The sequence below is a fragment of the Paenibacillus alba genome (assembly GCF_013204855.1).
GTDB lineage: Bacteria > Bacillota > Bacilli > Paenibacillales > NBRC-103111 > Paenibacillus_E > Paenibacillus_E alba.
This window is the reverse complement of sequence record NZ_JABMKZ010000019.1, coordinates 1-114,565: the sequence shown is the minus strand read 5'-3', so window position 1 is coordinate 114,565 and position 114,565 is coordinate 1. Positions and strand designations below refer to the sequence as shown.

Annotated in this window: 120 protein-coding genes and 1 other annotated feature (1 of these 121 cut by a window edge); of the genes, 78 read left to right on the top strand and 42 right to left on the bottom strand. The window is 46.9% G+C overall.

Translation table 11 applies throughout. The annotated features are described in order from the left end of the window. The 3 genes in view from HQN90_RS22405 to HQN90_RS22395 are tightly spaced (each overlapping or abutting the next) and all read right to left on the bottom strand, a layout consistent with a single transcriptional unit that may run on beyond the window. On the bottom strand, positions 1-670 hold the 5' portion of the coding sequence (locus HQN90_RS22405; protein WP_173222772.1) for a Ger(x)C family spore germination protein. Its footprint begins 545 nt before the window's first position; the window shows 670 of its 1,215 coding nt (coding positions 1-670); it begins with the start codon at positions 668-670; its stop codon lies off the left edge, out of view. Next, positions 667-1,755, bottom strand: coding sequence for a GerAB/ArcD/ProY family transporter (locus tag HQN90_RS22400; RefSeq protein ID WP_173222770.1), 1,089 nt, complete (start codon positions 1,753-1,755; stop codon positions 667-669). Before HQN90_RS22400 ends, HQN90_RS22405 begins: the two co-directional genes overlap by 4 nt. After that, positions 1,748-3,268 (bottom strand): spore germination protein, encoded by a 1,521-nt coding sequence (locus tag HQN90_RS22395; RefSeq protein WP_173222768.1) that lies wholly within the window; start codon positions 3,266-3,268, stop codon positions 1,748-1,750. Before HQN90_RS22395 ends, HQN90_RS22400 begins: the two co-directional genes overlap by 8 nt. A 176-nt stretch (positions 3,269-3,444) precedes the next feature. Here HQN90_RS22395 and HQN90_RS22390 point away from each other — a divergent pair, with 176 nt between their 5' ends. The 15 genes from HQN90_RS22390 to HQN90_RS22320 all read left to right on the top strand — a co-directional run bounded on the left by HQN90_RS22390 (position 3,445) and on the right by HQN90_RS22320 (position 16,176). Continuing rightward, positions 3,445-3,891, top strand: coding sequence for a tellurite resistance TerB family protein (locus HQN90_RS22390; RefSeq protein ID WP_173222766.1), 447 nt, complete (start codon positions 3,445-3,447; stop codon positions 3,889-3,891). 110 nt (positions 3,892-4,001) lie between these two features. Next, on the top strand, positions 4,002-4,601 hold the full coding sequence (locus tag HQN90_RS22385; protein ID WP_173222764.1) for a TerD family protein: 600 nt from the start codon (positions 4,002-4,004) through the stop codon (positions 4,599-4,601). A 40-nt stretch (positions 4,602-4,641) separates the two neighbouring features. Next, on the top strand, positions 4,642-5,223 hold the full coding sequence (locus HQN90_RS22380) for a TerD family protein (RefSeq protein ID WP_173222762.1): 582 nt from the start codon (positions 4,642-4,644) through the stop codon (positions 5,221-5,223). A 26-nt stretch (positions 5,224-5,249) separates the two neighbouring features. Continuing rightward, positions 5,250-5,837, top strand: coding sequence for a TerD family protein (locus tag HQN90_RS22375; RefSeq protein WP_173222760.1), 588 nt, complete (start codon positions 5,250-5,252; stop codon positions 5,835-5,837). Positions 5,838-5,908: 71 nt separating this feature from the next. Next, complete coding sequence (locus HQN90_RS22370; protein ID WP_173222759.1) at positions 5,909-7,168, top strand: TerD family protein; 1,260 nt, start codon at positions 5,909-5,911, stop codon at positions 7,166-7,168. 32 nt (positions 7,169-7,200) lie between these two features. Continuing rightward, positions 7,201-7,938 (top strand): TerC family protein, encoded by a 738-nt coding sequence (locus tag HQN90_RS22365; protein WP_173222757.1) that lies wholly within the window; start codon positions 7,201-7,203, stop codon positions 7,936-7,938. 81 nt (positions 7,939-8,019) lie between these two features. Next, on the top strand, positions 8,020-9,123 hold the full coding sequence (locus HQN90_RS22360) for an HpcH/HpaI aldolase/citrate lyase family protein (protein WP_173222755.1): 1,104 nt from the start codon (positions 8,020-8,022) through the stop codon (positions 9,121-9,123). Then, complete coding sequence (locus HQN90_RS22355; protein WP_246362761.1) at positions 9,068-10,483, top strand: phosphoribosyltransferase family protein; 1,416 nt, start codon at positions 9,068-9,070, stop codon at positions 10,481-10,483. Before HQN90_RS22360 ends, HQN90_RS22355 begins: the two co-directional genes overlap by 56 nt. After that, positions 10,459-11,592 carry a cysteine protease StiP family protein gene (locus HQN90_RS22350; RefSeq protein ID WP_173222753.1) on the top strand — a complete coding sequence of 378 codons (1,134 nt, stop codon included), beginning with the start codon at positions 10,459-10,461 and terminating at the stop codon, positions 11,590-11,592. The genes HQN90_RS22355 and HQN90_RS22350 overlap by 25 nt, the downstream gene beginning before the upstream one ends. After that, positions 11,589-12,425, top strand: a complete 837-nt coding sequence (locus HQN90_RS22345; protein ID WP_173222751.1) for an HAD family hydrolase — start codon at positions 11,589-11,591, stop codon at positions 12,423-12,425. The genes HQN90_RS22350 and HQN90_RS22345 overlap by 4 nt, the downstream gene beginning before the upstream one ends. Beyond that, positions 12,422-13,444 (top strand): ATP-grasp domain-containing protein, encoded by a 1,023-nt coding sequence (locus HQN90_RS22340; protein WP_173222749.1) that lies wholly within the window; start codon positions 12,422-12,424, stop codon positions 13,442-13,444. Before HQN90_RS22345 ends, HQN90_RS22340 begins: the two co-directional genes overlap by 4 nt. Positions 13,445-13,698: 254 nt before the next feature. Then, positions 13,699-14,268, top strand: coding sequence for a hypothetical protein (locus tag HQN90_RS22335; protein ID WP_173222747.1), 570 nt, complete (start codon positions 13,699-13,701; stop codon positions 14,266-14,268). A 24-nt stretch (positions 14,269-14,292) separates the two neighbouring features. After that, a complete protein-coding gene (locus HQN90_RS22330; RefSeq protein WP_173222745.1) occupies positions 14,293-14,901 on the top strand; it encodes a sigma-70 family RNA polymerase sigma factor in 609 nt (202 codons plus the stop codon). Positions 14,902-14,940: 39 nt separating this feature from the next. Then, positions 14,941-15,585 carry a pentapeptide repeat-containing protein gene (locus HQN90_RS22325; protein ID WP_173222743.1) on the top strand — a complete coding sequence of 215 codons (645 nt, stop codon included), beginning with the start codon at positions 14,941-14,943 and terminating at the stop codon, positions 15,583-15,585. 27 nt (positions 15,586-15,612) lie between these two features. After that, positions 15,613-16,176: a 5' nucleotidase, NT5C type gene (locus tag HQN90_RS22320; protein ID WP_173222741.1), complete on the top strand. Its 564-nt coding sequence runs from the start codon at positions 15,613-15,615 to the stop codon at positions 16,174-16,176. A 25-nt stretch (positions 16,177-16,201) separates the two neighbouring features. Here HQN90_RS22320 and HQN90_RS22315 read toward each other — a convergent pair whose 3' ends face one another. Genes HQN90_RS22315 through HQN90_RS22300 form a run of 4 tightly spaced genes read right to left on the bottom strand, consistent with a single transcriptional unit; the run spans position 16,202 to position 21,273 of the window. After that, a complete protein-coding gene (locus HQN90_RS22315; RefSeq protein ID WP_173222739.1) occupies positions 16,202-17,503 on the bottom strand; it encodes an MBL fold metallo-hydrolase in 1,302 nt (433 codons plus the stop codon). After that, positions 17,500-19,158: an ABC transporter permease gene (locus tag HQN90_RS22310; protein ID WP_173222737.1), complete on the bottom strand. Its 1,659-nt coding sequence runs from the start codon at positions 19,156-19,158 to the stop codon at positions 17,500-17,502. Before HQN90_RS22310 ends, HQN90_RS22315 begins: the two co-directional genes overlap by 4 nt. A gap of 24 nt (positions 19,159-19,182) precedes the next feature. Then, the gene (locus HQN90_RS22305; protein ID WP_079409885.1) at positions 19,183-20,280 is read right to left on the bottom strand and encodes an ABC transporter substrate-binding protein; all 1,098 of its coding nucleotides are present in this window, start codon (positions 20,278-20,280) and stop codon (positions 19,183-19,185) included. Positions 20,281-20,310: 30 nt separating this feature from the next. Then, positions 20,311-21,273 carry an ABC transporter ATP-binding protein gene (locus HQN90_RS22300; RefSeq protein WP_173222735.1) on the bottom strand — a complete coding sequence of 321 codons (963 nt, stop codon included), beginning with the start codon at positions 21,271-21,273 and terminating at the stop codon, positions 20,311-20,313. 168 nt (positions 21,274-21,441) lie between these two features. Here HQN90_RS22300 and HQN90_RS22295 point away from each other — a divergent pair, with 168 nt between their 5' ends. From HQN90_RS22295 to HQN90_RS22285, 3 genes are all read left to right on the top strand, one after another. After that, positions 21,442-22,341, top strand: a complete 900-nt coding sequence (locus tag HQN90_RS22295) for a LysR family transcriptional regulator (RefSeq protein ID WP_173222733.1) — start codon at positions 21,442-21,444, stop codon at positions 22,339-22,341. 105 nt (positions 22,342-22,446) lie between these two features. Further along, positions 22,447-23,310: a hypothetical protein gene (locus HQN90_RS22290; RefSeq protein WP_173222731.1), complete on the top strand. Its 864-nt coding sequence runs from the start codon at positions 22,447-22,449 to the stop codon at positions 23,308-23,310. Between the two features lie 44 nt (positions 23,311-23,354). After that, complete coding sequence (locus HQN90_RS22285; RefSeq protein WP_173222729.1) at positions 23,355-24,410, top strand: hypothetical protein; 1,056 nt, start codon at positions 23,355-23,357, stop codon at positions 24,408-24,410. 1,821 nt (positions 24,411-26,231) lie between these two features. On the opposite strand, the gene HQN90_RS22280 is transcribed toward HQN90_RS22285, so the two are convergent. Further along, the gene (locus HQN90_RS22280; RefSeq protein ID WP_173222727.1) at positions 26,232-27,074 is read right to left on the bottom strand and encodes a transposase; all 843 of its coding nucleotides are present in this window, start codon (positions 27,072-27,074) and stop codon (positions 26,232-26,234) included. Between the two features lie 439 nt (positions 27,075-27,513). Here HQN90_RS22280 and yunB point away from each other — a divergent pair, with 439 nt between their 5' ends. Then, positions 27,514-28,287, top strand: a complete 774-nt coding sequence (gene yunB, locus HQN90_RS22275) for a sporulation protein YunB (protein WP_246362759.1) — start codon at positions 27,514-27,516, stop codon at positions 28,285-28,287. Positions 28,288-28,295: 8 nt separating this feature from the next. Here yunB and HQN90_RS22270 read toward each other — a convergent pair whose 3' ends face one another. Next, entirely contained in the window at positions 28,296-29,345 is a 1,050-nt protein-coding gene (locus HQN90_RS22270; RefSeq protein ID WP_246362758.1) for a M23 family metallopeptidase, read from the bottom strand. 116 nt (positions 29,346-29,461) lie between these two features. Here HQN90_RS22270 and larC2 point away from each other — a divergent pair, with 116 nt between their 5' ends. Continuing rightward, positions 29,462-29,932, top strand: a complete 471-nt coding sequence (larC2, locus tag HQN90_RS22265) for a nickel pincer cofactor biosynthesis protein LarC2 (protein WP_173222723.1) — start codon at positions 29,462-29,464, stop codon at positions 29,930-29,932. 47 nt (positions 29,933-29,979) lie between these two features. Here larC2 and larC read toward each other — a convergent pair whose 3' ends face one another. From larC to larE, 3 genes are read right to left on the bottom strand one after another with little or no spacing between them, the layout of a single operon-like run. After that, the gene (larC, locus tag HQN90_RS22260; RefSeq protein WP_173222721.1) at positions 29,980-30,876 is read right to left on the bottom strand and encodes a nickel pincer cofactor biosynthesis protein LarC; all 897 of its coding nucleotides are present in this window, start codon (positions 30,874-30,876) and stop codon (positions 29,980-29,982) included. Between the two features lie 9 nt (positions 30,877-30,885). Then, positions 30,886-31,662, bottom strand: coding sequence for a nickel pincer cofactor biosynthesis protein LarB (larB, locus tag HQN90_RS22255; RefSeq protein ID WP_173222719.1), 777 nt, complete (start codon positions 31,660-31,662; stop codon positions 30,886-30,888). Beyond that, on the bottom strand, positions 31,659-32,507 hold the full coding sequence (gene larE / locus HQN90_RS22250) for an ATP-dependent sacrificial sulfur transferase LarE (protein WP_173222711.1): 849 nt from the start codon (positions 32,505-32,507) through the stop codon (positions 31,659-31,661). The genes larB and larE overlap by 4 nt, the downstream gene beginning before the upstream one ends. 85 nt (positions 32,508-32,592) lie before the next feature. Between larE and lipA the strand changes: the two genes are divergently transcribed. Further along, entirely contained in the window at positions 32,593-33,540 is a 948-nt protein-coding gene (gene lipA, locus HQN90_RS22245; protein WP_173222702.1) for a lipoyl synthase, read from the top strand. Between the two features lie 41 nt (positions 33,541-33,581). Further along, complete coding sequence (locus HQN90_RS22240) at positions 33,582-33,905, top strand: YutD family protein (protein WP_173222700.1); 324 nt, start codon at positions 33,582-33,584, stop codon at positions 33,903-33,905. Positions 33,906-33,967: 62 nt separating this feature from the next. Here HQN90_RS22240 and HQN90_RS22235 read toward each other — a convergent pair whose 3' ends face one another. From HQN90_RS22235 to ylbJ, 4 genes are all read right to left on the bottom strand, one after another. After that, positions 33,968-34,780: an NAD kinase gene (locus tag HQN90_RS22235; protein ID WP_173222698.1), complete on the bottom strand. Its 813-nt coding sequence runs from the start codon at positions 34,778-34,780 to the stop codon at positions 33,968-33,970. Positions 34,781-34,791: 11 nt separating this feature from the next. Next, positions 34,792-35,463, bottom strand: a complete 672-nt coding sequence (locus HQN90_RS22230; RefSeq protein ID WP_173222696.1) for a flagellar brake protein — start codon at positions 35,461-35,463, stop codon at positions 34,792-34,794. A gap of 127 nt (positions 35,464-35,590) precedes the next feature. Then, positions 35,591-38,149, bottom strand: coding sequence for an alpha-glucan family phosphorylase (glgP, locus tag HQN90_RS22225; protein ID WP_173222694.1), 2,559 nt, complete (start codon positions 38,147-38,149; stop codon positions 35,591-35,593). A 46-nt stretch (positions 38,150-38,195) separates the two neighbouring features. Next, entirely contained in the window at positions 38,196-39,434 is a 1,239-nt protein-coding gene (gene ylbJ / locus HQN90_RS22220) for a sporulation integral membrane protein YlbJ (protein WP_173222692.1), read from the bottom strand. 280 nt (positions 39,435-39,714) lie between these two features. On the opposite strand from ylbJ, the gene HQN90_RS22215 reads away from it, so the two are divergent. Then, a complete protein-coding gene (locus HQN90_RS22215) occupies positions 39,715-40,107 on the top strand; it encodes a globin domain-containing protein (protein ID WP_173222690.1) in 393 nt (130 codons plus the stop codon). 45 nt (positions 40,108-40,152) lie between these two features. After that, positions 40,153-40,854 (top strand): DUF2225 domain-containing protein, encoded by a 702-nt coding sequence (locus HQN90_RS22210; RefSeq protein ID WP_173222688.1) that lies wholly within the window; start codon positions 40,153-40,155, stop codon positions 40,852-40,854. Positions 40,855-40,916: 62 nt separating this feature from the next. Here HQN90_RS22210 and HQN90_RS22205 read toward each other — a convergent pair whose 3' ends face one another. From HQN90_RS22205 to HQN90_RS22195, 3 genes are read right to left on the bottom strand one after another with little or no spacing between them, the layout of a single operon-like run. Further along, positions 40,917-42,023 (bottom strand): GGDEF domain-containing protein, encoded by a 1,107-nt coding sequence (locus HQN90_RS22205; RefSeq protein WP_173222686.1) that lies wholly within the window; start codon positions 42,021-42,023, stop codon positions 40,917-40,919. Positions 42,024-42,061: 38 nt separating this feature from the next. Continuing rightward, positions 42,062-42,298, bottom strand: coding sequence for a hypothetical protein (locus HQN90_RS22200; protein WP_173222685.1), 237 nt, complete (start codon positions 42,296-42,298; stop codon positions 42,062-42,064). Positions 42,299-42,301: 3 nt separating this feature from the next. Then, on the bottom strand, positions 42,302-42,466 hold the full coding sequence (locus tag HQN90_RS22195) for a YycC family protein (protein WP_079409865.1): 165 nt from the start codon (positions 42,464-42,466) through the stop codon (positions 42,302-42,304). Positions 42,467-42,623: 157 nt separating this feature from the next. On the opposite strand from HQN90_RS22195, the gene HQN90_RS22190 reads away from it, so the two are divergent. Beyond that, complete coding sequence (locus tag HQN90_RS22190; protein WP_173222852.1) at positions 42,624-44,429, top strand: M3 family oligoendopeptidase; 1,806 nt, start codon at positions 42,624-42,626, stop codon at positions 44,427-44,429. 78 nt (positions 44,430-44,507) lie between these two features. Here HQN90_RS22190 and HQN90_RS22185 read toward each other — a convergent pair whose 3' ends face one another. Further along, positions 44,508-45,758 (bottom strand): methyl-accepting chemotaxis protein, encoded by a 1,251-nt coding sequence (locus HQN90_RS22185; protein ID WP_326076223.1) that lies wholly within the window; start codon positions 45,756-45,758, stop codon positions 44,508-44,510. A gap of 288 nt (positions 45,759-46,046) precedes the next feature. On the opposite strand from HQN90_RS22185, the gene HQN90_RS22180 reads away from it, so the two are divergent. Then, the gene (locus HQN90_RS22180; protein ID WP_173222683.1) at positions 46,047-46,415 is read left to right on the top strand and encodes an O-methyltransferase; all 369 of its coding nucleotides are present in this window, start codon (positions 46,047-46,049) and stop codon (positions 46,413-46,415) included. Positions 46,416-46,574: 159 nt separating this feature from the next. Here HQN90_RS22180 and HQN90_RS22175 read toward each other — a convergent pair whose 3' ends face one another. After that, on the bottom strand, positions 46,575-46,814 hold the full coding sequence (locus HQN90_RS22175) for an alpha/beta-type small acid-soluble spore protein (RefSeq protein ID WP_079409863.1): 240 nt from the start codon (positions 46,812-46,814) through the stop codon (positions 46,575-46,577). A 167-nt stretch (positions 46,815-46,981) separates the two neighbouring features. On the opposite strand from HQN90_RS22175, the gene HQN90_RS22170 reads away from it, so the two are divergent. The 6 genes from HQN90_RS22170 to ilvD all read left to right on the top strand — a co-directional run bounded on the left by HQN90_RS22170 (position 46,982) and on the right by ilvD (position 53,758). Next, entirely contained in the window at positions 46,982-47,494 is a 513-nt protein-coding gene (locus tag HQN90_RS22170) for a hypothetical protein (protein ID WP_173222681.1), read from the top strand. Continuing rightward, positions 47,481-48,128, top strand: a complete 648-nt coding sequence (rnhA, locus tag HQN90_RS22165) for a ribonuclease H (protein WP_173222679.1) — start codon at positions 47,481-47,483, stop codon at positions 48,126-48,128. Before HQN90_RS22170 ends, rnhA begins: the two co-directional genes overlap by 14 nt. A 155-nt stretch (positions 48,129-48,283) precedes the next feature. Further along, positions 48,284-49,378, top strand: a complete 1,095-nt coding sequence (locus tag HQN90_RS22160; RefSeq protein WP_173222677.1) for a sugar ABC transporter substrate-binding protein — start codon at positions 48,284-48,286, stop codon at positions 49,376-49,378. Between the two features lie 105 nt (positions 49,379-49,483). After that, positions 49,484-50,962, top strand: a complete 1,479-nt coding sequence (locus HQN90_RS22155; RefSeq protein ID WP_173222850.1) for a sugar ABC transporter ATP-binding protein — start codon at positions 49,484-49,486, stop codon at positions 50,960-50,962. Between the two features lies 1 nt (position 50,963). Next, positions 50,964-51,950 carry an ABC transporter permease gene (locus HQN90_RS22150; protein WP_173222675.1) on the top strand — a complete coding sequence of 329 codons (987 nt, stop codon included), beginning with the start codon at positions 50,964-50,966 and terminating at the stop codon, positions 51,948-51,950. A 122-nt stretch (positions 51,951-52,072) separates the two neighbouring features. Then, positions 52,073-53,758, top strand: coding sequence for a dihydroxy-acid dehydratase (gene ilvD / locus HQN90_RS22145; RefSeq protein WP_173222673.1), 1,686 nt, complete (start codon positions 52,073-52,075; stop codon positions 53,756-53,758). Positions 53,759-53,873: 115 nt separating this feature from the next. Here ilvD and HQN90_RS22140 read toward each other — a convergent pair whose 3' ends face one another. Together HQN90_RS22140 and HQN90_RS22135 are read right to left on the bottom strand one after the other, a co-directional pair. Continuing rightward, positions 53,874-54,044: a hypothetical protein gene (locus HQN90_RS22140; protein WP_173222582.1), complete on the bottom strand. Its 171-nt coding sequence runs from the start codon at positions 54,042-54,044 to the stop codon at positions 53,874-53,876. Positions 54,045-54,324: 280 nt separating this feature from the next. Then, the gene (locus HQN90_RS22135; RefSeq protein ID WP_246362756.1) at positions 54,325-55,440 is read right to left on the bottom strand and encodes a permease; all 1,116 of its coding nucleotides are present in this window, start codon (positions 55,438-55,440) and stop codon (positions 54,325-54,327) included. A 116-nt stretch (positions 55,441-55,556) separates the two neighbouring features. Further along, positions 55,557-55,825: a binding site (T-box leader), on the top strand. Positions 55,826-55,880: 55 nt separating this feature from the next. On the opposite strand from HQN90_RS22135, the gene trpS reads away from it, so the two are divergent. Next, positions 55,881-56,861 carry a tryptophan--tRNA ligase gene (gene trpS / locus HQN90_RS22130; protein ID WP_173222671.1) on the top strand — a complete coding sequence of 327 codons (981 nt, stop codon included), beginning with the start codon at positions 55,881-55,883 and terminating at the stop codon, positions 56,859-56,861. Between the two features lie 63 nt (positions 56,862-56,924). On the opposite strand, the gene HQN90_RS22125 is transcribed toward trpS, so the two are convergent. Then, positions 56,925-57,107, bottom strand: coding sequence for a DUF5325 family protein (locus HQN90_RS22125; protein ID WP_173222668.1), 183 nt, complete (start codon positions 57,105-57,107; stop codon positions 56,925-56,927). A 153-nt stretch (positions 57,108-57,260) separates the two neighbouring features. Between HQN90_RS22125 and HQN90_RS22120 the strand changes: the two genes are divergently transcribed. The 3 genes from HQN90_RS22120 to sigJ all read left to right on the top strand — a co-directional run bounded on the left by HQN90_RS22120 (position 57,261) and on the right by sigJ (position 59,751). Beyond that, a complete protein-coding gene (locus HQN90_RS22120; RefSeq protein WP_079409854.1) occupies positions 57,261-57,494 on the top strand; it encodes an alpha/beta-type small acid-soluble spore protein in 234 nt (77 codons plus the stop codon). A gap of 157 nt (positions 57,495-57,651) precedes the next feature. Beyond that, positions 57,652-58,836: an NAD(P)/FAD-dependent oxidoreductase gene (locus HQN90_RS22115; RefSeq protein WP_173222666.1), complete on the top strand. Its 1,185-nt coding sequence runs from the start codon at positions 57,652-57,654 to the stop codon at positions 58,834-58,836. A gap of 54 nt (positions 58,837-58,890) precedes the next feature. Then, positions 58,891-59,751, top strand: coding sequence for an RNA polymerase sigma factor SigJ (sigJ, locus tag HQN90_RS22110; protein ID WP_173222664.1), 861 nt, complete (start codon positions 58,891-58,893; stop codon positions 59,749-59,751). 45 nt (positions 59,752-59,796) lie between these two features. Here sigJ and HQN90_RS22105 read toward each other — a convergent pair whose 3' ends face one another. Further along, positions 59,797-60,780, bottom strand: a complete 984-nt coding sequence (locus HQN90_RS22105) for a metal-dependent hydrolase (RefSeq protein ID WP_173222662.1) — start codon at positions 60,778-60,780, stop codon at positions 59,797-59,799. A gap of 157 nt (positions 60,781-60,937) precedes the next feature. On the opposite strand from HQN90_RS22105, the gene HQN90_RS22100 reads away from it, so the two are divergent. Next, a complete protein-coding gene (locus tag HQN90_RS22100) occupies positions 60,938-61,243 on the top strand; it encodes a hypothetical protein (RefSeq protein WP_173222660.1) in 306 nt (101 codons plus the stop codon). Positions 61,244-61,322: 79 nt separating this feature from the next. On the opposite strand, the gene gerQ is transcribed toward HQN90_RS22100, so the two are convergent. The 7 genes from gerQ to urtA all read right to left on the bottom strand — a co-directional run bounded on the left by gerQ (position 61,323) and on the right by urtA (position 67,762). Further along, positions 61,323-61,775, bottom strand: a complete 453-nt coding sequence (gene gerQ / locus HQN90_RS38900) for a spore coat protein GerQ (RefSeq protein WP_246362754.1) — start codon at positions 61,773-61,775, stop codon at positions 61,323-61,325. Positions 61,776-61,959: 184 nt separating this feature from the next. Further along, positions 61,960-62,649: a response regulator transcription factor gene (locus HQN90_RS22090; protein WP_173222658.1), complete on the bottom strand. Its 690-nt coding sequence runs from the start codon at positions 62,647-62,649 to the stop codon at positions 61,960-61,962. A gap of 223 nt (positions 62,650-62,872) precedes the next feature. Then, positions 62,873-63,568: an urea ABC transporter ATP-binding subunit UrtE gene (urtE, locus tag HQN90_RS22085; protein ID WP_173222656.1), complete on the bottom strand. Its 696-nt coding sequence runs from the start codon at positions 63,566-63,568 to the stop codon at positions 62,873-62,875. After that, a complete protein-coding gene (gene urtD / locus HQN90_RS22080) occupies positions 63,561-64,352 on the bottom strand; it encodes an urea ABC transporter ATP-binding protein UrtD (protein ID WP_216855412.1) in 792 nt (263 codons plus the stop codon). Before urtD ends, urtE begins: the two co-directional genes overlap by 8 nt. A gap of 47 nt (positions 64,353-64,399) precedes the next feature. Continuing rightward, positions 64,400-65,476 (bottom strand): urea ABC transporter permease subunit UrtC, encoded by a 1,077-nt coding sequence (gene urtC, locus HQN90_RS22075; protein ID WP_173222652.1) that lies wholly within the window; start codon positions 65,474-65,476, stop codon positions 64,400-64,402. A gap of 20 nt (positions 65,477-65,496) precedes the next feature. Continuing rightward, a complete protein-coding gene (gene urtB, locus HQN90_RS22070; RefSeq protein ID WP_173222650.1) occupies positions 65,497-66,402 on the bottom strand; it encodes an urea ABC transporter permease subunit UrtB in 906 nt (301 codons plus the stop codon). Between the two features lie 94 nt (positions 66,403-66,496). Next, entirely contained in the window at positions 66,497-67,762 is a 1,266-nt protein-coding gene (urtA, locus tag HQN90_RS22065) for an urea ABC transporter substrate-binding protein (protein WP_246362752.1), read from the bottom strand. A gap of 281 nt (positions 67,763-68,043) precedes the next feature. On the opposite strand from urtA, the gene HQN90_RS22060 reads away from it, so the two are divergent. The 8 genes from HQN90_RS22060 to HQN90_RS22025 all read left to right on the top strand — a co-directional run bounded on the left by HQN90_RS22060 (position 68,044) and on the right by HQN90_RS22025 (position 74,644). Beyond that, positions 68,044-68,346 carry an urease subunit gamma gene (locus tag HQN90_RS22060; RefSeq protein WP_079409842.1) on the top strand — a complete coding sequence of 101 codons (303 nt, stop codon included), beginning with the start codon at positions 68,044-68,046 and terminating at the stop codon, positions 68,344-68,346. 26 nt (positions 68,347-68,372) lie between these two features. Next, complete coding sequence (gene ureB, locus HQN90_RS22055; RefSeq protein ID WP_173222648.1) at positions 68,373-68,756, top strand: urease subunit beta; 384 nt, start codon at positions 68,373-68,375, stop codon at positions 68,754-68,756. Between the two features lie 13 nt (positions 68,757-68,769). Then, positions 68,770-70,452, top strand: a complete 1,683-nt coding sequence (ureC, locus tag HQN90_RS22050; RefSeq protein ID WP_246362772.1) for an urease subunit alpha — start codon at positions 68,770-68,772, stop codon at positions 70,450-70,452. 34 nt (positions 70,453-70,486) lie between these two features. Continuing rightward, a complete protein-coding gene (locus tag HQN90_RS22045; RefSeq protein ID WP_246362750.1) occupies positions 70,487-71,209 on the top strand; it encodes an urease accessory protein UreF in 723 nt (240 codons plus the stop codon). Between the two features lie 36 nt (positions 71,210-71,245). Further along, the gene (ureG, locus tag HQN90_RS22040; RefSeq protein WP_079409838.1) at positions 71,246-71,905 is read left to right on the top strand and encodes an urease accessory protein UreG; all 660 of its coding nucleotides are present in this window, start codon (positions 71,246-71,248) and stop codon (positions 71,903-71,905) included. Then, positions 71,898-72,752: an urease accessory protein UreD gene (locus HQN90_RS22035; protein WP_173222644.1), complete on the top strand. Its 855-nt coding sequence runs from the start codon at positions 71,898-71,900 to the stop codon at positions 72,750-72,752. Before ureG ends, HQN90_RS22035 begins: the two co-directional genes overlap by 8 nt. A gap of 265 nt (positions 72,753-73,017) precedes the next feature. Further along, positions 73,018-73,995: a heme o synthase gene (cyoE, locus tag HQN90_RS22030; protein WP_338042366.1), complete on the top strand. Its 978-nt coding sequence runs from the start codon at positions 73,018-73,020 to the stop codon at positions 73,993-73,995. 16 nt (positions 73,996-74,011) lie between these two features. Continuing rightward, positions 74,012-74,644: an SCO family protein gene (locus HQN90_RS22025; RefSeq protein WP_173222642.1), complete on the top strand. Its 633-nt coding sequence runs from the start codon at positions 74,012-74,014 to the stop codon at positions 74,642-74,644. Between the two features lie 21 nt (positions 74,645-74,665). Here HQN90_RS22025 and HQN90_RS22020 read toward each other — a convergent pair whose 3' ends face one another. Then, on the bottom strand, positions 74,666-75,019 hold the full coding sequence (locus tag HQN90_RS22020; protein ID WP_173222640.1) for a toprim domain-containing protein: 354 nt from the start codon (positions 75,017-75,019) through the stop codon (positions 74,666-74,668). Between the two features lie 168 nt (positions 75,020-75,187). After that, entirely contained in the window at positions 75,188-76,354 is a 1,167-nt protein-coding gene (locus HQN90_RS22015) for an MFS transporter (protein ID WP_173222638.1), read from the bottom strand. A gap of 111 nt (positions 76,355-76,465) precedes the next feature. Between HQN90_RS22015 and HQN90_RS22010 the strand changes: the two genes are divergently transcribed. From HQN90_RS22010 to HQN90_RS21940, 15 genes are all read left to right on the top strand, one after another. Next, a complete protein-coding gene (locus tag HQN90_RS22010; protein ID WP_173222636.1) occupies positions 76,466-76,621 on the top strand; it encodes a hypothetical protein in 156 nt (51 codons plus the stop codon). Between the two features lie 54 nt (positions 76,622-76,675). Further along, positions 76,676-77,110 (top strand): hypothetical protein, encoded by a 435-nt coding sequence (locus tag HQN90_RS22005; RefSeq protein ID WP_173222634.1) that lies wholly within the window; start codon positions 76,676-76,678, stop codon positions 77,108-77,110. 31 nt (positions 77,111-77,141) lie between these two features. Then, positions 77,142-78,290, top strand: a complete 1,149-nt coding sequence (locus HQN90_RS22000) for a transglutaminase domain-containing protein (RefSeq protein ID WP_246362749.1) — start codon at positions 77,142-77,144, stop codon at positions 78,288-78,290. Between the two features lie 403 nt (positions 78,291-78,693). Further along, a complete protein-coding gene (locus HQN90_RS21995; RefSeq protein WP_173222632.1) occupies positions 78,694-79,416 on the top strand; it encodes an HAD-IA family hydrolase in 723 nt (240 codons plus the stop codon). A gap of 18 nt (positions 79,417-79,434) precedes the next feature. Then, positions 79,435-81,501 carry a peptidoglycan D,D-transpeptidase FtsI family protein gene (locus tag HQN90_RS21990; RefSeq protein ID WP_173222630.1) on the top strand — a complete coding sequence of 689 codons (2,067 nt, stop codon included), beginning with the start codon at positions 79,435-79,437 and terminating at the stop codon, positions 81,499-81,501. A gap of 213 nt (positions 81,502-81,714) precedes the next feature. Next, positions 81,715-83,781, top strand: coding sequence for a peptidoglycan D,D-transpeptidase FtsI family protein (locus tag HQN90_RS21985; RefSeq protein WP_173222628.1), 2,067 nt, complete (start codon positions 81,715-81,717; stop codon positions 83,779-83,781). A 990-nt stretch (positions 83,782-84,771) separates the two neighbouring features. Continuing rightward, positions 84,772-85,350: a CD3073 family putative ECF transporter S component gene (locus HQN90_RS21980; RefSeq protein WP_173222626.1), complete on the top strand. Its 579-nt coding sequence runs from the start codon at positions 84,772-84,774 to the stop codon at positions 85,348-85,350. Further along, complete coding sequence (locus HQN90_RS21975) at positions 85,340-85,831, top strand: CD3072 family TudS-related putative desulfidase (protein ID WP_173222624.1); 492 nt, start codon at positions 85,340-85,342, stop codon at positions 85,829-85,831. The genes HQN90_RS21980 and HQN90_RS21975 overlap by 11 nt, the downstream gene beginning before the upstream one ends. Positions 85,832-85,862: 31 nt before the next feature. After that, entirely contained in the window at positions 85,863-86,696 is an 834-nt protein-coding gene (locus HQN90_RS21970) for an ATP-binding cassette domain-containing protein (RefSeq protein ID WP_173222622.1), read from the top strand. Continuing rightward, positions 86,681-87,565, top strand: a complete 885-nt coding sequence (locus HQN90_RS21965; RefSeq protein ID WP_173222620.1) for an energy-coupling factor ABC transporter ATP-binding protein — start codon at positions 86,681-86,683, stop codon at positions 87,563-87,565. Before HQN90_RS21970 ends, HQN90_RS21965 begins: the two co-directional genes overlap by 16 nt. Beyond that, the gene (locus HQN90_RS21960; RefSeq protein WP_173222618.1) at positions 87,544-88,335 is read left to right on the top strand and encodes an energy-coupling factor transporter transmembrane component T family protein; all 792 of its coding nucleotides are present in this window, start codon (positions 87,544-87,546) and stop codon (positions 88,333-88,335) included. The genes HQN90_RS21965 and HQN90_RS21960 overlap by 22 nt, the downstream gene beginning before the upstream one ends. Positions 88,336-88,800: 465 nt before the next feature. Next, positions 88,801-90,675: an asparagine synthase (glutamine-hydrolyzing) gene (gene asnB / locus HQN90_RS21955; RefSeq protein WP_173222616.1), complete on the top strand. Its 1,875-nt coding sequence runs from the start codon at positions 88,801-88,803 to the stop codon at positions 90,673-90,675. 36 nt (positions 90,676-90,711) lie between these two features. Next, entirely contained in the window at positions 90,712-91,452 is a 741-nt protein-coding gene (locus HQN90_RS21950; protein ID WP_173222614.1) for an HAD-IIB family hydrolase, read from the top strand. Positions 91,453-91,500: 48 nt separating this feature from the next. After that, a complete protein-coding gene (locus HQN90_RS21945) occupies positions 91,501-91,980 on the top strand; it encodes a DUF456 domain-containing protein (RefSeq protein ID WP_173222612.1) in 480 nt (159 codons plus the stop codon). A gap of 46 nt (positions 91,981-92,026) precedes the next feature. After that, positions 92,027-93,709, top strand: coding sequence for a putative polysaccharide biosynthesis protein (locus HQN90_RS21940; RefSeq protein WP_173222610.1), 1,683 nt, complete (start codon positions 92,027-92,029; stop codon positions 93,707-93,709). On the opposite strand, the gene HQN90_RS21935 is transcribed toward HQN90_RS21940, so the two are convergent. Beyond that, a complete protein-coding gene (locus tag HQN90_RS21935) occupies positions 93,704-94,960 on the bottom strand; it encodes a DUF2515 family protein (protein WP_338042365.1) in 1,257 nt (418 codons plus the stop codon). The two genes, HQN90_RS21940 and HQN90_RS21935, sit on opposite strands and share 6 nt — an antisense overlap. Before the next feature lie 253 nt (positions 94,961-95,213). Between HQN90_RS21935 and HQN90_RS21930 the strand changes: the two genes are divergently transcribed. From HQN90_RS21930 to HQN90_RS21915, 4 genes are read left to right on the top strand one after another with little or no spacing between them, the layout of a single operon-like run. Continuing rightward, positions 95,214-95,603, top strand: a complete 390-nt coding sequence (locus tag HQN90_RS21930; RefSeq protein ID WP_173222608.1) for a GntR family transcriptional regulator — start codon at positions 95,214-95,216, stop codon at positions 95,601-95,603. After that, positions 95,596-96,285, top strand: a complete 690-nt coding sequence (locus tag HQN90_RS21925) for an ABC transporter ATP-binding protein (protein ID WP_173222606.1) — start codon at positions 95,596-95,598, stop codon at positions 96,283-96,285. The genes HQN90_RS21930 and HQN90_RS21925 overlap by 8 nt, the downstream gene beginning before the upstream one ends. After that, entirely contained in the window at positions 96,282-97,115 is an 834-nt protein-coding gene (locus HQN90_RS21920; RefSeq protein WP_173222604.1) for a hypothetical protein, read from the top strand. Before HQN90_RS21925 ends, HQN90_RS21920 begins: the two co-directional genes overlap by 4 nt. Positions 97,116-97,128: 13 nt before the next feature. Further along, positions 97,129-98,343: a hypothetical protein gene (locus HQN90_RS21915; RefSeq protein WP_173222603.1), complete on the top strand. Its 1,215-nt coding sequence runs from the start codon at positions 97,129-97,131 to the stop codon at positions 98,341-98,343. A gap of 39 nt (positions 98,344-98,382) precedes the next feature. On the opposite strand, the gene HQN90_RS21910 is transcribed toward HQN90_RS21915, so the two are convergent. The 3 genes from HQN90_RS21910 to HQN90_RS21900 form a co-directional block, all read right to left on the bottom strand. Further along, on the bottom strand, positions 98,383-98,757 hold the full coding sequence (locus HQN90_RS21910) for a hypothetical protein (RefSeq protein WP_173222601.1): 375 nt from the start codon (positions 98,755-98,757) through the stop codon (positions 98,383-98,385). Positions 98,758-98,905: 148 nt separating this feature from the next. Next, the gene (locus HQN90_RS21905; RefSeq protein ID WP_173222599.1) at positions 98,906-99,103 is read right to left on the bottom strand and encodes a type II toxin-antitoxin system antitoxin; all 198 of its coding nucleotides are present in this window, start codon (positions 99,101-99,103) and stop codon (positions 98,906-98,908) included. An 11-nt stretch (positions 99,104-99,114) separates the two neighbouring features. Beyond that, on the bottom strand, positions 99,115-99,954 hold the full coding sequence (locus tag HQN90_RS21900) for an SPFH domain-containing protein (protein ID WP_173222597.1): 840 nt from the start codon (positions 99,952-99,954) through the stop codon (positions 99,115-99,117). A 171-nt stretch (positions 99,955-100,125) separates the two neighbouring features. On the opposite strand from HQN90_RS21900, the gene HQN90_RS21895 reads away from it, so the two are divergent. Together HQN90_RS21895 and HQN90_RS21890 are read left to right on the top strand one after the other, a co-directional pair. Beyond that, positions 100,126-100,470: a thioredoxin family protein gene (locus tag HQN90_RS21895; protein ID WP_173222595.1), complete on the top strand. Its 345-nt coding sequence runs from the start codon at positions 100,126-100,128 to the stop codon at positions 100,468-100,470. 146 nt (positions 100,471-100,616) lie between these two features. Beyond that, positions 100,617-100,766, top strand: coding sequence for a hypothetical protein (locus HQN90_RS21890; protein WP_173222593.1), 150 nt, complete (start codon positions 100,617-100,619; stop codon positions 100,764-100,766). A 213-nt stretch (positions 100,767-100,979) separates the two neighbouring features. Here the strand turns inward: HQN90_RS21890 and HQN90_RS21885 are convergent, their stop codons facing one another. Beyond that, a complete protein-coding gene (locus tag HQN90_RS21885; protein WP_173222592.1) occupies positions 100,980-101,501 on the bottom strand; it encodes a general stress protein in 522 nt (173 codons plus the stop codon). Between the two features lie 254 nt (positions 101,502-101,755). Between HQN90_RS21885 and HQN90_RS21880 the strand changes: the two genes are divergently transcribed. The 5 genes from HQN90_RS21880 (at position 101,756) to HQN90_RS21860 (ending at position 107,056) form a co-directional block, all read left to right on the top strand. After that, positions 101,756-102,655 (top strand): COX15/CtaA family protein, encoded by a 900-nt coding sequence (locus tag HQN90_RS21880; protein WP_079409816.1) that lies wholly within the window; start codon positions 101,756-101,758, stop codon positions 102,653-102,655. Positions 102,656-102,799: 144 nt separating this feature from the next. Continuing rightward, entirely contained in the window at positions 102,800-104,551 is a 1,752-nt protein-coding gene (locus HQN90_RS21875) for a UbiD family decarboxylase (protein ID WP_173222591.1), read from the top strand. Further along, positions 104,548-105,504, top strand: a complete 957-nt coding sequence (locus HQN90_RS21870) for a DMT family transporter (protein WP_173222590.1) — start codon at positions 104,548-104,550, stop codon at positions 105,502-105,504. The genes HQN90_RS21875 and HQN90_RS21870 overlap by 4 nt, the downstream gene beginning before the upstream one ends. A gap of 42 nt (positions 105,505-105,546) precedes the next feature. Beyond that, a complete protein-coding gene (locus HQN90_RS21865) occupies positions 105,547-106,257 on the top strand; it encodes a Cthe_2314 family HEPN domain-containing protein (protein ID WP_173222589.1) in 711 nt (236 codons plus the stop codon). A 7-nt stretch (positions 106,258-106,264) separates the two neighbouring features. Continuing rightward, on the top strand, positions 106,265-107,056 hold the full coding sequence (locus tag HQN90_RS21860; RefSeq protein ID WP_173222588.1) for an SDR family oxidoreductase: 792 nt from the start codon (positions 106,265-106,267) through the stop codon (positions 107,054-107,056). Positions 107,057-107,120: 64 nt separating this feature from the next. Here HQN90_RS21860 and HQN90_RS21855 read toward each other — a convergent pair whose 3' ends face one another. Continuing rightward, on the bottom strand, positions 107,121-107,366 hold the full coding sequence (locus HQN90_RS21855; RefSeq protein ID WP_056829608.1) for a NifU family protein: 246 nt from the start codon (positions 107,364-107,366) through the stop codon (positions 107,121-107,123). 93 nt (positions 107,367-107,459) lie between these two features. Between HQN90_RS21855 and HQN90_RS21850 the strand changes: the two genes are divergently transcribed. Further along, positions 107,460-107,717 (top strand): DUF1450 domain-containing protein, encoded by a 258-nt coding sequence (locus tag HQN90_RS21850; protein WP_173222836.1) that lies wholly within the window; start codon positions 107,460-107,462, stop codon positions 107,715-107,717. 1 nt (position 107,718) lies between these two features. Here the strand turns inward: HQN90_RS21850 and HQN90_RS21845 are convergent, their stop codons facing one another. Together HQN90_RS21845 and mqnE are read right to left on the bottom strand one after the other, a co-directional pair. After that, positions 107,719-108,783, bottom strand: coding sequence for an NAD(P)/FAD-dependent oxidoreductase (locus tag HQN90_RS21845; RefSeq protein WP_173222587.1), 1,065 nt, complete (start codon positions 108,781-108,783; stop codon positions 107,719-107,721). A 44-nt stretch (positions 108,784-108,827) separates the two neighbouring features. Next, positions 108,828-109,928, bottom strand: coding sequence for an aminofutalosine synthase MqnE (gene mqnE / locus HQN90_RS21840; RefSeq protein WP_173222586.1), 1,101 nt, complete (start codon positions 109,926-109,928; stop codon positions 108,828-108,830). Between the two features lie 341 nt (positions 109,929-110,269). Here mqnE and HQN90_RS21835 point away from each other — a divergent pair, with 341 nt between their 5' ends. From HQN90_RS21835 to HQN90_RS39995, 6 genes are all read left to right on the top strand, one after another. Further along, positions 110,270-110,446, top strand: coding sequence for an aspartyl-phosphate phosphatase Spo0E family protein (locus HQN90_RS21835; protein WP_173222834.1), 177 nt, complete (start codon positions 110,270-110,272; stop codon positions 110,444-110,446). 147 nt (positions 110,447-110,593) lie between these two features. Then, positions 110,594-110,965, top strand: a complete 372-nt coding sequence (gene erpA / locus HQN90_RS21830) for an iron-sulfur cluster insertion protein ErpA (protein ID WP_079409808.1) — start codon at positions 110,594-110,596, stop codon at positions 110,963-110,965. Between the two features lie 1,458 nt (positions 110,966-112,423). Then, positions 112,424-112,828, top strand: a complete 405-nt coding sequence (locus HQN90_RS21825) for a hypothetical protein (RefSeq protein WP_173222585.1) — start codon at positions 112,424-112,426, stop codon at positions 112,826-112,828. A 121-nt stretch (positions 112,829-112,949) separates the two neighbouring features. Continuing rightward, a complete protein-coding gene (locus tag HQN90_RS21820; RefSeq protein ID WP_173222584.1) occupies positions 112,950-113,414 on the top strand; it encodes an SRPBCC family protein in 465 nt (154 codons plus the stop codon). A 6-nt stretch (positions 113,415-113,420) separates the two neighbouring features. After that, positions 113,421-113,933, top strand: coding sequence for a DUF402 domain-containing protein (locus HQN90_RS21815; RefSeq protein WP_216855410.1), 513 nt, complete (start codon positions 113,421-113,423; stop codon positions 113,931-113,933). A 153-nt stretch (positions 113,934-114,086) separates the two neighbouring features. Further along, positions 114,087-114,389 (top strand): DUF3953 domain-containing protein, encoded by a 303-nt coding sequence (locus tag HQN90_RS39995; RefSeq protein ID WP_420851073.1) that lies wholly within the window; start codon positions 114,087-114,089, stop codon positions 114,387-114,389. Positions 114,390-114,565 lie beyond the last annotated feature (176 nt).

Sequence of the window (114,565 nt, the reverse complement as noted above, 5' to 3'; positions counted from 1 at the left end):
CGTTCAAAAAGCTTTCCGTCTTATCCGAGTTATTCGTAGTTAAAGGAGCGAGCAGCTCCAAATACGGCAATGCAGCCGAGTTGGAACCACTTGCAAGCATTTGAGCCAAATCCGATAGGGTTACACTTAAGGTAATTTTGCTTTTGGAAATTTCCCGCAATACCTCCGCTGTATTCCGCTCAAGCTTGGTGCTCATTTCAAGGAAATCGCGGCCTTGTCCTTTGGTGACATACATATAGGCTCGTTCTCGTGGTTGAGGAGCTCTCATGAAATAATCGAGGTCGTCACGAATGCCGCTTCGCGCAACAGCTTCCCCGAAGATGATTACCTCCGTGTGTCCCCAGAAAACCTTCCTAGGCAGTTTCTCTTGCAAGTGGGAAAGGGCATCAGCAAGATTCGTACCGTGAGCTGATCTTACATAGGAAGACTGATTGCCAGTTTCTCCCCCTTTTGTACTGCCGCTTTCCAAGGTGCCGCTGCTGGACCCTCGTGGAACAAATATTTGCACGGACAATTCAATCGAATGGTCGTCATATCTATCAATAGCTGCCCCAGTTACTAGGGCCAAATCATTGACTTCAATGCGATCCCAGCATCCCGTCAGCAGGAAGATCAACAGTCCGGATAAGAGACTTAATCGAAAAATAGGTGCTATGTGCTTGATGCTCATCGTTTGAAAGCCCCTTTAACCGACACCGCAATGAGCAGTAAGGAGGGCAAGATAAGCTGCACAAGCAATGAAAAAAAAGGCAGGCTTGTCCCCAAGATATGCTTTAATTCCTGAAAGTTAGGCGCTACCCAAATGCTGAGCAAAATAGTTAAAACACCAACAGGGACGATAAGCGGACGGTAATTGGCAAGCCCGGCAAGTTGGGCAATTCCCAAGACAGTTGCATAATAAATAAGAGCTACTTTGATGAATATACCAATAAGCCAAATAGCCATTAGAAGAGATTCTACATGCTCTAAGAAATCAGCAATCGAAATGTAGCGCACGGCAATCAAGAAAGCATAATTAAACCCCTGAGTCAGTGTACCGAACATGAATAAAACGGAAAGGTTTATCGCTAGCAAGGTTATCATTACCAAGGCGACACTTATGAAGCTCCATTTCAACACGGTATTTCGGTTGTTCACGTAGGGGAGCAGGTACGAAAGGATAAAAAATTGAGAAAACCAAGAAGATGGAACAATGGATCCAAGCAAGGGGGGGAGCAGTCCATTTCCCAGAATCGGAAACATTTGCTTTACTTGAAAACCGGGACTCATCAAGACCACCATGGAGAAAATGATCAGCACTGCCGCGGGTATCAATATCTGTGAAGCTCGACTTAGTACTTCCAGTCCTGCATAGACGGCGTACCCGCTGACAGCAACCATACAAGCAATGACGAAGAGCATAGGTGTCTCTTGCAGAAAATCGCCAATAACGAATTCACCATATTCCCGCAGCACAAGACCGTTCGTATAGATAAGCGCTCCCGAAAAAAATATCGCAATGGCTTTTCCCGCGTACGAACCCAAAATGGCTTGCGAATATTGGACGAAAGTAAGGTCGGGAAACTTGAGACATAACCGATATACGATGTAAACCGTCAATAAGCCTACAAGTGAGGCAATCATCGGTGTCATCCACATATCAATGCCCGCTGTGAGCGTCGTAATCGATGGAACACTCAGGGCTGCAGTGGAAATAATGGTTGGATGCATAATGATGGCCAGCTGCATGGGCGATATTTTGCCTTTTTCAATCATGAGATTCATTCCCTTTGGCTTTTTCAGGCTTTTGTCCAGAAGGCTGTCGGATGTCATTCGACCTTCCAGTAAATTTAGGGCGTGTCCGCATCGACCAGATGGGCGCACGAATAAGAACATCCTTTAATTCCGAAGCTTTGATCGGAGCAAGCGGCTGAAGGTAAGGGACACCCAGCGAGCGCAGGGAGCACAGGTGGATTACAATGAGAATGAACCCAAGCATGAGCCCCAGCAGTCCCAACATGCCAGATAGAAACATAATAGGGAATCGAAGCATTCTCAAAGCGATGCCGGTGGCGTACTGCGGCATCATGAAGGACGCGATCCCCGTTATAGCGACGACCATTACCATAGGGGAAGAGACCAGCCCAGCGGAGGTTGCTGCTTGGCCGATAACTAAGGCGCCTACGATACTGACGGCTGCGCCGACTTGCTTGGGCAGGCGAACGCCAGCTTCGCGGAGCGCTTCGAAAGCCACCTCCATGAGAAGCGCCTCGATGAGCGCGGGAAACGGGATGTCCTCTCTGGATTTCGCAATACTGAGCAGCAGGGAGGTAGGCACCATCTCTTGATGAAAGGTCAGGATCGATACATACAAGGAAGGCAATAAGAGGGTAATGAAAAAAAATATATAACGCAGCCACCGAATGCAGGTACCGATGATAAATCGTTGATAGTAATCTTCCGGCGATTGCAAGAGCGAGAATAATGTGGCAGGCGCAATTAAAGCAACAGGTGTTCCATCCACTAAAATAGAAACTTTCCCTTCTAATAGCGCTGCGCAGACGACGTCCGGCCGCTCTGTCACTTGAATTTGCGGGAATGGCGAAAAAGGATTATCCTCAATCAGCCCCTCGATATAGCCGCTTTCCAAAATGCCGTCAATTTCGATATCATTAATCCGCGATTGAACTTCCTCGATGAGCGATTCATTCGCAATGCCTTCCATATAGACGATAACCACCTCAGTCTGCGTATGCTTGCCTATATGGTAAGCGAGCATCTTCAATGAGGTGCTTTTCATTTTTCTGCGAAGCATGGATGTGTTCACGCATATCGTTTCTGTAAATCCTTCTCGCGGTCCCCGAATAATCGATTCGGCCGAGGGCTCTTCGATGCTTCGTTTCTCCCATTTGGCTAAACCGAGCGAGAAGCCTGTGGCAATGCCGTCGACGAAAAGTCCGACACTTCCAGCCGATATATGGAAGGTGAGTTCCCGGATTGTTGACAATTCTCTGATATCGGAAATGGTGATAAGGGACGACAGCTCCTTTTCCGTACAGTTCCATTCATCGGAGGACTCCGCAAGCAATGGTCTCAGTACATCGCGGTCCAGCAATTCAAGATTCACCATGCCGTCGAAATGAACGACGAAAGCTTGCGTAGTTCCCCCGATGAGGAATTCGTGGAAATGGATATCCTTGCATTTATCATAAATCGCTCTTAGAGCGATAAGGTTTGTACCGAGTGAGGAGGAAACGGTGTCTAATGAATCCGATAAGCTTGCATCCATGAGAGTGCTCCTTAGCTGTAATAATTATCTGTTTGTCCAATTATGGAGATCGCTAAACAATTCCCAGAATTTGAAAACCCTTATATAATCGTTTAAACTGAGCATATAGAGCTATTTTGGTGAAAAATGTAGCCTATCGTCAAAATCTGTAACTAAATCTTAGAGGTGGTGCCCAAATGAGTACATTTAAATCCTGGTTTTCAAGTGCAAAAACAGGCTTGACAGATCAAGTGAAGAAATTTCAAAACAAGGATTTTCTCGACGCCGTTGTCGCTGGATGTGCAATTGTAGCCGCTGCTGACGGAAGCATCGGGAATGCAGAGAAAGAAAAAATGGTCGCCTACATTACCCGCAGCGAAGAATTGAAAGTGTTTGAAGTGAGTAACGTGATTGCTCGTTTTAATCATTTTGCCGGCAGCTTTGAGTTCTCCAATATCGTAGGGAAGCAAGAAGCGCTTAAAGTGATTGCGAAGTTCAACAATAAGCCGGAAGTGGGCCGTATTATTATTGCCGTGTGCTGTGCAATTGGTGCTGCTGACGGTGATTTCGATGAGAACGAGAAGCGGGTTGTGAGAGACATTTGTACAACACTTAACCTAAATCCTGGCGAATTTAGTCTGTAAGGGTCGAAAGTACAAATATTTCTGCGGAATAGTGAAACGTGATGGACATTCGTCCGTATCAGAATAATAGGCAAAACAAAACATGCAAACTGCGAAGGGAGGTGACCTCGTTGACAATCAGTTTAGTCAAAGGTCAGAAGATCGATTTAACCAAAGGAAACGCGGGTCTATCTAAAGTAGTTGTAGGACTAGGTTGGGATCCTGCGGTCGTTGAGAAGAAAGGTTTCTTCGGTACTAAGAAAACAACCGTCGAAATCGACTGTGACGCGTCGGTCATCATGCTGGATGAGAATGGCAGATTAGCCAAAGAGAAGAACGTTGTATTTTTCGCCAATTTGCAAAGTCCAGATGGTTCTGTCGTCCACTCCGGTGATAACCGTACGGGCGAAGGAGACGGCGATGATGAACAAATCGCGGTCAGCTTGAATCAGGTGCCGGCAGATGTCAGCAAAATTGTGTTTGTTGTTAATATCTATGACTGCGTAAATAGAAAACAAGATTTTGGACATATTCAATCTGCGTATATTCGGATTTTGAATGATTCTAACAATCAGGAATTGGTTAAATTTAATTTAACAGAAAACTATGCAGGTAAAACTTCCTTGATTGTCGGTGAATTGTATCGCAACAGCGGTGAATGGAAATTCAATGCCATCGGCGAAGCCAATACAGATACGACTATTGGACAACTAGTGAAACGCTACACATAAATTCAAATCAAATCCACTATATAAAGCGAGGTAATTGACAATGGCAATTTCATTATCCAAAGGTCAAAAAGTAGATTTAACGAAAACAAACCCAGGTTTAACTAAAGTAGTCGTTGGTTTAGGCTGGGATACGAACAAATATGACGGCGGTAAAGATTTCGATCTAGACGCTTCCGTTTTCTGCGTAAATGCTTCCGGTAAAGTCGGTTCCGAGTCCGATTTCATCTTCTACAACAATCCTAAGAATGCGAATGGCTCGATTGTGCACACAGGCGACAACCGTACAGGAGCAGGCGACGGAGACGACGAGCAAGTGGTTATTGACTTGGCGGCAGTTCCTGCTGAGACGGAAAAAATTGCTTTCTGCATCACGATTCATGATGCTGACGCAAGAGCGCAAAACTTCGGACAAGTATCCAATGCTTACGTGCGGATTCTGAACGACGCTTCAGGCGCAGAGTTAATCCGTTTTGATCTGGGCGAAGATTTCTCCGTTGAAACAGGTGTTGTTGTAGGCGAGTTGTACCGCAACAGCGGCGAGTGGAAGTTCAGCGCAATCGGCAGCGGATACAGAGACGGTCTTGGCGGATTGGCTCGCGATTACGGTTTGCAAACTTCTTAAGAATTGAACGGTAAGGAGATGCCCACATGACAATAAGCTTATCCAAAGGTCAAAGAATCGACTTAACCAAAACGAATCCTGGTTTAAGCAAAGCCATTATCGGCTTAGGATGGGATACGAACAAATACAGCGGCGGTCATGCCTTCGATTTGGACGCATCGGCCTTTCTTCTTCATTCGGATGGAAAAGCCAAGGGAATTGATGATTTCATCTTCTATAACAACCTTGTTGGCGCAGGTGGTTCCATTCAGCATACGGGCGATAACCGGACGGGTGACGGGGATGGGGACGATGAGCAAATCAAAGTGGATTTCTCCAGAATTCCGGCGCACATTCATCGTGTCGGCATTGCGGTAACGATCCATGATGCCACGAATCGCAATCAGAATTTCGGACAAGTGTCCAATGCGTTCGTTCGACTGGTCGATGAGGTCACGAACCGAGAAATTTTACGCTATGATTTGGGCGAAGATTTCTCCGTTGAGACGGCGGTTGTCATTTGTGAACTATACAGAGACAGCCAAGGGCAAGATTGGAAATTCCAAGCTGTAGGCAGCGGTTTCCAAGGCGGCTTGCAAGCACTATGCAAAAATTATGGACTTGATGCAGAGTAATGTTTAGATCTTCGGGTGATGCATGTAAGGCATCACCCTTCCATTTTGCTTACGGAAGGTGACAGTCCTTTATGCACATTTCTCTTATTAAAGGCCAAAAGGCCGATCTTACGAAAACGAATCCAGGACTTTCCACCATCGGTGTAGGGCTTGGATGGCAGGCTCCGGCTCATGTTGAGTTGGATACCTCCGCATTCTTGTTAGGCGCAAACGGCAAGGTGGATCATGATGATCAATTGATCTTTTATAACAATCCGACTAAGAGCGGTGTGAAATTCATTAACCAGCCTTCTTCAGGGCAAGATCAGAAGCAATTTACGATTCAATTCTCCGAGGTTCCTGGTAACGTGGAGAAGATTGCTATTACGCTTACCATCTACGATGGTGAAAAGCTGAACCAGCAATTCAGTCAAGTCAATCAAGCGTACTTACGGATTTACAATCAGGGTACAGGGCAAGATATTTTGCGATATGAATTAGGAAATCAATTCTCTGTAGAGACAGCCATTGTTGTTGGGGAATTATATAGATACGGCAGTGAATGGAAATTCAGTGCCATTGGATCTGGTTTCTCAGGGGGACTTAAGGCCTTGTGCGGTAATTTTGGCATCGAGGTGAAGGACGAGCCTACTGCTAGCCCTACAGCTAATCCAGTACCGCCGCCGGCGCCGAAGCCTTCTGCCCCGCCAGCTCCGCCAAGCGCGCCTCCGCTTATCCCTCCAGCCCCAATCAATCTGAATAAGATTGAATTGAAAAAGAAAGGCGATCGTATCAGTCTTGAGAAGAAGAGCGGCGGTCGACTTGGGGAAATTCTGATTAACCTGAATTGGAATCAGAAGAAAGCGACAGGCTTTTTTGGGAAAAGCAAAGGGATTGATTTGGATCTTGCCTGCTTATATGAGCTGAAAAATGGTCAAAAAGGTGTGATTCAAGCACTTGGCAACCAATTCGGGGCGTTAAACAGAGAACCGTTTATTGCTTTAGACGGCGATGACCGGACAGGCTCTGTAACAACGGGAGAAAACATCCGAATTAACGGGAACAAGCTTGCCGAATTTGAGCGAATCCTTGTTTTCACTTTTATCTATGAAGGAGCAACAACGTGGTCTGAAGCGGATGGTGTCGTTTCCATCAAGCAGGATGGCGGGCCCGACATTGAAGTGAAATTGAACGAGCATGATAATCGTCAAGGCATGTGTGCTATTGCACTTATTCGTAATCAAAATAATGAAACATTCAGCATTGAGCGGCTTGTCCAATATTTCTCCGGGCATAAGCAATTGGATGAAGCTTTTGGATGGGGCATGCGATGGGTTGCAGGCAGTAAATAAATGTTCAATAAATAAGACAGGGGGGTCAAGGCATGGCAGATTTTTTTCAGAGTTTTATCAACAACTTCACTAACTTTTTTGACTGGGACGTGCTTTCAGCCACGCTTTCGGATCCGGTTAGCTGGGGGATTATTGGTACATTAGTTATCCTAGAGGGTCTATTATCCGCTGATAACGCATTGGTACTTGCTGTAATGGTTAAGCATTTGCCGAAGGAACAGCAGAAAAAAGCTTTATTCTACGGTCTGCTAGGTGCCTATATTTTCAGGTTTATCGCTATTGGGGTAGGTACTTTCCTCGTACAGATTACCTGGATTAAGGTGCTCGGTGGCGCGTATCTCTTATGGATAGCCATAAGTAATCTATTCTTGAAGAAGAATGAAGAAGAAGGCGAAGTTAAGAATAAAGGACTTTCCTTCTGGCGTACGGTACTTGCCGTAGAAATCATGGATATTGCTTTTAGTGTCGATAGCGTACTTGCCGCATTTGGTGTCAGCGATAAAGTATGGGTGCTGTTCCTTGGAGGCATTATCGGCGTACTGATGATGAGAGGCGTAGCGCAAGTCTTCTTAAAGCTCATTGACAAGATACCGGAGTTGGAGAAAGCAGCGTTCATTCTTATTATTGTTATCGGTCTCAAAATGATCGCAGGCGCATTTGGGTTCCACGTTTCACATGTTGTCTTCTTTTCCATCCTTATCGTCATTTTTGGCGGCACGATTATTCTTAGCCTGCTTCGCAAAAAGAACAAAACAGAGTCAGCTAACTAAACAGCCAGACATAAGACATAACTTTGACAATCCCTCCTCTTTGGAGGGATTGTTCTTTCACCAAAAGAGGGAGGGATCGGTTTGCGGTATTTTAATTATTTAACACCCGATGAAGAAAAAGCTTTATTTTATATTCCTCCCACTTCTTTCTACAATCATTCGCCCAAAGATATTCTAGCTCATTCGATCGGTGCGGCCCTATATATGCCGGCTACTCGTCCTACATTTGCGGAAGATATTGCTTTTGGTAAACTGGAAGGCCTTGTCTCCGTAGTCCTTGATTTGGAGGATGCGGTCGGTGAGAATGAGGTTCATGAAGCAGAGGAATCTCTCGTGAATCAAATGAATAAGCTGTCTGCCCTCATTGAGCTAGGTATTCTGAATGCAGAGAACCTGCCGCTGCTCTTCGTTCGGGTGAGAAATGAGAACCAGCTGAATTATCTCATCGAGCGATTGGAGGATAATATAACCCTGCTGACCGGGATTGTATTTCCGAAGTTCACGATGGAGAATGGCGAAGCCTATTTTCAACCCTTAGAAAATTACAATGATGAGAAACCATCTTCTGCTCCTACGCTATACGGTCTGCCTATCCTCGAGTCTGGCGCTATTATTTATAAAGAAAGCCGCTTCCAAACGCTGCAAGGAATTAAAGATATTTTAACCAAGTATAAAGATCTCGTCCTCAACGTCCGAATAGGCGCTACGGATTTCTCAAGCTTATTTGGCTTGCGAAGAAGCTCGGAAATGACCATTTATGATATTGCACCGATTCGTGATTGTGTGGCAGATATTATTAATATATTTGGTCGTGTCGATGCTTCGTATGTGATCTCTGGGCCTGTATGGGAGTATTTCCCTGAAAAGGGGCTAATTCGAGAAGTCATTATGGATAAAGAAAACGGACTTATTGGCAAAACCATTATTCATCCTACCCATATTAAGCCGGTACAATCGCTCTACACGGTAACCCATGAAGAATATGCCGATGCCACAAGCATTATTTCCAATAACAATGGCGATCATGGTGTAATCAAGAGCGCATATGCGAATAAAATGAATGAAATTAAACCTCATTTAAGCTGGGCCAAACGGATTCTTTTACGATCACACATTTATGGGGTGCTGCATGAACAACAACAATATTTCGGATTATTGTCCAAGCAAGACCGTGCGTACGTATAGCATCGCCGAAGATTTAGAGCTTCGCGTGACTGTCACTTCAAACCCCTATGAAATTCCTCTTGATTGTTTATTTGCAATGGCGGCAAGAATTAATAAGAAACGCTCGTTTCTCTTTGTTAGTAAAGTGCTCGGCAAGCATATTCCAGTCCGTCCCTATGCCTCCTTGTTAAGCGGGGTATCGCTCTCATTACTGCTGCAGCAAGCTCTCCAAGGCAATATGCCGAATCATTTAATACCACTAGCGATGCAAGGAATCATAGAGCCTCTTCAAGCCGAGGCTGCCTACAAGGAAATCATGTCACATCAATTGTCCCTTCCCCAATCCGTCGCCTTTATAGGTTTTGCTGAAACGGCCACGGCGATTGGACATGCGGTGTTTCAGACTTTTGGCCATAACGGCAGTTACATTCATACGACGCGAGAGGTGATTGAAGGATCACCATCGTTGATTAACTTCAGTGAAGAGCATTCCCATGCGGTTGCTCATTACTGTTATGCGCAAGATCCAAATCTGCTTACGCAGGCGGAACTTGTCGTTCTGGTTGATGATGAAATTACGACAGGCAAAACATCCTTGAATATCATTCGAGACATGCAGGGGAAATTCCCGAAGAAGGTTTACTATATTCTAGCGCTGCTGGACTGGCGAACAGAGGACGACCAGGAGCAGTTTAGGATACTGGAGTCGGAGCTTGGCATCACTATACACGTGATTTCGCTAATCAAAGGCGAGGTGAGCGTGCAGGGTTCATCGGAGAGCATCCCCCCTCAATCAACAGATCTTATACATGCCGCGGATCAAAAGGAACTAATTCATTATACGTATATGGATCAACTGTTTGAACATGCCGACGCTGCGAGCCAACGTCCTTATTTGCGACACAGCGGTCGCTTTGGTCTGACATCAGAGGATCGGGCACAATTCGATGAAGCCATTACTCAAGCCGCCAACCGGCTGAAACAGACACGTACGGGCACGAAATCGCTGTGTGTAGGGACCGGAGAGTTTATGTATATTCCTATGCGCCTCGCAGCCGAAATGGGGGAAGGTGTTCTCTACCAATCGACCACGCGAAGCCCGATTCATTGCATCGATCGTGAGGGCTACGCCGTTACGGTCGGTTATCCTTATCCAGCACCGGAGGGCCCGGAGGTTACTCATTTTCTATACAACCTACCAGTAGGTTTGTATGACGACCTTTATGTTTTCATGGAAAGGGAAGCAGATCCCGCAGCGATGCAGCCGTTGCTGCAGATTCTCCGAACGCGCGGGCTGCAACGGATTCATGTTGTCTTCTTTTCTCCGCAAACCATACAGTGGAAGGAGACTGAGGCATGGCAAATTGGCGAGCGAAATTAATAAACGAGCCAGTGCCCTTAGGCAGTTATCCGGCTTCTGATGTTACCTTCCTGCTTAAGGATATAAGCGAGGTCAAGCTGGAGAAGTCGGTTGATGCCAGGGAGCGGGCGATTCAATCAGGCACGCATTATTCTGAGATGCTCCCTGTTGAGCAGCAGCCAACGGATGATTATTTGGCGTTGTACCAAGACACCTTGCAGCAATCCGCCAGGAAAGTTGCAAGTGCTGTAGGTACAACGGCCGAGCTCATTAGACATAAAAAGGGGCAGAACACGGTGTTGGTCTCTTTAGCGAGAGCAGGTACACCCGTGGGTATCCTGATCAAGCGCTACTTGCAGGACATACACCTTATGGACTTGCCTCACTACAGCATTTCGATTATTCGCGGCAAAGGGATAGACGAGAATGCTTTATTCTACATCCTGCAGAAGCATCCCGGCGCCAAGCTGCAGTTCGTCGATGGATGGACCGGGAAGGGAGCCATCCGCAAAGTGCTTGCGGATGCTTGCCGCAAGCTGGAACAAGCGTATGAAATCAAGCTGGATGATGATTTGGCTGTGCTGGCGGACCCGGGGCATTGCACGGATCTATTCGGTACAAGAGAGGATTTCCTGATTCCGAGCGCTTGTTTGAATTCGACGGTATCCGGATTAATGAGCCGGACTGTTCTGCGTGAGGATTTGATTGGACCGAATGATTTCCACGGGTCTAAATATTACAAAGAGTGGCTGGATCAGGACCTCTCGAACCACTTTATCGCAGCGATAACACCTTTCTTCGGCGAGGTTCAGGAGGAAGCTATGCAAAGGGCAGATGACTTGCTAGCCCATCCTCCTGAAGTATCCTGGAAAGGCCTACAGGATATCGAGGCTATTCAGCGCGACTATCAGATGGCGGATATCAACTTGATCAAGCCAGGTGTCGGTGAGACGACACGTGTGCTGCTTCGCCGAGTGCCGTGGCGTATTCTTGTAGACCGCATGGATAACCCGAATATTCGGCATATTCGTCTGCTCGCCGAAGCTAGGGGAGTGCCGGTGGAAGTTTATCCTGGACTTAGCTATTCTTGCTGTGGCCTTATTAAATCGGTGAAGGGGGATGCTGAATGATTTTTGCAAGCGACCTGGACCAGACGCTTATTTATTCACAGCCTTTGGAACGCGCCGAAGAGCTGGGCAGTCGAATTGTACTGGCCGAGCTCATTGACGGCAAGCCGAGATCGTATATGTCTTCAAGCTCCTACCAGCAGCTTCAAGCGCTGATGACTGAGCTTACTTTCGTTCCGGTCACGACACGGACGATGCAGCAGTATTGGCGGATACATGTGATTAGCCAGATGTTAAAGCCCAAATACGCAGTTACGAGCAACGGCGGCAATATTATGATTGATGGGCAGCCTGATCCAGACTGGCAGGCGTCTATGGTTGGCCGTGTGAATGAGACAAGTGTACACGTAGAGGACGTTCGAGCGTTGATGGCACAAGTGCTTCATCCGGAATGGGTCATTAATTCGACGTACTGTGATGAATTTTTCTTTTCTCATATCGTGCAGAGAGACAAGATGCCGCTTCAGGAAGTGAGCGACATGAGCGCAGAGCTTCAGAAGATGGGATGGAACACGTCCATTCAGGGAAGGAAAGTATATATCGTTCCTCAAGCTGTGAACAAACGAGATGCCGTCGCGCATGTTAAGCAGCTGCTTGGAGAAGACAAGGTCGCGGCATCGGGAGACTCCCTGCTGGATCAGGTTCTGCTGGACTTCGCTGACTATGCGATAGCACCCAGACATGGTGAATTATTTCGACAGCAGCAGCTTAACCCCACGGGGAGCTATCGCTTTACAGAGGAATCCGGCATTTTCGCAACGGATGAAATTTTAACGTATGTCCAAGCCGTAAACCAAGAGCACAAGATTCGTTTCGAGATAAAGGAGACCTCATGAAAAAAGTATGGTTTAACCGCTGGTTTTCCGTTGCATACCATTACATGAACAGCATCCGCAATAATGAGGATGGCGTGCAGTTCAAGATGTATGCAACGCATCCCGATCGTACTCACATGGCCCTGCAGGCGGCTGATTTCGCAGATACAGAGCCTGTTCTGGGGGACGATGACTATGTCGAGTTCGCGCTCAATTTCTGCAAGAAACATGGCATTGATGTGTTTATTCCGAGATTGCATATGTATGCCATTGCCAAGCATTTGGATTTATTCGAAAAAGCAGGAACCAAGGTTACGGTATGCCGCGATTTGGAACTTCTGGAAAACTTGCTGGAGAAACAGAAATTCTATGAATCTATTCGCCAGAAGGATATTCTTGCGATTCCTGATTACCAAGTCGTCAACACGGCAGATGAATTCATGGCGGCTTATGAAGCGCTCACTCAAGCAGGTCATCAAGTCTGTATGAAGCCGACGAATGCAGAAGGCGGGATGGGCTTTAGAATCATCAGCAACAAAAGGGATACCCTAGGTGATTTGTTCGGAACGGTTACACCTTATCTGTCAACCGATCAGGCTTATCAGATCTTGTCCTCCGTGGATCGGTTTGATGATCTGATGGTAATGGAATTGCTGAATGGTTATGAATACAGCATTGATTGCTTGGCCTCCGCTTCCGGGGAGCTGTTAGCCGCCGTACCACGCCGCAAAGCAGATGGACGACTGCGGTTATTGGAGGAAGTGCCTGAGCTCGTCGAGATCGCGAATAAGGTTGCCGCCACGTATCGGATTCCTTTTAACTACAACATTCAAGTGAAATACAACCAAGGTGTTCCCAAACTGCTTGAAATTAATCCGAGAATGTCCGGTGGTCTGCATGTCACATGCTTATCAGGCATTAACTTCCCGTATTTAGCGGTGAAATCGATCTTGGGCGGGCAAGTGGACGTACAGAAGCCCAATTATGGTATTTTAGCTAGCCATATCGAAAAATACATTATTATGGATATCGGCGAATAAAAAAAACTGCCCATCATATCTTTGAGTATAGATGATCAAATCTGTCGAAGAAGGTGCAGAGTATGATGATAGGCAGAATTATACTATTCGGCATAATCGTCGTTCTCATTGTCTTAGCTAGTGCTGAAAAAGCAGAAGCTGTGTCCAAATTTATTGATAAATAGACATTTTTGAAACCTGAAAAGGTTTCTTTTTTTTCATTCGATTTGGTAGAATGGAAGGTAGAGTCTGCATTTGTTCGGGAGGGGTGTACGTTGCTCGATTTTACATTTGAAATTATCGATGAATATACAATTAACACCAAAATTTTATACGCCAATGAATGGTTTACTTTCAACATATATGAGAAGGATCAAGTTTGGACGCTTCATCCCTTCGATGGCATGCTCATACGGAATAAAGATATGTGCCAACTTGTTGTGAATGAACTGCTCAAAAATAAATATTTTCATGTCATGTGTGCCAAAGAAAATATTCTCTTGTCCGAAATTAGAACGACAGTGGATCTGGGGAATCGCGCAAATCCAGCGCTTCCTGAGCCAAGGCCTAGAGAGGAAAGACCCATAGACGATGAGCCGGAGGATGTTCAATCCTTCATGGATAATCACAGCCTGGATGAAATCATGGAAATCGAGAAAGAGATTGTTCACACGCGAATGTCTGTGTATAAGCAGATGCTAGAGATTATGTTTATGCAAGGAGCAAGTCCGTCAGATAAGGAATTTGTGCAAATACAATCCGTTTTTACGATGTGGAAAGAAGCGTACGAGAAGATAACCGGGCTCAGCGATTCAGATTTTTCCGGCGGGAAGAAAAGATGGTAGTTTTCATGAAAAAGGAGTTATATCATGCTGCAATTAAACGATAGTCAACTTGCCACCATGTGGAGTCAAGGGGATTCTAAAGCGTTCAATCGTCTTCTGGAATTGTATAAGGACAAAATATATCGATTAGCATTTCGAATGCTGCGTAACAAATCGGATTCGGAGGACGTTGTGCAAGAAACATTTCTGCGGGCGTATCAACACTCCCATCGGTTTGACACGACGAAAAACTTCTCCAGCTGGATTTTTAGCATTGGCAAGAATGTGACTATTGATTTTTTGCGCAAAAAAAAGTCGGAGCTGTCGATGGACTCCAATCCGAATCCTTATCAGGATGCACTCCCTTTTTATGAGAAGCTGACCAGTCCTGAGAAAACGCCCGAGCTTCAACTGATCGAGTCAGAGACTGCGGCCCAAGTTGAGCGTATGCTTCAAGATCTGCCGGATAAATATAAAACGTTAATCATCTATAAATACTATTTGGATATGTCTCTGGAGGATATCAGCAAAGAGGTCAATTTGCCGGTTTCGACGATCAAAACCAGATTATTCCGCGGGCGGAATTTCATCAAAAGAAAATGGGGATCCTTATTCTTCATGGTTCAAAGTCTGACCTCGGTCATTATTTTCTAATAGCAACAACCCTACATTTTGATTGATAGAGGAGTACGTATGAGCCTTCCCAAAATTGATGCACCCAAGATGCCAAAGGAATTGTCGGAGATCACGCTGCCGAGCGAGGAAATGGAATCCGAGGAAAATTACCATACAGGAATTATCAGTGACTGTACGATTGACAATCAATCGGGCTATAAAGTCACTTTTGATAAAATCATTTTTCGAAATGTCATCTTTACGAGGATTTCGATGAAAGAAATTGAACTGACCGATGTCATTTTTGACCGATGTGATTTATCCAACGTTGATTTTGGAGAAGCTACTATACATCGGACCGAATTCCGTAATTGCAAAATTATTGGCATGGATCTCACGGGAGCTACGATCCGCAATGTTTTATTTCAATCTTGTTTAGGCGATTATGTTACATTTCGGATGGCGAATTTCAAACAAATTAATTTCCAGGATTGTTCGTTGTTAAGTTCCGATTTTTATGAGTCAACGCTGCTGAAGGTGCATTTTGAAGCTTGTCAGCTGGACCGGGCACAATTTACCGGATCGAAGCTTTCTGGCATTGATATCAGCAGCTGTGAGTTCACAAGCCTAGGCGTAAGTATAGATGACTTGCGCGGCTGTATTATTTCGCGGGGACAAGCTTCTGTTTTTGCAAGTCTGTTTGGACTTGTGCTTAAGGAATAAAGGGTTCAACGAAATGAGGATATTACCGTGAAATTTGGTTTTGATATTGATGATACGCTCATCAATTTAAGAGAGCATGCTTTTCATATTTATAACGATAAATTGCAGCAGCATGTAGGACTAGACGTATTTCAGGCGTTGCCTTCGATGGAAATCCACAGTGCATTCGGGTTGACGAAGGAGGAGGGCGGAAAGCTATGGTCCAGCCTCCGCGATGATATTTATTACTCCAAGTGCGCTGTGTTCCCGCACGCTCGCGAGGTGCTTCAAGAGCTGGTCAAACAAGGCCATGAGGTATATTACATTACGGCCAGAGCCCCAGAGCATACGGATCGGACAAGGCAATGGCTCATAGATAACGATTTTCCTGTAGCGGAAGGCCATTTCTTCTGTGGTATGAGTGATTCGGAGAAGGTCCATATTATTGACGAGCTGAAATTAGATTATTATTTCGATGATAAACCAGCCGTGCTGGAAACCTTGTCACATCTGCCAGTTAACGTTTATGTCAAAGACCGATCCTATAATCAGCATTTGCAGCTGCCCAGGATTACTTCTTGGGATGAGCTCCTGGAAATGTTGAAAAAGTAAACAGGGTAGGACGAATTGTCCTACCCTACAGATTAATCGTATCACCCGGTTGCAAGGAAAGTAAATCGTGAAGACCTTCAGACTCAAGCTGCCCAAGCAGGATATCCGTATCTCGTTTGGGCGCATGAACCAGCAGTTTAAACTTGCTGTTCATGGCTTGAGTCATTTTGCGTACATCCGGTTGTCCTTGGTGTATTTTGTAGCGAATTACCGACATCCGACAACCGCGCTCTTCTTCGCGAAGTGCCAGCAGCCGCTGTGCCGTCGTCCCTTTGGCGACATGTCCGGTAATCAGGATGCCGCTGGCAGCGTGACTTTGCAGCTGCTCATAATACCACTGCGCCTTAACGGACTGCATCATACCATCTGTCGTAAACCAGATGGCTGCTCTGTTGTTGGCGATGTCTTGCTCCAGGAGCCGTGCGCGCTGTTCATCGCTGCGCACCACTTCAAAGCTGCTGACGTGCAAAGCATCAGCGAGAACGCTTTCCATGCCTGGCTTGAGCCAGCTGGCATGCTGCAGTAAGAGCTCCATTGCGTGGACGAGCTCCTGCTCGACGCGAATGGGCGTTTCGGGGAACTGCTGCCGCATGAGCAGCAGCAGCTCTTGCCCTCTGCCGGAGACGGGCACCGGCAGAAGCAGCTGGCCGCCTGCTGACAGGATGTCATCGGCAGCAGCATAAAGCTGCTCCAGCTTGTCAGCTTGCTGCGCCGTATCTGTGCTGTAAGCAGCATCGACAATAGCGCCGTCCAAATTAGCAAGCCTGCGCAGTTCATCCTCCGGTACATCCGTTCCAAGCAGGAACGATTCTTCACTATAATCTCCTGAATAGAATAAGCGCTTTCCATCCAATTCAAGCAGCAGCCAGACGGATCCAAGCATATGTCCGCTTCGCCCCCAGCAAATCCGCAGGGAAGGTGACAGCTCACACCATTGCAGCGGTGGAACTTCGTCTTCGAGGTAGGCATAGGTAACAGCGGCAAGGTCTTCTTCACCATAAGGCAGCTGTCCGCCCTGCTGTTTAACATAGTTCCCCCAAGCGGTGTAGTAACCGGGAAGCTGTTCGGCTGTTATTCTCGTGGTCCACACTTTGCCGGTGTACCCCATTTTATATAACCAAGGGATGGCGATCGAATGATCCTCATGGGCATGTGAAAGAAAAACAGCGTCCAAACGAGCAATACGGGAGGGATCCAGAAGGGGATATTCCCCACAACCTTCCCGCTTGACGCCGCAATCCAGCAAAATACTCGTGTGATCATTACCTAGCCAATAGCAGGAGCGGCCGTGTTCACCGGCACCGCCCCATACATGTAATTGCATCATTGCGCATTCCACTTTCTGTTCGAATTCATGTTGTTTACGATAAGCAGCAGGGTCGTTGTCAGTGCGACCGACACGACGGCCATCGCCATACCGAGGGAGAGCTGACCTTGCTCGAATTGAGCGAAGATGTAGGTGGCCGAGGTCTGCATGGAAGGCGGCAGCACCATCAGCGAAGCGACTAGCTCTCTAAGCGAGATGGTGAAGGTCATCATCCAGCCGGCCAGCATACCCGGCAGCAGCAGTGGCAAGACAATACGTCGGAACACGTACCAGGGCTTCCCGCCGAAGACTTGCCCGGCTTGCCGCAAGGATTCGTCCAGCTGCCCGTTGCGGGCCTTGACGTATTGTACGGTGTACGGCAGGAAGAACACCACGTAAGTGAGGACGACCATGCCGTATGTGTTGTAGATATGGATCGGCATCCACGGCGCGTTCCATACCATAATGAGTCCGACGACTAGGACCATATCAGGCACGGTGTTCGGCAGCAGGCTGAACATATCGGTGATGCGCTGCGGGAGCCGCTTGGCGCGGCCGATGCTCAAGGCGAACCAGGTGCCAAGCGCGACAGCTAAACATGCGGCGAGCAGGGCGAGCCCCATGCTGTTCATCAGCGCCTTCATGCTCGGTGAGCCCCATGTTAGAAGCTCGCCGTAATGGTGGAGCGTTAGGTTGGTCCAAGCTAAACCATTGCCCCGGAGCTTCATCAGTGAAGCCGAAATGATGGAGAAATAGGGAATGCCGATGGCGGCAGCAAGCAGCAGAACGACATACAGCCAAGCCAGTGCTTGCTGCCAGCCGCGGTAGCCGACAATTTTCTCGCGGGAACCTTTGCCGCCTACTAGGTTATAGGAATGGCGGCGCACAACGACAGACTGTACGTACCATAGTACGAGACAGGCTAGAAGCAGCAGCGAAGCTAATGAAGTCGCTTTCCCAAAATCTACGGGCCAACTAGAGATAGACGCTTGAATCTCGGTCGTTAGTACGAAGTAGCCGATCCGTCTACCGAAGGTGGCCGGCGTACCGAATTCGGCCAAGGTTTTCACGAAGATTAGCAAGGCACCCATCACATAGCTTGAGAAGACTAGCGGCAGCATGACACGACGCAACGTATACATGAAACTTGCTCCATGAACGGCGGCAGCCTCTTCTTTATTCCCTCCGATTTGGATAATCGCATTGCGCAGAATTAAATAAAGAAATGGAAATAAATGAAGGCTCATGATCGTAATCATGCCGAACAAGCTGAAAAAATGGCTGCTGATCCATTGTGTACCGGGAAATAGCTGTTCAAGATAGCCGCGAGGCTGCATGAACAAAATCCATCCCATAGAGCCAATGTAGGGCGGCGTCATGAATGGAATGAGCAGCACAATGTCGAGCCAGCGATGTTTGCGAAGCGGTGTTTTAGCCATAAGCCAAGCCAAAGGCAGGGCAAAAAGGGTAGATCCTGCTACGACCCCTATGCCTAGCGTCAAGGAGTGACTGAACACACCTGTCAAATCTTTTTCCAAAACGGTTCGAATAGGAGCCAGTAAATCCAGCTTCCCATTGATCCAAATACTTTTAAAAGAAACCCATAATAGAGGAAGGACGACCAGCACAGCCAAAAGCAGCAGTGCCAAGAACGTCCCCGTACGTTTGATTCTCATCTAGCAGTCATCCCCGTCCGGCGCTTACTTTTTGAACAATTGGGTGAACTTCTGTGTAACTGCGGCCTGGTTGTCATTCATCCAGTTCCAGTCCACTTGAATTGTAGGAATGTCCTTCGCGCTCATTCTTCCTTGTATCTGGATATCGCTGCGACCGGAAAGCAAGTAAGCATCTGTGACCATCTTTTGAGCTTCGTCAGAGAGCAGATATTCAATAAAGGCTTTTGCACTGTCGACATTTTTACTTGTTTTCATAATCATGGCAGGTCTTGGGGAAATAACGGTCCCGCTCGCCGGATAGATCAAATCAATTGGCTCGCCTTTTGCTTTGGAAGCATAAGTCATATAATCCACGCTAGCCATAACGATGCTTTTAGCACCAGAAATGACAGGGTCCATAGCTTCTTGGTTGGCTCCGGCAATAATAGCTCCATTGGCTTTTACTTTGCCGAATAAATCCCATGCGGAATCTCCGTTTTTATTCGTATAACCTGTCATGAAATCAAGAGCAGAGCCGGATTGAGCTGGATCGGGAATATTTACTTTGTCTTTCCACTCAGGTTTCGTCAGATCACTCCACTCCTTTGGAGGAGTCGTAACGGTTTTTGTATTGTAGGCAATCCCAAGCGCGGACAGGCTGTAGCTAAAATAGTTGCCATCCTTATCGGAATAAGCTGGGATAAGCTTGTCTGCATTTTTCGCTTCTTTATAAGGAAGGGTTAGTCCGCTTTTCGTCATTCCGATAGCTGAAGGAAGGGAGGCCAAGACGACAACGTCAACAACCGGATTTGTTTTTTCTGCTTCCATACGAGCTAAAATTTTACCAGTCGTTCCTTGGAACATTTCGATTTCGACACCAGTTTTGGCTGTGAAGCCTTTTTGAATTTTTGTTGCCAAATCTGCTGGACCTGCACTGTATACAACAATTTTACCGCTTAGCTTCTTTGCTTCTGGTGTTGGCGTCGCAGTGGCAGCTGTAGTAGCCGCGGCAGGGGTCGATGCAGTTGGATTGGCATTGGAAGTTGTTTTGGCTGTCCCACAACCGGTCAAGCTAACACCTACTAGAACAGTCATTAGTGCTAAAGAGCTTACATGAAACGATTTCCTCATTTTTGTTTTCATTTTACATACACCCTCTCTGAGTTTATGGATTTACAGCTGATGAATCTGATCTTGCGAAATATAAAGCTTTACCAGATCTCCTATTGCTAGGCGTGATGGATGATAAGCCATCCATACATGACCATCTTCCAACTGTACAGTGACTTCATAGCGCTCACCTATGTAACTGACAGCCTGTACCTCGCCGGAATAAGCAAGATCATTCGCTGTCGACGGCAGCCATCGTACATGTTCGGGACGAACCAGACGCTTGTCCGCTTCCAACCAATTCGTTTTGCCGATAAAGCGGGCGGTAAAAGCGTGTGTAGGTTTCCTGTAAATCACTTCGGGCACATCTTTTTGTAAAATGCGGCCGCTTTTCATGACGACGATCTCATCGGACATCGACATAGCCTCTGTTTGGTCATGCGTGACATAAACAGCTGTGAACCCAATTTGGCGAACCAGCCTCATAAGCTCAACCCGCATTTCTTCTCGGAGGAGAGCATCCAAGGCACTCATGGGCTCATCGAAAAGGACAAGCTGTGGACGGACAACAATCGCTCTGGCCAAAGCCACGCGCTGCTGTTGACCTCCAGAAAGCTGGTGCGGATAGCGTTTTTCCATGCCTTGCAATTGAACCAATTCGATGGCTTCCATCGATCGATTGCGCCAGTTGGTTGTATCTCCCTGAGCTTTAAGTCCAAAAGCCACATTTTCTAGAATGGTTAAGTGCGGCCAAAGGGCAAAGTCTTGAAAGACCATACCGAAATTGCGTTGGTGAACAGGGCGGTTAATCCTGCGTTTTTTCGAGAAAAGGCAAACATCTCCGATATGAATATCTCCCTCATCCGGGGTTTCCAGACCGGCGATAATGCGAAGCAGCGTTGTTTTGCCGCAGCCTGAGGGGCCTAACAAGGTTGTAAATCGACCTTTTGTCACGGTGAGATGAATGTCTTGCAAGGCAGGTGATCCGTCAAAAGTTTTGTTGATACCGCTAAGGTGTAAAGGCATTTTAGGCATCCTTCCGTTCTTAGGAACTCAACTTCAGTTTAGAGCCTTATAATCAGCAGAGTGTCAACGCAAAGTAAATAGATTGTTAAGTTTTTGTTTGTAATCTATTCAAGTGCATAGATTTTTTCTATAATGATCCCAAGCGTAATTTAAAGGAGATTGATCCCGATGAATTGGAATCTGATTAAACTGCAAATTATTGAACTATTGGATAAACACAAACGAATTACAACCGTAGCTGAGCATTTAGGGCTGAAACAGCCAACAGTTTCCTTTCATATGAAAAGCATGGAACAGGATCTTGGCGTTGGCTTATTTTATTCCAAAGCGGGTAAAATTCATTTGACAGAAGCGGGTCAATCGCTCAATCACTATGCCAAGAAAATTAATGCACTTGCTCAAGAAGCGGAAAGAGTTGTTAAAGAATTTGATGAGAGAGGGAGCGGACATCTGAAGATCGGAGCCAGCTATGTACCTGGTACCTACGTGCTTCCCAGCATTCTTAGCGCATTTTCAAAGAAATTTCCGCATATCTCCATTTCATTGACCGTTAGAACCTCTCCGGTTATACAAGAAATGCTGCTGAATCACGAAATCGATATTGGTGTTATGTCCGCAGAACCCTTTCAATGGGCTCCTCTGATTGGCGAAACCTTATGTGAAGACGAGCTTGTTTTCTTTTTTAACCCCCAGCACCGCATGTCCAGATATGAATCACTTCATCCCGAATTTCTAAAAGATGTTCCTTTCATCCTGCATGGTCAAGAATCAAGTACACGCACGATGACCTTGAAATGGGCGAAAAGCATGGGGATCGAGCTTAGACCTATTATGGAAATGGACTCTCTGGAAGCTATTAAACAAGCCGTTTTGACCGGGGACAGCATATCCGTCATTTCGAAAATGGCCATTGCTAAAGAGCTGCAGAGAGAAGAGCTGGTCTACCGCGCCATACCGCAAAATCCTTTTAAGCGGTACATCTATTTCACGTATAACGAGGATCGGATTCGTTCCTCTGTTTTTGATAGCTTCTTTGATTACTTGCGTGATTCAGTTCGTTCGTACTGATCACATTTACAAAAAACACACGCACAGCTGATAATCCAATGACAAATCTACCTTAATCTCAAGTCTGTAGGGAAAACTTTTCCAGAAAACAGAGGAGATGAATTGATGTTAAAGAAAAACGTGTTGAACGTAGTCATGGCCACAGTAGTTGGAACCACATTACTGGCCGGTTTCGGCGGGGCACCCCAGCAAGCAGCAGCAGCCAGTAACATGGTGCCGGATTACGAAGTGAAGCTTCTTCTGAACCCAAGCGTTGTTCTTGGATCCGATTTTAAGCTCACAAGCAGCGTCAAGACAGCATTTGGCATGCCGGACACAGTCACCAAGATGAATGTCCAATTTCTGGATACGAATGCGAAGGACATTTATAACAATGGATGGAGTCCGCGTATTCGCAAAACCGAGGGCGAGAATGATTTCGAACTCAGCTACAAAAAGCGTTATGCCGTGACTGGCAATGACATCAATGGGGCATTGACATTAGCTAATCAAGAGGGCTTCAACTCAGGCGATACTGGATATGAAGCACAAATTGAATGGGGATATCAGAAGAAAACGCTAAGTATTACCCGGAACAAAACGGGCAGCAAGTCCGGCTATAGCGGCATGGATTTACCGAATCAAAGCGATTCCAGGAGTTTGCTGATCAATAATGCGCCGGATAAATTTAATAATTGGGTATCCAGCGGTTGGGGGACAAGCAAGCTTTCTTCCTCGCGTATCTATGGGCCAGTTCTTGCAAAGCGCTCTATCGGCACATGGAGTGGACAGCAAATTTATATCGAAGTATGGCCAATTCTATACGCAGCAGGCACGGGTACAGAATATGTCGTTGAAGCTTCCTTCAAAACAACCAGTCAAACCACGGCATCGACCAAACATGATGAATTAATTACCTATTTACAGAACAAAGGATGGTTTCTCGCACAGGATTCTCTGAAAACACAACTGATTATGGATCGTTATTAATCCAAAAAATTCAAATAATCCAGGTAGACATAGGAGATGAGAGAATGTTACAAGGTTTGAACAAAACATCCAAACTCGTTATAGCAACAACTGCAGCAGCCGTTCTTTTGACAGGTGGGGGGTTCTCGCCGCAACCAGCTTCAGCGGCAAATGGTACGCCCAGCTACGAGGTCAAGCTCAATCTAGCTCCGGCGATCGTAGCAGATGCCAGTCATAATTTGGTAAGCAGCGTTCGCAGCCAATTCTCCACAGGCTCGTCCGCGAAAAGCTACCGTGTTCAGTACATGGATACAGCAGCACGTACAATGGATGGTCAAGGCTGGAGTGATCGTATTCGCAAAAGAAGCGACCAAAGCACACACCAGATTCAGTACAAAAAGAGATACCCTGTTTCAAATGGGGATATCAACGCAGCCCTTACAACCGCAGCTGGCGATGGCTTGAATAGTTCATCTTCCGGCTTTGAATTTCAAGTCGATTGGACCTTTAGCAAACAGACATTAAGTGTTCAATATGAAAAAGATGTAACAGTTTCCGGCTATAGCGGCAATGGATTGAATGCCCCTAATCTGGCTACCTCTCGCACCGTGTCCGTTTCTAATGCACCTAGTAATTTTAAGAACTGGACAAGCGCCGGGTGGGGAACAACGCAGTTGAATAATGCCGTGATTTATGGTCCGGTTGATTTCAAAAGATACAAGGGAACCTATAAAGACTTGGAGCTCGATATCGAGATCTGGACCATTCTAAATGCTGCCAAAACAGGGACCGAAGATATCGTCGAAGCTTCCTTCAAAACAGACAGCCTTAGTGAAGCGACGAGCGTGCGTACCGATTTAATTAACTTACTCCGTTCCAAAGGATGGCTGGTTGAGTCCGACGTCCTCAAAACGAGCTTGATTATGGAGCGTTATGCGCCTGTAGCCACTACACTCGGTACAATTGCTCCATCCGTACCCACAAGTGCGGTGGCAGCTGCATCCTCAAGTACGCAAAGTCAATTAGGTTGGACAGCTTCGCCAGACAATGCTGGAGTTACCGACTATGATGTCTATCGCAATGGCGTAGTAGGCAATCAATTGGCAGCAATAAGCAAGTAACAACTGGTGGCTCCACTTCGGGATGCAAGAAGCCAGGCATCACTCGTGTCTGCATTTTAAACACATCAACAGACCTATTACCCTTTCTGGGAGTAGGTCTGTTTTTTTCGAGGGGCTGACTCTTTCACAGGCTCCTGAAATGAGGAAAACACTACTCTGTCACCTGAAACATAAAAGTAGCGGAACTTTCAATGTATATGTGTAAGCCGATTGCATGGGAAGAGGCAAGCAAATTTTCGGGAGATTAAGGCGGAAGAAATGGGATAAGGACGTCCAGCTCCGATCACTTGTCGAGGGAACAAATACCTGTACTCACTATCCCCAAGGCTCAGTTTCTATTAGCAGATAACCATCAATGCAAAAAAGTGCGAAATGAGAAGAAAGTAAAAAACTAAAGAAGATAGTAGAGGAGAAAGCAGTTGAGGAAGCAGGATAGGAAGAAAGGAGGAAGTCAGGGAATAGGCAGAGGAAATAGCAGGATAAGAAGCAAAGGAGTAAGCCGGGGATGAGGCAGAGGAGAAAGCAGGATAAGAAGCAAAGGAGTAAGCCGGGATGAGGCAGAGGAGAAAGCAGGATAAGAAACAAGGGAGTAAGCCGGGGATGAGGCAGAGGAGAAAGCAGGAGAAGAAGCAAAAGAGGAAGTTGGGGAATAGGTAGTGAAGAAAGCAGGATGGGAATCAAAGGTGGAAGTCTGGGATGAGGCAGAGGAGGAAGCAGGATAGGAAGCAAAGGAGGAAGCAAGCGATAGTCAGAGGAGAAAGCAGGATAAGACGCAAAGGAGGAAGCTAGGATGAGGCAGAGAAGGAAGCAGAATAGGAAGCAAAGGAGGAAGCAGGGGAAAAGGTAGTGGAGAAAGCAGGTAAGAAGCAAAAGAGGAACCCGGGGAACAGGTAGTGGAGAAAGCAGGATGGCAGGATAAGAAGTAAAGGAGGAAGCAGGGGAATAGGTAGAGGAAATAGCAGGATAGGAAGCAAAGGAGGAAGCCTAGGATGAGGCAGAGAAGGAAGCAGGATAGGAAGCAAAGGAGGAAGCAGGGGAATAGGTAGATGAAATAGCAGGATAGGAAGCAAAGGAGGAGGCGGGGGATGAGACAAAGGAGAGAGCCGGATAGGAAGCAAAGGAGGAAGCCGGGGATTAGGCAGAGGAGGAAGCACAAGAAACACAAGAGGATATCGAATAGTTGTAGAAGAGAAAGCAAAGGATGAGGAAGATGAGGAAGGACAAGTTGAGAAGCGGATGAGAAAAAAATGAAGTAAAGGAATATAAAGGGGAAAATAGATAGAATACATAAACAGATAAGAAAAAGAAGAACTTAACATGTAAAATGTAGAAATAATGAAAAACAAAAACAAAAACAAGAACAAGAACAAAAACAAAAAGGATATGAGGAGAAAACAAAAAAACGAACTCGAAGAACCAAGAACAAATACCGCAGACCAGACCACAGCCCAAGACCAAGACCAGGATCAGGACCAGGACCACGACCGCGACCGCAGACCGCAGACCGCAGACCGCAGACCGCAGACCGCAGACCGCAGACCGCAGACCGCAGACCGCAGACCGCAGACCACAGAATAGAAAATAAAAAACGAACGGAATCAAAAAAGGGGAATCATGGATAAATACGGGAAAACGAAAAACGAAGTAAGAACTCAAAAAAGAGAGGAAAGAAGAAAATTAAGCAAGTTTAATTAAAAAGTTAGCAACTAAATGCAAGTCGGACAGTGAATAGGTATGTTTATCCTGGTGGAGGGAGGAATTTTGGCCTGGTATTTAACGAGAAGGGTCAACATAAAACATGTCACTAGCTCTTACTATTCGCTAGGAAAGCCTAAAACAACGTTCGATTAGACAGGGGAATAGGGGAAGGTTTCTGAAAGATAAATTGAATCGGAAGCAAAAATCGTCTAAATAAATTTGTAGATGTTTGGCGCCGATGCCGTGGAAGGTATCGTTGATCCATTGGCTTGCTTGTTTTGTGAATTTGAGCAGAGGGCGTAGACGTTTAGGCGTATAGAACCCAGTTACAATATCAATAGGATATGCAGCTATATCAATCTGTTCATTTTGAAAAGTGATAATGTCGGAGCGGGAAATATGTTTTACTTTTGGATTTGTGGAAATGATGTGTTTTATTTTGAGCGAAGTAAATTCATTGGCGTCATTGTGGGAAGAAGCGATAAGAAGTAGATGCTCTTTGGGGTGTTTGTTAACAGTAGGGTTATAAGGTCGCCCGTAAACAGCAGAGTTCACACAAATGGCGCCTGCAAGCGGAGTGAGGATATCAGAATTGTGAATTGCAGAACGAATTTTATGTAAGATGAGCCATGCAGTTTTGTAAGTTACTTGAATAATATGGGAAAGCTCAACCGCCGATGTGCCCTTATCCGTCCGTGAAACAAGGAAAAGTGCTGTTAGCCATTTACGAAGCTCTGTCCGACTGCCTTCCATGATGGTCCCCGAGATAAGAGAGATTTGAAAGCGACAGTGGCAGCATTCATAAAGCGGAAGTCGCCGCGTAGTCGTTACATATGCTTGAGGATGAGAGCAACGTGGACATTGGAAGCCTGCCGGCCATCTCTTATTGAAAAGATAATCCACACATGCGGATTCGGTCGGGAAATGGACGTGAAACTGCTCTAAAGACATAGAAGAGAAATCCATGAACATCCCCCTTTAATTACAGAAAAGAACACTTGTTCTTATCATAATTATACTAAATATGCTGTTTTTTATCAAGTAAATAGGTGGGATTTTCTTGATAGTAATTGAACTTATTTAACTGAGTGGTGGGGATAGTGAACACAGCATCGGGCAAGGCAACAGAGAGTGCCCCCGAGCAGGACCCAGAGCAGTGACGCAGAGTAGTGACTCGGACCAATGAGCAATGAATAATGAACAATAACCAATGATCCAGAAGAGGGACACGTAAATAACCATGAAAGTGGAGCTTAGTTGTAATGGGAGTGAAATAGGAATATGAAGATAGTGACAGTGGTAAACAACAAGGAAAGGGAGTATCGGGGGAACGTGTCTTCTTTTTCACTTCATGTCCGCATAAGGTAGTACTAATGAAAACGGGCAGGTCAGGGGAGGGAACGGGATGCTGCAAAGGCGACGGTGGAGAAGCAGGCCTACGGGGAAAACCAGCCGCAAAAAGGTGCTGTTGATTACTCTTCTCATCTTTGTCTTATTTGGTGTGCAGTTTTTTATTTTCGTGGAACGAAATCTTAGGCCGCCATTGATGAATTTGGCAAAAGTACGCATAAAGCAGATTGCGACTCAAGCTATTAATACGGCTATTGCTGATCATGTGGCTGGGAGTACGAACGCGGAGCAGTTAATTGATTGGAAGATGGATAAAAACGGAAAGATTACCGGCTTCATGCTCAATTACAATGAACATATGCGTATTACATCGGATACGATTAAAACGGTGCAAGGAGAACTCAGCAATTTGCAAAGTATTTCTGAGCATATTCCTGTTGGGCAGGCGATGAATAGTGCCATTCTCTCTTCATTTGGACCGGATATTCCGATTCGACTCCTGCCGGTGGGAAGTGTGAAGGTCGACTTAAACACACGCTCGCAAAATGCGGGAATTAATATGGTGATGTTCGAGGTATATGTACGAATTATTGCGGAGGTATCTGTTATTATTCCTTTTGATTCAGATACTGAGATTGTAGAAACCGAAATTCCTATATCTTACTCTTTGGTCGTTGGGGATGTTCCCACTTATTATTATGATAACAAGGGGAATCCTGTAGGCAGCAACAAGGATACTGGTCTACCGAGCATATCGCTACCGCAATTACCGAGTGCAGGTACTGCCACTTCACCTTCTGTAGAGTTGCCAAAAGAGCCGAAACCATGAGGATCGGCTTATTTTTTTCTTTTGTTTTGATCTTCACGTTCCCATTTACGAAGTGAAGGATAAGGATCAAAGCTCCATTCTGTAAGCCCGTTATCGCGATAAAGCCCAAAATGAAGATGAGGCGGAAATTTACCGGATGTGCCAGGTTTACCATACCCAGAACTACCTACCCAACCGATCGTTTGACCAGGTTTTACGATGTCATTTTCTTTGATGCCTTTTTGAAAACCTGAAAGATGGGCGTAGTAATGGTAAATATTGTTTACATCCCGAATTCCAATTCTCCAGCCACCATAGGGATTCCAGCCTTTGACTTCGACTATGCCATAACAGGTGCTTCTTACAGGAACGCCATATCCGGCAAATAAATCGGTTCCTTCATGGGAACGATGTCCCCCCCACCCTCGGCTGTCTCCCCATGTACTGCGATACGAGTAATCTGCGCTCACTGGTAATGGAAATGCATGTTCGGAGGCATCGAGTGTGCCAAGAGCTGCATAGATGGAGGAGAATTGTGTGATACGTTCAACGCTTCGTGAGTTTTGATAATAATTCCATAGATTAATTTGTAAATTCTCTTTATCGCTGCCGTTTTTGGTCATTAGTGAAGTCATGGCTGCAAGCAGATCTAAATCATTGTTTCGATCGGCTATCCCGTCGCCAGAGCCATCTCGACCAAAGCCATGAAAGAAGGAGATGCTTTTTGGGTTCGTATCTTGCTGGTCTGGATTTAATAAACCGACCCATTCCGACTCTGGAAAGTAAATGCTGATAACCCCTTGGCGTTCGGGTCTTTTTTTGGCGATATTCATTGTTCTTTCATACTGATCTACGGCAGCCAGATACGTCCAAGGAATGCCGGATAAGAGGCTTGTTTTCTCAAAAAGCTCTTTTCGTTCTGCATTCTGGTTTATTGGAGCCTTCGACGGAGCTTGCGTAAGAGATTGGTCAGTTACAGCCGCATGGGATGCCCAACTGCCTGAAAGAGTCCCGGATTCGGTTGCTGATAGGAGGAAGCTAAGAACAAGAACCCGCGACCAAAACGGTCTGCTTTTCATCTCTATCATCCTTCCTGAAATGTTAGTTCTTAGGATGTACTCTTCGTGGTATGTTTATCCCCGTATCTTTCGTTGTTATCTGAATTTTGCTATGATGCCTTTAAGAGGTGAGGACAATGAGTTTTAATCATAAGGATGAGCATGTGGATGACAATATGTTGTTAATTCAGGCAAATTTGGATGATATGAACCCGGAGTGGGTTACTTATATTATGGACAAGCTCTTTGAGGTTGGCGCGAATGATGTTTATGTCGTACCCATTATTATGAAGCGAGGCCGACCTGGCATCATGCTGAATGTGCTTGTTGAGGAGAGGCTTTTATCTGCTGTGGAAGGTGTCATTTTTAGTGAGACGACGACGCTTGGCATAAGGTATATGCATGCATCTTGTCATCGCTTGGCTAGAGATTTCAAACAAGTTCAGACGCAGTGGGGGCTGCTAACGGTAAAAGTCGGCTATCACCAAGGAAAGTTAGTGCAGTATGCCCCTGAATTTAAAGAGTGTGAGCACATTGCCAAGGAGTATCAGGTTCCATTGAAGGTCGTTTATGAAGAGGTCCGGATGAAATTCAAGCTGTTAAACTAAAAAACACCTCTTCCTGTTTGTGTTCAGGAAGAGGCGTTTTGGTGTTATTACTGGTGAGCTCCCGGAATGACAGCTCCTGTTTGATGAGAATGCGTGTGTGGATGGGCGTGAGTATGTTCATGGTGGTGGTGATGGTCGTCATGCGTATGACCATGACTGTGGCTATGTTCTTGAGCAAGATGTTCATGGCCTACTTGCCATTTGCCAATGTAAGGATCTACTTTCCCAACTACGACACGCAGGACATTTGGTTGGTTAGGCAAATCTCTTGTGCCTGCTCCATAGCCGATAGTGTCTACGATCATGGGAGGAAAGCTTTTGGAAAATTCGTCTACGATACCGGATATGATACCGGCTCCCGTTGGCGTAGTCATTTCTAGGCTGTAAGTAGTTGAAGCAATTGGTAAGCCTCGCATCATTTCCAAGGTCGCCGGAGCCGGCACCGGATAAGTGCCATGGTCGATATGGATGGTTCCTGATCCAAGCGGCACCGGTGAAGCGAAGATGCGCTCTACCTGCAAGGAATCTACGGCTAAAGCAACGCCAACGATATCAACAATGGAATCAATGGCTCCGACTTCGTGAAAATGTACTTTTTCAACAGAAATACCGTGAATTTTGGCTTCCGCAATACCGATTTTCTCGAAAATAGCTAAGCTGAGAGCGGTAACTCGCTCGTTGAATCCGGCCGCTTGAATAACTTTCACGATTTCGGAGTAATGGCGGTGGTGCTTAGGCGGATGATTGGGGTCTAAAATAACATCCAGCTTAAGTGCGGAAATTCCGCGTTTGATAACGCGTTTCCATTCTAAGATGTAAGGTTCTAGCTTGATTTTGGTAAGTTCTTCTTCAATATAAGCTCGATCTGCTCCTGCATCCACTAAAGCGGCGAGAGTCATATCGCCGCTAATACCGGAAAAGCAGTCCAAATATAAGATACGCATTGTGAGATCTCACGCTCGTTTCGACATATTTTTGTTGATGAGTCCTGCATAGTAGCCAGCTCCGAAGCCGTTGTCAATGTTGACGACGGAGATGCCTGGCGAGCAGCTGTTCAACATGGACAATAAGGGCGCGATACCTGCAAGATTCGCGCCATAGCCAATACTCGTCGGCACAGCGACGATAGGCTTGGAGACGAGCCCGCCAACTACGCTGGCGAGTGCGCCTTCCATGCCGGCCACGACGACAATTGCGTTAGCACCGCGAATGAGTTCCAGCCGGCGGAAGAGCCGGTGAATGCCAGCCACACCCACGTCGAACACCCGTTCAACGTGACTGCCCAGGCATTCAGCTGTAAGAGCGGCCTCCTCCGCTACGGGGAGGTCGGAGGTGCCTGCACACACGACGGCGATGTAGCCGTCGTGGACCTTCAGCAGCGGTCGCTTGAACCAAGTGAGAGACCGGGCGGTTTCATGGTAGGTGACGCCTTCCACGGCAGCGACAACATGGGCGGCCTTGGCGGCGTCGACCCGCGTAGCCAGCACGCGATCGGTATGTTCCGTCAGCCGCTGGAAGATGGTCTCGATCTGCTCGGCGGTCTTGCCTTCCCCGAATATGACCTCGGGGAAGCCTGTTCGCTTCTCGCGATCGATATCAAGCTGAGCAAATCCAAGATCAAGGTTGCCGGGGCCATTGCCCGCGCCTTCCTTGATGATTTGCTTTTTGGCTTCTTCTACGTCCAGGTCGCCTGTCTGGACGAGCTTTAAAATCTTTTCTAAGTCCATCATAGGGATGCTTCTTTCACCTTATCTTTGGTTTCTTTGGACAGTACTTCGTTCATACTGCCTGTGCGGTAGCCTTGCAGATCCAGCGTCACGTAAGTAAAGCCGAGTTTGCTGAACTTTTCGTAAATGGCGTCACGATGTTCCACGACCTTATGTATTTCATCCGGCATGACTTCAATCCGGGCAATTTTTTCGTGGTGGCGAACACGTACTTGATACAGACCGAGCTGGGATAAGAAGTATTCCCCTTCATCCAACTGGTCAATTTTCCACTTCTCAATTTGCGTTCCATAAGGAATCCGCGAAGACAAGCAAGCAAAAGATGGTTTATTCCAAGTGCGAAGACCTAATTCTTTGGAAAGCTGTCTGATCTCATCCTTGGTCATGCCAGCCTCTTGCAGTGTACTGCGAACGCCTTGCTCGTTCTTGGCTTGGAGTCCTGGTCTATAATCACCGAGATCGTCAATATTAGAGCCGTCCAAAATATAAGGGTAACCTAACTCTTTGGCTAGATCCTGCAAGTGAGAATAAAGTCCCGTTTTGCAATGATAACAACGATCCGGATTGTTGGCGACGAAGTTCGCATTCTCCAATTCCTTGACCTCTGTTTGATACAGTGGGACACCGATTTGTTCAGCAAGTTCGACAGCTGCATCGAATTCCCTTGATGGGAATGTTTCGGATGCGGCGGTAACGGCAAGGACTTGATCGCCAAGCTCCTGCTTCGCACGTTTGAGGACGAATGTACTGTCCACGCCTCCGGAGAAGGCAATCAATACACGGCCCATGCCGCGCAGGATTTCGCCTAGCTTGCGGTCTTTCTCTCGTGTTACATCTGTTATGCTCATGTTTCTTCCCTCCCATACAGCCTTCATGTCATAAGCTGAGCTGTTTTGGTCCATCTAGATAAGTGTATCACAACTGACTGGCAAAGTGGATTGTTTTGTCAGTCATTCATGTTATAATAACAACAAAGAGAAACCTACAAAAAAGGCGGGAAATACAGTGCCTACTAAACCATTAGAGAGAAAACCAGACTGGTTAAAAATTAATCTCAAGACCGATGAGAATTTCAAAGAAATAAAGTCAATGATGCGTTCCAAGACGCTGCATACGGTTTGTGAAGAAGCCAAATGTCCAAATATCCATGAATGCTGGGCCAATCGCACAGCGACTTTTATGATACTGGGTGACATTTGTACCCGAGCTTGTCGTTTCTGCGCTGTGAAGACAGGACTTCCGACTGAGCTTGATCTGGAAGAGCCGGAACGCGTGGCTGATGCTGCTTTGCAAATGGGACTGCGCCATTGCGTTGTTACCTCTGTTGCGCGTGATGATTTGAAGGATGGCGGCGCGATGATCTTCGCGGAGACGATCAAAGCGATTCGCCGCAAATTGCCGCTGTGCACCGTGGAAGTGCTGATCCCTGATTTCTTGGGGCGCGAAGAATCACTGATCACGGTACTGGAAGCGAAGCCCGATATTCTCAACCATAATATGGAGACGGTGGAGCGTATGTCCGATCGCGTTCGTTCCAAAGCTAAATACCGTCGTTCCTTGGAGCTGCTTGAGCGCTCGAAACGAATAGCTCCGAACATTCCAACCAAATCCAGCGTTATGATTGGTGTAGGTGAGGAGTGGGACGAGTTGCTGCAGACGATGGACGACTTGCGTGCTGTTAACTGTGATATTATGACCATAGGGCAGTACCTGCAGCCATCCACGATTCATTTGGCTGTAGCCAAATACTATACACCTGAGCAATTTGCAATATTAAAAGAAGAGGGAATGAAACGTGGCTTTAAGCACGTAGAGTCAGGTCCTCTGGTACGCAGCTCTTACCATGCCCATGAGCAAGTGAAAGCGGCCTCCAACGATTAGTCTAACTTAACGGATCATAGAAAGGAGAGCTTCCTAACATCATGATTCATATTGCCAATAAAACATACGAGCTCGTAACCGATCATAAGAATGGCTGGAACTTTGAAGTGTTCAAGGAACGATTCAGCGAAGTGCTGGAGCGTTATGATTATATTGTTGGCGACTGGGGATACAGCCAGCTGAGGCTGAGAGGATTTTTTAAAGAAATTCATCCAAAGGCAACCAAGGAATCATCGATTGCTTCGCTTCAAGATTACTTGAACGAGTACTGCAACTTCGGCTGCGCCTACTTTATTATCGAAAAAGTGAATGCTGCCAAGCAGCAGCCAACTTCGGAAGCCGTTGCATCAGCATCAACGCCATAAGCATTGCCACAAATAAGACGCCCCGATCTCTTCGTGAGACGGGGCGTCTTATTTGTGATTAGTTATTTTAGTTCTAACCCTACGAAAGCTTCGCGGACTCTGTTCCAGAATGGGAACGGACGGAATCTGGCGAATTTCACTTTCACATTGGAGGCGACGCGGCAGCGAATCGAAACGACATCATTTCGCTGCATATACAAATGGTCAAGAGAGAGGAGCATCGTTTGCTGCGCCTTCGGATAAATATCGCAATGATGATGTTTGGGCAAGATCATGGAAGAACCCAGCGTCCGATACACCCGATTGTTAATCGAGGCGATTTCGGCAATTTGAATGGCTTCCAGGGAAGGGTGGACCATCGCTCCGCCTAAGCTTTTGTTATAAGCTGTGCTGCCAGCCGGCGAGGAGATGCAGATGCCGTCTCCACGGAACATTTCGAACATTTCATCGTTCACATGCAGACGTGCAACCAATGACACTTCAATGCCGCGCAAAGTGAACTCATTAAGTGCGAGATGGGTCTCGATGCCTTGTTCTGTCGTAATTTCAATTTCGACAACGGGGTATTGTACAATATGAAGATCCTCAGGCGTAGCGACGCTGAACATTAAGGATGCCAAATGGTCCAGTTCATCCGGTTTCCAATCCGCGAAAAACCCTAAATGCCCCGTGTGGATACCTACGAAGGCGATATGATCCAAATGATGCGTATATTTATGAAAAGCTTGCAGCATTGTGCCGTCTCCGCCAATCGATAGGACTATATCGGGATTCACTTCATCCCTAGGCATCCCATGCTGGGCAGCGAGGGTGTGGAACCGCTCTGTCAGGTCCTTGGAGATCGGATCTCCGCGTTCAATGACGTTGTATTTCAATGATGTTCCTCCTAATCTACCGAGCAGTATTTATCAATTTCTTGCAGGATCGATTCAGGTGTATAGCGGAATTCGGCGGCAACGCGATAGGAATCATTGCTGAAATTCGTTACCCTGACAATTTCGCCATAGGCGGTAATGGGAAGTGGAAACCCAGGAAGGATGAAGCTAAATTCTAAAAATAAGGGATAAATAAGCCGATTGGATGTTACAAAAGAAAGACCTCCTGCGCTGATATCCAGCAGCTGTCCCGAGAAGGCGACACCCTTGCGTGCAGACAGACCGCGAATGCCAACAATTTGGAGGGTGATCGGTGTCCGAAGGGAGAGCTTAGCCCGGTTGTACTGTCGGTTCTGATGTTGATGAATTTCTTCGGGAATGGATAACGTGAGGTAACATAACGTTTTCTTCACTTCAAGCTGAAGCAAATCGACATACGCATAATATAAAATGCCATGATCTTTAAAAGAAAATTCAATGAATGAAACATGTTCCAATTTGTCAAAAGGAACTAGTCCAGACACATCTAAAAAAACGGTGAAGGATGCTTCACCAAGTTTATCCACGGTAAAATTTTCTTCATAGCAAAAAGGTTGTCCGTCTTTACATTCTCCGACAACGATCAAATGACACTCCGTATGAGGCGCAATATGTGCCATTTCCAGTGCTTTATTCCAATCCATAGCATCACCAAGTGGTTAGATTTGCATTCATGAACACTTGCACAACCCTGAAGGCCTCTTTTCATAATAATTTATAAAGGAAAATAAGAAAAGCCCCAAACGGGGCTTTATGTCGGAAAATCAGGTTTTATTGCCAAGATAAGGTGCTGGTCACCAGAGAAAGCTCAAAAGAATGGGCGAAGTTTGCTGAAATGGGTCGAACGCGAATGGAGAAGTGCGGCCCATGAACAAGGTGCCCAGGAATCGTTGCTTTGAAGCTTTGCAGCTGGTCGGTGAGCTCGCCAGAGGGTTCCATGGAGACAATCTTCTGTTTCCAATCTCCAGCATGTTCTTCGTAATAAACGACTTCAACAGCTGTGTCTTGCGGCCAGATCGGCCCGAAATGGACTTGGGCTGTAATTTCTTTGGTTGTCGGCTTCATTTCAGCCAGAGGTATTTCGGTGGAAAGCTTGGCGGAACGGTCATCGATGCCGATGATTTTGACGTGATACCAGTTGTTGCGGATGAACTGTTTGTAGTCGGCAACTTTGGTCGCTACATCGTAGTGATTGGCGACAAAAAGTCTGGCTCTTTCGGCCGTAGGAAGATACGCTTCCTCCGTGTAGTCCTGCACCATGCGATGAGTGTTATACACAGGACTTAACGATTGAATAGAACGCTTCATACGGCTGATCCATTGGTGGGGAAGCGCGCCTTGATTATAGTAAAGCGGAATGATTTCCTTCTCTAAAATGTGGTAGATCGCTTGCGTATTTTCTTTCTCCTGGGCTGCCCAATCCGCTGCGCCTGTGGATCCGATAGCCCAGCCATTCGTTCCGTTGTAGCCTTCCTCCCACCAGCCATCGAGCACGCTGAAATTAAGCACGCCGTTCATGGCGGCTTTCTGGCCGCTCGTGCCGCTGGCTTCAAGAGGTCTTCGCGGATTATTCAGCCAAACATCGACCCCTTGGACAAGGTAGCGGGCCATATTCATATCGTAATTTTCGAGTATGACAATTTTGCCAGCGAACTCTTTCATTTGGGAGACGCGGTAAATGTCGCGGATGAGCTCCTGACCCGGGTAGTCCGCAGGATGTGCTTTGCCGGCAAAAATAAATTGGACCGGGCGATCAGGGTCATTCATGAGCTTCTTCAGCCGATACAAATCATTGAAAATCATATTCGCGCGCTTGTAGGTCGCGAAGCGTCGGGCGAATCCGATAGTCAAGGCTTTGGGATTCAAATATTTTCTTACTTCTTGGATTCGTTCCTCGGACTCCCCGTTGCGTTTGCGCTGCTCCAGCAAATTTTGGCGAGCGAAGCGTATCAGATCTTCTTTCAGCTGTTGATGCACGCTCCAGATAGACTCGTCGGGAATGACCTCGATCTGCTGCCATTGATGCTTGTTGGCTTGTTCCTCTCGCCAAGTTCCTGGAAGGAAACGATCAAACAGCTCTTTCCATTGCGGGGCCGTCCATGTGTCCAGATGAACGCCATTGGTAATGGAGCCAATGGGAACTTCACTTGCATCGATATGTCCGTGAAATTCTTTGAACATTTCGCGCGATACTTGACCATGAAGCTTGCTGACACCATTGCGCATCCCAGCTGTATTCATGGCCAAATGGGTCATATTGAATTGACCCGTATGATGATCAAGCCCGAGGGTTACAATTTGTTGCTTATGCCGCGACAGCTCTTGCAGATAGGGGCCGAGATAGTGTTCCACCATCTCGATGGAGAACGTATCATGGCCAGCTGGAACAGGCGTATGGGTCGTAAAGACCGTTGCAGAACGCACCGTTTCAACGGCTGCGTGAAACGGCAGACCCAGCTGGAGCAGCTCCTTGAGCCGCTCCAGCGTAAGGAACGCGGCGTGACCTTCATTGATATGGTAGACGTTTGGGTAGACCCCTAGAGCGCGGAGTGTTTTCACGCCACCGATGCCAAGGACCATTTCTTGGGCAATCCGCGTATCTTGATTGCCCCCATAAAGCTGAGCGGTCAACTCTTTGTCCGCCGGCTGATTAGACGCATGATCGGCGTCGAGCAGGTAGACGCGATTGCGGCCGACCTGAATCTGCCATATTTGCAAGGCGATCGCCCGGCCAGGCATAGCAATGGAAACGGTGAGTTGTTCCCCATTCTGGATGACAGGCTGGATAGGCAGCTTGGTGAAGTCGTAGGGATACAATTCACTTTGCTGACCACCGGAGGCATCGATCTTTTGAGTGAAATAGCCCTTCTTGTAGAGCAGGCCAATTCCGATTAAAGGGATGCCCAAATCGCTGGCCGACTTTGTATGATCGCCGGCCAAGATGCCCAACCCGCCCGAGTAAATGGGCAAAGATTCATGAAAGCCAAACTCTGCCGAGAAGTAGGCGATTTGCACATAGCTTCGATCGGCATACTTGTCTTGGAACCAGGTTCTGCCGTTCAAATACGCATCAAACGTATCCATGACCCGGCGGTAATGTTCCGTAAATTCCGTGTTGTTGCTCAGGGCTACGATGTGGGATTCGTCCAAATCTTGCAGTAGGCGAACTGGGTTATGGCCGGATGCGGCCCATTTGACAGCGTCGATATCGGCAAATAGCGCTAAAGCCTCGTGGTTCCAACTAAACCATAAATTAGCTGCCAACTCGCTCAAACGTGCAATTGGAGAGGGCCATTGTTTAACTGCTTGCGGGAAGACTGCTGCTTGCATATCTAGAGGTTCTCTCCCTTTATTATCATGATCGTGAATACCCATATTATCTTGTTCCACCAACCTTTTCATACACGAGTTTAAGTAAGGAATATGCAGTGAACAGTCCAGCGATGACTGTAAAAGAAGCGAGGATGACCACTCCGCTAACCGGAAGCATCAATTTTAAATAGCTGAGTACCGGGGAAGTTGGTTCATATTGCGGGAAAAAGGTTGCTTGGGAACCGCGGAATATTTGCATAGGCTCCCAGATTACGAGCACAATAGCAGCGGAGAACAAGGCATGCGTAAGTCTGGCAATGAGAAAAGGCAAATAGCGCAAATTCGTGTGGCTAAGCAGACTTACAATTTGAGCGTGAACCGACATGCCGCCCCATGACAAAATGAAAGCCCCGATCGCCACTTTGCTGGAAAGCGCCAGCGCATCTGGAGCGTTGCCCGCAGCTTTGGCTCCGAGTGTCACCTCAAACAAGCCATTGATCACCGCTTGCGATAATTCGTGAGGCAGTCCGATGAATTGCAGGATGGAAGAGATAAGTACGTACAGTACATTCATAACCTGAGCGGACGTAAGAACTTCCAAAACGACGGAGAAGAAAACAACAAGACCGCCGACTACAAACATCAGGTTAAGTGAATGCAGGATGGATTGGCTGAGCAGCGTTCCGATGGATCTGCCATCATGGATCCTGGCGGTGTGCATCGTTTCGAAGGCGCGTTTCCAGATCCAACCGCCGCTCGTGCTTTTCTGTGGAGTTGGCACGCTTTTGCGGCCGTGGAAACGCATCATGAAACCGATCAGAAGCGAGCCGCCATAGTGGGCGGTGGCTAGAATGATGGCCAAAGAGGCATCATGGAAAAAGCCGATAGAAACGGCTCCGATCAGGAAGATCGGATCTGAGCTTGTCGTGAAGGCAACCAGCCGCTCGCCTTCCTCGCGATTCACCAACTGCTGCTCCCACAGCTGGGAGGTCAATTTGGCCCCGATTGGATAACCGGAGGCAAAGCCCATCGCCATCACGAAGCCGCCGATGCCGGGGATTCGAAAGACAGGACGCATCATCGGATCGAGCAGTGTGCCGAAGAAATGCACGATGCCAAAGCCGAGCAAAATTTCAGAGATAACAAAAAAGGGGAATAGCGCAGGAAAGAGCACATCCCACCAAATGGAAACGCCGCGCAAAGCTGCTTGCAGTCCGTCATGAGGAAAGGCAAATAAGCATAGAATAATGGCAATCACAGCGAAAGCCATCAGTAGTACACCAGTGAAGTTTCGTTTCTGCATGGAATAGGACACCTCCTCCTATTCAACTATATGTGTGGTGTGGGACATACATGCCGTCCCAAAAAACTTAGACTTTGGTACTGTGCATGGCTTGTTTTTATGGTAAAATAGAACTACTTCGAGTCTTATATCCTAGGCAGTGGGAGTGATTCAAATGACAGGTATCATTGCCGGTTTATTTGTTTGTATGTTCGTTTTTGTCATTAGAGAAACGCTCATGCCTACAGGGGACGAGGATTTAGAGAATTATTAAAGTAACTAAGAGTAGCGAGGTTTTCTCATGTCAGAGCGTGAACGCAGCACCTTATATGAATTGATGGGGGGAGCAGAGACGGTTCGCCGAATCGTGGAGGCCTTTTATCCGAAAGTGCAGCAGCACCCTTTGTTGGCGCCTCTGTTTCCTTCCAATATAGATCCGGTAATCGAGAAGCAAATCTTATTTTTGAGCCAGTTTTTTGGAGGTCCAAGCTTATATTCGGACGTCCATGGACACCCGATGATGCGGGCTAGGCATATGCCTTTTCCAATCACGCAGGAGCGTGCCGATGCTTGGTTGGGGTGTATGGCTGAAGCCTTGACAGAAGTAGGACTTCCGCAAGATTTACGGGACTTTTTGCTAGACCGATTGAAAGGCTCAGCCTATCATTTTATTAATACTCCAGAAGACGAATAGTTCTCAGTTCCTACCTATTTTTCTCACAAAAGGCGGGGTTTTCCGATGGTCGAACCTTTATACGAAATTGCAGTGAAGTGTACCTATTGCGACAACGCCTTCAAAACGATGAAGGTTCGCCCAAGCTTCAAAAAATCGAGCAAAACGGATGCGGATTTCTGTGTTCACTATAAAGACATTAATCCAGATTATTATGTTGTGAGGATTTGTCCGTTTTGCGGATATGCACATACGGAAAACTTTGCAGATAAATGGAATCCCGGTCAAAAAGAAGCTTTCTATACGAAGGTTTCCAAGAACTGGACAATGCGCGATTATTGCCGAGAAAGAACTTGGGAAGATGCGCTGTACAGCTACAAGCTGGCACTGATTAGCGCACAGATTAAGGATGAGAAATCCCGTGTCGTCGCGGGTCTTCTTCATCATCTTGCATGGTTATACCGGATTAAAGGAGATTGGGAACAAGAAGAGAGATTCTTAACCTTTGCTCTGGAGGCCTATGTCAGTGTGTTCGAGACCGAAGGGATGGATATTAACAACGCAAGGCTCATGTATTTAATGGGAGAGCTGAATCGCAGATTGAGCCGGTTTAATGAGGCCGTCAAGTGGTTCTCGCGGATTATTAATGATCGGAAGATTATGGATGCAGCCATGATCCGGGCGAGTCGTGAACAATGGGTAATCACCCGTGAGGATATGCTGGCTATGCGGATGGAGCTTCCGGAGGAAATGAAGCAAGCAACATAAGGGACTTTCATGAATAAGAACGCTTAACGATTCGCGGGAATGAACGGATTCCCTTGAATGGCTTAAGCGTTCTTTTTGTGGCTGGCAACAGGCATATCTTCGTAAAGGGTTGAACAATTTTTCCCGCTATGCTTGGAGGCGTAGAGAGCTTGATCCGCTTCATAAATAATTTGTGTCAGATTGACTTGAGGTGCAACAGCAGTCGAGATGCCAATGGAAACTGTTATTGGCGATTGATCATAGTGCCTTTTGTGGGGGAAACTTTCCGTCACAACGGAGCATAACCGTTTTCCGTATAGGCTAAGCGTCATAGGATCCGTTTCCGTGCTTAGGAGGATGAATTCTTCCCCGCCATACCTAGCGATGTAATCCTGCTCGTGAATATGGTATCGAAGCACCGTGCTAACCTCTCTTAGCAGCTGGTCTCCTTCCAAATGTCCGAACTGGTCGTTGTATTGTTTGAAGTTGTCCAAATCAATCATCATGATTGATATTCGGCGTTTGCTAAGCTCATTATCGGCAATCGGCATAAAGCTGCGTAGATTGGGAAGCTTAGTTAGGCTGTCTTGATTAGCTTGCAGCTCCATATGTCGCTGAAGCCGCCAGCTCTTGTTCTCATCATTCACCATGATGATGATGATAATGAAGGTAGCCGACATGATGGCTAGCATAAATAGCTGATCAATGGTGTAAAGCCAAGTTAGCTTCCCTTCCAGGAAGCCGTAAATAACAAGTCGAAGAAGGAAGACATAGGCACATATTTGGAGCCCGTGCCGAATAGAAATGTCCAAGAAGCCGCTGCGGTATTCTTTGTTGTGAAACAACGAACTGATTAAAGCAGGGGCGAGCAAATCCTGTGAGATGATGAACCAAGATTGGCTTTCATGCGATAGGAAACTGAAGCCAATGGGCATTACGGTGGACAGCAGGGCAACGGGAAGTCCATAGCGCAAGCCGGCCATGAAGACGGGCAAGGAACGCAAATCAATGAGTCCAAGCGCCTCTGGCAAAGGTTCTAGCATCATGATGATACAGGCGAGGCCTGTGAGCAGAGGGGCAAGGAATTGCTCATAGGAATCGAACAGCATCTTGCTGCGAACTTTCATCGCTATGTAATTAAGGGTGACTAATGTACATGCGCTTGTCAAAGGAACGAGGTACTCATTCATACGGGCTCTTTCTACTCCTTGCGCTTTGGAAGCTACGATTAATGGTTCCGAATAGCGGTGTCCGCCAATAAATAATCGCGGTCTGTATCAACGAGCGTCAATTTGTTATGACAACAAGGGAACACAAGCAGCTTTTTCTTGCCTTCGCGAATGGACGTCAGTTCGTGGATTTTCAGCGGCAGCAGCACATTAGGGCTATGGCAAAAGGGACATTCGGCCACATAAATGTCCTTCATTACAATGTCATAAGGCCAAGTATTAGCAAAAGGAATCAAAGCTTACTTCGATTCTGGTTCGCTTGGTTCCGCAGAGGAATTTTTCGCGAGCTCGGCTAATTTCTGAAGCAAAATATGTTGTGGCATATGCATGAGATGTTCCAAGGGCACTTTCAGCTGTTCAGCTAGCTTCACGGCTGTTTCCGGGGAAATTTGTAACGGTTTCATAATGAAATTCACACCATTCTGTTCCGATTTATATTGAAGGAACTTACTTCATTGAATCATACTTTTTACCCAGAAGCAATGAGGAAGATTACGATCATTGCCGATCGCATATCGTTTATGATTTAATAAAAGATGGAAAGGAAAGGTGATCGCTTTGCTGCATTTACCTCTTAATCAAACATGGGATTTGGATACCTTTTTCCCTGGCGGGAGCGAGTCTCCTGCATTCGCAGCTCATCTGAAAGAGCTGCAAGCTTCAATCGCGTCATTTCAAGAGCAAGTACTGGCTACTCCCTCACCACAGCAGGCGTCAGACACAGATTCCTTAGCGAAGCTGATCGACTTGCTGCAGCATAATTTGAAACATATTTTGGAAGCAGATTCCTTCGTGGGATGTTTGCTGGCCGACAACCAGAAGGATAAGAAAGCTCCTGTACTTAGTGGACAAGTCAAAAGCTTGTTTGCCGAGCATCTGTCTTCACTCACACGGTTCGATCAAGTATTGACTGGAATTCCGGATGGCGTATGGTCTGAACTGCTGAAGAAAGAACCCTTCAAAGCTATCGCGTTTTCGCTGGATGAACGTCGTGCTTTAGCCCAAGAAAAGCTGCCGCCTGAACAGGAAGCTTTAATTAATGATTTGGCCGTTGATGGCTATCATGGGTGGGGAGATTTGTATAATACGACCGTTGGTCAATTCCGCATGCCGGTCGAAGTTGAGGGTAAACAGGTGGAGCTTTCTGCTGGTCAAGCCTTTAATAAGCTGCACACGGAGAATCGGGAAGAACGGTTGGCGCTTTTCGAGAAATGGGAACAAGCTTGGACAGACAAGGAAGATTATTGTGCCGAAGCATTGAACCATTTGGCTGGCTTCCGTCTTCAGGTGTACAAATATAGAGGCTGGAAAAGCATACATAAAGAGCCGCTTGCCATCAATCGGATGGAAGAGAAAACGCTGAATGTCATGTGGGATGTAATTGACCGCAACAAAGCGATTTTCGTCGATTATCTGAATCGTAAAGCGCAGCTTATGGGTGTTGAGAAATTAGCTTGGGTGGACGTTGATGCGCCGCTGGGCGACTCCTCCAAGAAGATATCGTATGATGAAGGCGCAAGTCTCATTATTGAACAATTCCAGCGTTTCAGTCCCAAGCTGGCAGCTTTCTCAACAGAGGCTTTCGAGAAGCGTTGGATTGAAGCCGAAGACCGAGCTGGGAAACGTCCTGGCGGCTTCTGTACCTCCTTCCCGATGGCAGGGGAAACACGCATTTTCATGACGTACGGCGGAACGTTAAACAATGTGTCTACGTTAGCTCATGAGCTGGGTCACGGCTACCATCAGCATGTCATGACGGATATGCCTGCTTTGGCACAGGAATATGCGATGAACGTTGCTGAGACAGCGTCTACTTTCGCAGAGATGATCGTTGCGGATGCGGTTGTCAAAATCGCGGCTTCCGATGAGGAACGGATTATTTTGTTAGAGGATAAGATCCAACGCGCAATTGCGTTCTTCATGAACATCCATGCCCGCTTTATTTTTGAAACGAATTTCTACGCAGAACGGAGTCTAGGGCTTGTTAGTGTAGAGCGCCTGAATGAGCTGATGGTAGATGCTCAGAAGCTGGCTTTTAAGGATGCGTTAAGCAGCTATCACCCGCATTTCTGGGCAGCCAAGCTGCATTTCTACGCAACGGATGTGCCCTTCTATAATTTCCCGTATACCTTTGGCTACATGTTCAGCGCAGGTATTTATGCGAGAGCGGTGCAAGAAGGTCCGGCCTTTGAAGATAAATATATCGCACTGCTTCGAGATACGGGCAGCATGAACGTGGAGGAGCTTGCTCAGAAGCACCTTGGCGTTGATTTGACGGAGCCTGATTTCTGGCAAAGTGCAGTGGATATGGCAGCTCAAGATGTGTTGCAGTTCATGGAGCTGACAGAAGCGAAAGTTCAAGCATAAAAAAAGGCTTTTCCTCGATATAGAGGGAAAGCCTTTTTGGTTATGTAAGAATGAATACGCAGAACTTGGGTGACGAACCTATAATTTGAAGATTTGAATGGTTTGCTGCAGTTGTGTTACAACGCGTGTCATTTCCTCAGCTTGGGAGACAATGCCTTGTACGGTTGCAATTTGCTCGTTCATGGAAGCGGAAACTTCCTGTGTTCCGGCTGCTGATTGTTCGGTGATGGCCGAGATGTTCTCCATAGCGGATGCGATGTGTCCGGAACTTGCCAGCATTTGCTCGCTTTCCTCTGCGAAGCGGGTAATCTCTTCTGAAATAAAGCCCACGCTTCCAACAATTTCGGCAAAAACAATTTCCGTTTGATCAATGAGAACGGTTTGTTTCTTTACAACATCCTCATTGACCTGGATGCTTCGAATCGCTTCTTGAATGCCTTGTTCGATGCTTTTCACGAAGCCAAACACTTCGCGTGTCAGTGATGTCGATTCCTCAGCCAGCTTGCGCACTTCCTGGGCTACGACAGCAAAGCCGCGGCCATGCTCGCCAGCTCTGGCAGCTTCAATGGAAGCATTAAGAGACAACAGATTGGTTTGCTCAGCAATCTCAGAAATGGAACGCGTTACACTCGAAATGCCGGCAGCTTGCTTAGCCAACATGTCGATGGTATCTGACACTTGCTGCGTTACTTCAACATTTCGTTTCATCCCTACGCCTTGGCTCTCCACAGAATTGCGGCCTTTCTCTACCAGCGTCATCATTTGATCGGAGCGTTCCTTCATTTCTTTGGCGGAACCTGCGTAATTGACGATTCTCACTTCGATGTCTTTGGACGTAATGGAAACGCCGGATACTTCTTCGGATATTTGTCCTGCACCGGATGCGAGTTCATGGGCCGAAATGCTTACTTGCTCCAGGACGGAGCGAAAGTTTTCATTTTTCACATAAATATCGCGGCTCGTTTGAAACACTTGCTTGGAGATGGAACCTGTATCACGCAGAATGTCGCGGAGCTTGTCAATCATTTTGTTGAAGGATTGACCCAACTGTCCGAGCGTATCATCCGAGGTGATGGTTACCTTTTGAGAGAAGTCACCTTTGGAAATATTAAGGGCAATGCGGGAGAGATCGGCCACGGGCTCTGTCAGTTGGTTCTCGAACCATCTAATGAAAGGATAGCTAATGGCTAGAAGGACGATCAGGAAAATAATTCCTAGTAAGCGGTTCCAATCCGACGCAAATGTCAAAATCAACATGAAAACACAGTTTAATCCAATTAGAGCATAACAACCAAGCTGTAGTTTCTTTCTAAACGATAGGGTTGACATTTTATCCAATCTGACCGACTCCTCGCGAAATTTTGTTTATTGGTGCAGGAATATGCGGGCTATTTTGAAAATTATACCATTGAATACCGAAACATTCTACAAGATTTCGACAATTATCGTTTCTTACGTGAAACGAAGGTAAGATTACCCAGAAAAAGTTATAAATAATAGGGATAATTGGATGAGTACTGGAAGAAAATTGTTGAAAAATGTAAAATCTATGGATATAATAGGTCTACAGTCATATAACTTGCATAATTAGTAAAAAAAATAAAAACTTAAGGAGCGATGAATCTGGAGCAGATCCCACTTGCAAGACAAATTGACATGGTGTTTAGGAAAATCAAAGAAGAATTATCTCATGTTACTTCAGGGACAGTTTTTGTGCACATTCGTAACAATGAAATCGGGAAGTTTGGCATTAAACACCTTCCATTCGAAAGTAAAGACGGCGTGCTGCCGGCAACTACGGTTAAGGGGTTAACGGAACTGCAATATCAATCCTTTCGTCAGATGGCTATAGAATCGTTGAAACGAAAGAAAAGCTGGACGCATGGTGAAATTTTATTTGATTTTACGATTAGACAAAATGTTGTTTCTGCAAGTATTAGCTTTGAAAGTAATTATAATATGGCTAATTATGCGAGAACGATGTAGCACTTTATTCTATTTTATGGATTAATAAAGCAACCCCAGTCATGTTGATGACTGGGGTTTTTTTGGCAAATGGGCTTCATTTGCACAAAGAAAAAGGGCTTTCTCTAAGTAGCTAGCTACTTATTAGAAAGTCCTTGTTTGTAAGTATAGGGAAAGCTGTTATCTACTGAAACGGTTAGCGCTGCCGCCTGCAAGCTGCTGTTCAGCAATTTGAACGAGGCGACGAGTGATGCTGCCCCCAATGGAGCCTGTATCACGGGAAGTCATGTACCCATAGTAGCCGTCTTGAGGAATTTGGATACCTAGTTCTTGAGCAACTTCATATTTCAATTGATCCAAAGCTTGTGAAGCTTGAGGAACAACGAGAGAGTTGCTGCTGCGAGATTGTCCTGATGCCATCTGATATCACCTCCAGTAATAGGTAGTATAATCTTTTTTTGAAAATATACTCATAAAATAAATGGAAATTTTCACCACTTTATTGAAAGCTGAATGCTGAAAGCAGAATGATGCAGTCTTTGCTATAATATGAAAAGTGAGTACAAGGAAGGATGGAGGCGGGGAAAATGCTTGATGTTTCCATAAAGGGCTGGTCCCACGATAAAGATTTGCAAATCATTCAAGCGGATGTCCTTATGGCGGTGGACGACAGTGTTCTGGTGGAAGAGCCATTGTGTGTGGATGTTGGACTTCCAGCTTTCTTATATAGTGCGCTGCACGACACGACACCGAATCGGTTTGCGCCGCCGGATCAATGGGAACGGATGCCTTTCTTTGTTTGCGGCTGCGGTGATCCTGAGTGTCGAGGGTTTTCGTTTGTTGTGAACCATCAGGCGGAGCAGCAAGTGGAGCTTATCGCGGTGGAAGAGCGTACGGATGGGACGTACCGCGAATTAGAAGCACATATTATCCCGAGCATAGATTATAGAAAGCAAGTTGTAGCTATAGGTGAAACGTATCTTCAATTCATAAAGAATTTGGATTACAGACCTTATTTGGCAGATACGGTGAAAGTGGTAGAAGACTTGGTGCATCAAATACATCAACAAATACGGAGTGATTTAGATGGCAGCAGTTAAATTTTACGTCGTTTGGGTAGGGCATAAGCCTGGTATTTATAAAAGTTGGGCGGATTGTCAGGCACAGACGAAGGGGTATCCTCAGGCAAGATTCAAATCGTACGAATCCGAAGCGGAAGCGCGTCAGGCTTTGGAGAAGGGGTGGCAAAAGTCGCTCAATTTCTCTGGCAAAGGCAGTACGGCAGCGACGAATGCGAGTAAATCAGCGAGTCCTGAGAGCGCGCCTGAAATTGATTTTGACAGCATTTCCGTGGATGTGGGCTGTTCAGGCAACCCTGGCATTGTGGAGTACAAAGGTGTTGATACGAAAACGGGCGAAATAATTTTCTATCAAGGGCCGATTGCCAAGGGAACGAATAATTTGGGTGAGTTTCTGGCGATTGTGCATGGTTTGGCCTATTTGCAGCAGCAAGGAAGCAATAAGACGATTTATACCGATTCAGTGACGGCACTGAGTTGGCTTCGGAAAAAAGAAGTGTCCACGAATTTGGTGCGGGATTCCTCAACAGAAGAAATATGGACGCTTGTTGATCGTGCTTTGAAATGGCTTCGCAGCAACAGTTATTCGAACAAAATTGTGAAGTGGGATACGAAAAAGTACGGAGAAATTAAGGCGGATTTCGGTCGGAAATAAAAGAATGTCGAAAATTAGCAACATTCAATTAAAAACTATTGACGAGAAATCCTTCCAAATGCTAATATACAATAATTCCTACTAAACAACTCGGCATATAAATCCGATAGAGTAGATAGGTAATTAGAGATGAGCATGGATCGGGAGGGTAACTCATGAAAAGAACAAAGGTAGTCAGCTTATTTATGATTTTGGCGGTGTTTGGAAGTCTATTGGCAGCTTGCGGACAAAAAGAGAGCAGCAGCGCCACGACAACACCCGCAGCAAGCGCAAAAGCAACAGAAACAGCGAAGGCCGCTGATTTAAACGGAAAGAAAATTGCACTTATCATGCAGTTTAATACAGGCACTTTTTCATCGCAGTATGTGGAAGGTGTGAAAGAACAAGTAGAGAAGCTTGGCGGTAAAGTAACGGTGTTCGTTGCTGATACGGATCTGGCGAAAATGGCTTCCAACCTGGATGCAGCTATTAATCAAAAATTTGATGGCATTCTGATTGACCATGGAACGGCGGAAGCACTTGAAGCCGGCGTGAAGAAAGCAATCGAGAAGAAAATTCCGGTTGTCAGCTTCGACTCCATTCTAACCGTACCAGGTGTGACTTCCTTGGAGCAAGGCGATCAAAAAATGGCGGAAGCTACTTTGGAGCAATTGGCTAAAGATGCTGGCGGCAAAGGGAATATCGTTAAAGTATGGGTAGCCGGTTTCGCCCCTATGGAGCGCAGACAAGAAGCTTACCAAGCTTTCCAGAAGAAATATCCGGATATTAAAGAAGTAGCGGCATTCGGAACGGCCAAAGACCCTGCTTTGGATACACAAACACAAATGGAAGCCATTCTTAAGAAATACCCGAACAAAGGCGATATTACTGCGGTATGGGCAGCTTGGGATGAGTTTGCCAAAGGTGCTTCCCGTGCGATTCAACAAGCAGGCCGGACAGAAATTAAAGTATACGGCATCGACCTTAGCGATGAAGATCTGCAGCTTCTGCAAGATCAAAAAAGTCCTTGGGTAGCATCTGCTGCCGTAGATCCAAAAGATATCGGACGCGTTCAAGTCCGTTACTTGTACCAAAAGCTGCATGGCGATCAAACGCCTGAGAAAGTTGTTTTGGATCCTGTGTATGTCTCCAGAGAGCAGCTGCCGAAGGACAAGCAAGTGAATACAACACAGCTTAGCGAATACGTAAAAGGCTGGGGCGGAAGCCAACAAGGCTACACGGATTGGTTGAAAGCAGCAGAAAAAAAATAAACGTTCATAGAGAAGTCCCATCGCAGCTTATTAGCGATGGGACTTTCAGATTGACATGAGAGGTGAAAGCGGTTGTCGACGAAGGATAGCGCAGCTTTGTTACAAATGAGTGGCATTTCCAAATCGTTTACAGGTGTGAAGGCGCTGCAGGAGGTTGATTTTGACTTGCATGCGGGTGAAATTCATGCTTTGCTGGGTGCAAATGGAGCTGGGAAGAGCACGTTGATGAAAATCTTGTCAGGTGCTTACACCTACGATGTTGGTCAAATTGCCATTGGCGGTCAGGCACAATCCATTCAAACGCCCAAGGAAGCCATGGCTCAGGGTGTCTACTGTGTCTATCAAGAAGTGGATACAGCGCTTGTGCCTGAGCTTACGGTGACAGAAAACGTGATGATGGATCGCATGGTTCAGGGCGGAGCCTGGATCAGCTGGCGCAAGCTTCATCTCGAAGCGGAAGCGATTCTTGCCAAAATCGGGGCGATGTTCTCGGTGCGCCGCAAGGTCGATGAGCTGAGCATTTCGCAGAAGCAGCTGGTCTTGATTGCTAGAGCGATGGCGCACAAGGCGAAGATTATTATCTTCGATGAGCCGACGGCCCCTCTCAGTCTGGAGGAATCGGAGCGGCTGTTCCAGATTATGGACAGCCTCAAGCAGGAGGGAGTGGGGATTATCTTCATCTCCCACCGCTTGCAAGAAGTGTTCCGGGTGTCCGACCGGATCACGATTATGCGCGACGGCCGCCATGTGCTCACGCAGGCGGCCGCGGCTATGGACATCGCCAAGGTGATCGAGGCGATGCTGGGCAAAACCTTCACCGAGGAGTTTCCCAAAGCCAATGTGCCCATTGGCGAAACGCTCCTCGAGGTGAAGGGACTGCGCCGCGGCACGAAGGTGCGCGGCGTCAGCTTTGCCCTGCGCCGAGGTGAAATCCTCGGCGTCGTGGGGTTGGTCGGCGCCGGCAAGACGGAGCTGAGCCGACTGATCTTCGGCGCCGACGCCGCGGACGGCGGCGAGGTGTGGCTCAGCGGCCGCAAGCTCGCGCTGCGCCAGCCGGACGATGCCGTGCGCGCCGGCATCGCGCTCGTGCCCGAGGAGCGCCGCAAGCAGGGCGTCCTCGTGGAGGAGACCGTGAAGCGCAATCTGTCGCTTCCCATACTGCGCAAGCTGAGCTCGCTCGGTTTCGTGCGGCAGCGCGAGGAAAGCGAGCACGCGACTAAGATGGTGTCGCAGCTTGGCGTGCAGCCGGGCGATCCGAACCGCGTGGTCAAGCATCTTAGCGGAGGCAATCAGCAGAAGGTCGCGGTAGGCAAATGGCTGCCGACGAACGCGGAGGTCTATCTGTTTGACGAGCCGACCAAAGGTGTTGACATTGGCGCCAAAAGCGATATTTTCCGGCTGATTGGGCAGTTGGCTTCGGAAGGCAAAGGCATTATTTATTTATCTTGTGAGCTGAATGAAATTATAGGAATTGCTGATCGCATTTTGGTAATGAGCTATGGTTCTGTCGTGAAGGAGCTCTCCCGCGAGGAAGCGACGCAGGATCTCATTTTAACGTATGCGAGTGCGGGGGAGGCCGAATAACATGAAAGAAAAAAGCTTGGATTTTTCCTTTAAATACGGCGCGTTGTTCATTATTGCTTTGGTCATCGTCGTCTTCTCGATCATTAATGAAAATTTCATGACCTATGATAATATCGCTGATATTTTGCGGTCGATCTCGATTGTGATGTTCGTGGCGATTGGCGTTACGCTATCCCAAATTGTCGATGGTTTTGACCTGTCTGTAGGTTCCACTGTTTCTTTATCCACCGTGGGTGCGGCGGCTTTGATGGTCTGGTATCAACAGCCTTTGATTATCGTTATTATTGTTCCTCTTATCATTGGGGCTGTGATCGGACTTTTGAATGCGCTGCTGATCGTTAAGATTCGCATCCCGGATCTACTGGCGACTTTGGCCGTCATGTACATCATCGGCGGCGTCCAAAAGACGTATACGAAAGGTTTTTCGATCTATAATAATATGAGATTTCAAGACGGAACAGTAGCCAAAGGAAAGTTCACACCTGAGTTCCTCTGGATCGGACAAGGGAAGTTCCTTGGCGTACCTGTGCCTGTTATTCTCATGCTGGTTGCTGTTGTCGGCGTTCATATTTTCCTTACTTATACACGCTGGGGCAGACAATTGTACATGACAGGCGGCAATCGTGAAGCCGCTCGGTTGTCAGGAATTTCGGTGAATAAAATTCGTTTGGCAGCTTACGTATTATCGGGTATTTTTGCTGCATTCGGAGGCATTCTATATGCTTCCCGTGTTGGTTCTGGGCAGATAGATGCAGGTGCGCCGCTGCTGATGGAAGCAGTTGCTTCCGTGTTCGTCGGGTATTCCGTGCTTGGCGCCGGGAAGCCGAATGTGATTGGGACGTTTTTCGGAGCTGTTTTGATCGGCATTTTGCTCAATGGCTTGACGATGCTGAATGTTCCCTATTTTGGCTTCGACATTGTCAAAGGAGGCGTGTTGGTTCTGGCTTTGGCCATTACCTTCGTGCATTTGAATCGCAAAAAAGCTTAGGATTCCTTCCAATTCCTAGTACATTGACGCGTCAACACACTAAAGGGAGAAATTTGACGAGAAGTGTGGTATGATAGATTCATTATTTTCTCAAACGAAAAGAAATCTAGGAGGAATTGAGTATGGCTCATCCAAAACAGCGCAGCGACATGATCAAAAAAGGATTCGACCGCGCTCCGCATCGCAGTTTGCTGCGTGCAGCCGGCGTTAAAGAGGAAGATTTCGGCAAGCCGTTTATCGCCGTTTGCAACTCTTATATAGACATTATTCCGGGACACGTGCATTTGCAAGAATTCGGTAAAATTGTGAAAGAAGCGATCCGTGAAGCTGGCGGCGTGCCTTTCGAGTTCAACACAATCGGGGTAGATGACGGAATTGCCATGGGTCACATCGGTATGCGTTATTCCTTGCCAAGCCGTGAAATTATTGCCGATTCTCTGGAAACGGTTGTCAACGCCCACTGGTTCGATGGACTTATTTGTATTCCTAACTGTGATAAAATTACACCGGGTATGATCATGGGGGCTCTTCGCGTTAACATTCCAACGATGTTAGTCAGCGGTGGACCGATGAAAGCCGGCAAAGATAAAAACGGCAAATCCATTTCCCTTTCCTCTGTATTCGAAGGCGTAGGCGCTTTCCAAGCAGGGAAATTGGACGAGGCTGGATTGGAAGAGCTTGAGCAATACGGCTGTCCGACTTGCGGATCTTGTTCCGGTATGTTCACAGCAAACTCCATGAACTGTTTGGCTGAAGGTCTTGGACTGGCGATGCCTGGTAACGGTACGATTCTTGCTGTTGCTGAAGAGCGCAAGCAATTCGTTAAAGACTGTGCGAAGCAATTGATGGTATTGATCGAAAAAGACATCAAGCCTCGTGACATCGTTACGATTGATGCGATCGACAATGCGTTCGCTTTGGATATGGCGATGGGCGGTTCCACGAACACGGTTCTTCATACGCTTGCAATCGCGCACGAAGCTGGTGTGGATTACCCGATTTCCCGAATTAACGAAGTGGCAGAACGCGTGCCTCATCTTGCGAAAATTGCTCCGGCTTCCGATTACCACATCGAAGACGTGCATTTGGCAGGCGGTGTGAGCGCGGTTATTAATGAATTATTGAAAAAACCGGGCGCTTTCAACGGCGATTGCTTGTCTGTAACGGCTCAAACACTCCGCGAAAATGTCGCTGGATGCGAAATTCAGAATACGGACGTTATCCGTCCTTTGACGGACCCGCATAGCGAGCGCGGCGGTTTGGCTGTTCTATTCGGCAACCTGGCTCCTGAAGGCAGTATCGTAAAAGTTGGCGCCGTGGATAAATCCGTTGGCGGACGTCACGTTGGCCCTGCCATCTGCTTCAACTCCCAAGACGAAGCGTTGTACGGGATTGCGAACGGTCATGTCAAAGAAGGCCATGTCGTTGTTATCCGTTACGAAGGACCAAAAGGTGGACCTGGTATGCCGGAAATGTTGGCTCCAACGTCCCAAATCGTCGGTATGGGTTTGGGCGCGAAAGTCGCTTTGATCACAGACGGTCGTTTCTCCGGCGCATCCCGCGGTATCTCCATCGGTCATATGTCACCGGAAGCGGCTGAGGGCGGACCTCTGGCTTTCGTGCAAGATGGCGATATCATTGATGTGGACATGGATGGCCGCAAAATCGAGCTGCAAATCAGCGATGAAGAGTTTGCGAAGCGTCGTGAAGGTTGGAAAGATTTTGAACCGAAGATCCAAACGGGATATTTGGCGCGTTACACCAAAATGGTGACGAATGCAAGTGCAGGCGCCATCTTGAAAATTTAAGGTTTATGACAAAAGGAGTCTCGCACATACGCGAGACTCCTTTTATTTAGTCTTGGGGGAAGCTTACCCTTGTTAATTTTGTGGCTTGCGGATGAAGTGGGCCAGCTGGGCCAAACTAATCCGATTGACCTGTCTGAACCGACACAACCACCAGCCGCACCAGCCGTACCAGCCCCACAGCCCCACAGCCCCACAGCCGCACCAGCCCCACCAGCCCCACCAGCCCCACCAGCCCCACCAGCCCCACCAGCCCCACCAGCCCCACCAGCCCCACCAGCCCTACCAATCCCCACTCCCCCAACTGACCTTGAACTTCTGAAACGGAACTATGTTCCCTTATTCCTGCTCCAAACAGCCATTTGGCTAGTCAGACGGAAATACGGTACGCTAATTTGTCTAATTTGTTGGATTTTCCCCCTGTAGGGGTGAAATAAGGGATCCTATTTCCCTTTCAGCTGCAAATATCGGATTTTGAGCCAATTAGCGGTTTGTAGTTCCTTTTCGCAGCAGTTTATGATATTTTCCATAGTTTGCAAAAGAAGGTGGATGTGATTAGCGAGTCCAGCTTAGGTCAAAAAGAAGTGCATGAAAAGCAAGGAGCCTGTCAAGACGATAACCGCGACAAGGATGGACAGCGTTAGAACGAAACGAGCTTTGAAGACGGACAGCAGCATCAAGGTGCTTTTGACATCGATCATCGGCCCAAAGACGAGAAAAGCGAGTAAAGAACCAGGTGAGAAAGTTTTGGCAAAAGAGACAGCGACAAAAGCGTCCGTCGTGGAGCATAGCGAGAGCAAATAGGCAAAACCCATCATAAACACATGAGAAATAAAGGGACCTTGGCCAATGGCAGAAAGGCTGTCTTGCGCGACGAAGGTTTGTATCAGCGCTGTCAGGAAAGCGCCAAGCATCAGATATTTGCTCATCTCCAGCAGCTCGGTGCTGCCATGACTCAGCATCGTCATGACACGGCCCCCGTGAGCATGATGATGATCGTGACTATGGTCATGGTCATGGTTATGGTTATGGTGATGGTCATGGTGCTGGTGCTGATGATCATCATGGCTGTGGTTATGCTTTTCGCCATGCGTATGCTCATTCTTATACTGATGCGTCTTGTTGGGAAGCGCCGGGATCGCGTGGCGCAGTGGATTGCTTTTCAGGAAGCGGGTCAGAAAGAGTCCAACAGCCAGCGCTACGCCAAAGGTGAGTGCCATTCGGGAGTAGGCCATGGCAGGATCTCCACGGAAGGCCATGAAGGTCGAAGCGAACACAATCGGGTTCAGAATCGGTCCGACAAGGATGAAGATGACGGCGATATATACAGGCATTCCTTTGTGCATGAGACGGCGAACGAATGGAATCATGCCGCATTCACAAAGCGGAAACATAATCCCAAGCACGCAGGCGAACAGGATGCCTCCGAGCGGATGACGGGGCGTCATTCGACGGATAAAGCCTTCCGGTATGAAATTTTCAACCACGGTAGACAACAGAACTCCTAGAACCATAAAAGGCAAAGCGTCGAGAAAAATGTCCAGAAAAGCGGATAAGACGCTTTTGCTTTCGTACATGACCAAGCCGATAGGAGGCAGCTCTCTGGTTGTTGCGATGAGGAGAAGAAGCAACACACAAATGACCGTGGAGATAGGTAGGCTCCACCGGTATAGAGTTGATGACAATTCGTTGACACCCCTTTGTCCATAGATTGTATGTTCTATCCTATGTACGGGTTCTGTCGGATAGGACAATGTCCTTGGTTGACAATGGGAAGTCAAGGTGTATAATAATATCAAATCAATAAGCGATGATAGGAACAAGTAAGTTTGTCTTTCGTTTCTCAGAGAGCCGGTGGTTGGTGCGAACCGGTGAAACGCGCAAATCGAATGGATCCTTGAGCTTGAGGCTGAACACAGTAAGCGGGGTGCCGGAACCTAGGCCGGAGAAACAACTGCTTCTGACTAAGTATGCCAAACGGTAGCTCTCCGTTATCAGAGCCTGAAGGTCTTAGGACAATGTTATGTTCACAGACAAATTAGGGTGGTACCACGGTCTCTCGTCCCTTGCGGCGAGAGGCTTTTTTTGTTGTCTTTTTGGGAATACAAATGAGGAGGATTTTCACATGAAACGAGTTCTATCCGGCATGCAATCCAGCGGACAGCTGACGATTGGTAATTATATTGGCGCACTTCGCAATTATGTAAAGCTGCAGCATTTGCACCGCTGTTATTTTATGGTGGTGGATATGCACGCAATCACGGTTCCTCAAGATCCAGCGGCATTGAAGGAGCAAACGGAATCAGCGGCTTCGCTCTACATTGCAGCGGGTCTAGATCCGAATAAGGCGTCCATTTTCCTGCAATCCCATGTGCATGCGCATGCTGAGCTTGGCTGGATTATGACGACGTTGACGAATATGGGTGAACTCGAGCGGATGACGCAGTTCAAAGATAAGTCGGAAGGCAAAGATTCCGTTGGCGCGGGCTTGTTCACGTATCCGTCTCTGATGGCTGCGGATATCTTGTTGTACAACGCGGATCTTATTCCGGTCGGGGATGACCAGAAGCAGCATTTGGAGCTGACGCGCGATTTGGCGAACCGCTTCAACCACCGCTTCGGCGAAATGTTCGTGATGCCGCAGCCGTATACGCCGGAAATCGGCGCAAGAATCATGTCTTTGGATGACGCGTCCAAAAAGATGAGCAAAAGCAGTCCGAATGCCGGCAGCTTCATCGGCATGCTCGATGAACCGTCTGTGATTCGCAAAAAGCTTAGCCGTGCGGTTACTGATTCTGGGCGTGAGGTGAAATATGATCCTCAGAACAAGCCTGAGGTAAGTAATTTGATCTCGATCTACTCCCACTTTGCCGACTTGAGCGTAGCTGAGATTGAAGCCAAGTATGACGGGCAAGGTTATGGTCCTTTCAAAAAGGATTTGGCAGAGCAAGTCGTCGCGGTTCTTGAACCGATCCAACAACGTTATCATGAGATTCGCAAATCCGGTGAGATTTTTGATATTTTGAAAAAAGGCGCGCAGGAAGCAGCGGAAGTTGCCGATCAAACTTTGCTTGAAGTGAAGAAGCGGATGGGCTTTGTTGTTTAATCACTAAAAAACCTTCAGCACCACGAAAAATCGTGGAGCTGAAGGTTTTTTTACTCTTTTTAGCTATGGCCGACTATTTCTTTTGCGGATCTTAGCTTTAACAACAAAGCCATATCCGATAAACCCTAAAGAAACGATGCAGCAGGCAAGGACCAGCCAAGGCTGACGGAGAGCGATAAATAAACTGATGCCAGCGAGCAGAAGCGTGCCGACAACAGCGAATAGAAGCGCGAGTGGTTTACTCATGAATGTGACCTACTTTCTAGAAGATTGAGCTATATCACCTTATTTTAAACTTTTTTCATCGTCGTGCATATAACTTCATTTTCTCCACATACTATCTTTGCAAGCTTGCAAATACATCAAAGATCATAGCTGACTGAAAGGAGTCTGATCCTTATGGGTACAGGACAATCTCGCAACAGCAATACGCTGGTAGTTCCACAAGCCAACCAAGCTTTAGATCAATTGAAGTATGAGGTGGCTCAAGAACTGGGCATCCAAATTCCTCAAGACGGTTACTATGGCTACATGGCAACTCGTGATACCGGAGCAATCGGTGGTCACATCACTCGCCGGTTGGTACAAATCGCCGAACAAACGCTAGCAGGTCAATCCGGCTTCCGCAGCTAGGAACCTGTCAACCGTTAATAGCTTTCACCGTTTTTTGTCATATGAAACCTGGAGGAGAAATCCTCTGGGTTTTTTCCGTTTTACAGTTCCTCTGCTGTCACAAAATGTGCGACGAACTCGTTACATGAGTAATCACAGACAAGAGGAGTTGGTTTCTATGCAAGAACATACATGTATTGTTGTTGGCGGAGGCTATGCAGGCATTCACACCATCAAGGCTTTGCTTAAATCATTTCCGGGGAAATTTCAGGGTAAAAAGCTTCGATTGATCTTAATGGACAAAGAGGCTTATCATCTTCGCAAGGTTCTGCTTTTTAAACCGGCTGCAGGGGGAGAAAATATTACGATCCCTTTGGCGGATATGTTCCCGGAAGGCGTTCAGTTCGTTCAAGGCACGATAAAGAAGGTTGACAGCGAAGCTAATCAGCTTCATTTTACAGGCTCGGACGGTAAAGCAAATTGCGTCAAATACGATCAGTTGGTGGTCACGGTTGGCAGTGTAGTTCGTCAGCCCGATACAGAGCAAGGCGGCATAGCCTTAACCAGTCTGGATTCTGCTGCGAGGATTCGTGCGTGCTGGCAAGCCAATCTTCGGAAAGCGAGTCATTGCCAAAATGAAGCGGAACGAGAGCAACTGCTAACAGTGGCTGTTGCAGGAGCGGGGATCAGCGGAATTGAGGCTTCGGCTGAGCTCATATCTGCGCTGCGTGATGAGGCGCGCAAGCTCAATCTGAACCCGTCGGACGTCCGTGTGTATCTTCTTAATGCGCAAGAGCGCCTGTTCCAAGAAGGCCCAGCTAAGGTAGGGCACAAGCTCGCTCACGTACTCTCAGATGCTGGCGTTATCGTTAAGCATGCTGCCAAAGCGCTCTATGAGAAAGATGGAAAACTAGTTCTTGCGAACGGAGAACAGCTGTCCGTGGGATTATCGGTCTGGACGCTTGGATTGCTGCCGAATCCGGTGCTTCGTACGCTTGGATTGCCAATTACACAGGAAGGTCAACTTATCGTGGATGCCAGCTATCGTGTGAAGGGGGTATCTGGTGTCTATGCGATTGGGGACTGCGCCAGAATTACGGATGCGGCAACCGGCCGTCCTGACCGGCTAACCTGCAAGGAAGCGACAGCGCAAGCAGCTCGTCTTGCCAAGGTGCTGTGTGCAGATCTAGACGGATCGCGAGCTCCTGAGCATACAGGCTTCATGGACTTTTTCTGCATTGGATTGGGACCTGAACGAGGGATGGTTTGGACTCATAAATGGGGATTGGATATAATCCTGACCGGCAAGCTTGGTTGGAAAGTGCGAAAGTTCACTTGGGATCAAGCAAGTTTGCTACAATAGATGGTAGCGGTCTCGCGCTGATCGTGCACTGCTTTTTGCGAAAGGACTTCATACATGGATACTTTATATACGCGGTATAAACCATTGTTATTTACACTTGCTTATCAACTTTTAGGCTCGATTGCTGATGCCGAAGATGCTGTTCAAGATGTTTTTCTGAAGGCCTATGATATTAATCTGGAGGAGATGGATCAGCCCAAAGCCTATCTCTGTCGTATGGTTACGAATCGTAGTCTGGACCAGCTGCGGTCAGCCAAGCGCCGACGTGAACGTTATATAGGCCCGTGGCTGCCTGAGCCAATTCCTACGCCTGAGGGGGATGCTTTGGAATCAGTCGTTCGCAGTGATTTGCTTTCTTATGCGATGCTGGTTCTGTTGGAACGTTTGACGCCGAGGGAACGTGCTGTCTTTGTTCTCCGCGAGGCGCTGTGTTTCGATCATTCGGCCATCGCGGGTCTGATGGGTATCAGCGAGAGCAACTGCCGCAAAATAATGAGCCGGGCGAGAGCCAAGGCGGGTATCTCGGAGGAAGAGACTGTCACCGCTGAAGCAGGAGCGGGGGAATGGGTAGTACGTTTCATGTCTGCCTTGGAACAGGGGAATCTGGATGCATTGTTAGCACTGCTTTCGGAAGATGTCGTTCTTCTGTCCGATGGCGGCGGTAAAGTGCTGGCAGCGGCCCATCCTATTGAAACGAGATTGCGTGTTGCGCGTTTCCTTCTTGGCATTAAAGACAAAGCCTTGCACAACAATGAGCCGCTGCAAGCGGAGCTTAGGGAAGTGAATGGACAATTAGCACTGCTTATCCGAACGCAAGCTGGTATTGATACGATTCTGTTGGTCCACGTTGAGCAAGAAACGATCCGTCATGTGTATCTCGTAAGAAACCCTGATAAATTAGGAGCTTTTAACTGAACAAAGAAGCAGCAGACCTAATGGCCTGCTGCTCATTTTGTTTTATTAATACAGATCGACTCGCAATTTCTTCTCAAGCCGAGTATCGTTTACCCAACCGACGTACGAATCTAATGTTTGATAATTATGATCCATCAGGATGACCCCGACGAAAGGATATTGCTTGCGATGGCGATAGCGGACATCCGCCCATCTGACTTCGTATCCCCAACGATGCTCTTTGACTTCCGCGCAGGTGAAGGAAGAGAAGTAGAGCAAGGCTTGAATGTCTTCGTGATGCTTGGACGCTTCGATCGCTGGATGTTCTTCGCATTTAATGGTATCAATCCATCTAAGCTTTGAATTTTTGAGTTCGCCTAACTGGTAGCTGCCGTCCTGTTTGCGCTTCACGACATTCCACACATAGAGGTTGAATGTTACAATAAGGGTATATTGATCTCCAGGCTGATAGGTAGGATCTTTGCGAAACAGTCCCTTTTCGACGATGTAATGATCAAGTGAACGCCAGATGTAATAAAGGGCAAGGACGCCATAGAGAGTCGGAAATACCAGCGTCGGACTTGCTACATGAAAGGACCACATGAAGATAGCCGCAATATGACTTGAAAAGATGAAGGGATCAAAAATGTGAATAATGTTCCACGATACCCACTTTTCAGAGAAAGGCCGAACCGCTTGTGTGCCATATGTGTTGAAACAATCGGTGAAAACGTGAAAACAGACGGCAATGCCTACCCACATCCCAAGATGCAAGAGAGGGATTCCATGAAAGAAGAGTGCGAGTGCTCCGGTGATCAGCAGCGTCCATAGCAGCAAGGCTGGCAAAGAGTGAGAGCGACCGCGATGATTGCGAATGTACGTAGCGTTTCCTTTGAAGCGAAGCAGCCCGTCCACATCCGGAATCTGAGAGCCAATGATTGTTCCGATGAAGACTGCTGTCGTTGTCGCAGTATCTGCCGAAACACTAGGGTCAATTTGCGAAAGTCCCGCTAACCCTAAACCAATAACAAGATGAGTTCCTGTGTCCAAGTGGGTTTCCTCCTTAGCGTTTTCCATGGGAAAACTTGTTTCGTAAGATTAGGCTGAGTTTTCGGTTGGAAAACCGGCGTCATTCGGATCAACTTTTTCCGTCTTCTTAATAGTTTACCATTTTGGAGCAAAAAATAAATCAGAGGGAGATCTAAAAATGTCTAAAGTTTTTGTAGAGTATACCATAAAACCCGAATTCCGGGAGCCATTTCTCATCTATATGCAGCAATGGCAATGTCGGGAAGGGCGTTTGGAGCTATTGGAGGGAACAGATCAAAAAGGACTATATGTAGAAATTTGGAATAGTGTCTCTTATGAAGAGTATACCCATTTAAAGCAAGTTCGATTGCAAGGGAAGCAAGGGGATTTGCAACCGGATTGGGAAGCATGGGTAGAAGGCGGTTTGCGCAAGCTCCATATGTGGCACTTTGCTGCTGTCTCTTCCTCAAAAAAAGGCCTATGACCTGCAGTTCCAAAATGGAATTTGCAGATTCATAGGCCATGTTAGTTTGTTGGCAGGGGATTGCCGTGGTATCACGTGCTTATCTTTGTTGGCCAACCCCGCCATATGGATAGTAGTACTGAAGCTCTTGATCGAATGTAATGTAGTCCAGATTCACCATAAGCAATAGATAACGCATGCCTGTTGCTGGGTCGCTGATGATGATGTGATCACGGCCTGCGGCTTCTAGTTTGCCTTTGAAGATCTTGGCATTCCATTCGGAGTTGTTTTCGTATGTCATGTAGATGGTGGCTATTTTGCCTAAGTTCAAGCGAAGTATGTTCTCGATGTAGGACTCTTCCAAAGGAAGAAGACCGGGAGGGTTCACACCGACAGGTCCTTGATTGCCAGTTGGAGGCAGGAATGAGCCGCTTGGTGTTGGCGGTACGACTTTGTTCGTCATGTTGGTAGGCACCGGATAGGCAGGGTAAGGATACCCGAATTGGGCTTGCGGGTTAGCTTGATTGCCGATCTTGAAAGGGTTATTCAACATAAAAATAAATCCTCCTTGAGCTTTCGTCTTGAAAGCTTTCTTCTGATCTTCTTAGATATGCACGACCGTGCTTTTCCTAGAACCGTGCGGGAACGATTTCCATAATCATCATATTGTGCATTCGCCTATTTGGTGACTGCTTTTGCTCACTTTTTTGGGCAAAACAAAAAGCCTCACAGGAGGCTTAGGAGAATAAAAACTTATAACCAACGCCCCAGACCGTTTTGATGTATTTCGGCTCTTTGGGATCGGTTTCTATTTTCTTGCGAAGGTTGGCGATGTGAACATCAATAGCACGCTCAGTTACGTAGGAATCGAACCCGCGAACCCGGTTCAGCAGCTCCTCGCGGCTGTACACGCGACCTTGATTTTGCCAGAGAAGTTTCATAATTTCGAATTCGGAGAAGGTTGTTTCTATCATCTTGTTATGTACGAATAGACAACGTTTCTCGAAATCTAAATGGACGATTTGATCGGGTGCTTCATTCGCTTCCGCTGTTGGGGGAATGAAGACATGCGAACGTCGAAGCAGCGCTTGAATGCGGGCAGCAAGCTCTCGCATCGAAAAGGGTTTGCACAAATAATCATCGGCACCTGTTTGCAGTCCTTTAACGCGGTCTGAAACCTCGCTTTTGGCAGAGACCATAAGGATTGGAATCATAGAAACCGTTCGAAAGTGAGTACATAGCTGGATGCCATCCACATCAGGCAGCATAATGTCTAACACGATGATATCGGGTTCGAAGTCTCGGAATAGGGTTTCACCTTGGCGGCCAGTTTCTGCCCGCATGACTTGATAGCCTTCTTCGTACAAATAAATGGACATCATTTCACCAATGCTTAAATCATCTTCAATGATCAAAACTTTAGACATACACGTTCCCCTCCCTTTCCTTCAAAAGGCTTGGTCCTCGATATGCCGGACGCAATAATTGTTTTATATTGTCATGTTATCACTATCCATTTTGTGACGTCCAGTTTTATGTTAATAAATAGGTCAATTTATAGAAAAAAAGAAACTGGTTGGTACTTGATACCTACAAGAGTAGGTCAAGTATGCCAGTTTCCTCTGATAGAGTGAGTCAAAGCTTGCAAAATCATACGGTTAAATGCTTTCGCACTTGTTCTTCGCTCAAATGCTCGGCTTCCCCCTCAGCGGCTATGGTGCCTCGATCCAACACATAATAGTAATCGGCTATGCTGGTAGCGAATTCCAAGCTTTGTTCAACCAGTAAAACGGCGATTTCCCGATTCCGCTTGATGGATTCGATGATGGCTTCAATTTCCATCACGATGGACGGCTGTATCCCCTCCATGGGTTCATCTAGAAGGAGGAGCTTGGGTCCGGATGCCAAGGCGCGAGCGATGGCTAGCTGCTGCTGCTGACCGCCGCTGAGGTCGCCTCCTTTGCGATGAAGCATTTGACGAAGCACAGGGAAGGTATCGAAGAGGGAATCGGGCAGCTTCTTCCGCCCATCTGCGGCGGCTTCTAGACCAAGCAGCAGGTTTTCTTCCACGCTAAGCTGAGGGAAGATTTCACGGCCTTGGGGCACATAGCCGATACCCGATTTGGCACGCCGATCCGGAGGGAAGGAGCTAATGTCTCGGTCATGATAAGAAATGGAGCCGGACTTCGGTTTGATGACTCCCATGATGCTTTTCATCAAGGTGGACTTGCCAACCCCATTGCGTCCCATGAGGCAGACGATTTGTCCTGGCTTGACCTGAAGGTTGACGTTGCGAATGACCATGCTTTCGCCGTAGCCGGCTTCAATCTTCTGAAGGTTAAGCACCGCGCTCCACTCTCCTTCCTAAATACACCTCAGCAACCTTGTCATCATTCTGGATTTCTTGCATCGTACCTTCGCGGAGCACGGTGCCTTCATGGAGAACGGTAACGGTTCTTGCAAATTGCCTTACAAATGCCATATCGTGTTCGACGACAATGATCGTCTGGTTAGCCGCTATTTCGTGCAGCAGCTCGCCTGTTTTCTCCGTTTCACTGTCCGTCATGCCGGCGGCCGGCTCGTCAAGCAGCAGCAGATCGGGCTCTTGCATGAGCAGCATCCCGATTTCGAGCCATTGCTTCTCGCCATGAGATAGGGAGCCTGCTCGCTCATTGCTTTTGTTCTGCAGTCCGATCATCTCCAGCCTAAAATGCAGGCGATCGCGCTGTTCACTTGTTGTTTTGGCCACTAATGCGCTGAGGAGACCTCGCTTCTGCTTCATGGACAAAGCCAGATTCTCAAATACGGTTAATGTTGAGAAAACAGAAGGTGCTTGAAACTTGCGGCCGATGCCAAGCTGAGCGATTTGGTGCTCCTGATGCTTCGTGAGATCGATGGAAGTTTTGAAATGCACATGACCTTGTGAAGGTTTCACTTTCCCGCAAATGACATCCAGGAGCGTAGTTTTACCTGCTCCATTCGGCCCGATGAGGAATCGAAGCTCTCCATATTGCAAGGAAAAGTCCAGATTTCGCAAGGCTTTGAATCCATCAAAGCTCACCTCAAGTCCTTTCACGCTCAGGATGTTCTCGCCGGCTACAGGTTCTTGCTTCGCTATTTGTCCTAGCATTGGGAAAATTCCTCCTTCATTGTTCATAAAACTTGGATCATGTATAGTCAGCTTGCTTCTTGCGAGGAAGATATCGACTTGGGAAGCACGGGTTTTTTCCAATGGGATGTGTAGTGGGCAATCGTGCCAACGATGCCTTTGGGTAAAAGAAGAACAACGATAATGAACATGGCTCCGAGCATAATCGGCCACCAAGCAGGATAGGCTTCACTGAAGGTTGTTTTGGCGGCATTCGTAACCAAGGCTCCGAGAACAGCGCCCCCAATGGTTGAACGGCCGCCTATCGCCACCCACAGGACCATCTCGATGGAAGGGACAATGCCCATTTGAGCGGGTGAAATGATGCCTTCCTGAAGGACGAAGAGGACGCCGGCAAGCCCTGCTAATCCAGCGGAGGCACAGTAGATGAATACTTTGAAGGTGACGGGATTATAGCCGATGAAGCGGACGCGATTTTCTCCATCGCGAATGGCGGTGAGGATATTGCCCAATCGGCTGGTCACGAGCATACTGCAAAGGATGAGTACTGCGACAACAACGGCAAGCGTGAGATAGAAAAATAACAATTTGGTGGATTGTGCTTGCAGATTTAAACCTAAGAAAGTGTTGAAATTCGTAAGCCCATTCGTGCCGCCCGTATAGCCTTGCTGACCAACAAACAAGGTTACGGCAATAATGACAAGCGCTTGAGAAAGGATAGAGAAAAAGGCGCCTTTGATCCGATTGCGAAATGTAAAATAGCCTAAAATGAAAGCAACGATCATGGGTACAATCAAGGCGAGTACGAAGGCAACGCCTGCATGGTGAAACGGAACCCAGAACCAAGGCAGGCTTTCGACACCGCTCCAGGACATGAAATCCGGCAGCTGGTCAGGCGTCGCGGCAAGCTTCAAATGCATCGCCATGCAATATGCGCCAAGTCCGAAATATACGCCGTGGCCGAGGCTCAGGATGCCAGTGTAGCCCCAAATGAGATCAATGCCCATGGCGATAATGGCGTAGGCGAGAAATTTGCCGAGAAGCGATAGGCGGAATTCCGATAAGAAGAGAGGCGCTAAGGCGATAATGATCAAGAAAACGGTGTATACCGTGAGTTTGATTTTGGATTGTCCGGCTAAGAGCATGGAGAATGACACATCCTTTCTTAATCTAAGGATCTTGAACGGATCGTCACAAGTCCCATCGGTTTCCACTGCAAGAAGGCAATGATGAGGGTGAAGACAAGTACTTTGCCGAGCGTAGCACTCGTTGTGTATTCTAAAGCCGTATTGAAAACCCCGATGCCTAATGCTCCGGCAACCGTACCGATCAACTTGCCGATACCGCCAAGCACCACCACCATGAAAGCATCAACAATGTAATAGGTGCCGATGGTTGGACCAATAGGTCCCAGCAGCGTTAAGGCGCATCCCGCAATGCCTGCCATAGCAGAGCCGAAGGCGAAGGATTGCGCATCTACCCGGCGGGTAGAGATCCCCAGACAAGCTGCCATTTCCCGATTCTGCATGACGGCTCTCATTCGTCTGCCGCCTGCGGAGTGGTACAGGTACATATAAATCACGAGGATGCAAAGTGCCACTAGTGCGATGATAAAGAGCCGCTTGTAGGGCAGAATGAGGTCAGCTGTCACATGCCAGCCGCCTTCCAGCCATTCCGGCGCTTTCACCGCTACATTCGGGGCGCCGAAGATCGTCCTTGCCAGCTGCTGCAAGGTGAGACTGACTCCCCAAGTCGCAAGCAGACTATCCAGCGGCCTTCCATACATGAAGCGAATCAAGCAAAGCTCAAGCAGCCAGCCTACGACGAAGGCAACAACGAAGGCTACGCCCAGTGAAACAATGAAATACCAGCCGAAAGCGGAGGTTGGCAGCATTTTCTGGAACCATTGTTGCACCAGATACGCCATATAGGCGCCAATCATAATGAATTCACCGTGCGCCATGTTCATCACATTCATGAGGCCGAATGTAATGGCAAGGCCAATAGCGATCAGGAGTAGAATGGAGCTTAAACTTAAGCCGTTAAACAGTTGAAGCAGCAGTAGACTCATAACAATCCTCCCCCGGTAAAGCCTGAGTAAATGATGAAATCCAGGACTGCCGATAGGCAATCCTGGCTCCAATAACGATCCTCATAAGTCCCTCTTATTTCTTCGTTACTTCTCCGCCCCAAGGGTAGGTTTTCAGGAAGGGATCCGGCTTGAGCGCTTGACCGGAATTCCATATTTCTTTGATTTGCCCATCCGCCTGGATTTGGCCAATACGAGCTGTTTTGTAAATATGCTGGTTCTCGCCGTCAATCGTAACTTTGCCTTCCGGTGAGTTCCATTCGATGCCTTTGGCAGCAGCTTTTACTTTCTCTACGTCAAAGGAACCAGCTTTCTTCACAGCGGCAGCCCATAAATATACAGCTGTGTAACCAGCTTCAATCGGGTCATCCGTTACTCGGTCTTTGCCATATTTGGCTTTGTAGGCTTCAACGAATTTTTTGTTTTCTGGTATATCCGTTGTTTGGTAATAGTTCCAAGCCGTGTAGTGACCATCGAGAACAGATGCGCCAATCCCGCGAACCTCTTCTTCAGCGATACTTACGGACATCGTCGTCAAGTCTTTGGCTGTAATGCCGGCATCCTTCAATTGTTTGAAAAAGGCTACGTTACTGTCACCGTTCAACGTATTGAAAATAACGTCCGGTTTGTCTTTTTTAATCTTGCTGATAATTGTGTTGTAATCGGTATGTCCAAGCGGGGTGTATTCTTCTGCAATCAGCGTACCGCCTTCAGCTTTCAATTGCTCTTTAATGATTTTGTTGGCTGTTCTTGGGAATACGTAGTCGGAACCCAGGAGGTAGAATTTCTTGCCTTTGTTTTGCAGGAGCCAAGTGACAGCGGGGATAATTTGCTGGTTCGTTGTTGCGCCGATGTAGAAAATGTTCGGTGATGATTCCACGCCTTCATATTGTACGGGATACCACAGTAATCCCTTGTTCTGCTCGACGACCGGAAGCACCGCTTTGCGGCTGGCAGATGTCCAGCAGCCAAAGATCGTTACAACGCTGTCCTTTTGCAGTAACTTCTTAGTTTTCTCTGCAAAAGTCGGCCAATCGGATGCCCCGTCTTCAATGACGGGCTTGATTTTCTTGCCCAAGAGTCCCCCGGCTGCATTAATTTCGTCAATTGCCATAAGTTCCGCATCCCTGACAGATACTTCGCTGATGGACATCGTTCCCGTTAGAGAGTGAAGAATACCAACAGGTACGGTTTCATCCTTCGTCTCCGCCTTTACCTCCGCAGCTGTAGATGTCTTAGGTGTCGTTGATGTTGGAACCGATTTGGCACAGCCGGCCATGACCATCATTAGAGCCATGCCCAAAGCGACTGTGAGTTTACCTTTGTTTCTTATCTCTCTCATTCTCTGCCCACTCCCTTACTTACAAGATTTGGATTACAACGCTTATGATAAATTGGAAAACAAGTTAGTGTCAATATACATGACACAAAAGAAAGGTTATTTGTGTTTGACGCACAAAATACGATTAATTCTTTGGGGAAATCACATAAATACGAAATATTCCTTCGAAAAATTCATTTTTCATGTAACTATATATGACATATAAGATTTACAATCGTTAAATACACGAATATAATAAGTGTAAAGGATTCCCATTATTCGGTTTTTGAAGAGGTGAAGATGTGCATTTAACGGAGAGAGAGAAAGAAAAATTGCTCATTACAGTGGCCGCCGATCTAGCGCGTCGAAGACTTGGGAGAGGTTTGAAGTTGAATTATCCAGAAAGCATAGCGCTGCTCACATCAGAAATTATGGAAGGGGCCCGAGACGGCTTGACTGTTGCAGAGCTTATGGCATTCGGCACGACCATTCTGAGCGCGGAGCAAGTGATGGAAGGCGTTCCGCAAATGATTCATGAGGTTCAAGTCGAAGCGACATTTCCTGATGGTACGAAGTTAGTGACCGTTCACGAACCAATTACCTAAAATGATCAAAGGAAAGGGGCGACAACATGGTTCCGGGAGAATACCGAACAGGCAAGGGCTATATTGAAATGAATGTTGGAAGACAAACGGTCGACGTGATCGTTACGAATACAGGAGATCGTCCCGTTCAGGTCGGCTCGCATTTTCACTTTTTTGAAGTTAATCGGGCTTTGGATTTCTCGAGAGAACTTGCTTTTGGGATGCGTTTGGACATTCCGGCAGGGACAGCGGTTCGCTTCGAGCCTGGGGAACAGAAGCCTGTTCAGCTAGTTGAGCTGGGTGGTGCCAAAGTTTCCTATGGTCTGAATAATTTGAGCAAGGGTCTGGTCGTCAAAGGGCAAATGTCGGATGAGGTCAAAGAAAGATTGCAAACATGGGAGGGAAATCCCGGTGAATCGAATAGATCGTAAGAGCTATGCTTCAATGTTCGGTCCTACAACCGGTGATGCCATTCGACTGGCGGATACGGAATTGTGGGCACAAATCGAACATGATTACACGGTATACGGTGATGAATGCAAATTTGGCGGAGGTAAAGTCATTCGCGATGGCATGGGGCAATCCAGCGGCGCCACACGCGATCAGGGCGTTCTTGATACTTTGATCACGAATGCCGTCGTCATCGACCATTGGGGCATTGTCAAAGGGGATATCGGCATCCGAGACGGTCACATTGTTGGCATCGGCAAAGCGGGAAACCCGGACATTATGGATGGCGTACATCCCTCGATGATCGTAGGTGCCAGTACGGAAGTGATTGCGGGTGAAGGTAAAATCGTGACAGCGGGCGGGATCGATGCTCATATCCATTTCATCTGTCCGCAGCAAATTGAGACGGCGCTGTCTTCCGGCGTGACGACGATGATTGGTGGAGGCACAGGGCCAGCCACGGGTACCAATGCAACAACGTGCACACCCGGAGCTTGGCATATGCAGCGCATGCTCGAGGCAGCGGAAGCCTTCCCGATGAATTTGGGTTTTACGGGCAAAGGAAACGCCTCGTTCCTCGCGCCTTTAGTGGAGCAGATTGAAGCCGGAGCGATTGGCTTGAAGCTTCATGAAGATTGGGGAACAACACCTGCGGCGATTGATACGTGCCTGGAAGCAGCAGATCAATACGACGTTCAGGTAGCTATTCATACCGATACATTAAATGAAGCGGGATTTCTGGAGGATACGCTGGCCGCTATCAAAGGCCGGACGATTCACACGTATCATACGGAGGGAGCGGGTGGCGGACATGCGCCTGATATTATCCGCGCTGCTGCCGAGCTTAACATTTTGCCGTCTTCGACGAACCCGACGAGGCCTTATACGATCAATACCATAGAAGAGCACCTCGATATGCTGATGGTCTGCCATCATTTGGATAGCCGTATTCCTGAGGATGTTGCTTTCGCGGATTCGCGAATCCGCCCTGAGACGATTGCGGCGGAGGATATCCTGCATGATTTAGGCGTGTTCAGCATGTTAAGCTCGGATTCGCAGGCGATGGGGCGGGTTGGCGAGGTCATTATCCGCACTTGGCAAACCGCCGATAAGATGAAAAAACAGCGTGGACCGTTGTCTCCTGACACGGAGGAAGGCGATAATTTCCGAATCAAACGCTACATTGCCAAATATACAATTAATCCCGCGATTACACATGGGGTCTCGCATCTTGTTGGTTCGATTGAGCCTGGCAAATTTGCCGATTTGGTCATTTGGAGTCCGATGTTCTTCGGGGTGAAGCCTGATCTGGTGCTTAAGGGCGGCAGTATCGCCTATGCGCAAATGGGAGACCCAAATGCTTCGATTCCGACGCCTCAGCCGGTATTCGGCCGGCCGATGTTCGCTGCTTTTGGCAAAGCCTTAACGCAGAGCTCCATTACCTTCGTCTCTCAAACGGCCTATGACCGCGGTATTGCGGAGAAGTTAGGGCTGCGCAAGCGCATTGAGCCCGTGAAGGGCTGCCGCGCTATTTCGAAGAAAGATATGATTCACAATGACGGGACACCTTCGATTGAAGTGAATCCCGAAACTTATGAAGTAAAGGTTGATGGCGAAGCTATCACATGTGAGCCGGCGACAAAGCTGCCGATGGCACAGTTGTATTTTTTATTTTAAAAGTGCGGGAAGTTCCTGATTGAGGTGAGCACAAATGACGGTAACTGGAATGACTTCACAGCAAACGACCCCAAAGTTCCACTGGCTCGCTTATCAACAACTGCTTGACTCCGCTCTGCCGATTGGCGGCTTCTCTCACTCCTTTGGTTTGGAAACGTTAGTTCAGCAGGGTCGTTTGCAAACGGTGGATGAGCTTGAAGCGTACATCGGCACGATGCTTGCGAACAGCTGGGCTTCCTCAGATGCGATGGTGATCAAAGCCGCATATCAACATATGCCGAGCGAGTCATGGGAGCAGCTCTGGGAGATCGACCACATGCTGCATGTGCAGCGGGCGTCAAGCGAAGCAAGAATCGGTGTTCAGAAAATGGGGCGCAGGCTATTTCAGCTAGCGAAGTCGATGTATCCCGATCTGCCTTGGCAGCCGCTCGATGAGGCGGTGAAAGCGGGACGTTGCAGTTCCAATCATCCGATGATTCATGGATGGGTCAGTTATCAGCTTAGGGTGCCGCTGGATCAAGCGGTAGAAGGATATTTATACAGCTGCATCATGACCTGTATCAACAGCGCGCTGAGACTCATGTCCATGGGGCAGACGCAAGGGCAGATTCTGCTGGCCAAGTTGGTTCCGTTGACGGAACGGGAGTGGCGGCGAGTTGCTCACTTAGATCCCTTGGATGCGTATATGAACTCACCGGCTGCTGATTTGGCCATGATGCAGCATGAAACGTTATATTCGCGATTGTTTATGTCTTAGGGCTGACGCCCTAATCCAATTTGAGGAGGAATGGCTATGTGTCAAGGTCAAGGTCATCATCATCATCCGTGGGAAAAGCCTGCTGTGGATCGGAGCCGTCCGATGCGTATCGGAATTGGCGGTCCTGTAGGTTCCGGCAAAACAGCACTGGTGGAGCGATTAGCCCGCAAATTGAATGATCGCTACAGCATTGCGGTCATTACGAATGATATCTATACGAAGGAAGATGCGCGTATTTTGATTAGTTCTGAGGCGCTGCCGGAGGAACGGATCATTGGGGTAGAGACAGGCGGTTGTCCGCATACAGCAATTCGGGAGGACGCTTCGATGAACTTCGAAGCGATTGAAGAATTGGAGCAGCGTTTCGACAACCTCGATATCATTTTCATTGAAAGCGGCGGGGATAATCTGGCTGCCGCGTTCAGTCCGGAATTGGTCGATCGCTTCATCTATATTATCGATGTGGCGCAGGGCGAGAAGATTCCGCGCAAAGGCGGCCCGGGCATTATGCGTTCCGATATGCTGATCATTAACAAAATCGATCTCGCTCCTTACGTTGGCGCAAGCCTGGAAGTGATGGATTCAGACACGAAGAAGATGCGCGGCGATCGTCCGTATATTTTCTCTAACCTGATGGGCGGCACAGGGCTTGATGACATTGTCGCATGGGTGGAGACGGAGTTCAGCCATGCCTAAAGTGACCGGGGAGATTCAGGCGGAATTTGCGGTACGCAGCGGCTTGACGCAGCTCGTTCGCAAATATCACACCTCCCCGCTCAAGATCGCCAAAACATTTCGTTACGACAACGAAACGCTCTCTATGGACGCACCTCCTGCGGAGCAGCTGGGCGTCTACATGATGGACTGCTCCCCTGGGCTCATGTCGGGGGATCATTACGAAATCACGATGCGCCTCGGTGAAGGCGCCCGTGTTTATCTCACGAACCAGTCGTTCACGAAGGTGCATCCTTCGGAGGCCGGTTCGGGAAGCACGCAGCGGCAGTCGCTGAAGCTTGGGGCTTATGCTTTGCTGGAGTACATGCCGGAGCCGCTGATGCTGTATAAGGATGCAAGCTTGGCCGCGGAAATGGACGTTCAGCTTTCGCCAGGTTCAGCGCTTATCTTCTCGGATGTGCTTTGTCCTGGACGAACGCAGCGAGGTGAAATATTTCATTACACCCGATACACGAATCGGTTGAAGGTCTGGCATAATAACGAGCTGATCTTCTATCAAAATCAAAAAATTGAACCAGCGTCCATGCAATTGTCAGCACCGGGCTGCTGGGAGCAGGAAACGCATCTGGGAAATCTATATGTGTTCTCGGATCGCCTTAACCAGCGCGAGCTTGAAGCTGTACTGGCGATCATGGACACATTGGAAGATGTTCGGGTACGTGTGGGAGCCAGTCTCACTTACAAACATGGCCTAATTGTGTCGGTCATGGGCAGGCATGCGTGGGAAGTGCAGAAAGCATTGTCAATCGGCTGGAAGGAGCTTCGCCGCAGTTTGTTCGGATTCATGCCATTAATGATTAATAAATAGCATTAGCCATAAAGGAGCCTTTTTGGGCTTCTTTTTTGCATACAGAGAGCCGCAGCAGCGAGTTTTACGAGGTTTCATCGCGTATCAGCGGTTATTTTTCCTCTGGCAGAGAATGGTAAGCACTTTTTCCACGCATACTGGTAGGAGAATCGACAATATGATGACAACTGGCCGCACTTCATTGTCAAACGTTGTACGGGTTGGTATGATGAAAGTGTTCATAATTCAAATAGCTCGGAAGTTCGACATAGAGGAGGACAATGACGTGGAAAATCAAGCAAGCTATGAAAGTGTGACGAGCGGTTCGCCACAAGGATCTGTTGGAACCGAATCCATAGATGCTAGTAATAAGCAATCTGCACATGAGCCTGTAACGTTAAAAGAATTTTATCGCTTGGTGAAGCCGGGGATTATTTATTCCAATCTGATGACTGCTTTTGCTGGGTATTGGATGGCAGCACATTGGGAAGTAAGCTGGATACATCTGATTTGGACGATGTTGGGTACGGCTCTTGTCATGGCAGGAGGTACGGTACTGAACAACTATCTGGACCGTGAGATGGACGCGAAGATGGAACGGACCAAGAACAGAGCCCTGCCAAGCGGAAGACTGAGTGCCACTTTCGTTCTGTGGTATGGGATTATTCTCGGCATAATTGGCTTGGCGGTATTATACTTTGGCGCTGCGTCACCGCTTGCGGCCTTGATCGGTTTACTGGGACTGTTCTTGTATGTTTGGCTCTACACCGCTTGGTTCAAGCGGACTTCGGTATGGAGTACATTTGTAGGCGCCTTTTCTGGGGCAACGCCTCCCGTGATTGGCTATTGTGCGGTTACCGGAACGGTTGATGCAGGAGCTATTTTATTATTTGCCTTCTTGTTCTTATGGCAGCCGCCGCATTTCTGGGCGCTTGGGATTCGCCGGATGGAAGAGTATCGGGCTGCAGGCTTTCCGCTTTTGCCCGTTGTCAAAGGGTCCTATGTGACGAAGATCAGCATGGTGCGTTACGTTGTTCTGCTTGTTCCTGTCACTGTGATGTTAACGGCTTATGGATATCTCGGCTATGTATTTTTAATCGGATCGACGATTCTAGGCTTGATTTGGATGTTGATGTGTGTCAAAGGCTTCAAGGAAACAGGCGAAGCAGAAGTTCCTTGGGCAAAGCGTACGTTCCTATTTTCAATTATGTATTTAACACTTTTATCTATTTTGATGGTCATTGATACAGTGAAGATTAGCTAGAATTGAGGGTATAGGCATGGGTACTTTTTTTGAGAAAAATTGGTTCAAATTAGCGCTGGGTGCGGTTCTGATTGCGATGATTGCCTCATTTGGCTATAAATTGTGGGCTAACAGCAATGAGCCGGACCCGCGCTTAAAAGCGATGAAACAAGCGCCTGCTTTTCAACTGCAAGACCTTGACGGCAAATCTGTAGCTTCCCAAGATACGGATGGCAAGGTGCGTTTGGTTTATTTCTTTTATTCTTTCTGTCCGGATGTTTGCATGCCAACTACGTTCCTATTGACGCAAGTGCAGGAAGCATTGAAGAAGAAGGATTTATTCGGAACAAAAGCAGAAATTTTATCGATATCGGTTGATCCCAACCGTGACACACCTGCGGTGCTCAAAGAGTTTGGAAACAAGTTTGAGTCTAAACCTGATCCAAGTGGTTGGATGTTCCTCCGCGGAGAAGAAGCGAAAATTCACAAGCTTGCAGAAGATTACGGCATCATGGTTATTAAAGAAAAAGACGGGAACTTCTCCCACTCCAATGCAATTTTATTAGTTGATCCTAAAGGCAAGATTCGCAATTATTATGATGCAGGCAATCCCCAGCTAGATGCAGACCATATCGTCAAAGATGTAGTGACCTTGTCCAAAGGGAAGTAAATTGATTTTTAATGGCATTAACTATTCAGAAGCAGGTTCTGGAGATGGGTATTTAATATACTCGTCCAGGCCTGCTTTTTCTAATTGTTGGATTAAATATTCCTCCGGTGTTCCTTCAACGCCCGCATATCCTTTGCGCGTATAGATTTGCTCGGAGTCCGGGAATGTATCGCGAAGCAGGAAACGTATTTTTTTGCCGGAAGCATCATTGTCCGTGAATAAGTAAACTTGTTTGTGTCCGACTTTTTTACGGAGATCTTCTAATGTAATGGAACTAGGGGTTCCAAAGGTGCAGAGGATTAGAACACTGTCATCAATCACTCGTTTTAAGCGGCTTTTGTCGTTTTTACCTTCTACTATGATAGCGATCGACATGGGATCTCCTCCAACCAGGTTTTTTTGTAGTATAACCCGTTTTCGCAAGGGATCCAAGGTTTTGATTCGACGATTGGGCAAATAATGCGCGGCCATTTCCCGGGAAATGACATAGATTGACAGAGCAAAGACGACTTGATTACCTCAAGCCGTCTAGGAGATGGGCATTTATGTCGTTACAGGTGTTTTGAAAGAGCGCAGCGGGAGAAGGGAAAGAGCGAGCATGAGAATGAAGAAAGCAATGAAGTAGGAGGAGATATGATTGCGAAGCTGCCCGGCCATCATGGGGCCAATAAAGGCGCCAACCGAATAGGAAATGGAAAGCAATGAGAATACGCGGCCATAACGGTTGCTGCTGGTTATGCTGGCCAAGAGGGCAGCTAAAGCCGGATAGATGATCCCTTTGGCCATGCCGATCAGGAAGAGAGAAACGGTCAGCGGAATCGGCCATTGAATGGCTAAGCCGAAGAAGACGACAGCAAGAGACAAGCTGCCGCAGACTGTGCGGATAAAGGGAGAGACCTTGTTTAGGAACCAGAAGCTGATGCTTAGCAGGGCCCCTAGACTGATTAAGGTGAAAAATACACCCGACGTCAGAATAGAAGCTCTGGCTGATTCCATTAAAGGAAGCTCAAAGAAAAGAATGCCCTGCGAACAAGAGAGCGCCATCGGGATGAGGAAAAACAACCATGGTATGGAAACACCGCTTGGAAGATCGTCATCTTCAAGACCTAGTCCATGTCCGTGGGGATCCAAAGCGGCGGCATTGCTGCCTGTCTGGCCCAAAAGCTGCTTCTCTTTGACACCAAAAATAGCGAGCACCCCTGTGATAATCAGAACCCATCCCAACACCGAGAAGGCTGTCGTGAACCCGATCTTGGCAACAAGAATGGCGCCGGCAGCCGGAGAGACGACGGAGGCGAGCGTATGAACAAGTCCGTTGCCTGCCATAAGCTTGCTCTGATGGATGCGGTCTTTGGCTATGCGAGCAAGCAGCGACAGACAGGCTGGAGATAGAAAGGCAAGTACGAAGCCGCTTATCGAGCGAATGTATAGCAAGTGCCAAGGATCTTTCACATTAGATTGAAAAAGTAAGATGATCCCTGCTACAATCAGGCTACAGACGATAAACAGTTTGCTGCCGTATTTATCCACGCCATAGCCAGCTAGCAGATTGCCGGGTAAGTGTGTAAGGGAGTATACCCCCATAATGAGCCCGATAAAGGAAGGCGCGGCACCTAAGGATAAGGCGAAAGGGGACAAGATGGGGTACTGCGCGTGCAAATCAAAAAAAGCTACAAACATAAATAAATACAACCACAGTGCAGTTCGCATGTTCTCACCACCTCGATTCATTAAACTTGTCTCTTCTTAAGATGTACGCCGCTCGTCCTATGGATATGACCGATGCAAGCAAATGACACAATTCATCTCGAGGAGGATTTCATGGACACTTATGTGATTATCATGCTGGCTTGTGTAGCCATTTTTTTAATCTTTCGATTGAGACAATCCTTCCGCAAGACGAGAGGAAATGTCGATAAAACCAAACAAATTGAGGAAAAGTTAGCCCAGTTAAGGAAAAAAAGAGATGAAGATTGAGGAGTCTCTGTAGTATGATAGGAAAGACTTTTGGATAATTAGGAGGGGTTTTGTTTGGATCAGTGGATTTCATTTGCACAGGATCGTTGGTACTTAATCGTAGCTGCTATTATTGTGCTTTTCATCGTAATCGGAATTGTCAAAACGCTTGTGAAATGGGTTGTAGTCATTGCAATTGTAGGTGCACTTATCGTTTATGGAGCCAGCTATAAGGATAAAATAAAGGATATTGGGGCAAGCGTTGTCTCTCAAGTCGGCAATGAAGTTACGGAGAAGGCGGTTAGCACGCTGACTGCTGAAGCGAAGGATGCTCAGTTCAAAGCGAACCCAGATGGTTCCTTTCTTATCACAACCAAGAGTTTGAAAGTGGAGGGCAAGGCAGGTTCAGAGGAAGTGCAGGTTACTTTTCTCGGGAAAACCTTCAAGATGAATGCCAACGCTGCTGTGAATGCTTTCATCGAGCAAGCGAAGAAAAACGCGAACCCATAATACGGATTTTCAGATAGGAGGGTGAGACATCATGACGGATATGACGTGGTTCCAAGCAACTTCAATTAATTTAATATCCATTGTGATTGTGCTCCTATTTGCGGGTTCTATCATTCAAGGCTTCATGCGGGGAGGTTCGGGCTCAGCCAAGCACCTGCTTTCCATGCTGTTGGAAGCCATTATCGTTATTCTGTCCATGGTTATCGCCTGGAAGGGAGTCCAATTGATCTCGCCTTTGCTGCAAACCTGGCTGAAAGGGCAGAATTTGCAAGTTCCAGCCGAAGAGATTGGCATTCTGAAACAAACCTATTACACAGCGATGACGAGTCTTCGTGATTTTACACTGCTGCGTTTTGGCGTCTTGTTTTTACTTGGCTATATGATCGTGAAGCAGCTGCTGAATCTGTTGATCTATCCCTTCATCGGGCCTTGGCTGGCGGAACGATACGCGCAATCCGAACGGAACAAATCCTTTCTTAGCTCGGTTTCAGGCGGGGCGATTGGTTCCGTTGCCGGCTTCGCTAGAGCGCTCCTGCTGATTGCTGTTCTGTTCATCTATGTGACGCTGTTCCCGCATTCGCCGGTCACGCCTTATATTGAATCTTCTCAGATGTATCAGAAAGGGGCCAAGGAAGTTATTGCCCCCTTTACAGGTGATTTCATCACAGAGAAGGTCCCTGTGTTTACAAGGGCTGTGGAAGAGGAATTCACGAATATTTTACAGCGGAAATATGAGGTTCTTGATGCCAAGATACCCAATAATATTTCAGATGCTGCCAAGGAAGTAACCGCAAGCGGGCAGACCGATGAAGAGAAAGCGAAGCTGCTTTACAAATGGGTAGGCAGCCGCGTGCAATACGATTGGGATAAAGTGAAGCTTTACGAAGAAAAGCGAATTTGGAAGGAACAGACGCCAGAGGATACTTTCAACACGCGCGAAGGTGTATGCATTGACTATTCGAGATTATATGCGCAAATGGCCAGATCCATCGGTCTAGATGTGAAAGTCGTGACGGGACTTGGCTACGACGGGCAAGGCAGCTATGGCCCTCATGCCTGGAATGAGGTTTATCTGAAAGAAACGAATCGCTGGGTGCCGCTGGATTCTACTTGGGTGGCGAGCGGAGGCAACTGGTTCAACCCTCCGAACTTTGATCAAACCCACGTTAAGGATGCTTAGCGGTATTAATAGTTTAGCAGACAGGGCTGCCTCAAGTAGATATATCTACTTAAGGCAGCCCTGTTGTGTCCAGATACCGCGTAGAGAGAACCTGCGATTGTGCATCTTTTTTTGCTGAATTATCTCCTTATTCGATGTATTCCTGCGATTGTGCATCCTTTTGGCTCCACTTTTCAATTTCAAGATGGAAAAGCCTCGAAAAACTGCATTATCGCAGCTTTTCCCTCATTTCATAAGATTTTACTGAAAATACCTGCACTTTTGCAGTTTTCGGCATTCCAGATCTTTCCTTACAGCCCCCAAAGACAACGCCCAAGCCTCTCTTATCAAGGCTTTTCTCATCCCTAAATAAATGTGGTACACTAAGAAGGTGCGATTTTTTGTAAAGTATAAAGGAGACTGTATGCGCAAACCTATTCATGAATATCCAATGATTTATCTTGATGCAGGGGATACGTTGCTGACGATTCCGGCTGCACAAACGATTTTAAAGCAATATTTGCAGCTCAGATCTGTGGAACGTGACGAATCACATATTAATGAGCTTTTTACCGAAGCGTTTCGTCTATTTTATTATGTGGATAAACAGGATAATTTCATTGTCTGCAGTCCAGAGTCTGATCGTGAATTCTGGGTTAACCTATATAAGTATGTGCTTCATAAGTTAGGCATTCATGAGGAATGGACAGAGCAAGAAATTTTCGATTGCTGTCATGAGCTGTATGAGATTTTCACAGCGCCGGAGTATTATGATCTGTTCGAGGATGTGAAGCCTTTCTTGGAGCAGCTTCGGGTTCAAGGCTTTCGGATTGGCATTGTCAGCAACTTTGCTCCGACCTTGAAAGCTATTTTGGAGCATAAGGGCATTCTGCACTATTTCGATCCAGTGATCGTATCGACAGAGGTGGGTCTGGAGAAGCCGGACCCGGCGATATTCAAGCTAGCCCTTGAGCGGGCCGGGGTTGAAGCAAAGGATGTTCTGTATATCGGTGACCACGAAACGAACGATATTTGGGCGCCCAGCCAAGTCGGCATAGATGCCGTACGCATTATCCGTTATTCCTACCATACAGGGGAAGGTATTCGTTCCCTCCTCGAGCTTTTTCAAGAACAACCGACTGTATGAGAAAGGATTTGAGACGTGATGAAGTCATCCATTATGGATGATCCGAAGAAGAAAGAAGTCACCAAGAAGCGCCACTTTTCATTTCGGATCAATATTTTCTTTTTTGTAACATTTGTGTTATTTTCCGTTCTGATCGTGCGTCTAGCCATTTTACAATTCGTTCAAGCCAAAGATCTGAAAGCGGCAGAGAATACAAATACGAACCAGACGAACAAAATTGCGCCTATCCGTGGCAATATCTACGATTCAACGAAATCGCCTTTGGCGTATACCATTCCCGTGCAGTCTTTATTTTTTCGGATTGAGCCGGGACAGCAGGTTAAGGAAGAAGTTATCAATCTGGCTCGTCGTCTGAAGACGGATGTTTTTGATAAATATGGGAAAAAGACGGCACCGCCGCTGACTGCGGAGGAAATTGTGCTGTCCATGGATCTAGGGTATGACATTAATGAAAATAAAGTGAAGGATCCAAGCTATTACTGGGTTCCCCGCAAAATTAAGACGGATTTGTCCAAAGAAGAGATTGCCTATTTGCTCGAGCATCGCGATGAATTCAAATGGCTGGAAGTAACGGAAGAAAGTATCCGGACCTATGAAATGGATGATGACGGGGTGTCAACGATTGCTCCGCAGCTAATTGGCTATCTGAATAAATATTCAACGCAAACCGCGCAGGATATGTACAAGGACAATCCCGAAAGCAAGGAATATTTGCCTACGGAAAATGTCGGTTTCGACGGAATAGAAAGAATGTACCAAGATGATCTCCGCGGGACCAATGGTTACAAGGTTTACCCGGTTAATGCGGCAATGAAAATTATCGGCCGAGCGACCGTGACGAAGCCTATCAAAGGCAATAACTTGTATCTCTCCATCCATAAGGACATTCAGAAAACAGCGGAGAAAGCGATTCAGGATCAAATTGCCTTTCTGCACACGCCTTACGCGCGAAATGACGCTTTCATCAAATTTGGGGCGAATGCAGAGGCTGGCTACGCCGTCGCTATGGAAGTCGAAACGGGGCGAGTTGTAACGATGGCTAACTTCCCTGACTATAATTCAAATGAGTGGACCGGGGGAATCACCCAAGCTACGCTCGATAGGGTAGGATCTTATATTGCCAATGGCTCAATTACGACGGCCTATCCGAAATACACGGATAAAGAACGGCCTAAGCATCCCTCATCTATCGTATTCATGGGTTCGACCATTAAGCCTTTGTCGGTTTTGATCGGTTTAACCGAGAAGTTGATCACGCCAGCGAATCAGTATTATAACGATACAGGAACGTTTACTTTTGGTAAAACTGGATCCGCAAGTTCCATTTCCAATTCAGGAAAAGCAGCTTATGGCATGATCGACGCATCAGGTTCAATTGAACATTCATCGAACACGTATATGTCTGCCAAAGTGGGTATTCCTTTCTATCAGAAATACGGTGGGGAAAATGTAAAGGTAACCGATAAATGGGCGGAATATATGGCTAAATTCGGGATTGGCGTGAAAACGGGCAGCGGACTGCCCAATGAAAATGCCGGGTCTAACGATTTTGCCAAAAATGCCAAAAAAGACAGCTATCAGTCCGCTATGGTGTATGCTTCATGGGGACAAAATGAGAAAACAACGACCCTGCAGCTTGCGCAGTTTGCCGCTACCTTAGCAAGCAGAGGGAAGAAAATGAAACCGCTGTTCGTTGATGAAATTCGCAGCTTTGAAGGCAATCTGGTCCGCAAGGTCGAGCCAGAAGTGATGGAAGATTCGACGGATTTGTTCGCAAAAGGGGACTGGAACACGATTATTCACGGCATGAAGAGCGGCGCTGAAGGGATTGAAGAACTGCCTTACAACGTTGCGCGCAAAACGGGAACATCGACGCAAGCCGTCTCAGGCGGAACAATCGATAACGCTGTATTCATCGCGTTCGCGCCTGTGGAAAATCCTAAGCTGGCTGTTGCCGTTGTTGTGCCTGAGGGCGGGTATGGACGCTACGGAGCTTCTCCGATTGCGGCCAAAATTTTTCAGGCCTATGACGCGGCGAATGACGGCATTTTGACGAAAGCGGGCGGCGGGAAGAAGCCTTGGTAATTGAAGTTAAAGAAAGAAGCTTGGCTCACCAAGCTTCTTTTTTTGCGTCTAGTCCGTTGCCCCAGCGTTTGCTCAGCTATATATGAACGGTATTCTCATACATTTTTTTCAATAAGAGTGAACTTTTAGGTAATAATAATCGTCTTTTAAATTATGCACATTTTCGCTCTGTTGGAACAGCCAGCAGGAACGTAAGAAAGGATTTGAGAATTGATGAAATCATCCATCCTGGATGATCCGAAGAGGAATGAAATTACGAGAAAGCGCCACTTTTCGTTTCGGATTAATATCTTTTTCTTTATCATGTTTGCCTTGTTTTCCATCTTAATTGGGCGTTTAGCGATTTTGCAATTCGTTCAAGCCAAAGATTTAAAAGCAGCAGAAAATAGAAACGGCACCAAACCGATCAGCATTGCGCCGATTCGCGGCAACATCTATGACTCCAAGAAATCCCCTCTGGCCTATACCATTCCCGTACAGTCCTTATTTTTCCGAGTTGAACCCGGTCAACAGAATGAAGATCAGGTTATTACCCTAGCTCGACGATTGAAGAGCGATGTTTTTGATAAGTACGCCAAGCCCAACTCCGTGAGCCCTACGCCAGAAGAGATCGTTATCGCGATGGATCTGGGATACGATATTAATCAAAATGAGACAAAGGCTCCAAGCTATAATTGGGTGCCTCGTAAAATCAAATCCGATTTATCTAAAGAAGAAATCGCTTATTTGCTCGAGCGTCGGGATGAATTCAAATGGTTGGAAGTAACCGAAGAAAGCATTCGTACTTACGAAATGGATGATGATGGTGTTACGACAATTGCGACTCAACTTATTGGCTACTTGAATAAATACTCCACACAAACTGCGCAGAATATGTACAAGGACAGCCCGGAAGGCAAAGACTATCTTTTATCAGAAAATGTTGGCTTCGACGGGATCGAAAGAATGTATCAGAATGAACTTCGAGGTAAAAATGGTGAAAAAGTATATCCCGTTGATGCGGTGATGCGAATTACAGGCCGAGCTGACGTGAGAGCCCCTGTGAAAGGAAATAATCTCTTTCTGTCCATCAACAAAGATATCCAGAAAGCAGCAGAGCGAATTTTGGAGGAGCATATCAAATATTTGCGCAGCCCGACCCATGCGAACGATGAGTATATGAAGGTTGGGATGAAGGCTTCCTCCGGTTTTGCGGTGGCTATGGAAGTGGATACAGGACGCGTCGTCACGATGGCGAACTATCCGGACTATGATGCGAATTCATGGACGGGAGGCATGCTGTCGAGCACCTATAAGGAAATCGAAACGTATATTTCGAATGGAACGATCAAGAATGCCAAGTCGAAATATCCGGATGAAAAAGAGAATGCGAAGCATCCTTCTTCCATTGTGTTTATGGGTTCCACGATCAAACCGCTGACTGTTCTGATAGGTCTCAAGGAAAAGTTTTTCAATGGATATGAGAAAAGCTATTACGACTCAGGCTCGTTCAGCTTCGGCAAGGGCGGCGCCAGCACGATTACCAATTCAGGCAAAGCAGCTTATGGCTCTATGGATGCGGCTGAAGCTATTGAACACTCGTCGAACACGTTCATGTCCGAGAAGATCGGGATTCCATTCTGGGACAAATACGGCCGAGAGAAACCGGCTGTAACGGCGAAATGGGCGGAATATTTGGCCAAGTTTGGAATGGGCGTTACAACCGGAAGCGGTCTGCCAGGTGAGTTTGCAGGCAGCAACGATTTTATAAAAAATGCTCAAAAAGACAGCTACCAATCAGCCATGGTGTATGCTTCATGGGGACAAAATGAGAAAACAACAACCCTTCAGCTTGCTCAGTATACAGCTACATTGGCAAGTCGCGGCAAACGGATGAAGCCTCTTTTTGTAGATGAGATTCGCGACTACAAGGGTGAATTAGTTCAGAAGATTGTACCTGAGGTGATCGAAGACTCGTCTTCTGAATTCTCTAATACAGACTGGAATACGATCATCCACGGTATGAAGAGCAGTGCTGAGGGGATTGAAGATCTGCCTTTTAATGTGGCACGCAAAACGGGAACATCCACGCAGGATGTGGCGGGTGGCAAAGTAGAAAATGCCGTATTTATTGCTTTTGCCCCGGTCGAGAACCCCAAGCTTGCCGTGGCGGTTGTCGTCCCTGAAGGCGGCTTCGGACGCTACGGAGCTTCACCGATTGCCGCCAAGATATTTCAGGCTTATGATGCGGCGAATGATGGCATTTTGACGAAAATGGGCGGTGGGAAGAAGCCTTGGTGAAGGGATCCGGGGCGCGCATCGTTAGCTTTGGATGTTATGGAAGAGGCCGTCCCAAAAGTAAGAACTAATGACTTTTAGGACATGGCTGCCATTCAGAAAAATGATTTTTTAAAAAGTGCAAAGGAGTTAAGCGGCTTTCATGTGCTTAACTCCTTTGCTTTTTGCGTCTACGCCCGCTTTCTTCAACAAATTATGGGCAAGCGAAAGCCACCCGACCTCTAAGCTTACTTTAGGCAAGCCTCGAAGCCTTGTCTGCAGAACCTGAATTCCTGAGATTGCTCATCTTTTGATGACTTTGAAGCAACTGCAGGATCAAATTCCTGCAAATATGCATCTTTTTTGCTCAGAATCTACCTGTAGAACCTGAATTCCTGCAAATATGCATCTTTTTGATAGATTTTTCTAGTTTTAGGAAGAATAATCTATAAATTCCTGCATAATTGCAGGTTTTATCATTTTTTTAGCGATTTTGTTGAAAAAGCCTGCACTTTTGCAGTTTTACTCTGATTCCACTGGAGTAATTCCAGTGGAATCAGGAATTTGGCAACAGGGTTGGGGCTTCAGTTAAATAGGCAGTTGCACTTGCAGTTACGGTTAGACGGTACCAGTTGGAGCCTCTAAAACAGAAGAGGCTCCCTCGCAGTCATTTTCGACTTTTGAGACAGCCTCTTTTGCTTTTTCTAAATCCACTGTAGCTCGGGATGTTATTCTATTGAATGTTCAAAATTCTGCACCAATGCTTGACTTTTTTACGTGATATAAGTAAGTACTCAAGTTAATTCCTACTATTCCAATAGACTCCATTGACATTATAGAAATGAGCGCCATATAATAGCAAGTAAATTAATGTGTTTACTTGTAATTGACGTTATCCGTCGGAGACGCTGAATTCAAGCCGGTAATCAGCAGTGCTCGTATATGTACAAAGGGGGAATTCAGTTTAATTGCTTATTCACCGGCTATTCAACTTAAAATTGACGGAGGTAATATATGAATCAGAGAACATTAATACTAACGCTCAGTGCTCTTGCAGTTGCGATCAATGTGATCGCGGGAACGGTTATTGGCAACCTAAAGATTCCTTTTCTCTTCCTTGATGTAATTGGCACCATTTTTATTGCTGCTTTGTATGGCCCTTATTGGGGAGCATTGGTTGGCTTACTTACTAATTTAGTATTAGGAGTTACGTCGGGGTATACCTCGATTCCATTCGCCATAGTCAATATTATTGTTGGACTCATTATTGGATTTGCGGCAACTAAATTCGGTTATACATTAAAAACGGCCATTGTGTCAGGACTTGTTCTTGGTGTCCTATGCCCGGTTGTAGGTACCTTAATTGCTGTTGCCGTATTCGGAGGACTGACAGGCGGTGCGCAGGATATCTTCGTGCTTTGGTTGAAAAATGCGGGCACTAGTGTATTCGCAGCTGCATTCTTCCCAAGACTATGGGATAACTTGGTTGATAAAATATTGTCTGCGGTGCTGATCTACTATGTTCTGAAAGGAATTCCCCAATCCTTATTAAAACGCTCGACTCGAAAAAAAGGTGACTCCTATGCAGCGTAATAAACAAATCGTCGTTGTGTCTCACTGTGTGATTAATCAGAACGCTGTCGTGGCAGGAGAAGCAAGAAGTCCTGGAGTAATGAAATCAGCTGTCGATTGGGCAAATGATCAAGGGTATGGCATTTTTCAACTGCCTTGTCCAGAATTTACATTTCTAGGTCCAGAACGGCCCCCAATGACAGTCGAAGAATACGATACGCCGGAATTCCATGCCCATAATCGAAAGATTCTTCTTCCGGTGATTGAGCAGCTAAAGGTCTACCAAGACTATGGATACGAAATCGTAGGTGGCATTGGCATTTCGGACAGTCCTTCCTGTGATCCGGGAAAAGGTATATTTATGCGAGATTTTCATGAAATTTCAGATGAATTCGGCTTAGATATAAACTTTTTCTGGCAAATACCTAATACGTCCGAAGGATTATTCGATCCATCGGATTCCAAAAGTGTATTTGGAGAAATCCCTGGAGCTCAACGCTAACTATGACGATAGACATAAGGGGGATGCTCAAATGATTCGTATCCATGATGTTTTCTTCTCCTACTCCGATTACGAGGATACTCCTAGATGGGCTTTGCAAAATGTAAGCCTGGATATACCAGAGAATGAATTTGTTGCTTTTCTCGGGCCTAATGGCTCGGGAAAATCTTCATTGTCAAGACTTTTAAACGGTATAGAGCTGCCTCAAAAAGGTACTATAACAGTAGATGAGTTAAGCACGGAGGATCAAGCCTCTATTCCATCTATCCGGCGCAAGGTGCAAATGGTATTCCAAAATCCAGAAAATCAGCAGGTTGGATTCACGGTCGGTGAAGATATTGCATTTGGCTTATCCAACTTCAGTTGGCCTCGAGAGAGTATGGCTTCCCGAATACAATGGGCGCTTCGGACAGCCGGTCTGAACGTAGAAGTGGACCGACTTGTTGCTCAATTATCAGGAGGGGAAAAGCAGAAGCTTGCGCTTGCCGCTGTACTAGCCATCGGACCTGAATATCTCATCCTAGATGAAGCGACGTCCATGCTTGATCCATCTGCCCGAAAGCAGTTCGTCACTTCTTTAGCTGAAGCCCGCCGCCTTCGACCCTTTTCCATCATCTATGTGACTCATCATATGGAGGAAGTGATGGCGGCAGACCGTTGGGTTTTATTCTCTGAAGGACGCATTCGTGCGATGGGGACACCTGAGGAACTCTGGAGACAACCAGAGCTATTGGAGTCTTGTGGTCTGGAGCTCCCTTATTTGAACAGGCTGACACTCATGCTGGAGAAAGACGGGGTTCAAACTGGCGATATAGATGTGGCCAATGTGGAGGAATGGAGGAGGTTGCTATGCAAATCAAATTAACGGATATACGCTTCCGGCATGGTAAACCAAGAAAGAGAGAGATGATCGATCTTTCCTCCTATGTTTTGAAGGGGCTTGATGTAACCATTGAACCAGGTTCCAAGGTTGCCATTGCTGGCTTGTCTGGAAGTGGCAAGTCAACTTTTCTGCAATTATTAAAAGGTTTTACTCAGCCGACGGATGGCATCATAGAGCTTGATGGGATTAATCCTCACTTGAATAAAAGACCAGAACTATTCGATCAGATCGGTTATGTATTTCAATATCCCGAACATCAATTATTTGCCCCAACGGTAGCGGAGGATGTTGGGTTTGGTCTTCGTCATACCAAATTAAGCGCAAAAGAGAAGGAGACTAAAATTCGGCAGGCTTTGGATGCTGTAGGCATGCAGGATTCTGCCTTCTCACAACGAAGCCCGCTAGAACTAAGTGGTGGGGAGAAACGAAGAGCAGCCATAGCAGGTGTCTTAGTGCTGGAACCCAAGGTATTGCTATTGGATGAACCGACTGCTGGCCTAGATATGTCTTCCAGGATTGCTTTGTTTGAACTACTAAAGAACCTTAATGAGCAGGGAACAACAGTAATTTGGGTCAGTCATCAGCTGGAGGAGATTCTGGAGCACGCTCCACGTATGCTTGCCCTTCATCAGGGTTTATTCGCAGCAGACGGAGCGCCAGAAGAGCATCTTGCCAATGAATCCCTGCGGTCTTTGTTCGGCTGGGAGGAACCGCCTGCTCTTACACTCCGAAGGTGGATCTATGAAACTCACGGCATCAACATAAGCCGTCCATGGCTTATGGAAGAAATGGCGAAAGCAAGTCAATCTATCTTAGTGAGGAATGTCCCATGTCCACAAGCGGCTATTTAATTTACGAGAAACGAAACTCTTGGATAGAACAGTGGGATCCCCGCATCAAAATAGCAGCGTTTTCGTTATTCGGACTAAGCTTGCTGATCCATCACTCACCTGTTCTTAAGACGGCTCAGATACTGATCTTAGTCATGCTTTGGTCCGCCGCCAAGCTTCGATGGAGCACCTTTGGATGGACATTACTCTCGCTGAGCTTTTTCTTCCTGACGACAATGATCTTTCATGCCGTACTTAACCTTAATCCTGGAGACGAAGTGATCCACTGGTGGTGGTTGAGCTTTACGCATGAAGGGATTGTTTCCGGTATTCTAATGTGTGAGCAGATTGCGGGTGTTGTGATCGTCTTATCTCTACTCGTTCGAACCACCTCCCCGATTGAATTGGCTGAGGGGATGGAAAAGCTGTGTGAGCCTTTAAAAAAATGGAAGATTCCTGTCCATGATGCGGTTACCATGTTCTCTATTGCTTTGCGTTTCGTTCCGCTGCTGTTCGAGGAATTCGACACCATTCGTAAAGCGCAAACAGCAAGAGGTGGCGGATTCCACCGAAAAGGTGCCCTGGCACGATTCGGGGGGGTTATACCTATGCTGATTCCCCTTTTTGTGTTATCTATTCAGCGGGCAAAGGATTTGGCGATTGCGATGGAATCTCGTGGATATCGCGGAGACATTGGCCGGACTGCTATACGGGAATACACAATTGGAAAATCAGACATTGCAGTACTGATTGTAAGTATTGCCATCTGCATTTATGGAGCCATTATTTAAGCTGGGGAAGGGCAGCATCAACATGCAAGGAAAGGGTAGAGGAAAATTACTGCGGTTTGTGAGTGGAAAATGATTTGACATGATAGAAGTCCATCCTATGAGGGATGGGCTTTTTTTGTGCATAATCGGACTCTCACCGCTGGCCTATGAAAAGCATCTCGCCAAAAGGAAGGCACCAATCCTCAGCCATAAGCATATCCTACAGAAAGGGGAATGATCCTCTTAAACCCCAAAAGTTGCCCTAGGCAAACTTTTGTGCATGAAGGAAAGGTGGTGCGAGCTTATGAAAAAGACGCGGCTCACGGCTTCATTGAAACGACTGCTCATTTCCATCATTTTTCTATAGATTTCGGCCATTCCCGTGCTTTCATCGTATTTCCAGTATGGCTAGCTGATATGGTATACTAATGTATCGGTTGCCTTGAGAGAAAGATTGATGAATGGTACGGAGGAGTGAGTTTCACCATGTGCGGTATTACAGGTGTCATGTATTTTGAAGATAGAGAACCAACGGTTGCCATGCTGCAGCAAATGACAGATGTGATTGTGCATCGGGGACCGAATGATTCCGGTTTTTGGACGGATAATCGGATTGGCCTGGGCTTTCGCCGCTTGTCTGTTATTGATCTGAAAGAAGGGCATCAGCCTTTAGCGAATGAGGATGATTCCGTTTGGATCATTTTTAATGGAGAAATTTATAATTATAAAGCGCTGCGCACCATGCTGCAGGAGCGGGGGCATCAATTCCGCACGCAAAGCGATACGGAGGTTATCGTTCACCTCTATGAGGAGTACGGTGAGGAATGCGTCAAACACATGCGCGGCATGTTTGGCTTCGTGATCTGGGACAAGAAAAAGAAGCAGCTGTTCGGTGCGAGAGACCACTTCGGCATTAAGCCATTTTACTATCATGTGAACGATCGCCAGTTCTTGTTTGGCTCTGAGATTAAGAGCCTGCTGGCTGCAGATGGCATGAATCGGTTAATCCACACGGACAGCTTGCTGAACTATCTGACTTTCCAATATGTCCCGGAGCCTAATACTATGTTCCATGGCATACATAAGCTTCCCCCTGGGCATACCGTCAAAATTACGTTCGATGGCGAAATGTCGATCCAAAAATATTGGGATCCCATGTTTGAGCCGGAGGAGCGTCCATTCGACGAGTATGTGGAACAAATTCGTGAGACCCTCAAAGATTCGGTCAAGCTCCACATGGTCAGTGATGTGGATCGCGGCTGCTTCTTGTCGAGCGGAATAGACTCGACGGCGATTGCGACCCATATGCGGAATATTGAACCAATCCGCACCTTTTCCGTTGGCTTCGAAGGAGCCAACAACGAGACACCGATTGCCGCGCAAACCGCAGCGACACTCGGTACACAGCATTATGACAAAATCATCACGAAGGATGATTTCTTCGCTACGATGCCGAAGGCGATATGGCACCAGGACGAGCCTGTCGCTGATCCTTCGGCCATTGCCCTCTATCACGTGGCGCAGCTTGCGCGCGAGCACGTGACGGTGGTGCTGTCCGGCGAAGGCGCGGACGAGCTGTTCGGCGGCTACCGCATTTACCGCGAGCCGCAGTCCCTGCGTCCGATCGAGCAGCTGCCGCAATCGGTGAAGCGCATGCTGAACCGCTTCGCGCGCATGCTGCCGAGCAGCGTGAAGGGCCGCAACTACGTCCTGCGCGGTACCACGCCGCTGGAAGAGCGATTCCTCGGCAATGCGAAGATTTTCTCCGAGGATATGAAGGCCGAAGTGCTGCGCCTCGATAGTGAAATGCTGCGCGCGTACAAGAATCCGGTGCAAATTGCCGGCGATTATTATAACAAAACCAAACATCTGGACCCTGTAAGCCGGATGCAGTATATCGACATGAATCTATGGATGCCTGGCGATATTCTGATGAAAGCCGACAAGATGACGATGGCGCATTCCCTGGAGCTGCGCGTGCCGTTCCTCGATAAGGAACTGTTTGAAGTGGCTCGCCGTATTCCGGCGAAGTACCGCATTGCGAACGGGACGACGAAGTACATCTTCCGCAAGGCGATGGAAGGCATTATTCCCGACCCGATTCTGAATCGACCGAAGCTGGGCTTCCCGGTGCCGCTGCGTGACTGGGTGAAAGGTTCGATGGGCGATGTGCTGCTTGAGCAAATCAAATCCAGCGGCATCGAAGATTACATCAATATGGACGCCGTCCAGCGGATGCTGCATAAGCATCGCAATGGGCAAGGCGACTATGCCCGCCGGATTTGGACGATTTATATATTTGCCCTCTGGCACATGACATTCATGGAAGAACTGCCGAAGAAAGTGCTCGCTGCTTACTAGGTTTACTACTGATGTAAAGACAGGGGATGGATCAACGTGGGAACATACAAACTAATCGCCCTCGATATGGACGGCACACTGCTGAATGAGGATAAGAAAATTTCTGCTGAGAATCGCGAAGCGATTGAGCAAGCGACAGCTTTGGGCAAGATTGTAATGATGTCCACAGGGCGCGGCGCAATCAGTGCTATGCCCTATATTGAAGAACTGGGGCTTACTACGCCCCTTGTTGTGGTAAATGGGAGCGAAGTGTGGGAATCGCCGAGCAAGCTGCACAAGCGGACACTGCTTTCTGCGGAGACGGTGCGCAATTTGCATAAGCTGGCACAGGAGCATGATTGTTGGTGGTGGGCGTATTCGGTCAATGGCGTGTTCAACCGGGAGAGCGAGCAGCTGGATCTGGAAGAGCAAGAATGGTTGAAGTTTGGCTATTTCACGGAAAATCCAGACAAATTGCAGCGCATTCGCACGACGGTAGAAGGGTGGGGAATTCTTGAAATTACGAATTCACACCCGTCTAACATTGAATTGAATCCTCTGGGCATTAGCAAAGCAAGCGGCTTGGAAATGGTCTGTCAGCTTCTTGGCATTCAGATGTCCGAAGTTATTGCAATGGGAGACAGCGAGAATGACATCGCGATGATTCGTGAAGCGGGTCTTGGGGTTGCGATGGGCAATGCGCAGGATGAAGTGAAGCGGATCGCGGATATCACCACGTTAACGAATGAGGAGCATGGTGTCGCGGAAGTCATTCGCACTTACTTGCTTCAAGCCTAAGAGCTGCTGTATCACGCATGCCTGAAAGAATAGACGGAGGTGCTGACCTTGATCGCTTTAGGCTGGAGCTTAGTCATTATTTTATTTGTCGTAGGGATGATTGGTGCTGTTTATCCGATCTTGCCCGGCGTACTGGCGATTTATGGTGCTTTCTTCCTCTATGGCTGGTTGATCAGTTTTGAGCCGTTTGGGGTCTGGTTTTGGATCATTCAAACGCTCGTTGTCATCGTTATTATGGTGGCGGATTATGCGGTAGGCGCGCTGGGGGTCAAGAAGTTCGGAGGCTCGAAGGCTGCCATCATCGGAAGTACGATTGGTTTGATTATTGGACCCTTCGTAATACCTGCTTTTGGCTTAATCATCGGGCCCTTCTTGGGTGCCGTCATCGGTGAAATTATAATCGGGACCACGTGGAAAAAGGCAGTCAGCGCCGGCTTCGGCTCTGTTGTCGGATTCTTCGCAAGCAGCGCCGTGAAAATTGTGCTGCAGCTGGCGATGATTATTATTTTCCTCATCTGGGTTTTCTAAGGATCAAGGATTTGAATGAATACAGGATCAGAGAGAAGGAACGGACTTGACGAAGGAAACCAAAGATTCTCTTGTAAAAGGGACGCTCATTCTCACCGTGGCCGCGCTTGTAGCGCGGTTTCTCGGCGTTTTTCAACGAATTCCGCTGGTGCACCTGCTGCATGAAGGTGGAATGGGCAGCTATTCGATTGCCTTTAATTTATACTCCATCTTGCTTGTTGTTGCTACGGCGGGAATCCCCAGCGCTCTGAGCAAGATGGTCTCGGAGAAATACGCCATCGGCCGTCCTGCGGAAGCAGAACGCATCTATCGGGCGGCAATTTGGTTTGCAATTGTAGCCGGCGTCCTGATGACGGCTATCTTGTATGCTTTTGCTCCCATCTATGCCGAGCGCATTTCGCATGGAGGTCCTGACGCTACGCTAGCTACTCGTGCGATAGCGCCAGCGATGTTGTTCTTCCCGCTCATTGCGATTATGCGCGGTTATTTCCAAGGTCGGCAGAATATGATGCCTAATGGGGTTTCGCAAGTTGTGGAACAAGTGTTCAGGCTCATTACTTCGATCGGACTGGCCTTTATTTTGCTGAATATCAGCTTAGGCTGGGGGGTCGCAGGTGCTTCGTTCGGTGGAGTTATGGGCGGCATCGCGGCGCTCGCGGTGATGCTTTATTATGCTTTGAAGCTGAAACGCAGAGATGCTCAAACGTTGAAAATGCCCTTGGCTGCTGCCGGGCAAACAGCTGCAGCAGGGAGCCAAGCTGCTGCACAACCTATGGCCCGGTACAGCGACATCTACCGTAGTCTTCTTAAGCTGTCGATTCCGATCGTTATCTTCTCCGTGACGGTGACGCTCGTGTATGCGATTGATACATCGATCATTATTCCGCTCCTAGAGGGATCGATTGGTCGCAGTGAAGCACTTGGTTTGGTCGGTATTATTGGTGGACGGGCCCAATCGTTGGCTGGGATCCCGATTATTTTGGCGATTGCGTTAAGTCAATCGGTTGTACCTATCATCTCAGCTGCATATTCCCGCAAAGATTTGAAGCAAGTCGGCCACCAGACGACGAGGGTGCTCCAATTATCGATTCTATCTGGATTGCCTGCTGTGCTCGTGATCGCGATTGCGGCTCGTCCTTTGGACTTTTTCATGTTCGGACATGAGGACACCGCATATGGGATGAGTCACGGACCGTACATGATCGCCTTGCTTACCTTAGGCGCTATGTTTCAAATCGTCATGCAAACCTCTGGTGCCGTTCTGATGGGCATGGGTCGTATGAAGCCGCTGATGCTCCATGTAGGTGCAGGTATCGCTGTTAAGCTTGCAGGAAGCTTCCTGCTGGCTCCATGGTTTGGTATCTATGGCATCATCGTCTCTACAGGACTATGCTTCATAGCGATGTCATGGCTCAACTTGCAAGCTTTGCGCGCAGAAGTGAAATTCACGATTCTCGGTCGACGATTTATCGGCTTATTTGTCACCATTCTGGTGATAGCTGTTCTTGGTTTTGCTGTGGAATGGCTCACGCATACGTATGTGCAGCCAACGAGCTGGTACCGTCTGAATGAAGGCATCAATGCCGTGCTGGTCTGCGGTTTCACCGCTGCCTTGTATCCACTCCTGCTGATGGCAACGCGTGTTGTTACGAAGGACGACGTCAAGAATTTTCCGGCACCGGTGCAGAAGCTGATCGCCAAAGCCGGCAGGATCTTGAAACGCTCATAGGATCTCAGCAGCACGTATGGCAAGCTCTATTTTATTAAGCCCAAAATAAATTTCATTCGTCATATCATAGGGTTCCGGAACCGGAATCGTGTTCAAATGAGACAGCGGCTTCTCCACGTCCGTGAACCAGTCTCCAGGCTCTACAGGCGCAAACGGCTTATCGGCCCATGCTTGTGCGAGCGGAGGACTATAGAGGGGGGAAGCCTCTGTTATCCAGTCACCACCATCCAGCCTCTCCTGATACTTCGTATCGGGGGAGGCTTTTGCTATTGGCGAATAGCGATTGGGCCAGTAGTCAGCACGCGATCCCGTATGAGGGGCAGCAGCGGCAAACGCGATTACGCTTTCCAGCACCTGAGGAATGCCAAATAGGATGGCATATAAGCTTTTGCCGAACGCAATGCGCTCCGATTGATCCGCGAAATGCTCTAGAATCAGGCCAGCAAGGTGCCAATCAGAGGCGTGCTGAGCAGCAGTAGACAGGGGTTTGAAAGGAAACCCAACCTGGTTCAATTGAAGATAAGCTTGGCTTTTGAAAAGAACGTTATTCAAAACGGTTTCCTGATAAAGCGCATTCTGGACAATCCGCTGCTCAATGAAATTCTGCTCATTCACGATCAGTGATATCGTCAGGATGGCTGAGTCGCGATGTTCCCAGAAATGCTCCCAAAACGGCAGCATCCAAGCTGAGACACCCAGATCAGGAAGCAGATGGAAGAGGCTTATTTTTCTTCGTTTACTTTCTTGATACAACAGCAGCTGCGGATAAGCATCGTGAAAAATCAACCCATTGGCTCGTTCGAGGAAAGCGAAAAGCTGGTCCATCAATTCCTGTTTCAACAGTCGCGGCAGCAGCTCTCCGCGCAAGTCGGTCATGCACCAGCCGCCATTGCGAGATACCATATGAGCAAGCAGCGCCCAGTGGATTTCTGGGGTATCGAGGTAAACTCTCCAGTACGCCGCGGTTCGAGTAACATTATTGCGATTGTCTTGTGCTGTCTGCGCTCGAATGTGCTGCAAAATTTCGAGTTCCTCTGCAGATGCCTTCTGGTTAGTGACTCCGGCTTGAAGAAGTCCGCGCTGCTTGATTAAACGGGCTTCTATTCGCTTGATCGATGCCTCGGAAACAGGGATGGGGCTGCTTTGATCAGGAGGCTTCGTTGTATCAAAAAAGTGATGAATAAGGCTTGGAAAGCTTTTTAATTTCTCCCAAAGCTCGTGGTCCTTCCTTGGTTTCGTGGTTCCACCCACCTGATCATCTCCCTCATGTAGTCTGCAAAAAACGATGAACTTTTATTGTTAGCATAAGCGCTTGATGCTATGTGCTGTAAGGAGGAAATGGCGATTTCAGCCTCCCTGAGTTGTCAGAGCATGGCCTGCAAATGTAGACAATGCTTGACACTTTTAGTGTATTAAGTGTATAGTACACTTCGTAGTGTATTAACCGGTTAATACATGCTCGAGTTCGGCTTGATAGATTAGGGTAAACATAGGAGATGGATAGATGAACATTACGTTTAACAACCGCGATCCGGTTTATCTGCAGGTTGTCAGATATTTCAAAGAAGAAATCGCCACAGGCAAGCTAGCGGCAGGACGGGAGATCCCCTCAAGGCGGGAGCTGGCAGGAATGTTGCAGATCAATCCGAATACGGCACAAAAAGCTTACAAAGAGATGGAGGAACAGAAGTTGATTACAACCGAAGGCAATTCTCCCAGTCGGATTACGACAGATGAGCAAATACTGAACTCAATTCGCGAAGAGCTGATTCAAGAGGCTGTTACGGTATTCGTTCAATCGATCAAGAAGATCGAGCTGCCGACGGATGAGCTGCTTCGCTTCGTGAAAGAGAAGTATGAATCCGAACGGGCAAGGGAGGCGCAGCATGATTGAAATTGATAAGATCGTGAAGGCATACGGCCGCAAAAGAGTGCTGGACGAGGTCTCATTCACAGCTGACAAAGGCCAAATCACTTGTCTGATTGGTATTAACGGTGTTGGGAAATCTACGATCATGAAAGCAATCATGGGACTAACGCCTATTCAAGGCGGTCAAATCCGTATTGATGGACACCCATTAGATAAGAAATCCTATGAAAAGGTCGTTTTTATACCGGATACCCTAACCATGCCTCCTCATTTAAAAATTCAAGAAGGGATGCAGTTCATGCAAGACTTCTATTCGAATTGGAACCAGAATCGCGCAGAAGAGCTGCTTACTTTCTTCAAATTGAAGGCAAATGAGCGCATCGGGAATTTATCCAAAGGAAACTCAGCCAAAGCTAATCTGCTGCTGGGGTTATCGCTGGATGCCGATTATCTGCTTATGGATGAGCCATTCTCGGGTATTGATATTTTCAGCAGAGAACAGATCACAAGCGTATTCACGAGTCATCTGATCGAAGACCGCGGAGTTCTTGTAACGACGCATGAAATTCATGACATCGAACATTTGATCGATCAAGTGGTTCTTTTGGATAGCGGTCGGGTGATGAAGCAGTTCGATGCGGAGGAGATGCGCTCCCAAGAGGGCAAATCGGTTGTGGATGTCATGAGAGAGGTGTATGTAACATGAATAGGTACAGCAAGCTGTTGAACTGGGAAATCGTCCGGTTTAGCAAAATATTTGGTGCGTTGGGCTTGCTCACTACAGTGGCCCAGTTTCTTGGGATTTGGCTTAACGCCAAAGCCTACTTGAGCAGTGCAGAAAATACGATGGAGCGAAATTCCTTGACGGCGATCCAGTATGTCGAGCAGTTCAACCCAGCCAAAATGACGAACAGCTTCCAATCCATTTGGTTCGAGGGTTCGATTGCCTTATGTGCTGTGACGATTTTTCTCTATATTTTTTGGACATGGTACAAGGAATGGTTGGGCAAAAATACGTTTGCCTACAGGCTGCTCATGCTCCCTACGTCCAGGATGAATGTGTATCTGGCTAAGCTGACTGCTATAGTTCTATACGTTTTGGGATTCGTGGCTTTGCAATTTGTACTGCTTCCGGTTCAATTAGCCGTATTTAACAGCTTGATTCCAAGCGAATGGAGACAACCTGTCACGATCGGTGAACTGATTGGGCAAAATCGGTTCATCCATATGCTGCTGCCTTCTGATTTCATCGAGTTTGTATTGTATTACGGCGCAGGGGTAATGAGCGTTATCATTCTATTTACAGGAATTTTGCTAGAACGCAGCTACCGAATCAAAGGGATTGTGGCAGGAGTCCTATATAGTGCGGCAGCTGTCGTTATATTTATATTACCTTACCTTGTTGCGGATAAATGGCTTAACAATAACTGGTTTCCAAGTGAAGTTCTGTTGTATCAAGTTGTCATTGGCCTTTGTCTTACAGCCGTTTCATTATGGTTGAGTTCATATCTATTACGTAAAAAAGTAACCGTATAAAGGAGGTGCAATCATGAAGCGTTATTGGATGCTTTTGGTATTACTTGTATTTAGCCTTAGTTCGATCAGCTTTCATTATGTTGGTGCTGTGCAGGGACCCAAACCGGACTATTACTTAAAGATGGTGACAGGCAAGGAAGAAGAAGCCGCAGGGCTTGCGGTCAAAGGAAGTTATCAGGTGGAACCGATCGTCGTTACAACCAAAGGAAGCGAGTATCCTAACGACCATCAGTCGTATTTGGAAAAAATGGATTTCTCTTATTATTATGATGTTGAACTAAAAGAGCTTCTGAATGAACATCGTTCTTTCATGCGAGGAAAGAAAGATAGGAACGCCTTTTTTGAAGATGACAACGTCATTGGTTATGTAGGGTCTGATTATCAGTATGATTTAGATAAAGGGCAGTCGGATATTCTCGATATAGCTCTATATGATAAAGGCAAGAAGAAAAACAGTGCGGCTTTTAAGGTACAAATCAAGAAAAACGCAGATGACTATATCAGCATTTGCGATGTGCAAATCAAAGGACAAACGATGAAAGTGCTCATTGTTTTCCAGCAGCTATTGGCCGGTGGTAGGCATGTATTTAAAAATCCGGAATACCACATGTACACGCTTGATCTCGACAAGAAAATGGTTGCCGCGCATGAACGGATCGAAACAGGTGCCAAGCAAGAAGATAAACTAAAGTCAGTTGTCACGTATACGGGAGCAAGTGATTTCTTGAAATCAAATCGTTACGAGATTTTTGATCAACGCACATATGAATGGAAAGATGGCAACGAAGACAACCGAAAACTGATGAATCGCGAGCTATTCGTTTATGACATTTGGAAGGGACAGCTCACGAAGATTCTTAATGAGTCTATACATGAGCTTCTGATGAAACCAAAAGTAGAGAATCAAACCATTCAACAGGTTGGCGATGATCTGTATATTTCCTTAATATCGGAAGCTGAGCCGTCTCAGGTTGTGCGCTACGATCTGGTAGAAAACAAGATCAAGAGTGATACGAAGCTGGAGCTTCAAACGATGCAAAGCAAATGGGGCCAGGCAAGAATAACCCGAATCGTGAATAATCGTGTATATGTATTAATGTTAGGGAAGTTAAATCCCGCAGCAGCCATAATCGACTTAGACACCAGAAAGACGGTTTATGAAGGTGTTGTTGAGCGTAGAGGAAGTCTCGATATGAGTGAACTTTCGATTTCTCTGATCTATCGGTGAAATAGCTTGAAGAAAACAGGGGCCGCATGGCCCCTGTTTTTAGGTCTTAACTTGCTCAGGTTTGCTGTTGATATTCTGATAATGGGGCAGATCTCGCAAATTCATCCTTTCAATATGCTGCCTGGTTTCCTTTGTGCCTAAGCGGTGGATGAGAAAATAAATATTCTTCAGCTGTTCATCGTAAGAGCGATTTTTCATATCTTGATCTTTTTCCGGGAAGGCTTCATAGGGTGTTCGGGCCCGATTTATCAATTGCTTATCAACCAGTTTCATCGCTTGAAATTGCTCTTGGAGTTGGAGATGTTCAGCCTCATCAGCGCGAATTTCAAATTCATAGTTCTCACGGATAACGGCTTCGCCAGCGGGAACGATCTCTTGCCTGCCGACGCTAACCCAATAGGTGGTTTTTGGCATGCTGCATCTCTCCTTTTTTTGGATATATGTCTAAGTACCCTCATTCAGAAGCTTAGAAACCTACAAACTTAGAAACGCCTCCCCACACTGAAAAACGCCTCCATTCCCACTTTAGATGTGGTTTTGGAGGCGTTTTTTGTACGTTATGTTAATCCTGTGACTTCTCTGGATCGGGTTGTGGTGGTTCGAGTCCTGGTTTTAACAGCCGCCCGGAACGATGAAGCGCTTCGCGCAAAACATATTCAATATGACCGTTTACACTGCGAAACTCATCCTCCGCCCAACGCTCCAAAGCTTCATAGAGCTTGGGATCGAGGCGGAGTGCGAAGTTTTTCTTAGGAGCCATAACGGGTCCTGTTAATACAGCGTACCGGTATTAATGACCGGGCTCGCTGAACGGTCCGATACAATCGCAACGAGTAGATTGTTAATCATGGCCGCTTTTCTTTCTTCATCTAATTGAAGACCTTCAGCTTCCAAACGCGCGATAGCCATCTGCACCATTCCAACGGCCCCGTCAACAATGGTTTGTCTAGCTGATAAAATGGCGGAAGCTTGCTGACGCTGAAGCATGGCGCTGGCAATTTCCGTCGAATAAGCAAGGTGAGTAAGGCGCGATTCAATTACCTCAACACCGGCAACGGAAAGGCGATGCTGCAGCTCAAGACTCAGCTCTGCGGCAACTTCATCTGCATTGCCTCTTAGGGAGTAGCCGTCACTATCAAAGCGATCGTACGGATATTTGCTGGCGACATGGCGAAGGGCGGTTTCGCTTTGAATCTCCACGAACTTCTCATAGCTATCCACATCGAAGAGCGCTTTATAAGTGTCTACAACCTTAAACACAACAACAGCTGCAATTTCAATTGGATTGCCTTCAATATCATTCACTTTCAGCTTCACGCTGTTAAAATTGCGCACACGCAATGAAATTTTCTTCCGAGTGGAAAAAGGGATAATTAACCAAAGTCCGCTTTTTCGAATGGTCCCTTTGTAACTGCCGAAGAAATTGATGACAGAAGCTTCATTCGGCTGCACGGCAGTAATGTTCGAAACAAAAATAATTCCAAGCACAATGAGAATAATCCCGGAAACAACATATTGTTGCGTAAGAAGCAGAACTCCAGCTCCAGCACCGATTACAAATAATAATAATCCAAGAAATCCATTAATTGACCAAGCGCTTGTTTCTTTCATGCGGGCAGCACCCTTTCTCATTTAACATATTGTTTTGATATTTAAATGATATCACTTTTTACTTTAAATGTAAATACTGATAAGAGGAAAATAGACGGCTCCCCATGAACTTGACACAGCTTTCGGGGCATGCTATAAGTGAATAAATTCCTAAGCAGTGAGGTGTCCGCTATGTTGAAAGTTTCCAATGAACAAACATTTCAAAAACAAATCTCGCAGTCCACGTTAACCGTCGCCATCTTCAAAACAACCTGGTGCAAGGACTGCCACTATATCGATCCCTTCATGCCAGCAGTCGAGCAAGCTTATGAAGGACGCATCACCTTTATTGAGCTGGACCGCGATGAAGTCCCGGATCTATGTGAGCAGCTGAACATCCTTGGCATTCCAAGCTTTATTGCTTTCCGTGAAGGCAAAGAACTCGTTCGCTTCGTCAACAAGCTGCGCAAAACACGCGAAGAAATTGAGCAGTTTCTTGATCGCGCAATTGAAGTTTCCGGTGCCTTGCCTTCTTAAAAGGCAATAAAAAAAATCTCTCTTATCTGTACAATGGGCTCTGGCCTGATTGTTGGTAAGAGAGATTTTTTGTTTTGTGAGCTGCGGCTTCGCGGCGGCGGCAAGGCAACGAGTGTTGGGTGAGCCGGCAGTAAAGGCTTTCTCGAGTGCCAAAAGCAGGGAAAAGGCAAGAGAAGAAGGCTGAGCCGGCCGAAAGCGCCGTCTCAGCGATGGGAAAGCAGCAAGTGCTGCTTGAGCCTGCCAAAAAGGCAGTCTCAGGCACCAAAAGCAGGGAAAAGGCAAGAGAAGAAGGCTGAGCCAGCCGAAAACGCCGTCTCGGCGGCGGGAAAGCAACAAGTGCTGCTTGAGCCTGCCAAAAAGGCAGTCTCAGGCGCCAAAAGCAGGGAAAAGACAAGAGAAGAAGGCTGAGCCGGCCGAAAACGCCGTCTCAGCGGTGGGAAAGCAGCGAGTGCTGCTTGAGCCTGCCCAAAAAGGCTGTCTCCCCTCAACTTTTCCCTGCACGCATATTCTTATGATCTATAGCCATACTCTGGACTGTAAGTATCAGCATTCAGGGATTGATGATTGCGAAACGTCTCGTACGCTCTGGGATCTCGGACTGCGTCCGATTCGACGAGAACGAGAATTTTGCCATCCTTGACATAAGCCTCATACGTGGCAGCCTCTTTTTCGGGAATCCCCAATCCGATTAGACTGCCGACAAGTCCGCCTGCACTAGCACCAATTGCGGCTCCGGTCAAAGTAGCTACAATAGGTCCAGCGGCAATAAGAGGACCTATGCCCGGAATGGCGAGTGCGCCGATGCTTGCGAGTAATCCGGTAACGCCGCCAAGCACACCACCTGAAGCGGCACCAGTTGCAAGACCTTCTTCCGCTTTGGTTTCCGTTGCATCCTCAATTTGATTTAAACCCTCGTTATTTCTGCCGATTACTGAGATATCATCGGAACTGTAGCCTTCATCTTTGAGTCTGTTAATCACCTGTATGGCTTCTGTTTCTGAATGAAAGACACCGATAATGTGTTTACTCATAGATAAAACCTCCTGTGATCGTTTTGGCGGGGACTAGTCGCAATCCCTTATTTTCGCGCTCAACTTCTACTTACCCTTGTCCCCAAAGTTGAAACATTGAATAGATGATGAACATCTGAGCCGCGTTTGGCTTGGTTTCAGAGCTTTGTAACAATTGCGAATGGATTTGCCAAGTTTTTAAAGCTATAATTGAAATAGGAACTCCACTATTCGACATGATGAACAGAAGTCACGACATAAAAGTAGGTGCAATCATGCAAAAACTGATTCAAAGATTAGCCAATCTTTCCGCCATCGGCATGTTTCTTATTCTTGCTATGGGCGCCTTGGTAACAAAGGCAGACGCAGGCAGAGGCTGCGGAGACGAGTGGCCGCTGTGTCATGGGCAATTCGTTCCGGCACATACAATTTCATCGCTTATTGAATACAGCCATCGCTTGGTTGTAGGCATCGTGACCTTAATTTTGGTTGCTACATTCATTCTTGTTTTTCGATATGTGAAACGTAATGATGCCAAGTTTTTTATTTCAGCTACGGTATTAATGACACTGATTCAAGCAGCAATGGGCGCCATGGCTGTCGTCTGGCCGCAGTCTTCTCTGGTGCTGGCGCTTCATTTTGGACTGTCTTTATTGGCTTTTGCGTTTTCCTTACTCCTAGCGCTTGTATTTACTTCGTGGGGACAATTCAAGAGAGATACGAGCATCCACAGCGGCTTCAAAGCTCTTGTATGGATTACGACAGTCTACAGCTATGTTGTCGTATATCTCGGCGCATTTGTGCGTCACACCGTTTCATCGGGAGGCTGTTCGGGCTGGCCCTTATGCAACGGCGAGGTTATTCCGGAGCTTAGCGGCGCTACAGGTATTGTTTTTACCCACCGCATAGCGGCTTTACTGTTATTTATTTGTATTCTGTTCCTTTACTTGCAAGCAAAGCGTTATTATCAAAATTCAGACAAGCTGCGTTTTGGCAGCAAATGGTCGTTGATCCTGGTATCGCTGCAAGTGCTCAGCGGAGCGGTTGTCACGTGGTCCATGGGCAATGAAGTTGGTTATTTGTTTGCCGGGATGGTGCATGCGGTTATCGTGGCTTGCATGTTTGGATTCTTATGCTATCTATGCGTACTAACTTTATATGACCGCAAAGCTTAATGCCTGACGGGCGGGCTCCTTGGAAGCACGGCGCGGCAAGGTGCTTTGGTGGAAAAGGAGGCCTTCTTAAGGAAGGCTATTTCCTTTTCCTTTTATTTTTCTTTTTCCTTTCTTTTTATTTCAATGATTAAAGGGGGAACATACGTGACACCAACGAATTTACGTGCATTTCTGGATATTTTGCGCCGCGAAAATGAAGTGATCGAAATATCGGCTGCCGTCGATCCGAATCTGGAGCTCGCGGAAATTCATCGTCGCGTCATTGACGAGCAAGGTCCAGCGTTGCTGTTCACGAACGTCAAGGGTAGCTCCTTCCCTGTCGTTTCGAACCTCTTCGGAACGACTCGACGGGTCGATCTTGCATTTGGTCCGAAGCCAGAGCAATTCATGAAAGCGGTTATCAATGCAACAAGCACATTGCTGCCGCCTACCCCGCAAGCACTCTGGGGCGAGAGAGCCTTGATCATGGACCTTCTTAAGGTCGGCACGAAGAAAGTACAGCCTAACCAAGCGCCGATTCTCGGCGGCTTTAAACGGGACAACCCGCTCGCCGGACTGCCGCACCTAACGAGCTGGCAAGAAGACGGCGGCCCGTTCGTCACGCTGCCGCTTGTCTACACCGAGCATCCGGACGGCGGTCATCATAACCTGGGCATGTATCGCATGCAGGTGTATGATGACTTCACGACCGGGATGCACTGGCAAATACATAAAGGCGGCGGCTTCCACTACCACGAAGCCGAGAAGCGGCAGAAGCCGCTGCCCGTCACCGTGTTCCTGGGCGGCCCGCCTGCGCTCATTGCCTCGGCGATTGCGCCGGTGCCCGAGCACTTGCCCGAGCTGATGCTTGCTTCGCTCATTCTCGGGCAGAAGCTCCCCATGGTAGAGAATCCCCATGGGGGGCACCGCCTCGTCGCCGAGGCGGAGTTCGCGCTGTGCGGCGTCGTTCCGCCGCATACAAGAAGGGCTGGCGCTCATTTCGGGCACTACTCGCTCGTCCATGATTTCCCCATTTTCAAGGTGAATCATGTATGGCACCGCAGAGACGCGATCTATCCGGCGACGATCGTCGGCAAACCGCGCCAAGAGGATTACTTCCTTGGCGAATTCTTGCAAAGACTGCTTGAGCCCGCTTTTCCGGTGGCGATGCCCGGGGTCCAAAGCCTGTGGACGTACGCGGAGACTGGGTTCCACCCGTTAGCCGCTGCCGTCATCCGCGAGAGCTACAGCCGTGAGGCGCTGGGCACGGCATTCCGGATCTTGGGTGAGGGTCAGCTGTCGCTCACCAAATTCCTGATCGTTACAGACAAGCCGACGATCTTGGCCAACTTCAGCGAGCTGCTGGAAACAGTGCTCGAACGATTCAACCCAGGCTGTGATTTGTTCATTTTCAACAAAACATCGCAGGATACGCTTGATTATACAGGCGGCCAGCTCAATCACGGCAGCAAAGCTGTGCTTCTCGGCACAGGGGACCCTGTGCGCGAGCTGCCAAGAGCCTACGCCGCGGGAGAGCTGCCTGAAATCGAAGACATCGCCGTCTATTGCGGCGGCTGTCTGCTCGTCTCAGGCGCGTCCTACGCGGCGGAGCCGGAACTGCCTCAGCGCTTGCTGGCGAATGCGGCAAGCCGGCTCACCGAATGGCCGCTGGTCATACTCGTCGATGATGCCAGCGGCGTTGCCAAAGACCAAACCAAATTCTTGTGGACGGTGTTCACACGCTTTAATCCTGCCAGCGACATGTATGCGCAGTCTAGTGTGAATCGTCATCACATCGCCTACGAATTGCCAATCGTCATTGACGCTCGCATGAAGCCCGGATACCCGGATGAGCTGTTCCCGCGGGAAGACATTGTGGAGCTTGTCGACCGCAGATGGGAAGAATATTTCGTATGAGTCGCGAACGGTTACGCTCATTTTATCCGCATGCTGGATTTGTCATCGTCTATCTATTGTGGGGGATTAATCTCGCTTCTTTGAAAATCGGAGGCAGAGAATGGGATTCCCTTGTGTTCAACGGGCTCCGCTTCGCAAGTATGATTCCGATCCTCTGGGTCTATACTTACTTCTATTATCGATCGCGCTCACTGAAGATGCAGATCGCAGGCAAGGATCTCCTTCTTATCTGTGCTCTAGGCGTTCTTAATGCGGTTGGCATGGAAGCTCTATTGCAATATGCGCTGCAGTTCTCCAACTCAGCGAATGGCGCTGTTTTGGGCAGAGGCTTCATGCCTGTAATCACGGTGCTCATTGCTGTACTGGCCCGTCAAGTAAGATTAACCTGGCGTATCTGCGTAGGCATACCATTAGCCCTATTTAGCGTGGTTGTCATCGTTTCAGGCGGAGCAGAGGGTTTTCATCTGGGGGGAGAAACACTCCGGGGTGACATTTTACTATTGATGAGAAGTGTCATGGGGGCCATTTATTTGATTGGGATGAATCGTCTGGTCTTGAAATATCCTTTGCCGCTGTTGATTTCTTTCGAAATGACAGCAGGTGCTCTATCCTTGCTTCCTTTCGTATTGATGCGCGCAGACGCTGCTTATTTCTCCGCCATTTCAACAACAGGCTGGATCAGCCTCATCTATACGTCTATTCTGGCAACAGCTGTCGGGTTCTCTTTGCATAATTGGAGTTTATCGAAGCTAGGCCCCTTCAAGGCTTCGGCCTATGGGTACTTGCTGCCCGTGACAGCCGCGATTGCCGGGTACTTTTTGCTATACGAATCCATTTCCATATTTCAATGTCTGGGCGGTATCGGTGTGTTGACAGCGATGTATCTGGTACAGCGGGATCGGACTCAGACTATTAAACGCGATCAACGTAGCGAACAGACAACGAACCTGTAATCAAGCAAACGATGTCTCTAGATCCTAAAAGGGGGTGCTTACGTGCTGCGAATCTTGTTCAACGAGCCAAAACGAATCGATAGCGGACTTCTTTTGGAAGCCGGCAATGCGGTTAGAGCTTATATGGAATTGCTGGAATCCAAGGAGAGCAACCACTTAGCCGCGGATTATCCGAAGTATCACAGGCAGGCGATCTGGAGCAAAGGATTTATTGATGCTTTGGATGAGCTGGAGCAGAGCAAATATTGCTGCGAGAAATACGCGGAGCTTATTCATAAAGCATTTTTGGAAGAAATGGAACCATCCGAGATCGAAGCCTACCATCGTTTCGTTTACTTTTATAAAAATGCGTTCATTCGTTTGTTTTCCATTTTAGATAAATTGGGTACGTTTATGAATGATCTCTTTGAACTGAAAACAGAGACATTGAAATCACGCTTTTCGTATTTTACGGTGCTGCGCCGGATGCATGAGAAACATATTCACGGCTCCTTGGAAGTTCAGTTGTACAATCTCAAAATGGATCACAAAGCCGCGATGGATCGCCTTCGCAATCAACGCAATATGGAAATTCACTATATAAATGCGGAGATGCTCGATGATCTTATGCAAAAAGAGCCGTATCCCGGAGATCGGATTCATGTTGAAAATGTCCATTCCAACGTTGCTGATCTTCAGCAGGGATTTGATATGGCATGCCGAACCTTACTTATAGCGTTTACTTATATTACGGCAAATGTAGCAAAGGGGTAAGTTGACCATGGAATTAAGAGGCCGAACGGTTCTTATTACAGGCAGCGCCAAAGGACTTGGCAAAATGACCGCTTTAACCTTGGCTCAGCGGGGGTGTCAGGTGGCTGTCAATTATGTGAACAGCGAAAAGGAAGCCGCCGAGCTCGTTCAGCGCTTGGAAAGCTTGGGCGTTCGCAGTCTGGCCGTACAAGGGGATGTAGCCAAACGCGAGGACATCGTTCGTATGGTCGAGCTGACGAATTCAGCGCTGGGGCCGATTGATATTCTAGTTAACAATGCGGGGCCCTTTTTTCGCGAGCGGCGGTTTTTCGCGGATTATGGTGTTGATGAAATTGAATATTTGATGCGTGGCAATCTGTTAGGCGTGATGGAGCTGGATCATTTGGTACTGCCCATGATGCGGGAGAATCGCTGGGGGCGCATCATCCACTTTGGTTTTGGCAAAGCAGCCGAAGCAAGGGGATGGACACATAGAGCCGTGTATGCAGCGGCTAAGGTTGGCTTAGTTTCCTTTACGAAAACCTTAGCGGAAGAAGAAGCCAGCCACGGGATTACCGTTAACATGATCTGTCCGGGAGATATCCGCGGCAAGAACAAAGAACGGACGATGGAAGAAGCAAGACTGGAAGTGGATGGCGAAACGCCGGTAGGAAGACCGGGGACGGGCGAAGATGTAGCCCGCGTCATTGATTTTCTATGCTTGCCTGCCTCTGATTTCATCACAGGAAATATTATGGACATATCAGGTGGCTTGGATCCGATACAGCCATTGCCTGTACTTAACCAGCGCAAAAATTAACGGCACTGCGCATAGCAAAAAGAGCTTACCATAGAGGTAAGCTCTTTCTTATGATATAGTCGTATTAGAATACCTGTACGACTTCGGTTATACCTTCAACTTCTTCAACTAGCGCACGTTCAATCCCGGCTTTCAATGTAATTGTTGAGCTCGGGCAGCTTCCGCAGGCACCCATGAGTTTCAGCTTCACAATACCGTCTTCTACATCAACGAGATCAACGTCACCGCCATCGCGTTGTAGAAAAGGACGTAGTTTATCTAAAACCTCAAGGACTTCATCATAAATTACTTCTTTTGTTTTTTCAGTCATTTGATTCATCTCCTTTCTTTTATTATTATATTACAATACTGATTAAATGAAAATGGTTTTCAACTAGAATATCAGTAGTAAGGTGGAATTTTTATTTTGAGACCGATTATCGAGTTTTGCGCAAGCAATATGCACCATGGTACGGACAAGGTCATGAAAGCTTTGGAGCTGGATCCTGATTATGACGTTATCGAATACGGCTGCCTGGGCAATTGCGGGCAATGTTATATGGAGCCTTATGCGCTTTTGAATGGAGAAATTGTAGCAGCCGAAAGCGCAGAAGCTCTTCATGAACGCATTGTGCAGAAAATAAAGGAAATCGAAGCGATGTACGATCTTCTGGGGGACTAACTTACCCGAAGTGGCGCTTGGATTTCCACAGCACACCGCTTTTGAGCATTCGGGCAATTTTACCAGTCATTAAGGTACGTTTGCCCATGATGCCGAAGCCGCTCTTTTTACCCAAGGAACCAAGTGTTCCTCTGAGCTTAATTTTGCCGAGACGAGGTGTATCGCCTTTCCAAATGGCTTGCATGGCTTCCACAATTTGCTTGCCTTGCGCTTGCGCCGCTTGCGCACTTGGAGAGAAAGGCAATGACGCACAGTCCCCAACAACGTAGACTTCTGGGTATTCAGCAATTTGATGATATTCATTGAGCACGATGCGGCCTTGACGATCCTTGGGAACGTTCAAAGCTTCCACAATCGGATTTGGTTGAATGCCGGCTGTCCAGATCGTTGCATCTGTGCGAATAATTTCATCCTGATTGTACAAATCCCCGCCGTCCAGACGAACTAACGAAACTTGTGTACGAAGCTCGATATGATGCTCCGTCATCCATTCACGCACATATTGCTGCAGATTGCTTGGGAAAGCAGAGAGTAAGCTTGGTCCGCGGTCAATCAACCGAATGTTCAGATCAGATCGGCTTTCCCGCAGCTCAGCTGCCATTTCAACACCGCTTAAACCGCCCCCGATAATAGAGACTTGCCCATAAGGCGCGATATTGTTAATGCGCTGATACGTAGCGCGTGTTTGTGCTAATGTCTGAATACTGGAAGAATGCTCAGCAGCGCCAATGATGCCATGGTAGCTATCCACACAGCCCAACCCAATAACCAGCCAATCGTAGGAAATCGGTTCTTTATCAGCAAATAAAATTTGTTTGTTGTTCAAGTCAACCGAAGAAACTTCCCCATACGTAAGAAGCAGCCGCGGATCATCCGGATACGCAACTCGAATATGCGTTTCCGCAATCGTACCTGAGGCAAGTGCGTAATATTCTGTTTTGAGTCCTTGAAAAGGGCTCCGGTCAATCAACTCCAGGATGGTGTCCTCCGGTAAATCCTTTTCCAACATGTTTAAGGCTATGGTCAAACCGCCATAACCTCCTCCGAGAATGACAAACTTTTTCATGCTATCCAATATCCCTTCTGAACGATATCTCTTCTCTAGTATGACTAATAAACTTTGATTTCATTATAAAAGGTATCGCGTTCAACGGGAACGCGTCCTGCGCCTTGAATTAACCAGACAAGCTCATCCCGCGTAAGTCCTTCAGGAGACAGCGCTCCGGCTGCATGGGAAATTTTCTCTTTCACAATCGTTCCATGTGCATCGGAAGCTCCGAAAGCGAAGGAAAGCTGTGTTAATTTGACCCCGATATTGATGAAATAAGCTTTAATATGAGGGAAGTTATCTAACATTAGCCGGCTGATCGCAATGGTCTTCAGCTCATCCCAAGCGGGTACGCGTCTTTTGAGACCTGCATTTTTGCTTGCCGGTTGAATGGAATTCGGAATAAAGACAAGGAAGCCGTTGGTTTCGTCTTGCAGCTCACGCAGCAACATCATATGACGGATGCGCTCTTCTTTGGTTTCGATGGAACCATACAGCATAGTGGCATGAGTCTTCATTCCGAGCAGATGAGCATTGCGGTGAACGTCAAGCCATTCTTCAGAGGACGCTTTTTCTACGTTCATTTTGGTCCGGTAGCGTTCGGTCAGAATTTCAGCTCCGCCACCAGGAAGCGTGGACAAGCCTGCGTCCATAAGCGTTTTGAGGACATCTCGGTAGCTAAGGCCGCTGATCCGTGAGAAAAACTCAATTTCAGCCGCGGTGTGCGCTTTAATCGTGACATCTGGGTAAGCCGCTTTTAATTGACGAATACAATCGACGTAATATTCAAATGGTAAGTGTGGGTTATGCCCTTGGCTAATATGGAACTCTCGAATTTCCGGGTTGAAATTCTCAGCCACATAATCCAACATCTGACTAGGCGTTAACGTGTAGGAGCCTTCTTCGCCTTCATCGCGGCGGAAATGACAAAAAGCGCAATGCTCCTCACATACGTTCGTGAAGTACAAGCTCATGTTTTGTACAAAATAAACCTTATTCCCGTTCAATCGTGTATTGACTTTGTTCGCTAATTGACCAATTGTCAGTAGATCGTCGGACTCATACAAAAAGAGCCCATCTTCCATGCTAAGACGCTGACCGTTCTCAACCTTCTCAGCAATTTCTGCCATCCGTTTGATCGGGTCTGTGGTGATCACACTCATTCTAACTCCTCCTATGAATACAAAATAAAGCTCATACTGAATGGGCGCATCGAACTTCAGTAAGAATCCAATGCGCCTTGCGGTGTAAGTGGCTCGCATACCTGTCAGCCAGTTCGGTTCAGGAATTCACACCCGTTTGCTTCATAAACGTACAAACCATCTATCCTATTATAAACCTCCGCATGGGGAGGGGCAACATCATGATGATGAAGATAAATTGACAATCTCACAAAAACGACAAAGAATTCATATATTTTCTGAAAATGTTATTCCCAATAATACCAAATTCCTGTATACTATTGCAATGTGATTACGTAGGGTTAAAAGGTGAATATAACGTGATGCCATTATTCGTGACCGAACCGCAGGAACGATTGAATATAGAAATTGAACAGCTGAGAGGCCAGATGGTTTCCCTCGGTACGACATACGGTTTTATGCACCCCGAAGTCCAACAGTGCAGCCGTGAGCTGGATCAATTGCTTTTGCAGTATTATGCGATGCGACCCAAGCAGTAAGTTAATGGCAGTTTTGGCTAGTCTAAGCTAAGCTGCTGCCCTTGAGCTATACAGGGATTAGGAGTATACTTGATAGTAAGCATTACGAAATCTTATGGATAATGCCAGTTTTCTGACAAAGAGAACTTCTGAGGAGGGATTTCCGTTATGATTAACATTAGTGAGTCAGCGACTGATAAAATCAAAGAGCTTCTAGCATCTGAAGAATCTTCGAACCTGTTTCTGCGCCTTGGCGTCAAGGCTGGGGGCTGTAGTGGTTTCTCTTACGGCATGGGCTTCGACGATGAGCAGAAGGATGACGATAAAGTATTTGACATACATGGCCTGAAGGTCGTTGTAGATGATGATAGCTCCAAGTATCTATACGGTGTGGAAATCGACTACACGGACGCAGGCATGGGCGGTGGATTCTCCATCAACAACCCGAATGCGGTAGCATCTTGTGGGTGTGGCTCTTCCTTCAAAGTGAAGGATGAAGAGGGCTTGGTTGAGAAGTGTGACGATAAGGTTGAGGCTTAATCCACCTAGTTAATGAGAGTAAGGATTGCAAGATAAATTCGACAATCCGCAATAATTAAATTGGATGTACACAACCCTAGAAATACGATTTCTGGGTTGTGGATTATGAACCTTCCAAGCATGTGTATTGATGTTAATACACATGATTGGGAGGTTTTTTGTTTTGAGACAAGACGGTGATTGGGTTTACGGATTGCGGGCAGTGATTTTCAAACACGCTTATTTCAACCTCAGATGGTACAATAGGAATAAAAGGAATATATATCCAATGCATCTCGTCGTTTGGTGTAAGTACAGCTTATTGCAAGGGGAATTTATAACTTGGTTCAGTTTTTTATTGGTAGTTTCCTTGTTTTAACTCATTGGAAAAAAGAGCTATCTATTGGGTTTGTTCAAGCTATTTTTATGTTGAGAGTGGGTTGATGGATGAAAATAAGTGTCAACAAAAAGGAGCGCCAAGTAATAAAAGGCTTCGCATTTTTACTGCTAATTCTATTTTCATTAGTTTTTACATTGAATCATCATTTGGGGTATTCGCTCGCTGATTCATGTTTAATCAAACTTGGAATCCCTACTTGGTCTAACGAGTATGAACCAGGTATCAATATCCACTATACGATACTTATTGGATTACCACTATTTTTGATTGGATATAAATACAGTAGATTCTACCTGAACAATGTGTACCCCTCATTCATGAGACGACTGATTTTCATCGTTATTGCTTTTATCTTTGTATACCCCACAGTTACTGATAAACTGATGTTTTTGATAAAATTTAATTCTTCGGGGTTGGATGCCATAACCTATTACCAGAAGAAGAGCAAATGTACCTTTCACTCAAATCCAGAAACCCTAGGTAATATGTCTTGTAATTTAACGTTAGTGAACTACAGCGGCAAATCTATGGTCATATCAGTTATTCCTAATATCGCCAAGACGAACTATTGGAAAGACATGAAGGAGTACTTTGAAGGAATTGAACTAGAACCAGTGAGTATACAATTATCACCACGCTCAAAGCTGAACATGGAAATCTATTTCAAATTTAAACAGACAAGTCAGTTTAATGGATCGGGAAGTATTGAAAACGTGGCCCTTGATATTGAGATTAACTGAATACGGATTTCCACAATACGTATGAGGTGAATAGTTACTAATTACATAATCATAAATGAGCAATTTTATTACATAAGGAGCGATACTCGTATCAAATTAGAAGGAATCCTATTCTTTTGTGAAATGAATGGAGAAAGAGTCAACTAAGTTTTTCAGCAGATATTTTGAAACAAACAAACTCCTCTTCAAGCTCTTTCCAAGTAGTTCCATATCCTTATATAATGGATCCTATACCAATGCAATCCAGTTTTACATAGTTCTAAGGTGCTATTGTTTGTATAATAAGGTAGAAATGATGCACTTTTTGTCAATATTTTATAATTATGAAGAGGTGAGTGCATGTCGTTAGCGAATTCAGCATGCTCAGTTGATGGTTGTGGGAATCAGCCTATCGAGATAGGGCTATGCCAGATCCATTTATCAGAGCAAAAAGAAAAACAAAGTAGAGAGAGAATGAACTTCTATGGAAAGCCAGATTTTGTGAGAAACCCTAAGTCTTCTATGTCTTATGAGAAAAGAAATTTTGCAAGCATAATAGTAAGTATCTTAATAGCTATTGCCTGCATAGAACTTATAGTCGCATTAATTCTTGGCTATTCTGCTGGAAATGAAAAGTATAGTAGCAGTTTCAGATGGTCTGCTGCTTTTATTTGGTGGGGGAGCGGTATCACTAGTGCCGCATTTATTTTTGGTTTCTCCCAAATCATTCAGTTGTTACATGAGATCAATAGCAAGATGAAATAAGATTGCAGACGAAAACCTCCAAGTTCGTAGGATGATTCCTATAAGATATATACTTGGAGGTTTTTTGTCTTTTTTTCATTTATAATAGAACTAAATAAGCATGATTAGAAAGTGAGCCTGTATGCCAATCATCCAAACAGAACTCCACATCCATGCCCCCATCGAAACTTGCTTCGATATGGCTAGAAGCATTGATATCCACGCACAATCAACATCACAAACCAATGAAAGAGCAGTTGGAGGCGTGACAAGCGGCTTAATTGAGTGCGGTCAAACCGTTACCTGGGAGGCCATTCATTTTGGCGTTAAGCAGCGTCTAACAGCTAAGATAACTGAAATGGACTATCCTCTTCGCTTCGTCGATGAGCAGGTTCGTGGTGCCTTCAAGAGGTTTAGGCATACACATGAGTTCTATACGACAGAGAACGGTACCCAGATGATTGATATATTTGATTACACGTCGCCTATGGGCTGGTTAGGGAAGCTTGCGGATGTACTTTTCTTACAACGCTACATGAAGGGGTTTCTTATAAAAAGGAACATGTATATTAAGAAAGTTGCTGAGGAATTTAATATAATAGGATGAGGTTGAATGGTGATAGATCAACAGATAACGATTAAAGCTCTTAAATTGGGGAACCATTCCCATTATGATTGGCATACAAAGTTATTAGAAATGACAGATACCTATGTTATCGTTTTGGGTGAATATGGAAGAAAGCTGCATCATCATACGAAGCAAAATATATTTACAATTAATAATTGGACTATTGAATTTTTCTCATTTGATTCTTGGTTTACGGTAAGCGCAGATGTCGTTGACGGAAAGATTCAACAGTATTACTGCAATATCAACGAGCCTGCAAGGGTTGACGGTACTATCGTTTCATTTGTAGATTTAGACCTTGACTTGGTCCAGAGGAATGGGGAATGGAAGGTCGTAGATGAAGATGAATTTGAGTGTAATGCGATGAAATTTTCATATCCTCAAGAGTTAATAGATCGAGCAAGACAAGAATTGGATCACCTGCAAATTCGCATTCAAAACAAGGGTTTCCCTTTTGACGGAACATTGGAAAAGTTCATTGATTGCATTCCCAACTAGATTAAAGGCCGAGAGCTTGGACCATAAGGTTTTAACCCTCTTCTTATGCTTATTTTCATTCTATAATCCCCTCTCTATTGGTAAAATGAGTGTGAACGTACAAAGCTATCCAGAAATGGCTAGCTTTTTTCACTCTATTTAATGATATAATGGATGATATGGAATATAAAGGGGTTAAAAGAGGTGGAAGTGAGGCTGTTATCTATGTTGAAAAGAATGAACGGATTTCGAGTTGTCAGTTTATTAATAACGATAGCTCTAATTATTAATGCTAGTATGGTCCTGACGAATCCATTTAAAGGCAACAGCAATACGACGGTGCTGCTTATAAGTTTGCTTTTTTTATTTTTAAGTATCTCAGAATATAAAGAAAAAAAGAAAAGAATAAGCTTGATAAATTTTATCGTTTTTTTGTTTGCTAGTTTTGTGTATATCTATTCGATCGTTAGACAGTAGGGTGCTAGCTTTGAGGGATTTTAAGTGCTGCCAATGGAAAAGGATTCAGTTTAATTACACTGGTACCCATAGTCTGGACACTTTGAAAAAGTGTTCAGACTGTGGGTATCTTTTTTTGTATACTAGAGTAAGCACCGGAGGGGATTACAATATGTCTAAGAAAATGTTTAGTGAGA

Bases quoted from the DNA above. Each gene is read 5' to 3' on its own strand.
- HQN90_RS21910 (WP_173222601.1), bottom strand. From the start codon at position 98,757: ATGCCAAAAACCACCTATTGGGTTAGCGTCGGCAGGCAAGAGATCGTT.
- HQN90_RS22315 (WP_173222739.1), bottom strand. From the start codon at position 17,503: ATGATGCAATTACATGTATGGGGCGGTGCCGGTGAACACGGCCGCTCC.
- HQN90_RS21815 (WP_216855410.1), top strand. From the start codon at position 113,421: ATGGTGATAGATCAACAGATAACGATTAAAGCTCTTAAATTGGGGAAC.
- HQN90_RS22175 (WP_079409863.1), bottom strand. From the start codon at position 46,814: ATGGCATCAGGACAATCTCGCAGCAGCAACTCTCTCGTTGTTCCTCAA.
- HQN90_RS22205 (WP_173222686.1), bottom strand. From the start codon at position 42,023: ATGAATGAGTACCTCGTTCCTTTGACAAGCGCATGTACATTAGTCACC.
- HQN90_RS21925 (WP_173222606.1), top strand. From the start codon at position 95,596: ATGATTGAAATTGATAAGATCGTGAAGGCATACGGCCGCAAAAGAGTG.
- HQN90_RS22355 (WP_246362761.1), top strand. From the start codon at position 9,068: ATGAACAACAACAATATTTCGGATTATTGTCCAAGCAAGACCGTGCGT.
- HQN90_RS21980 (WP_173222626.1), top strand. From the start codon at position 84,772: ATGAATCAGAGAACATTAATACTAACGCTCAGTGCTCTTGCAGTTGCG.
- HQN90_RS22300 (WP_173222735.1), bottom strand. From the start codon at position 21,273: ATGCCTTTACACCTTAGCGGTATCAACAAAACTTTTGACGGATCACCT.
- HQN90_RS21960 (WP_173222618.1), top strand. From the start codon at position 87,544: ATGTCCACAAGCGGCTATTTAATTTACGAGAAACGAAACTCTTGGATA.
- urtB (WP_173222650.1), bottom strand. From the start codon at position 66,402: ATGAGTCTACTGCTGCTTCAACTGTTTAACGGCTTAAGTTTAAGCTCC.
- urtC (WP_173222652.1), bottom strand. From the start codon at position 65,476: ATGCTCTTAGCCGGACAATCCAAAATCAAACTCACGGTATACACCGTT.
- larE (WP_173222711.1), bottom strand. From the start codon at position 32,507: ATGAGCATAACAGATGTAACACGAGAGAAAGACCGCAAGCTAGGCGAA.
- yunB (WP_246362759.1), top strand. From the start codon at position 27,514: ATGCTGCAAAGGCGACGGTGGAGAAGCAGGCCTACGGGGAAAACCAGC.
- HQN90_RS21825 (WP_173222585.1), top strand. From the start codon at position 112,424: ATGTCGTTAGCGAATTCAGCATGCTCAGTTGATGGTTGTGGGAATCAG.
- HQN90_RS21835 (WP_173222834.1), top strand. From the start codon at position 110,270: ATGCCATTATTCGTGACCGAACCGCAGGAACGATTGAATATAGAAATT.
- HQN90_RS22290 (WP_173222731.1), top strand. From the start codon at position 22,447: ATGTTAAAGAAAAACGTGTTGAACGTAGTCATGGCCACAGTAGTTGGA.
- HQN90_RS21860 (WP_173222588.1), top strand. From the start codon at position 106,265: ATGGAATTAAGAGGCCGAACGGTTCTTATTACAGGCAGCGCCAAAGGA.
- HQN90_RS22170 (WP_173222681.1), top strand. From the start codon at position 46,982: ATGCTTGATGTTTCCATAAAGGGCTGGTCCCACGATAAAGATTTGCAA.
- HQN90_RS22115 (WP_173222666.1), top strand. From the start codon at position 57,652: ATGCAAGAACATACATGTATTGTTGTTGGCGGAGGCTATGCAGGCATT.
- HQN90_RS22010 (WP_173222636.1), top strand. From the start codon at position 76,466: ATGGACACTTATGTGATTATCATGCTGGCTTGTGTAGCCATTTTTTTA.
- HQN90_RS39995 (WP_420851073.1), top strand. From the start codon at position 114,087: ATGATATGGAATATAAAGGGGTTAAAAGAGGTGGAAGTGAGGCTGTTA.
- HQN90_RS21920 (WP_173222604.1), top strand. From the start codon at position 96,282: ATGAATAGGTACAGCAAGCTGTTGAACTGGGAAATCGTCCGGTTTAGC.
- urtA (WP_246362752.1), bottom strand. From the start codon at position 67,762: ATGAGAGAGATAAGAAACAAAGGTAAACTCACAGTCGCTTTGGGCATG.
- larB (WP_173222719.1), bottom strand. From the start codon at position 31,662: ATGATGGACTTAGAAAAGATTTTAAAGCTCGTCCAGACAGGCGACCTG.
- HQN90_RS22240 (WP_173222700.1), top strand. From the start codon at position 33,582: ATGATTCATATTGCCAATAAAACATACGAGCTCGTAACCGATCATAAG.
- HQN90_RS22195 (WP_079409865.1), bottom strand. From the start codon at position 42,466: ATGAAACCGTTACAAATTTCCCCGGAAACAGCCGTGAAGCTAGCTGAA.
- HQN90_RS22230 (WP_173222696.1), bottom strand. From the start codon at position 35,463: ATGGATTGGAATAAAGCACTGGAAATGGCACATATTGCGCCTCATACG.
- HQN90_RS22210 (WP_173222688.1), top strand. From the start codon at position 40,153: ATGGTCGAACCTTTATACGAAATTGCAGTGAAGTGTACCTATTGCGAC.
- HQN90_RS21900 (WP_173222597.1), bottom strand. From the start codon at position 99,954: ATGAAAGAAACAAGCGCTTGGTCAATTAATGGATTTCTTGGATTATTA.
- HQN90_RS21995 (WP_173222632.1), top strand. From the start codon at position 78,694: ATGCGCAAACCTATTCATGAATATCCAATGATTTATCTTGATGCAGGG.
- HQN90_RS22340 (WP_173222749.1), top strand. From the start codon at position 12,422: ATGAAAAAAGTATGGTTTAACCGCTGGTTTTCCGTTGCATACCATTAC.
- HQN90_RS22305 (WP_079409885.1), bottom strand. From the start codon at position 20,280: ATGAAAACAAAAATGAGGAAATCGTTTCATGTAAGCTCTTTAGCACTA.
- HQN90_RS21880 (WP_079409816.1), top strand. From the start codon at position 101,756: ATGCAAAAACTGATTCAAAGATTAGCCAATCTTTCCGCCATCGGCATG.
- mqnE (WP_173222586.1), bottom strand. From the start codon at position 109,928: ATGAGTGTGATCACCACAGACCCGATCAAACGGATGGCAGAAATTGCT.
- HQN90_RS22150 (WP_173222675.1), top strand. From the start codon at position 50,964: ATGAAAGAAAAAAGCTTGGATTTTTCCTTTAAATACGGCGCGTTGTTC.
- sigJ (WP_173222664.1), top strand. From the start codon at position 58,891: ATGGATACTTTATATACGCGGTATAAACCATTGTTATTTACACTTGCT.
- HQN90_RS21915 (WP_173222603.1), top strand. From the start codon at position 97,129: ATGAAGCGTTATTGGATGCTTTTGGTATTACTTGTATTTAGCCTTAGT.
- HQN90_RS22120 (WP_079409854.1), top strand. From the start codon at position 57,261: ATGGGTACAGGACAATCTCGCAACAGCAATACGCTGGTAGTTCCACAA.
- HQN90_RS22310 (WP_173222737.1), bottom strand. From the start codon at position 19,158: ATGAGAATCAAACGTACGGGGACGTTCTTGGCACTGCTGCTTTTGGCT.
- rnhA (WP_173222679.1), top strand. From the start codon at position 47,481: ATGGCAGCAGTTAAATTTTACGTCGTTTGGGTAGGGCATAAGCCTGGT.
- HQN90_RS22370 (WP_173222759.1), top strand. From the start codon at position 5,909: ATGCACATTTCTCTTATTAAAGGCCAAAAGGCCGATCTTACGAAAACG.
- HQN90_RS22025 (WP_173222642.1), top strand. From the start codon at position 74,012: ATGGGTACTTTTTTTGAGAAAAATTGGTTCAAATTAGCGCTGGGTGCG.
- erpA (WP_079409808.1), top strand. From the start codon at position 110,594: ATGATTAACATTAGTGAGTCAGCGACTGATAAAATCAAAGAGCTTCTA.
- HQN90_RS21990 (WP_173222630.1), top strand. From the start codon at position 79,435: ATGAAGTCATCCATTATGGATGATCCGAAGAAGAAAGAAGTCACCAAG.
- glgP (WP_173222694.1), bottom strand. From the start codon at position 38,149: ATGCAAGCAGCAGTCTTCCCGCAAGCAGTTAAACAATGGCCCTCTCCA.
- HQN90_RS21975 (WP_173222624.1), top strand. From the start codon at position 85,340: ATGCAGCGTAATAAACAAATCGTCGTTGTGTCTCACTGTGTGATTAAT.
- HQN90_RS22390 (WP_173222766.1), top strand. From the start codon at position 3,445: ATGAGTACATTTAAATCCTGGTTTTCAAGTGCAAAAACAGGCTTGACA.
- trpS (WP_173222671.1), top strand. From the start codon at position 55,881: ATGAAACGAGTTCTATCCGGCATGCAATCCAGCGGACAGCTGACGATT.
- HQN90_RS21885 (WP_173222592.1), bottom strand. From the start codon at position 101,501: ATGAGTAAACACATTATCGGTGTCTTTCATTCAGAAACAGAAGCCATA.
- HQN90_RS22350 (WP_173222753.1), top strand. From the start codon at position 10,459: ATGGCAAATTGGCGAGCGAAATTAATAAACGAGCCAGTGCCCTTAGGC.
- HQN90_RS22295 (WP_173222733.1), top strand. From the start codon at position 21,442: ATGAATTGGAATCTGATTAAACTGCAAATTATTGAACTATTGGATAAA.
- HQN90_RS22155 (WP_173222850.1), top strand. From the start codon at position 49,484: ATGAGTGGCATTTCCAAATCGTTTACAGGTGTGAAGGCGCTGCAGGAG.
- HQN90_RS22125 (WP_173222668.1), bottom strand. From the start codon at position 57,107: ATGAGTAAACCACTCGCGCTTCTATTCGCTGTTGTCGGCACGCTTCTG.
- HQN90_RS22375 (WP_173222760.1), top strand. From the start codon at position 5,250: ATGACAATAAGCTTATCCAAAGGTCAAAGAATCGACTTAACCAAAACG.
- HQN90_RS21930 (WP_173222608.1), top strand. From the start codon at position 95,214: ATGAACATTACGTTTAACAACCGCGATCCGGTTTATCTGCAGGTTGTC.
- HQN90_RS22325 (WP_173222743.1), top strand. From the start codon at position 14,941: ATGAGCCTTCCCAAAATTGATGCACCCAAGATGCCAAAGGAATTGTCG.
- HQN90_RS22180 (WP_173222683.1), top strand. From the start codon at position 46,047: ATGAATCTGGAGCAGATCCCACTTGCAAGACAAATTGACATGGTGTTT.
- HQN90_RS21905 (WP_173222599.1), bottom strand. From the start codon at position 99,103: ATGGCTCCTAAGAAAAACTTCGCACTCCGCCTCGATCCCAAGCTCTAT.
- HQN90_RS22400 (WP_173222770.1), bottom strand. From the start codon at position 1,755: ATGATTGAAAAAGGCAAAATATCGCCCATGCAGCTGGCCATCATTATG.
- ureB (WP_173222648.1), top strand. From the start codon at position 68,373: ATGGTTCCGGGAGAATACCGAACAGGCAAGGGCTATATTGAAATGAAT.
- HQN90_RS22185 (WP_326076223.1), bottom strand. From the start codon at position 45,758: ATGTCAACCCTATCGTTTAGAAAGAAACTACAGCTTGGTTGTTATGCT.
- HQN90_RS22100 (WP_173222660.1), top strand. From the start codon at position 60,938: ATGTCTAAAGTTTTTGTAGAGTATACCATAAAACCCGAATTCCGGGAG.
- urtD (WP_216855412.1), bottom strand. From the start codon at position 64,352: ATGCTAGGACAAATAGCGAAGCAAGAACCTGTAGCCGGCGAGAACATC.
- HQN90_RS22015 (WP_173222638.1), bottom strand. From the start codon at position 76,354: ATGCGAACTGCACTGTGGTTGTATTTATTTATGTTTGTAGCTTTTTTT.
- HQN90_RS21970 (WP_173222622.1), top strand. From the start codon at position 85,863: ATGATTCGTATCCATGATGTTTTCTTCTCCTACTCCGATTACGAGGAT.
- larC (WP_173222721.1), bottom strand. From the start codon at position 30,876: ATGCGTATCTTATATTTGGACTGCTTTTCCGGTATTAGCGGCGATATG.
- gerQ (WP_246362754.1), bottom strand. From the start codon at position 61,775: ATGTTGAATAACCCTTTCAAGATCGGCAATCAAGCTAACCCGCAAGCC.
- ureG (WP_079409838.1), top strand. From the start codon at position 71,246: ATGTGTCAAGGTCAAGGTCATCATCATCATCCGTGGGAAAAGCCTGCT.
- HQN90_RS22365 (WP_173222757.1), top strand. From the start codon at position 7,201: ATGGCAGATTTTTTTCAGAGTTTTATCAACAACTTCACTAACTTTTTT.
- HQN90_RS22380 (WP_173222762.1), top strand. From the start codon at position 4,642: ATGGCAATTTCATTATCCAAAGGTCAAAAAGTAGATTTAACGAAAACA.
- larC2 (WP_173222723.1), top strand. From the start codon at position 29,462: ATGAGTTTTAATCATAAGGATGAGCATGTGGATGACAATATGTTGTTA.
- HQN90_RS21985 (WP_173222628.1), top strand. From the start codon at position 81,715: ATGAAATCATCCATCCTGGATGATCCGAAGAGGAATGAAATTACGAGA.
- HQN90_RS21845 (WP_173222587.1), bottom strand. From the start codon at position 108,783: ATGAAAAAGTTTGTCATTCTCGGAGGAGGTTATGGCGGTTTGACCATA.
- HQN90_RS22160 (WP_173222677.1), top strand. From the start codon at position 48,284: ATGAAAAGAACAAAGGTAGTCAGCTTATTTATGATTTTGGCGGTGTTT.
- HQN90_RS22035 (WP_173222644.1), top strand. From the start codon at position 71,898: ATGCCTAAAGTGACCGGGGAGATTCAGGCGGAATTTGCGGTACGCAGC.
- HQN90_RS22280 (WP_173222727.1), bottom strand. From the start codon at position 27,074: ATGGATTTCTCTTCTATGTCTTTAGAGCAGTTTCACGTCCATTTCCCG.
- HQN90_RS22215 (WP_173222690.1), top strand. From the start codon at position 39,715: ATGTCAGAGCGTGAACGCAGCACCTTATATGAATTGATGGGGGGAGCA.
- ilvD (WP_173222673.1), top strand. From the start codon at position 52,073: ATGGCTCATCCAAAACAGCGCAGCGACATGATCAAAAAAGGATTCGAC.
- HQN90_RS22045 (WP_246362750.1), top strand. From the start codon at position 70,487: ATGACGGTAACTGGAATGACTTCACAGCAAACGACCCCAAAGTTCCAC.
- HQN90_RS22285 (WP_173222729.1), top strand. From the start codon at position 23,355: ATGTTACAAGGTTTGAACAAAACATCCAAACTCGTTATAGCAACAACT.
- ureC (WP_246362772.1), top strand. From the start codon at position 68,770: ATGTTCGGTCCTACAACCGGTGATGCCATTCGACTGGCGGATACGGAA.
- HQN90_RS21870 (WP_173222590.1), top strand. From the start codon at position 104,548: ATGAGTCGCGAACGGTTACGCTCATTTTATCCGCATGCTGGATTTGTC.
- HQN90_RS22330 (WP_173222745.1), top strand. From the start codon at position 14,293: ATGCTGCAATTAAACGATAGTCAACTTGCCACCATGTGGAGTCAAGGG.
- asnB (WP_173222616.1), top strand. From the start codon at position 88,801: ATGTGCGGTATTACAGGTGTCATGTATTTTGAAGATAGAGAACCAACG.
- HQN90_RS22345 (WP_173222751.1), top strand. From the start codon at position 11,589: ATGATTTTTGCAAGCGACCTGGACCAGACGCTTATTTATTCACAGCCT.
- HQN90_RS22395 (WP_173222768.1), bottom strand. From the start codon at position 3,268: ATGGATGCAAGCTTATCGGATTCATTAGACACCGTTTCCTCCTCACTC.
- HQN90_RS21895 (WP_173222595.1), top strand. From the start codon at position 100,126: ATGTTGAAAGTTTCCAATGAACAAACATTTCAAAAACAAATCTCGCAG.
- HQN90_RS22270 (WP_246362758.1), bottom strand. From the start codon at position 29,345: ATGAAAAGCAGACCGTTTTGGTCGCGGGTTCTTGTTCTTAGCTTCCTC.
- ylbJ (WP_173222692.1), bottom strand. From the start codon at position 39,434: ATGCAGAAACGAAACTTCACTGGTGTACTACTGATGGCTTTCGCTGTG.
- HQN90_RS21855 (WP_056829608.1), bottom strand. From the start codon at position 107,366: ATGACTGAAAAAACAAAAGAAGTAATTTATGATGAAGTCCTTGAGGTT.
- HQN90_RS22020 (WP_173222640.1), bottom strand. From the start codon at position 75,019: ATGTCGATCGCTATCATAGTAGAAGGTAAAAACGACAAAAGCCGCTTA.
- HQN90_RS21965 (WP_173222620.1), top strand. From the start codon at position 86,681: ATGCAAATCAAATTAACGGATATACGCTTCCGGCATGGTAAACCAAGA.
- HQN90_RS21820 (WP_173222584.1), top strand. From the start codon at position 112,950: ATGCCAATCATCCAAACAGAACTCCACATCCATGCCCCCATCGAAACT.
- HQN90_RS22000 (WP_246362749.1), top strand. From the start codon at position 77,142: ATGACGGATATGACGTGGTTCCAAGCAACTTCAATTAATTTAATATCC.
- HQN90_RS22090 (WP_173222658.1), bottom strand. From the start codon at position 62,649: ATGTCTAAAGTTTTGATCATTGAAGATGATTTAAGCATTGGTGAAATG.